Annotated in this window: 115 protein-coding genes, 1 tRNA gene and 1 riboswitch (2 of these 117 only partly in view); of the genes, 74 read left to right on the top strand and 42 right to left on the bottom strand. The window is 68.5% G+C overall.

What is annotated here, in order from left to right; translation table 11 throughout:
- The 3 genes from argS to AVL48_RS14420 all read right to left on the bottom strand — a co-directional run.
- On the bottom strand, positions 1–1117 hold the 5' portion of the coding sequence (argS, locus tag AVL48_RS14430) for an arginine--tRNA ligase (protein ID WP_061982690.1). 608 nt of this gene lie to the left of the window's left edge; the window shows 1117 of its 1725 coding nt (coding positions 1–1117); it begins with the start codon at positions 1115–1117; the stop codon falls past the left edge of the window.
- Positions 1118–1189: 72 nt separating this feature from the next.
- The gene (locus AVL48_RS14425) at positions 1190–2476 is read right to left on the bottom strand and encodes an MFS transporter (RefSeq protein ID WP_061982691.1); all 1287 of its coding nucleotides are present in this window, start codon (positions 2474–2476) and stop codon (positions 1190–1192) included.
- Between the two features lie 91 nt (positions 2477–2567).
- Complete coding sequence (locus AVL48_RS14420; protein WP_061982692.1) at positions 2568–4673, bottom strand: RecQ family ATP-dependent DNA helicase; 2106 nt, start codon at positions 4671–4673, stop codon at positions 2568–2570.
- A 161-nt stretch (positions 4674–4834) separates the two neighbouring features.
- On the opposite strand from AVL48_RS14420, the gene nadD reads away from it, so the two are divergent.
- The 7 genes from nadD (at position 4835) to AVL48_RS14385 (ending at position 11375) form a co-directional block, all read left to right on the top strand.
- The gene (nadD, locus tag AVL48_RS14415; protein WP_074038307.1) at positions 4835–5434 is read left to right on the top strand and encodes a nicotinate-nucleotide adenylyltransferase; all 600 of its coding nucleotides are present in this window, start codon (positions 4835–4837) and stop codon (positions 5432–5434) included.
- A gap of 54 nt (positions 5435–5488) precedes the next feature.
- Complete coding sequence (rsfS, locus tag AVL48_RS14410; RefSeq protein ID WP_061982693.1) at positions 5489–5908, top strand: ribosome silencing factor; 420 nt, start codon at positions 5489–5491, stop codon at positions 5906–5908.
- Positions 5905–6519: a histidine phosphatase family protein gene (locus AVL48_RS14405; RefSeq protein ID WP_061982694.1), complete on the top strand. Its 615-nt coding sequence runs from the start codon at positions 5905–5907 to the stop codon at positions 6517–6519. The genes rsfS and AVL48_RS14405 overlap by 4 nt, the downstream gene beginning before the upstream one ends.
- A 3-nt stretch (positions 6520–6522) precedes the next feature.
- Positions 6523–7248 carry a diglucosylglycerate octanoyltransferase gene (octT, locus tag AVL48_RS14400; RefSeq protein WP_061982695.1) on the top strand — a complete coding sequence of 242 codons (726 nt, stop codon included), beginning with the start codon at positions 6523–6525 and terminating at the stop codon, positions 7246–7248.
- 10 nt (positions 7249–7258) lie between these two features.
- Positions 7259–8104, top strand: coding sequence for a DegV family protein (locus AVL48_RS14395; protein WP_061982696.1), 846 nt, complete (start codon positions 7259–7261; stop codon positions 8102–8104).
- A gap of 146 nt (positions 8105–8250) precedes the next feature.
- The gene (locus AVL48_RS14390) at positions 8251–8973 is read left to right on the top strand and encodes a ComEA family DNA-binding protein (protein WP_061982697.1); all 723 of its coding nucleotides are present in this window, start codon (positions 8251–8253) and stop codon (positions 8971–8973) included.
- The gene (locus AVL48_RS14385) at positions 8970–11375 is read left to right on the top strand and encodes a ComEC/Rec2 family competence protein (RefSeq protein WP_061982698.1); all 2406 of its coding nucleotides are present in this window, start codon (positions 8970–8972) and stop codon (positions 11373–11375) included. The genes AVL48_RS14390 and AVL48_RS14385 overlap by 4 nt, the downstream gene beginning before the upstream one ends.
- A gap of 17 nt (positions 11376–11392) precedes the next feature.
- Here AVL48_RS14385 and thrC read toward each other — a convergent pair whose 3' ends face one another.
- The gene (thrC, locus tag AVL48_RS14380; RefSeq protein WP_061982699.1) at positions 11393–12658 is read right to left on the bottom strand and encodes a threonine synthase; all 1266 of its coding nucleotides are present in this window, start codon (positions 12656–12658) and stop codon (positions 11393–11395) included.
- 12 nt (positions 12659–12670) lie between these two features.
- Positions 12671–12803: riboswitch (SAM riboswitch) on the bottom strand.
- A 135-nt stretch (positions 12804–12938) separates the two neighbouring features.
- On the opposite strand from thrC, the gene holA reads away from it, so the two are divergent.
- Positions 12939–13922, top strand: coding sequence for a DNA polymerase III subunit delta (gene holA, locus AVL48_RS14375; protein WP_061982700.1), 984 nt, complete (start codon positions 12939–12941; stop codon positions 13920–13922).
- A 52-nt stretch (positions 13923–13974) separates the two neighbouring features.
- Here holA and rpsT read toward each other — a convergent pair whose 3' ends face one another.
- Positions 13975–14235: a 30S ribosomal protein S20 gene (gene rpsT, locus AVL48_RS14370; protein ID WP_007034798.1), complete on the bottom strand. Its 261-nt coding sequence runs from the start codon at positions 14233–14235 to the stop codon at positions 13975–13977.
- A gap of 332 nt (positions 14236–14567) precedes the next feature.
- Between rpsT and AVL48_RS14365 the strand changes: the two genes are divergently transcribed.
- Positions 14568–15473, top strand: a complete 906-nt coding sequence (locus tag AVL48_RS14365; protein ID WP_061982701.1) for an EamA family transporter — start codon at positions 14568–14570, stop codon at positions 15471–15473.
- 23 nt (positions 15474–15496) lie between these two features.
- Positions 15497–15871 (top strand): VOC family protein, encoded by a 375-nt coding sequence (locus AVL48_RS14360; RefSeq protein ID WP_061982702.1) that lies wholly within the window; start codon positions 15497–15499, stop codon positions 15869–15871.
- On the opposite strand, the gene AVL48_RS14355 is transcribed toward AVL48_RS14360, so the two are convergent.
- On the bottom strand, positions 15868–16455 hold the full coding sequence (locus AVL48_RS14355) for a class I SAM-dependent methyltransferase (RefSeq protein WP_061982703.1): 588 nt from the start codon (positions 16453–16455) through the stop codon (positions 15868–15870). The two genes, AVL48_RS14360 and AVL48_RS14355, sit on opposite strands and share 4 nt — an antisense overlap.
- 113 nt (positions 16456–16568) lie before the next feature.
- Between AVL48_RS14355 and lepA the strand changes: the two genes are divergently transcribed.
- The gene (gene lepA, locus AVL48_RS14350; protein WP_061982704.1) at positions 16569–18407 is read left to right on the top strand and encodes a translation elongation factor 4; all 1839 of its coding nucleotides are present in this window, start codon (positions 16569–16571) and stop codon (positions 18405–18407) included.
- A 50-nt stretch (positions 18408–18457) separates the two neighbouring features.
- Here lepA and AVL48_RS14345 read toward each other — a convergent pair whose 3' ends face one another.
- Both AVL48_RS14345 and AVL48_RS14340 read right to left on the bottom strand, forming a co-directional pair.
- Positions 18458–18904, bottom strand: a complete 447-nt coding sequence (locus AVL48_RS14345; protein ID WP_061982705.1) for a pyridoxamine 5'-phosphate oxidase family protein — start codon at positions 18902–18904, stop codon at positions 18458–18460.
- A gap of 57 nt (positions 18905–18961) precedes the next feature.
- Positions 18962–20725 carry a family 20 glycosylhydrolase gene (locus tag AVL48_RS14340; protein WP_061982706.1) on the bottom strand — a complete coding sequence of 588 codons (1764 nt, stop codon included), beginning with the start codon at positions 20723–20725 and terminating at the stop codon, positions 18962–18964.
- 154 nt (positions 20726–20879) lie between these two features.
- On the opposite strand from AVL48_RS14340, the gene AVL48_RS14335 reads away from it, so the two are divergent.
- Positions 20880–21929 carry a nitronate monooxygenase gene (locus tag AVL48_RS14335; RefSeq protein ID WP_061982707.1) on the top strand — a complete coding sequence of 350 codons (1050 nt, stop codon included), beginning with the start codon at positions 20880–20882 and terminating at the stop codon, positions 21927–21929.
- On the opposite strand, the gene AVL48_RS14330 is transcribed toward AVL48_RS14335, so the two are convergent.
- The 3 genes from AVL48_RS14330 to AVL48_RS14320 all read right to left on the bottom strand — a co-directional run bounded on the left by AVL48_RS14330 (position 21904) and on the right by AVL48_RS14320 (position 25335).
- Positions 21904–23382: an amino acid permease gene (locus AVL48_RS14330; protein ID WP_061982708.1), complete on the bottom strand. Its 1479-nt coding sequence runs from the start codon at positions 23380–23382 to the stop codon at positions 21904–21906. The genes AVL48_RS14335 and AVL48_RS14330 overlap by 26 nt on opposite strands.
- A 113-nt stretch (positions 23383–23495) precedes the next feature.
- A complete protein-coding gene (locus AVL48_RS14325) occupies positions 23496–24413 on the bottom strand; it encodes a DMT family transporter (protein ID WP_061982709.1) in 918 nt (305 codons plus the stop codon).
- A gap of 70 nt (positions 24414–24483) precedes the next feature.
- Positions 24484–25335 (bottom strand): aspartyl/asparaginyl beta-hydroxylase domain-containing protein, encoded by an 852-nt coding sequence (locus AVL48_RS14320; protein WP_244162636.1) that lies wholly within the window; start codon positions 25333–25335, stop codon positions 24484–24486.
- A gap of 156 nt (positions 25336–25491) precedes the next feature.
- Between AVL48_RS14320 and AVL48_RS14315 the strand changes: the two genes are divergently transcribed.
- Positions 25492–26364 carry a LysR family transcriptional regulator gene (locus tag AVL48_RS14315; RefSeq protein ID WP_346193809.1) on the top strand — a complete coding sequence of 291 codons (873 nt, stop codon included), beginning with the start codon at positions 25492–25494 and terminating at the stop codon, positions 26362–26364.
- Positions 26365–26378: 14 nt separating this feature from the next.
- On the opposite strand, the gene AVL48_RS14310 is transcribed toward AVL48_RS14315, so the two are convergent.
- Both AVL48_RS14310 and AVL48_RS14305 read right to left on the bottom strand, forming a co-directional pair.
- Positions 26379–27422, bottom strand: coding sequence for an alpha/beta hydrolase (locus AVL48_RS14310; protein ID WP_061982711.1), 1044 nt, complete (start codon positions 27420–27422; stop codon positions 26379–26381).
- A 183-nt stretch (positions 27423–27605) separates the two neighbouring features.
- A complete protein-coding gene (locus AVL48_RS14305; RefSeq protein WP_061982712.1) occupies positions 27606–28571 on the bottom strand; it encodes a zinc-binding dehydrogenase in 966 nt (321 codons plus the stop codon).
- A gap of 61 nt (positions 28572–28632) precedes the next feature.
- Between AVL48_RS14305 and AVL48_RS14300 the strand changes: the two genes are divergently transcribed.
- Genes AVL48_RS14300 through AVL48_RS14290 form a run of 3 tightly spaced genes read left to right on the top strand, consistent with a single transcriptional unit; the run spans position 28633 to position 29689 of the window.
- Positions 28633–28836: a hypothetical protein gene (locus AVL48_RS14300; protein WP_061982713.1), complete on the top strand. Its 204-nt coding sequence runs from the start codon at positions 28633–28635 to the stop codon at positions 28834–28836.
- An 11-nt stretch (positions 28837–28847) separates the two neighbouring features.
- Complete coding sequence (locus AVL48_RS14295) at positions 28848–29333, top strand: guanyl-specific ribonuclease (RefSeq protein WP_061982714.1); 486 nt, start codon at positions 28848–28850, stop codon at positions 29331–29333.
- Positions 29330–29689, top strand: coding sequence for a barstar family protein (locus AVL48_RS14290; RefSeq protein WP_061982715.1), 360 nt, complete (start codon positions 29330–29332; stop codon positions 29687–29689). The genes AVL48_RS14295 and AVL48_RS14290 overlap by 4 nt, the downstream gene beginning before the upstream one ends.
- On the opposite strand, the gene AVL48_RS14285 is transcribed toward AVL48_RS14290, so the two are convergent.
- The 9 genes from AVL48_RS14285 to AVL48_RS14250 form a co-directional block, all read right to left on the bottom strand.
- The gene (locus AVL48_RS14285; RefSeq protein ID WP_061982716.1) at positions 29686–30459 is read right to left on the bottom strand and encodes an enoyl-CoA hydratase-related protein; all 774 of its coding nucleotides are present in this window, start codon (positions 30457–30459) and stop codon (positions 29686–29688) included. The genes AVL48_RS14290 and AVL48_RS14285 overlap by 4 nt on opposite strands.
- Before the next feature lie 88 nt (positions 30460–30547).
- Positions 30548–31297: a sirohydrochlorin chelatase gene (locus AVL48_RS14280; protein WP_061982717.1), complete on the bottom strand. Its 750-nt coding sequence runs from the start codon at positions 31295–31297 to the stop codon at positions 30548–30550.
- Complete coding sequence (locus AVL48_RS14275) at positions 31294–32556, bottom strand: sulfate adenylyltransferase subunit 1 (protein WP_061982718.1); 1263 nt, start codon at positions 32554–32556, stop codon at positions 31294–31296. The genes AVL48_RS14280 and AVL48_RS14275 overlap by 4 nt, the downstream gene beginning before the upstream one ends.
- Positions 32556–33476, bottom strand: coding sequence for a sulfate adenylyltransferase subunit CysD (gene cysD / locus AVL48_RS14270; RefSeq protein ID WP_061982719.1), 921 nt, complete (start codon positions 33474–33476; stop codon positions 32556–32558). Before cysD ends, AVL48_RS14275 begins: the two co-directional genes overlap by 1 nt.
- Before the next feature lie 11 nt (positions 33477–33487).
- The gene (locus tag AVL48_RS14265) at positions 33488–34183 is read right to left on the bottom strand and encodes a phosphoadenylyl-sulfate reductase (protein WP_061982720.1); all 696 of its coding nucleotides are present in this window, start codon (positions 34181–34183) and stop codon (positions 33488–33490) included.
- The gene (locus AVL48_RS14260) at positions 34180–34329 is read right to left on the bottom strand and encodes an eL43 family ribosomal protein (protein WP_061982721.1); all 150 of its coding nucleotides are present in this window, start codon (positions 34327–34329) and stop codon (positions 34180–34182) included. Before AVL48_RS14260 ends, AVL48_RS14265 begins: the two co-directional genes overlap by 4 nt.
- Complete coding sequence (locus AVL48_RS14255) at positions 34326–36020, bottom strand: nitrite/sulfite reductase (RefSeq protein WP_061982722.1); 1695 nt, start codon at positions 36018–36020, stop codon at positions 34326–34328. The genes AVL48_RS14260 and AVL48_RS14255 overlap by 4 nt, the downstream gene beginning before the upstream one ends.
- Positions 36021–36056: 36 nt before the next feature.
- The gene (locus tag AVL48_RS40835) at positions 36057–36143 is read right to left on the bottom strand and encodes a putative leader peptide (RefSeq protein ID WP_350573702.1); all 87 of its coding nucleotides are present in this window, start codon (positions 36141–36143) and stop codon (positions 36057–36059) included.
- Between the two features lie 153 nt (positions 36144–36296).
- Positions 36297–36869, bottom strand: coding sequence for a TetR/AcrR family transcriptional regulator (locus tag AVL48_RS14250; RefSeq protein ID WP_061982723.1), 573 nt, complete (start codon positions 36867–36869; stop codon positions 36297–36299).
- A gap of 83 nt (positions 36870–36952) precedes the next feature.
- On the opposite strand from AVL48_RS14250, the gene AVL48_RS14245 reads away from it, so the two are divergent.
- Both AVL48_RS14245 and hemW read left to right on the top strand, forming a co-directional pair.
- Positions 36953–37366, top strand: coding sequence for a VOC family protein (locus tag AVL48_RS14245; RefSeq protein ID WP_061982724.1), 414 nt, complete (start codon positions 36953–36955; stop codon positions 37364–37366).
- Positions 37367–37438: 72 nt separating this feature from the next.
- Positions 37439–38641 (top strand): radical SAM family heme chaperone HemW, encoded by a 1203-nt coding sequence (gene hemW / locus AVL48_RS14240; RefSeq protein WP_061982725.1) that lies wholly within the window; start codon positions 37439–37441, stop codon positions 38639–38641.
- On the opposite strand, the gene AVL48_RS14235 is transcribed toward hemW, so the two are convergent.
- A complete protein-coding gene (locus AVL48_RS14235; RefSeq protein WP_082857639.1) occupies positions 38634–39296 on the bottom strand; it encodes a TetR/AcrR family transcriptional regulator in 663 nt (220 codons plus the stop codon). The genes hemW and AVL48_RS14235 overlap by 8 nt on opposite strands.
- Positions 39297–39407: 111 nt before the next feature.
- On the opposite strand from AVL48_RS14235, the gene AVL48_RS14230 reads away from it, so the two are divergent.
- From AVL48_RS14230 to AVL48_RS14215, 4 genes are read left to right on the top strand one after another with little or no spacing between them, the layout of a single operon-like run.
- The gene (locus AVL48_RS14230) at positions 39408–39821 is read left to right on the top strand and encodes an SgcJ/EcaC family oxidoreductase (RefSeq protein WP_061982726.1); all 414 of its coding nucleotides are present in this window, start codon (positions 39408–39410) and stop codon (positions 39819–39821) included.
- Positions 39818–40174 (top strand): hypothetical protein, encoded by a 357-nt coding sequence (locus AVL48_RS14225; RefSeq protein WP_143105041.1) that lies wholly within the window; start codon positions 39818–39820, stop codon positions 40172–40174. The genes AVL48_RS14230 and AVL48_RS14225 overlap by 4 nt, the downstream gene beginning before the upstream one ends.
- A gap of 31 nt (positions 40175–40205) precedes the next feature.
- Positions 40206–41006 (top strand): siderophore-interacting protein, encoded by an 801-nt coding sequence (locus AVL48_RS14220; protein WP_061982727.1) that lies wholly within the window; start codon positions 40206–40208, stop codon positions 41004–41006.
- A gap of 10 nt (positions 41007–41016) precedes the next feature.
- Entirely contained in the window at positions 41017–42252 is a 1236-nt protein-coding gene (locus AVL48_RS14215; protein ID WP_061982728.1) for a serine hydrolase domain-containing protein, read from the top strand.
- A gap of 480 nt (positions 42253–42732) precedes the next feature.
- Here the strand turns inward: AVL48_RS14215 and AVL48_RS14210 are convergent, their stop codons facing one another.
- The 4 genes from AVL48_RS14210 to AVL48_RS14195 are packed head-to-tail and all read right to left on the bottom strand — an operon-like array spanning position 42733 to position 47482.
- Positions 42733–43722 (bottom strand): TIGR03842 family LLM class F420-dependent oxidoreductase, encoded by a 990-nt coding sequence (locus AVL48_RS14210; RefSeq protein ID WP_061982884.1) that lies wholly within the window; start codon positions 43720–43722, stop codon positions 42733–42735.
- 10 nt (positions 43723–43732) lie between these two features.
- Positions 43733–45118 carry a dihydropyrimidinase gene (gene hydA, locus AVL48_RS14205; RefSeq protein ID WP_061982729.1) on the bottom strand — a complete coding sequence of 462 codons (1386 nt, stop codon included), beginning with the start codon at positions 45116–45118 and terminating at the stop codon, positions 43733–43735.
- A complete protein-coding gene (locus AVL48_RS14200; RefSeq protein WP_074038309.1) occupies positions 45118–45960 on the bottom strand; it encodes a nitrilase-related carbon-nitrogen hydrolase in 843 nt (280 codons plus the stop codon). The genes hydA and AVL48_RS14200 overlap by 1 nt, the downstream gene beginning before the upstream one ends.
- Positions 45911–47482 carry an NCS1 family nucleobase:cation symporter-1 gene (locus AVL48_RS14195; RefSeq protein ID WP_061982730.1) on the bottom strand — a complete coding sequence of 524 codons (1572 nt, stop codon included), beginning with the start codon at positions 47480–47482 and terminating at the stop codon, positions 45911–45913. Before AVL48_RS14195 ends, AVL48_RS14200 begins: the two co-directional genes overlap by 50 nt.
- A 241-nt stretch (positions 47483–47723) precedes the next feature.
- On the opposite strand from AVL48_RS14195, the gene AVL48_RS14190 reads away from it, so the two are divergent.
- The 3 genes from AVL48_RS14190 (at position 47724) to AVL48_RS14180 (ending at position 51073) form a co-directional block, all read left to right on the top strand.
- Positions 47724–48407: a response regulator transcription factor gene (locus tag AVL48_RS14190; RefSeq protein WP_061982886.1), complete on the top strand. Its 684-nt coding sequence runs from the start codon at positions 47724–47726 to the stop codon at positions 48405–48407.
- A complete protein-coding gene (locus AVL48_RS14185) occupies positions 48404–49441 on the top strand; it encodes a HAMP domain-containing sensor histidine kinase (protein WP_061982731.1) in 1038 nt (345 codons plus the stop codon). Before AVL48_RS14190 ends, AVL48_RS14185 begins: the two co-directional genes overlap by 4 nt.
- 69 nt (positions 49442–49510) lie before the next feature.
- Positions 49511–51073, top strand: coding sequence for a DUF4153 domain-containing protein (locus tag AVL48_RS14180; RefSeq protein ID WP_061982732.1), 1563 nt, complete (start codon positions 49511–49513; stop codon positions 51071–51073).
- 119 nt (positions 51074–51192) lie between these two features.
- Here AVL48_RS14180 and AVL48_RS14175 read toward each other — a convergent pair whose 3' ends face one another.
- Both AVL48_RS14175 and AVL48_RS14170 read right to left on the bottom strand, forming a co-directional pair.
- Positions 51193–51558 carry an SSI family serine proteinase inhibitor gene (locus tag AVL48_RS14175; protein WP_061982733.1) on the bottom strand — a complete coding sequence of 122 codons (366 nt, stop codon included), beginning with the start codon at positions 51556–51558 and terminating at the stop codon, positions 51193–51195.
- A 59-nt stretch (positions 51559–51617) separates the two neighbouring features.
- The gene (locus AVL48_RS14170) at positions 51618–53240 is read right to left on the bottom strand and encodes a PucR family transcriptional regulator (RefSeq protein WP_061982734.1); all 1623 of its coding nucleotides are present in this window, start codon (positions 53238–53240) and stop codon (positions 51618–51620) included.
- Between the two features lie 136 nt (positions 53241–53376).
- Here AVL48_RS14170 and AVL48_RS14165 point away from each other — a divergent pair, with 136 nt between their 5' ends.
- The 21 genes from AVL48_RS14165 to AVL48_RS14065 all read left to right on the top strand — a co-directional run bounded on the left by AVL48_RS14165 (position 53377) and on the right by AVL48_RS14065 (position 70534).
- Positions 53377–54885, top strand: a complete 1509-nt coding sequence (locus AVL48_RS14165) for a CoA-acylating methylmalonate-semialdehyde dehydrogenase (RefSeq protein ID WP_061982735.1) — start codon at positions 53377–53379, stop codon at positions 54883–54885.
- Positions 54886–55003: 118 nt separating this feature from the next.
- Positions 55004–56029 carry a heat-inducible transcriptional repressor HrcA gene (hrcA, locus tag AVL48_RS14160; protein WP_061982887.1) on the top strand — a complete coding sequence of 342 codons (1026 nt, stop codon included), beginning with the start codon at positions 55004–55006 and terminating at the stop codon, positions 56027–56029.
- A gap of 43 nt (positions 56030–56072) precedes the next feature.
- Complete coding sequence (gene dnaJ, locus AVL48_RS14155) at positions 56073–57239, top strand: molecular chaperone DnaJ (protein ID WP_061982736.1); 1167 nt, start codon at positions 56073–56075, stop codon at positions 57237–57239.
- Positions 57240–57242: 3 nt separating this feature from the next.
- Positions 57243–57995 (top strand): 16S rRNA (uracil(1498)-N(3))-methyltransferase, encoded by a 753-nt coding sequence (locus AVL48_RS14150; RefSeq protein WP_061982737.1) that lies wholly within the window; start codon positions 57243–57245, stop codon positions 57993–57995.
- A gap of 532 nt (positions 57996–58527) precedes the next feature.
- Entirely contained in the window at positions 58528–58878 is a 351-nt protein-coding gene (locus AVL48_RS14145) for a histidine triad nucleotide-binding protein (RefSeq protein WP_061982738.1), read from the top strand.
- A 114-nt stretch (positions 58879–58992) separates the two neighbouring features.
- Positions 58993–60075, top strand: coding sequence for a PhoH family protein (locus AVL48_RS14140; RefSeq protein WP_061982739.1), 1083 nt, complete (start codon positions 58993–58995; stop codon positions 60073–60075).
- Positions 60072–60626, top strand: a complete 555-nt coding sequence (gene ybeY / locus AVL48_RS14135; RefSeq protein ID WP_061982740.1) for an rRNA maturation RNase YbeY — start codon at positions 60072–60074, stop codon at positions 60624–60626. The genes AVL48_RS14140 and ybeY overlap by 4 nt, the downstream gene beginning before the upstream one ends.
- 13 nt (positions 60627–60639) lie before the next feature.
- Positions 60640–61992: a hemolysin family protein gene (locus tag AVL48_RS14130; protein WP_061982741.1), complete on the top strand. Its 1353-nt coding sequence runs from the start codon at positions 60640–60642 to the stop codon at positions 61990–61992.
- A complete protein-coding gene (locus tag AVL48_RS14125) occupies positions 61985–62311 on the top strand; it encodes a hypothetical protein (RefSeq protein WP_061982742.1) in 327 nt (108 codons plus the stop codon). Before AVL48_RS14130 ends, AVL48_RS14125 begins: the two co-directional genes overlap by 8 nt.
- A complete protein-coding gene (gene era, locus AVL48_RS14120; RefSeq protein WP_061982743.1) occupies positions 62311–63210 on the top strand; it encodes a GTPase Era in 900 nt (299 codons plus the stop codon). Before AVL48_RS14125 ends, era begins: the two co-directional genes overlap by 1 nt.
- 167 nt (positions 63211–63377) lie before the next feature.
- A complete protein-coding gene (locus AVL48_RS14115; RefSeq protein ID WP_061982744.1) occupies positions 63378–63713 on the top strand; it encodes a CD225/dispanin family protein in 336 nt (111 codons plus the stop codon).
- A 25-nt stretch (positions 63714–63738) separates the two neighbouring features.
- Complete coding sequence (locus AVL48_RS14110) at positions 63739–64089, top strand: CD225/dispanin family protein (RefSeq protein ID WP_061982745.1); 351 nt, start codon at positions 63739–63741, stop codon at positions 64087–64089.
- A complete protein-coding gene (locus AVL48_RS14105; RefSeq protein WP_061982746.1) occupies positions 64086–64538 on the top strand; it encodes a DUF2752 domain-containing protein in 453 nt (150 codons plus the stop codon). The genes AVL48_RS14110 and AVL48_RS14105 overlap by 4 nt, the downstream gene beginning before the upstream one ends.
- Positions 64539–64685: 147 nt before the next feature.
- Positions 64686–65672, top strand: a complete 987-nt coding sequence (locus tag AVL48_RS14100) for an RDD family protein (protein ID WP_074038123.1) — start codon at positions 64686–64688, stop codon at positions 65670–65672.
- Between the two features lie 54 nt (positions 65673–65726).
- The gene (locus AVL48_RS14095) at positions 65727–66200 is read left to right on the top strand and encodes a CD225/dispanin family protein (protein WP_093976591.1); all 474 of its coding nucleotides are present in this window, start codon (positions 65727–65729) and stop codon (positions 66198–66200) included.
- A gap of 29 nt (positions 66201–66229) precedes the next feature.
- Positions 66230–66667, top strand: coding sequence for a CD225/dispanin family protein (locus AVL48_RS14090; protein ID WP_061982747.1), 438 nt, complete (start codon positions 66230–66232; stop codon positions 66665–66667).
- 49 nt (positions 66668–66716) lie between these two features.
- The gene (recO, locus tag AVL48_RS14085; RefSeq protein ID WP_061982748.1) at positions 66717–67478 is read left to right on the top strand and encodes a DNA repair protein RecO; all 762 of its coding nucleotides are present in this window, start codon (positions 66717–66719) and stop codon (positions 67476–67478) included.
- 39 nt (positions 67479–67517) lie between these two features.
- Positions 67518–68339: an isoprenyl transferase gene (locus tag AVL48_RS14080; RefSeq protein WP_034316407.1), complete on the top strand. Its 822-nt coding sequence runs from the start codon at positions 67518–67520 to the stop codon at positions 68337–68339.
- Positions 68336–68758: a hypothetical protein gene (locus AVL48_RS14075; protein ID WP_061982749.1), complete on the top strand. Its 423-nt coding sequence runs from the start codon at positions 68336–68338 to the stop codon at positions 68756–68758. The genes AVL48_RS14080 and AVL48_RS14075 overlap by 4 nt, the downstream gene beginning before the upstream one ends.
- A 37-nt stretch (positions 68759–68795) precedes the next feature.
- A complete protein-coding gene (locus tag AVL48_RS14070) occupies positions 68796–69812 on the top strand; it encodes a permease (RefSeq protein ID WP_061982750.1) in 1017 nt (338 codons plus the stop codon).
- Entirely contained in the window at positions 69809–70534 is a 726-nt protein-coding gene (locus AVL48_RS14065; RefSeq protein ID WP_061982751.1) for a TIGR03943 family putative permease subunit, read from the top strand. Before AVL48_RS14070 ends, AVL48_RS14065 begins: the two co-directional genes overlap by 4 nt.
- 99 nt (positions 70535–70633) lie before the next feature.
- Here the strand turns inward: AVL48_RS14065 and AVL48_RS14060 are convergent, their stop codons facing one another.
- Together AVL48_RS14060 and AVL48_RS14055 are read right to left on the bottom strand one after the other, a co-directional pair.
- Positions 70634–71047 carry a Fur family transcriptional regulator gene (locus AVL48_RS14060; protein WP_037310463.1) on the bottom strand — a complete coding sequence of 138 codons (414 nt, stop codon included), beginning with the start codon at positions 71045–71047 and terminating at the stop codon, positions 70634–70636.
- Positions 71048–71049: 2 nt separating this feature from the next.
- Complete coding sequence (locus tag AVL48_RS14055; protein WP_061982889.1) at positions 71050–71433, bottom strand: ArsR/SmtB family transcription factor; 384 nt, start codon at positions 71431–71433, stop codon at positions 71050–71052.
- Positions 71434–71697: 264 nt separating this feature from the next.
- Between AVL48_RS14055 and AVL48_RS14050 the strand changes: the two genes are divergently transcribed.
- From AVL48_RS14050 to AVL48_RS13990, 13 genes are all read left to right on the top strand, one after another.
- Positions 71698–72771 carry a hypothetical protein gene (locus AVL48_RS14050; protein ID WP_061982752.1) on the top strand — a complete coding sequence of 358 codons (1074 nt, stop codon included), beginning with the start codon at positions 71698–71700 and terminating at the stop codon, positions 72769–72771.
- Between the two features lie 7 nt (positions 72772–72778).
- Positions 72779–73408 carry a class F sortase gene (locus AVL48_RS14045; RefSeq protein ID WP_061982753.1) on the top strand — a complete coding sequence of 210 codons (630 nt, stop codon included), beginning with the start codon at positions 72779–72781 and terminating at the stop codon, positions 73406–73408.
- A gap of 160 nt (positions 73409–73568) precedes the next feature.
- Complete coding sequence (locus AVL48_RS14040; RefSeq protein ID WP_061982754.1) at positions 73569–74231, top strand: class F sortase; 663 nt, start codon at positions 73569–73571, stop codon at positions 74229–74231.
- A gap of 93 nt (positions 74232–74324) precedes the next feature.
- Positions 74325–75713 (top strand): glycine--tRNA ligase, encoded by a 1389-nt coding sequence (locus AVL48_RS14035; RefSeq protein WP_061982755.1) that lies wholly within the window; start codon positions 74325–74327, stop codon positions 75711–75713.
- Positions 75714–75880: 167 nt separating this feature from the next.
- Complete coding sequence (locus AVL48_RS14030) at positions 75881–76804, top strand: ABC transporter ATP-binding protein (protein WP_061982756.1); 924 nt, start codon at positions 75881–75883, stop codon at positions 76802–76804.
- The gene (locus AVL48_RS14025) at positions 76801–77529 is read left to right on the top strand and encodes an ABC transporter permease (protein WP_061982757.1); all 729 of its coding nucleotides are present in this window, start codon (positions 76801–76803) and stop codon (positions 77527–77529) included. The genes AVL48_RS14030 and AVL48_RS14025 overlap by 4 nt, the downstream gene beginning before the upstream one ends.
- Before the next feature lie 13 nt (positions 77530–77542).
- Entirely contained in the window at positions 77543–78739 is a 1197-nt protein-coding gene (locus AVL48_RS14020; RefSeq protein WP_061982758.1) for a sensor histidine kinase, read from the top strand.
- Positions 78736–79341 carry a response regulator transcription factor gene (locus AVL48_RS14015; protein ID WP_061982759.1) on the top strand — a complete coding sequence of 202 codons (606 nt, stop codon included), beginning with the start codon at positions 78736–78738 and terminating at the stop codon, positions 79339–79341. The genes AVL48_RS14020 and AVL48_RS14015 overlap by 4 nt, the downstream gene beginning before the upstream one ends.
- Before the next feature lie 32 nt (positions 79342–79373).
- A complete protein-coding gene (locus tag AVL48_RS14010) occupies positions 79374–80027 on the top strand; it encodes a YdcF family protein (RefSeq protein WP_061982760.1) in 654 nt (217 codons plus the stop codon).
- A gap of 39 nt (positions 80028–80066) precedes the next feature.
- The gene (locus AVL48_RS14005) at positions 80067–81338 is read left to right on the top strand and encodes a deoxyguanosinetriphosphate triphosphohydrolase (RefSeq protein ID WP_061982761.1); all 1272 of its coding nucleotides are present in this window, start codon (positions 80067–80069) and stop codon (positions 81336–81338) included.
- Positions 81339–81391: 53 nt separating this feature from the next.
- Positions 81392–82468, top strand: a complete 1077-nt coding sequence (locus AVL48_RS14000) for a serpin family protein (protein ID WP_061982762.1) — start codon at positions 81392–81394, stop codon at positions 82466–82468.
- Positions 82469–82477: 9 nt separating this feature from the next.
- Positions 82478–84280 (top strand): hypothetical protein, encoded by a 1803-nt coding sequence (locus AVL48_RS13995; RefSeq protein WP_061982763.1) that lies wholly within the window; start codon positions 82478–82480, stop codon positions 84278–84280.
- Between the two features lie 410 nt (positions 84281–84690).
- Complete coding sequence (locus AVL48_RS13990; protein ID WP_061982764.1) at positions 84691–85257, top strand: carboxymuconolactone decarboxylase family protein; 567 nt, start codon at positions 84691–84693, stop codon at positions 85255–85257.
- Between the two features lie 84 nt (positions 85258–85341).
- On the opposite strand, the gene AVL48_RS13985 is transcribed toward AVL48_RS13990, so the two are convergent.
- A complete protein-coding gene (locus tag AVL48_RS13985; protein ID WP_061982765.1) occupies positions 85342–86280 on the bottom strand; it encodes a sigma-70 family RNA polymerase sigma factor in 939 nt (312 codons plus the stop codon).
- Between the two features lie 136 nt (positions 86281–86416).
- On the opposite strand from AVL48_RS13985, the gene dnaG reads away from it, so the two are divergent.
- From dnaG to AVL48_RS13970, 3 genes are read left to right on the top strand one after another with little or no spacing between them, the layout of a single operon-like run.
- A complete protein-coding gene (dnaG, locus tag AVL48_RS13980; RefSeq protein ID WP_061982766.1) occupies positions 86417–88315 on the top strand; it encodes a DNA primase in 1899 nt (632 codons plus the stop codon).
- Positions 88316–88321: 6 nt separating this feature from the next.
- Positions 88322–88843, top strand: coding sequence for a hypothetical protein (locus AVL48_RS13975; protein ID WP_061982890.1), 522 nt, complete (start codon positions 88322–88324; stop codon positions 88841–88843).
- Positions 88844–88876: 33 nt separating this feature from the next.
- Complete coding sequence (locus tag AVL48_RS13970; RefSeq protein WP_061982767.1) at positions 88877–89641, top strand: trans-aconitate 2-methyltransferase; 765 nt, start codon at positions 88877–88879, stop codon at positions 89639–89641.
- 69 nt (positions 89642–89710) lie between these two features.
- On the opposite strand, the gene AVL48_RS13965 is transcribed toward AVL48_RS13970, so the two are convergent.
- The gene (locus AVL48_RS13965; protein WP_007031230.1) at positions 89711–89890 is read right to left on the bottom strand and encodes a hypothetical protein; all 180 of its coding nucleotides are present in this window, start codon (positions 89888–89890) and stop codon (positions 89711–89713) included.
- Positions 89891–90053: 163 nt separating this feature from the next.
- Here AVL48_RS13965 and AVL48_RS13960 point away from each other — a divergent pair.
- From AVL48_RS13960 to AVL48_RS13915, 10 genes are all read left to right on the top strand, one after another.
- Positions 90054–90126: transfer RNA gene (locus AVL48_RS13960), tRNA-Asn, on the top strand.
- Between the two features lie 657 nt (positions 90127–90783).
- Entirely contained in the window at positions 90784–91671 is an 888-nt protein-coding gene (locus AVL48_RS13955; protein ID WP_061982768.1) for a hypothetical protein, read from the top strand.
- Between the two features lie 224 nt (positions 91672–91895).
- Positions 91896–92741 (top strand): poly(ethylene terephthalate) hydrolase family protein, encoded by an 846-nt coding sequence (locus AVL48_RS13950; protein ID WP_061982769.1) that lies wholly within the window; start codon positions 91896–91898, stop codon positions 92739–92741.
- 153 nt (positions 92742–92894) lie between these two features.
- The gene (locus AVL48_RS13945) at positions 92895–93275 is read left to right on the top strand and encodes a hypothetical protein (protein ID WP_061982770.1); all 381 of its coding nucleotides are present in this window, start codon (positions 92895–92897) and stop codon (positions 93273–93275) included.
- Entirely contained in the window at positions 93272–96076 is a 2805-nt protein-coding gene (locus tag AVL48_RS13940; protein ID WP_061982771.1) for an ATP-binding protein, read from the top strand. Before AVL48_RS13945 ends, AVL48_RS13940 begins: the two co-directional genes overlap by 4 nt.
- A 291-nt stretch (positions 96077–96367) precedes the next feature.
- Positions 96368–97930, top strand: a complete 1563-nt coding sequence (locus AVL48_RS13935) for a S8 family peptidase (RefSeq protein WP_061982772.1) — start codon at positions 96368–96370, stop codon at positions 97928–97930.
- A 26-nt stretch (positions 97931–97956) separates the two neighbouring features.
- Entirely contained in the window at positions 97957–99417 is a 1461-nt protein-coding gene (locus AVL48_RS13930) for a serine protease (RefSeq protein ID WP_061982773.1), read from the top strand.
- 27 nt (positions 99418–99444) lie between these two features.
- Complete coding sequence (locus AVL48_RS13925) at positions 99445–100983, top strand: S8 family serine peptidase (protein ID WP_061982774.1); 1539 nt, start codon at positions 99445–99447, stop codon at positions 100981–100983.
- Between the two features lie 376 nt (positions 100984–101359).
- A complete protein-coding gene (locus AVL48_RS13920; RefSeq protein WP_061982775.1) occupies positions 101360–101755 on the top strand; it encodes a RidA family protein in 396 nt (131 codons plus the stop codon).
- A 689-nt stretch (positions 101756–102444) separates the two neighbouring features.
- Complete coding sequence (locus AVL48_RS13915; protein WP_061982776.1) at positions 102445–103149, top strand: ANTAR domain-containing protein; 705 nt, start codon at positions 102445–102447, stop codon at positions 103147–103149.
- Positions 103150–103894: 745 nt separating this feature from the next.
- Here the strand turns inward: AVL48_RS13915 and AVL48_RS13910 are convergent.
- The 6 genes from AVL48_RS13910 to AVL48_RS13885 all read right to left on the bottom strand — a co-directional run bounded on the left by AVL48_RS13910 (position 103895) and on the right by AVL48_RS13885 (position 108331).
- Complete coding sequence (locus AVL48_RS13910) at positions 103895–105109, bottom strand: PP2C family protein-serine/threonine phosphatase (protein ID WP_061982777.1); 1215 nt, start codon at positions 105107–105109, stop codon at positions 103895–103897.
- Positions 105106–106104 (bottom strand): ATP-binding protein, encoded by a 999-nt coding sequence (locus AVL48_RS13905; protein ID WP_061982778.1) that lies wholly within the window; start codon positions 106102–106104, stop codon positions 105106–105108. The genes AVL48_RS13910 and AVL48_RS13905 overlap by 4 nt, the downstream gene beginning before the upstream one ends.
- Positions 106101–106526, bottom strand: coding sequence for an anti-sigma regulatory factor (locus tag AVL48_RS13900; RefSeq protein WP_061982779.1), 426 nt, complete (start codon positions 106524–106526; stop codon positions 106101–106103). Before AVL48_RS13900 ends, AVL48_RS13905 begins: the two co-directional genes overlap by 4 nt.
- Positions 106516–106914 carry an STAS domain-containing protein gene (locus AVL48_RS13895; RefSeq protein ID WP_061982780.1) on the bottom strand — a complete coding sequence of 133 codons (399 nt, stop codon included), beginning with the start codon at positions 106912–106914 and terminating at the stop codon, positions 106516–106518. The genes AVL48_RS13900 and AVL48_RS13895 overlap by 11 nt, the downstream gene beginning before the upstream one ends.
- Positions 106911–107777, bottom strand: coding sequence for an STAS domain-containing protein (locus AVL48_RS13890; protein WP_061982891.1), 867 nt, complete (start codon positions 107775–107777; stop codon positions 106911–106913). Before AVL48_RS13890 ends, AVL48_RS13895 begins: the two co-directional genes overlap by 4 nt.
- A 95-nt stretch (positions 107778–107872) precedes the next feature.
- Positions 107873–108331 (bottom strand): MarR family transcriptional regulator, encoded by a 459-nt coding sequence (locus AVL48_RS13885; RefSeq protein ID WP_244162378.1) that lies wholly within the window; start codon positions 108329–108331, stop codon positions 107873–107875.
- Between the two features lie 140 nt (positions 108332–108471).
- Between AVL48_RS13885 and AVL48_RS13880 the strand changes: the two genes are divergently transcribed.
- Positions 108472–109686 (top strand): PP2C family protein-serine/threonine phosphatase, encoded by a 1215-nt coding sequence (locus AVL48_RS13880; RefSeq protein WP_061982781.1) that lies wholly within the window; start codon positions 108472–108474, stop codon positions 109684–109686.
- Positions 109687–109715: 29 nt separating this feature from the next.
- On the opposite strand, the gene AVL48_RS13875 is transcribed toward AVL48_RS13880, so the two are convergent.
- The 3 genes from AVL48_RS13875 to AVL48_RS13865 form a co-directional block, all read right to left on the bottom strand.
- Positions 109716–110180 (bottom strand): hypothetical protein, encoded by a 465-nt coding sequence (locus tag AVL48_RS13875; protein ID WP_061982782.1) that lies wholly within the window; start codon positions 110178–110180, stop codon positions 109716–109718.
- A 130-nt stretch (positions 110181–110310) separates the two neighbouring features.
- The gene (locus AVL48_RS13870; RefSeq protein ID WP_061982893.1) at positions 110311–111729 is read right to left on the bottom strand and encodes an amino acid permease; all 1419 of its coding nucleotides are present in this window, start codon (positions 111727–111729) and stop codon (positions 110311–110313) included.
- A gap of 63 nt (positions 111730–111792) precedes the next feature.
- A complete protein-coding gene (locus AVL48_RS13865) occupies positions 111793–112389 on the bottom strand; it encodes a TetR/AcrR family transcriptional regulator (RefSeq protein WP_061982783.1) in 597 nt (198 codons plus the stop codon).
- 72 nt (positions 112390–112461) lie between these two features.
- On the opposite strand from AVL48_RS13865, the gene AVL48_RS13860 reads away from it, so the two are divergent.
- A protein-coding gene (locus AVL48_RS13860; RefSeq protein ID WP_074038125.1) for an alpha/beta hydrolase crosses the window boundary here: on the top strand, positions 112462–112514 show its 5' end (the start). The gene runs 976 nt beyond the window's last position; the window shows 53 of its 1029 coding nt (coding positions 1–53); its start codon is at positions 112462–112464; its stop codon lies beyond the right edge, outside the window.

Below are 112514 nucleotides of genomic sequence, written 5' to 3'. Positions count from 1 at the left end.
CCGAGCCGAATCCGATGTGCTCGGCCCGGTGCTCCTCACCGAGCCAACCGGCCGCCCGGCAGACGGCGAACACCATCGCGAAGTGCTGTGCTTGGGGCGCTCCGACGACATAAAGCAGGTCGTTCACGCGGCGTTGCTCCGTCCAGTAGCGCACGGTCGCGAGATCGGTGGCCGCGTAGCCGTAGCCGCCGTCCCGCTTGCGCACGATGAGCGGTAGCGGCTCGCCTTCCCGGTTGCGGAAGCCGTCGGGGAAGACGCAGACGGCACCATCGCTGAGCTCGGTGAGCCCGACGGCTGTCAGGTCGTCCACGACCGCACCGAGGAACGGGTTGTAAAAGCTCTCGCCGTAGACGTCCTCACTCGACAGGTCGATTCCGAGAAGTTCGTAGACCTGAGTGAAGTGTCTTGTCGACTCGTCGACCAGATGTCGCCACAACGACAAGGTGTCGTCGTCACCACCCTGAAGGAGCACTACCCGCTCCCGCGACCGGGTCGCGAAGTCGTCGTCGGTTTCGAACTTCGACCGGGCGGCGCGATAGAAACCGTTGAGATCACCGATCGTGTAAGGACCCGACGGACGCTCGTCGAGCAGGTGCTCGATCAGCATCCCGAACGGGGTGCCCCAATCGCCGAGATGGTTGTGCGGGATGACGTCGTGTCCGGCGAACCGCAGCAGCCGTGCGATCGCGTCACCGATGATGGTGGGCCGGAGATGCCCGACATGCATCTCCTTCGCCACGTTCGGGCTGCTGTAGTCGATCGCGATCCGCCGCGGCCGCGCCGTCACCGCGGTGCCCAGCCGTGGGTCGCCGTTGAGCGCGGTCGTCCGGTCTTCCAGCCAGGACGTGCGCAGGGTGAAGTTGAGAAAACCCGGTCCCGCGATCTTCGGCGGCTCGGCGATATCGGCGACGTCGAGCCGTGTCGCGATGTCGGCGGCGACCTCCCTCGGCGGCTTGCCGAGCCGTTTGCCCAGGCTCATCGCGAGATCGCACTGATAGTCGACCCCGCTCCGCGAAGAGGCCCGCACCAGGGCGCCGGACGGTTCCATGTCGCTGACGTGGTGAAGGGCTTCCACCACACGTCGCGTCAATTCCTCGCTTACATCGCCGAACAACACGGTGTCCCTCCTTCGCGCTCGTCGTAGAAGCGCGAGAGTAGCCACCTCGTCATGTCGTCGGCGACGGAGTTTTCAGCGCAGGTCGCTGCCCTTGGTCTCCGGCAGGGTCCGGATGACGAAGAACGCGATCGCCGCTCCCGCCGCCACATACCAGAAGAACAACGTCGACAATCCGGCATCGGACAGCGCGGTCAGTACCAGGGGAGCGGTCCCGCCGAACAGCGCGACGGTGAGGTTGTACCAGGCGCCGATCCCCAGTCCGCGCAGCTCGGTGGGGAACAGTTCGCTCATGATCGCGGGCGCGATCGACGTCATCGCCGTGTACAGGCAGAGCCCCACACAGAAGACGACCAGCAGCCCCGGTAGCCCCGGACGGACCAAAGTGGACAGTGGGACGATGAGGATCGCGGTCGCCGCCGACCAGACGAGCAGCTGAGGTTTGCGGCCGAAGCGGTCGGACAGCGCGCCCAGCGGATACTGCAGCGCGACGAACAACGCGGTCGCGATCGACAACGCGAGGAAGACGTCGACGTCATCGGCCTTGCGGGTTTTGACCGCGAAGGAGGTCAGTGCGCTGAAGAACGTGTAGTAGCAAAGGGTCGAAAGCATCGAAAACCCGACGAGCTGCACCACCGCGCGCGGGTGTTCCCGCAGTGTGGTGCGCAGCGGCCGCTCGACCCGGCGCGCGGTCGACTTCTTCTCCTCGAACAGTTCGGTCTCGGCGAGACTGCGCCGCAGCCACAGGCCGATGATGCCGAGGACGCCGCCGAGCAGGAACGGGATTCGCCAGCCGTACGCGGTCAAGTCAGCTTTGGACATCGTCCGCGCGAGTACGAAACCGAGGATCGAGGCGAGCAGGACGGCGGAACCGGTCGAGATGTAGAAGAAAGCGGAGTAGCGCCCTCGACGGGACGGCGGCGCGATCTCACCCAAGTACGCCGAAGCGTTCGAGACCTCGCCGCCGAGCGACAACCCTTGTGCCACTCTCGCCAGCAGCAACAGGATCGGTGCCAGCCAGCCGACCTGGGCGAAGGTCGGCAGGAGGCCGATGGCCACCGAACCGCCCGCCATCAACACGATGGTCAGGATCATCGCCGGCTTGCGGCCCTTGACGTCGGCGAAGCGGCCGAGCAGCATCCCGCCGAGCGGCCGGAAGAAGAACGCCAGCGCGTACGTGGCGAAGGTGTTGATCAACGCGAGGGCTTCGTTGCCTTTCGGGAAGAACTCGCTCGCGAAGTAGATGCTGAACGTGGCGTAGATCGTCCAGTCGAACCACTCCAAGGCGTTCCCGACGCTGGCGGCGAACAGCTTCCGCACCGGGAGCCGGTGTCCGAGTCGTTCCGTCGTTGAGTCCGCCATCGGCACCTCCGTACTCGCGCGTGGACGGAACCATGCCAGAAAGTTTCTGTGGGGGAAAGAACCTGTCGAAGGTCGTGACGTGGCTCCTGGGTCACGAAGTGCTGGCGAGGGCGAACGGCAACACGGCGCGGGCCCCGGCCTGGCGCAGCAGGCGCGCGGACAGAGTCATGGTCCAGCCCGTGTCGATCAAGTCGTCGACCAGCAGGATCGGGCCCTCGGCCGCGGCGACCCCGGCGGCGAGCTCGCCGGGGAGGCTGAGTCGCTTCCACAGATCGGCCAGCCGTTGCGCGCTGTTCGCCTGGCGCGGCGGCGGTCCCGCGGAGGCGATGGCACCCAGATACTCCAGCCGCCCGATCGAGGCCAGCTTCGTCGCCAGACTGTGGACCAGCTGGGGCCGAGTGGCGGACGGCACCTCCACCACCGCGACCGGCCGTTCCGTCCATTGCCAGCCCTTGAGCACCTCGATACAGGACTGGAAGACCGCATCGGGGAGCTCGGCGTCCGCCGCGGACGGGCCGACGAGTTCACGCAGCCGCGTGCCCCATCCGACGTCGGTCACCCGGCCGACGACCTGGCCGGTCTCGGCCTGCTCACTCGCCGGCAGCCGGCCGGAAAGCGGGACATCCAGTCCCGACATCCCGGTCGGCCACATCTTCCGGGGCGCGACCTCGACCCCAGGACGACGCAGGCGTTGCCGGGTGGCGTCGACGATGTCGTCGGAAATCGTGGTGTTCCAATGCTTTCCGGTGCAGTTGTCGCACCGCCCGCAGGGCGTCGCTTCGGGGTCGTCAAGCTGACGGCGCAGATACTCCATCCGGCAGCCGGTGGTTTCGAGATAGGCGAGCATCGCGTTCTGTTCGTTGGTGCGCGCCGCGCTCACCCGGGCGTAGCGTTCCTTGTCGTAGCTCCACTCTTCGCCGGTGCCCTCCCAGCCGCCCTTCACCCGGCGGACGGCGCCGTCGACGTCCAGGACCTTGAGGACCATCTCCAGCCGGGAGCGGGACAGCTCGACGAACGGTTCGAGCGCGGGTGTCGAGAGTGGACGGTCCGCGTACGCCAGCGCGTTGAGCACCTGCGTGACCCGCAGTTCGTCCGGGAAGGCCAGTGAGCCGAAGTACGCCCAGATGTCCTTGTCCTCGTGGCCGGGCAGCAGGATCACCTCGGCGCGGTCGACGCCGCGCCCGGCACGGCCGACCTGCTGGTAGTACGCGATCGGTGAGGACGGGGCGCCGAGGTGGACGACGAAGCCCAGGTCCGGCTTGTCGAATCCCATGCCCAGCGCCGAAGTGGCCACCAGGGCCTTGACCTTGTTGTTGAGCAGATCGTCTTCGGCGGCCTGCCGATCCGCCGGATCGGTCTTGCCGGTGTAGGCGGCGACCGGATAGCCGCGTTCGGTCAGCAGTCCCGCGACGTCGTGCGCGGCCGCGACGGTGAGCGTGTAGATGATCCCGGACCCCGGCAGTTCCTCCAGGCGCTCGGCCAGCCACGCGAGCCGGGCCTGCGATGTCGGCAGCTTGGCCACCGACAGATGGAGGCTTTCGCGGTCCAGGCTGCCGCGCAGGACGAGAGTGCCACCGCCGTTTCCGATGCCCAGTTGTTCGGCGACGTCGGTGGCCACCCGGTCGTTCGCGGTCGCGGTGGTGGCGAGTACCGGTACTCCTTCGGGCAGATCTTTCAACAGCGTCCGCAGCCGCCGGTAATCCGGCCGGAAGTCGTGGCCCCAGTCCGAGATGCAGTGCGCCTCGTCGACCACGAGCAGGCCTGCGCTCGCGGTCAGTTTCGGCAAGACGGTGTCACGGAAATCGGGGTTGTTGAGCCGTTCCGGGCTGACCAGGAGGACATCGACCTCGCCTGCCGCGATCGCGGCCTGCACCTGGTCCCACTCCTGCTGGTTCGCCGAGTTCATGGTCGCGGCGTGGATGCCGGCCCGCGCCGCCGCGGAGATCTGGTTGCGCATCAGCGCGAGCAGCGGCGAGATGATCACCGTCGGTCCGGCGCCGCGCTCCCGCAGCAGGGCGGTGGCCAGGAAGTACACCGCCGACTTTCCCCATCCGGTGCGCTGCACGACGAGGGCGCGACGGCGGTGCGCGACCAGGGCCTCGATGGCCGTCCACTGGTCGTCGCGCAGCTGGGCGCCTTCGCCCGCCAATGCCCGGAGAAGGGTCTCGGCGCGGTCCCGGAGAGTCGATGTGTCCACGTCCCCACCTCTACCTCATGCCACCGACGAAGTCGCGGTCGGCATGTCGTGAACGGACCGTTCATCCATGGAACCGACTGTAATGTGACCCAGATCACCACTGGTCGGTGGGTCCGGCGACCCGCGCGGACAGCGTCGTGCGGTGTATAGGCTCACGACCCATGTCACCACGCCGGATCGGGGTCATGGGCGGCACCTTCGACCCCATTCACCACGGGCACCTCGTCGCGGCCAGCGAAGTCCAGTCCCGGTTCGCGCTCGACGAGGTCATCTTCGTGCCCACCGGTCAGCCGTGGCAGAAATCCGACCGGCTGGTCACCCGCGCCGAGGACCGCTATCTGATGACCGTGATCGCTACGGCGTCCAACCCGGTCTTCTCGGTCAGCCGGGTCGACATCGACCGCGTCGGGCAGACCTACACCGTCGACACCCTGCGCGACCTGCGTGCCGAGTATCCCGACGACCAGCTGTTCTTCATCACCGGCGCGGACGCCCTCGAACAGATCCTCACCTGGCGCAATGCCGACGAGCTGTTCGACCTCGCGCATTTCATCGGCGTCACCAGGCCCGGCTACCGGCTCAATTCACAGCATCTGCCGAGCGGGAAAGTGAGCCTGGTCGAGGTGACGGCGATGGCGATCTCGTCCACCGCCTGCCGTGAACGAGTCGAGGGCGGGGAGCCTGTCTGGTACCTCGTCCCCGACGGTGTGGTGCGCTACATCGCCAAAAAGGACCTCTATCGCAAAGACCGGGGAGCCTGACCGGGTACCCTCGTCGGGCGCACCCGCGAGTAAGCCATCTGTTTGAGGAGAACTGTGACAGCCACGTCCGAGGCACGAGAGCTGGCCGTAGCGGCCGCCCATGCGGCGGCGGACAAGAAGGCGAGCGACGTGGTCGTGCTGGACGTGTCCGACCAGCTGGTGATCACCGACGCCTTCGTCATCGCGTCCGCGCCCAACGAGCGCCAGGTCGGCGCGATCGTCGACAACGTCGAGGAGCAGCTGCGCCTCAACGGGCACAAGCCGGTCCGCCGGGAAGGCGCCCGCGAGGGCCGCTGGGTCCTGCTGGACTACGTCGACGTCGTCATCCACGTCCAGCATCAGGAGGAACGCTCCTTCTACGGTCTCGAGCGGCTCTGGAAGGACTGCCCGCGGATCGAGGTCGCCGGTCTGGCTGCGCCGACCGACGGAGACCCAGCCGAGGAGGACCCCGCCGGCGCGCAAGGGGACTCGTGAGTCCGCGGCGGCTGGTGCTCTGGCGCCACGGCGAGACCGACTACAACGCGGCGGGCCGGATGCAGGGGCATCTGGACTCCGCGTTGACGCCGGTCGGCTGGAACCAGGCCCGGTTCGCCGTCCCCGCGCTCGCCAGGTTCTCCCCGGATCTGGTGATCGCCTCGGACCTGCGTCGCGCGACGGATACCGCCACCGTGCTCACGGAGGCCATCGGTGTCCCCTTGCGGATCGACAAGCGGCTTCGGGAAACCCATCTGGGCGAATGGCAGGGTTTCACGGGCCAGCAGGTCGACGAGGCCTACCCCGGTGAACGCGCCCATTGGCGGGTCGACGCGACCTGGGCACCTCCCGGCGGCGAGTCGCGAGTGGACGTCGCCGAACGCGCGCAAGAGGTCGTCGCCGATCTGGACCTGCCCAATTCCGACGCCGGTGACACCGTGCTGCTGGCCACCCATGGCGGCCTCATCATCGCGCTGACCGCGAAGCTGCTCGGCCTGCCCGTGCCGTCCTGGCCGGCGCTGGGCGGGATCGCGAACTGTCACTGGGTCGAACTGACCCGGCGTGACGGGAACTGGCGACTGGCCGCTTACAACGCGGGAATCACCGGCTGATCCATGGCTCCGCGCCTGCTGGTGTTCGGCGATTCCCTCAGCTTCCACGGCCCGGACGGTCCGCTCGCCGCCGACGACGCGCGCCTGTGGCCCAACATCGCCGCCGAAGCGCTCGGTGGCGGCGCGGACCTCGTGGCCGGGTTCGGCTGGACGGCTCGTGACGCCTGGTGGTCCTTGATCGGGGATCCGCGGGTCTGGGCCGATCTCCACCACGTCGACGCCGTCGTGCTCGCCGTCGGAAGCATGGACACGCTGCCCTCGCCGTTGCCCACCTACCTGCGTACCGGTCTGCGCTACCTGCGGCCCGACCCGTTGCGACGGGTGGTGCGCAAGACTTATCTGGCCGCTCAGCCCCGGCTCGCGGTCGCCCTTCGAGGACGTCCGGTGGTCCTGCCGTCGAAGCTGACCGTCCAGTACCTCGACACCGCTGTCGGTGCCTTAAGGGTGCTGCGACCGGAACTGCCGATCTTCGGCATCCTGCCGTCGGTCCACCGATCCGACGCCTACGGCCGGGTGCACACCGCCCGCGACGGTGCCGCCGCCGCCATCGCCGCTTGGGGGCGTCGCGCGGAGGTCCCGCTGCTGGATCTCGAAGCCGTCGTGGGCGATCACGTGCTGAGCGGCAGGGGTAATCCGGACGGGATGCACTGGGGCTGGGAAGGGCACGCCGCCGTCGGCGCGGAAATGGCCCGCATGATGGCCCCGGTGTTACGCCCCGCGGCAACGTAGGCTGGCTGCCGTGTCGGTCGCCGTAGTCACGGATTCCACCGCCCACCTGCCGGAAGGCTTCGCCGAACGGAACGGGATCCGGGTGGTCCCGCTGCACGTCCTCGTGGACGGCGTCGTCTTCCTCGACGGCGTCGAAATAGGCCCCGCGGCCCTGGCCGAAACGCTCGGCAAACGCAGCATCGTGACGACGTCCCGGCCGACGCCGGCGGAATTCGTCAAGGAATTCCGCGCGGCATTGGCCGAAGGCGCGGACGCCGTCGTATCGGTCCATCTGTCCCGGGAGCTGTCCGGGACCTGGGAGGCGGCGGTGCTCGCGGCTCAGGAGGTCGGGCCGGACAGGGTGCGCGTGGTCGATTCACGCAGCACCGCGATGGGGCTCGGCTTCGCGGCCCTTCGTGCGGCGAGCGCCGCGGCGGGCGGGGGCGATGCGGTCGAGGTGGAAGCGGCGGCGGTCGACGCGGTGAGCCGCTCGGAGACCCTCTTCGCCGTCGAGACCCTCGAATATCTACGCCGCGGCGGGCGGATCGGACCGGCGGCCGCCCTGCTCGGCACGGCGCTCGCGGTGAAGCCCGTGCTCCACATGTCCGAAGGCAGGATCCAGCCGCTGGAGAAGGTGCGGACGATGAATCGCGCCGTGGCGCGGCTGGTCGAACTGGCGGTGAAGGCGGCCGACGGCGGACTCGCCGACATCGCCGTCCACCATCTGGCCTCACCGGAGCGCGCCGTCGAACTGGCCAACCGGCTGGAGGAGTCCATCGACTGCCCGGAAGGGTGCGTGGTGTCGGAGGTCGGTGCCGTCATCGGCGCCCACACCGGCCCCGGTGTGCTCGGTGTCGTGATCCAACGGGCGGGTTAGGCGAACCCGCCAGCGTCTCATACGGTCCCGACGGAAATCGGCGGTCCGGCCTCGGCCGGCTCCGGGTTGTCCACAACACCCCACTTGTCCACAGCCCCGCGATTCGCCACTGCCGCCGCCCACTCCCGCTCCGTAGCGTCGTTCACGTGTTCGACCGAACCGCCCGTCCACCGGGCTCCTCCGCCAACGCCAGGCTGGCGTGGCTGGCCGCGCAGCTGTCGCCACCCACCCAGGGCCCGCCCGCGGGCAGGCTCGTGCGCCGCTGGGTGCCCGCCCGGTTCACAGCGGACGGGGTTCCGGTGAAACGGCGGTGGTTCGCCGTGGCGGCCGTGCTGATCGCGGTGGCCGTGATCGTGACCGGCGCGGTCACTCTGTTCGGACACCGGCCAGGGGCGGAGACCCCGCCGCCCCTGCCGTCGGCCAAGGCCGCCGGAGACGCCCCCGCCGCGGCGGCCAAGGCGCCTCTGGTGGTCAGCGTCGTCGGCCGGGTACTCAACCCCGGTCTGGTCACGATCCCTCCGGGCGCACGGGTCGCCGATGCCCTCACGGCGGCCGGTGGGCCACGCCCCGGAACGGATCTGACCGGGCTGAACCTGGCCAGACGGCTCACCGACGGCGAGCAGGTGGCCGTCGGTGTCCCTGGACCGGCCGGGGCCGGTCCAGGGACACCACCGGGGAAGCTCGACCTGAACACGGCCACGGCCGAGCAACTCGACACCCTGCCCGGGGTCGGCGAGGTGATGGCGAAACGCATCGTCGACTGGCGGTCCGGGCACGGTGGGTTCACCACGGTCGAGCAACTCCGTGAAGTAGAAGGGATCGGCGAAAGTAAATTCAAGAAAGTCCGGGAACTGGTGTCCGTCGGATGAACCCGTCCGCCGATCCGTCCGAAGTGGACACCGCGTCGTGGCGAGGGCAGGACCTGCGGCTGGTACCGGCCGCGGCGACGGCCTGGCTCGGCACTCTTTCCGGGCTGCTCGGCGGCTGGTGGATCACGATGCTCTGCGGTACGGCCGCCGCGGTGCTCGCGATCTTCGCCGGTGTCCGTGCCCGCCGGACGGCGTCCCGGTGGGTGGCGGGCTTGGGTGCGCTCGCGGTCATCGGCGCGCTCACGGCCGGTCCGGTGGCGCTCCGGATCCGGGCCGCAGAGCAGGACGACCTTCGTGCCGCCGCCGCGCGGGGGAACGACGCCACCATGAGGGTGGTGGTCACCGAGCGGCCACGTCCGGTCCGCGGTGCCGGATACGCCGATCGCCGGGCGGGCACCCGCCTGGTGGTCATCGCCGCGACGGTGGACGCCGTGGTGGTGGACGAGCGAGGGGTGGATTCGGCCGGCCGGATCCTCCTGCTCGCTCCCGCCGAGGGGTGGGTGGACCTGCTGCCCGGGCAGCAGGTCACCGCCTCCGGACGGCTGGCCCCGGCCAAGGGGGCCGAACTGACGGTCGCGGTCCTCTCGGTCCGAGGTCCGCCGTGGGCCCTCGGACCGGCGCCCTGGTGGCAGCGAGCCGCGGAATCGCTGCGCGCCGGGCTCCGGGAGCTGTGCGCCGTTCTCCCGGAAGAGCAGGCCGGTCTCGTGCCCGGACTGGTCGTGGGGGACACAAGCGCATTGTCCCCGCGGGTCGAGCGCGAGTTCACGGACTCCGGCATGTCCCACCTGATGGCCGTGAGCGGTGGGAACGTGGCGATCGTCTGCGGCTCGATCCTTCTCCTGCTGAGGGCGCTTCGGGTCGGGCCGCGGACGTCCGCCGCCGCGGCCGCCGCGGGGCTCGCCGGGTTCGTGGTCCTCGCCGGACCCGCGCCCAGCGTGCTCCGTGCCGGAGTGATGGGTGCGGTGGGATTGCTGGCGCTGGCCCTGGGCCGCCAGGGTTCGGCGCTGCCCGCGCTGGGGTTCGCCGTGGCGGGGCTCGTCGTGGCCGACCCCGCCATGGCCGCCGATTTCGGGTTCGCCCTCTCGGTGCTGGCCACGGCCGGGCTGGTACTGCTGGCTCCGCGGTGGGCCGAATGGCTGGTCGGACGTGGCGTGCCGTCCGGCTACGCCGAGGGACTGGCCGTCCCGCTGGCCGCGTTCGTGATGACGGCGCCGGTCATCGCGGGAATGGCGGGATCGGTCAGTCTCGTTTCGGTGGTGACCAACGTGCTCGCCGCTCCGGTGGTCGCTCCGGCCACCGTGTGCGGTGTGCTCGCCACCGTCATCGGGCCGTGGTGGCCTTCGGCGGGAAGGCTGCTGGTTCGCCTGACCGAACCCGAGGCGAGCTGGCTCATCACCGTGGCCCGGCACGGCGCCCGTGCGCCGGGAGCGGTCGTGGAGTGGCCGGGTGGCTGGTGGGGCGGGCTCTTGGTGGCAGGCCTGCTCGTCGTACTGCTCGTCGCCATCCGGCTGCGGTATGCCCGGATCCTGGTGGCGATCGCCTTGGCAGGCGGACTCCTCGTGTCCGTGCCGGCGCGGGTGCTCGCCCCGGCGTGGCCACCGGCGTCATGGAGTGCCGTCGCCTGCGACGTCGGGCAGGGTGATGCCGTGGTCCTCGCCACGGCCGAACCGGGGAGGGCGATCCTGGTGGACACCGGCCCGGAACCGGGACCGGTCGACGAGTGCCTGAGCAGACTCGGCGTGGACCGCGTTCCGCTTATCGTGCTGAGCCACCTGCATGCCGACCACATCGGCGGTCTCGAATCCGTCTTCGAGAGCCGGTCGGTCGGCGCGGTCGCCGTCGGTCCCGGACGGGCACCCGCGTGGGCGTGGCAGCAGGTCGCCGACGAAACCGCGCGCCGCGGGATTCCCTTGCTGGAACTGGGGATCGGGCAACGGCTGGACTGGCCGGGACTGTCACTGGAGGTACTGGGGCCGCGTTATGTCACGCGGCGATCGGTCCTCGAACAAGACGGCACGGTGATCAACAACGGTTCGGTCGTCCTGCGTGCCGGCACCCCGGCGGGCCGGTTGCTGCTGACCGGCGACGTCGAACTCGCCGCGCAGGCCGACCTGATGGCGGAGGGGGCCGATCTGCGTGCCGAGATCTTGAAAGTGCCGCACCACGGAAGCCGTTACACGGCACCGGATTTCCTCAACATCGTCGCGCCGAGGATCGCGTTGGTGAGTGTCGGCGCCGGAAACGGCTACGGCCATCCGAACAAGTCCACTTTGGACAATCTGGCGGCCGTCGGTGCCTTGGTCGCCAGGACGGACACGGACGGCGACACCGCGGTCGTCGTCGACGCGCGAGGCCTCGCCCTGCTGCGCCGGGGTGAGCCCCGCGGCCCGCCTCGTTCCTGAGGCGGGCCGGCGGGATCTCAGATGCCGAGTGCCTCGCGGACAGCGTCGGCCGAGGCGCTGACAGTGGCCTTCGGGCCGACCTTGTCCTCGATCGCGTCGAGGGTCTTGAGGCCATCGCCGGTGATCAGCAGCACGATCTCGGCGTCCGGGTCGAGCTTGCCGGTCTCGAGAAGCTTCTTGGCCGTCGCCACGGTGACTCCACCGGCGGTCTCGGTGAAGACGCCCTCCGTGCGGGCGAGCAGCCGGATGCCTTCGACGACTTCTTCGTCGCTGACGTCTTCGATCGCTCCGCCGGTGCGGTTGACCACGTCGAGGACGTACGGACCGTCGGCCGGGTTACCGATCGCCAGCGATCGGGCGATCGTGTCCGGCTTGACCGGCTGAACGACGTCGTGGCCCGCGCGGAACGCGGCCGAGACGGGCGAGCAGCCGGTGGCCTGGGCGCCGAACACCTTGTACGGCGTTTCTTCGACGAGGCCGAGCTGGCCGAACTCGCGGAAACCCTTGTCCACCTTGGTGAGCTGGGAACCGGAGGCGATCGGCACCACGATCTGCGGGGGGAGGCGCCAGCCGAGCTGCTCGGCGACCTCGAAGGCCAGTGTCTTGGAGCCTTCCGAGTAGTACGGCCGGACGTTCACGTTGACGAACGCCCAGCTCTCCTGCTCCGCGGCGAGCTGGGTGGCGAGCCGGTTCACGTCGTCGTAGTTGCCGTCGACCGCGATCAGGTCGCCGTCGTACACGGCGGTGGTGAGGATCTTGGCGCGTTCGAGGGTCTTCGGGATCAGCACGACCGACCGCCAGCCGGCGCGGGCCGCGGCGGCGGCGACCGCGTTGGCCAGGTTGCCGGTCGACGGACAGGCGAGCACCTCGAAACCGAACTCGCGCGCGGCCGCGAGCGCGACGGCGACCACGCGGTCCTTGAACGAGTGGGTGGGGTTGCCGGTGTCGTCCTTGACCCAGATCTTCTTGACACCCAGCGCTTTCGCGAGCCTGTCGGCCTGGACGAGCCGGGTGGCGCCGGGTTCGGTGTTGGGGATTTCTTCGACGTTCGAGGGAACGGGAAGAAGCTTCTTGTAGCGCCAGATGTTCTTCGGCCCGGCTTCGATGTCCTCGCGGCGCACGCGGCCGAAGTCGTAGGCGACCTCGAGCGGCGAGAAGTCCTCGGCGGAAACGAATTCGGGGGCGAGCGGCTGCCGGTGTCCCTCTTCCTTCGACACCAGTTCGACGGCCGGTCCGAGATCCGGGGTCTTGGTGGTGGGGGTCGTGCCGAGGGTTGCGGTCATCGCGAGGTCCTTTCCTCATCTGCCCCGCCGAGGCGGGCCGGAATTGGCACCGTGTTCGTCAGCTATCCCACGATCGCGGGATGACAGGCTGACGCCGGTTGCCGGGGCTTCATCGGGCCGTTCCCTCTGCCCCTCTGGATGAGCGGTATTCACTTGTCGGCACGCGCTTGATCGCGTCGCCTCGCTAACACCGTACGACATGGGGCTCGCGCGGGGCCACCGTGCCCGGAACACATCACCGGACAAAGCACACGAGAGGAGGAGTGGCAGGATCGTCACCGTGACGACGCAAGCTTCCGCCCCATCGCCGCTGGTCCTGGTCCTCGGTGAGGAAGAGCTGCTGATCGAACGCGCGATCCGTGGCGCTTCGGACGCGGCCAAAGCGGTCGACCCGACGGCGGATCTCAGCCGGATCCGGGTGTCGGACCTCACAGTCCCGGCTCTCGCGGAGATGGTCAGCCCCTCACTGTTCGCCGAGGCCCGGGTCATCGTCCTCGAATCCGCGCACGACATCTCACAAGAGCTCGCCGACGGGGTGATGGCCTATGTCAAGGCGCCGGCTGACGGCATCGTGCTCGTCGTCGTGCACAGCGGAGGCGGGCGGAGCAAGGCAGCCAAGGCGCTCCCGACGGCCTTGAAGAAGGCGGGTGCGGAGGTCGTCGAGTGCTCGAAACTGACCAAGCCCGCTGAGCGAGAATCCTTTGTCCGCAACGAAGTCCGCCGGGTGGGCGGAAAGATCGACGGTGCGGCCGTGCTCGCGCTGATCGACGCGGTCGGTTCGGATCTACGCGAGTTGTCGTCGGCCGCGACACAACTCGTCGCGGATTCCGGGGGAGTGGTCGATGAGCAGGCGGTGCGCCGCTATCACCGGGGCCGCGCGGATGTGAACGGGTTCGCCGTCGCCGAGAAGGCCGTCGCCGGTGACAAGGCGGCGGCGCTGGAGTCACTGCGCTGGGCGATGCAACTCGGTGTCCCGCACGTACTGGTCGCGGACGCCCTCGCCGACGCGGTCCGGACGATCGCACGGGTGTCCGGCGCCGGTCGCGGGAACCCGAACCAGATGGCGGGCGAGCTGGGGATGCCGCCGTGGAAGGTGCGCAAGGCCCAGGGACAGGCTCGCGGCTGGGGACAGGACGGTCTCGCCACCGCGATGCGGATCGTCGCCCGGCTCAACGCCGAGGTCAAAGGGGTCGCTGCCGACCCGGAATACGCGCTGGAACGCGCGGTGCTGGAGGTCGTCGACGCTCACGGCACCAGCCGCTGAACATGGCGAAGGGCCCTGGCGACTCGCGTCACCAGGGCCCTTCGAAAGCCGATCAGAGAGAGTTCGCGCGCTTCGCGAGCGCGGACTTCTTGTTGGCGGCCTGGTTGGCGTGCAGAACGCCCTTGGTGACGGCCTTGTCCAGCTTCTTGGCCGCGTCCTTCTGCAGCTCCAGGGCCTTGGCCTTGTCACCGGCGTCGGCGGCTTCGCGGAACTTGCGGATCGCGGTCTTCACCGAGGACCGGATCGCCTGGTTGCGCTGACGCGCCTTCTCGTTGGTGGTGATGCGCTTGATCTGCGACTTGATGTTGGCCACGGGGGCGCTCCTCTTGATCTCTCGGTGGTTTCACCGCCGCGCTGTGACCGGCCCTGCGCGCTAGCGAAAGCGGCGCGGGTTTCCTCCATGACGGAATGCCACACGGCGATGAAGGGCAAGCTTAACAGCCGTCCCGAGGCGGATCGTGGCCGCCTCCGGACGTGTGCTTGCGGTACGGTGAAGATCGTAGTGCCTAGGGTTCCGTCGCCTGCCCGTTTCGCGAAGCACACAATCAGGGCAGGCGGGGCAGGTCCGAGCGGCACCATCGGCGGGGCCGGAAGCGCCGCCGTTCATCTGACGGGACAAAAGCCTGGAGGACCGGTGTTTTCCGCATGCGCGGAAAACATGAAAGGTCCCCAGTGAACGTCACCGCCCTGTCCCTTGTCCTCGCCGCCGCCGTCCTCCACGCCGGCTGGAACTTGGCCGCCAAGAGGATCCGCGGCGGCGGAGCCCGGTTCGTGTGGGCCTACTACAGCCTCTCCGCGGTTCTGCTCATCCCCGTGATGGTGATCTCACTGGTCGTGGAGCCGCAACGTCCACAGTGGACGTGGTTGCTCGCCTCGGCGGTCACCGCCGTGTTGCACGTCGCCTACGGCGTCGTCCTCCAACGGGGTTACGCCGTCGGCGACCTGTCCGTGGTGTATCCACTCGCCCGGGGCACCGGCCCGCTGATCTCGGTACTCGCGGCCGTCGTACTGCTCGGCGAGCGGCCGGGTCCACTCGGTCTCGTGGGGGCGTTCCTGGTGGTCGCCGGCGTCCTGGTCATCGGGTCCGGGCGCTCCCCGGCGCACGCTGATGCCGCGGATCGCGTCGCTCGCCGCAAAGGCGTGGCCTACGGGCTCCTGACCGGGCTCACGATCGCCGCGTACACGCTGTGGGACGCGCACTCGGTCGCCAGTCTCGGGGTCCCGCCGATCGTCTACTTCGGAACCGGCGCGATCGTGCAGAGCCTGCTGATGGCGCCGTACGCGCTGAAGGACCGTGAAGAGGTCTCGTGGCTCTGGCGCGAGCACAAGCGTGAAGTCCTCCTCGTCGGCCTGCTCTCGCCCGTCGCCTATCTGCTGGTCCTTTATGCCCTGCAGATCGCTCCCGTGAGCCTCGTCGCACCTGCGAGGGAGCTGAGCATCGTCTTGGGCGGGCTGGCCGCCTGGCTGGTGCTGAGGGAGGCGAACGCCGTCCGCAGGCTGGCCGGGTCGGTGGTGGTGCTGGCGGGGATCGCCGCGATTGCGATGGCCTGAACGCATCCGGTAGGGATTGAGCCATGGACGTGCTGAGCAGCAGGGTGCTGATCCACCCGAAGGACCTCGATGTGTCGACGGCGTTCTACCGGGACACCCTGGGCCTGGCCATCGACAAGGAGTTCCCCGGTGGAACGGTGTTCTTCGCAGGGAACGGGTCGATCGAGATCGTGGGGACCGGGAAGACCGGGCCGACGCCGGACGTCGCCTTGTGGCTCCAGGTCCGGGACCTGACGGCGGTGCTGGCGGAGCTCGCCGCGAAGGGGCTGGAGCCGGTCCGCGAAGCACGGCGTGAGCCGTGGGGCCTGGACGAAGCGTGGATCGCTGATCCGGACGGCACCAGGATCGTGCTGGTCGAGGTGCCGCGTGAGCATCCCTTGCGCACCGATCCGCGTTAGGTCGTGGGTTTGACCGCGCGGAGCTGAGCGGCCAGGGACGCGCCGAGCCCCGGTGGCTCCCAGGTCCAGGTCTGCAGGTCGGTGAAGCCTGCCGCGGCGGTCTCGTCGGCCAGTTCGTGCCGCGACACCGGCAGCCACTTCTCGTGCGACGACAGCAGCAGCCTGCCGCCGGGGCGGAGCACGCGGAACAGCTCGGTGAACCCGGCCGTCCTGTCCTCCCACAGCTGCACATTGTTGACGCTCAGGACCACGTCCACGCTCTCGTCCGGCTCGCCCGTGGAGGCCGCGGTACCGCTGCGCAGTTCCACCTTGTCGCCGCACCGGCGGCGGGAGCGGGCGATCATCTCCGACGACGGGTCGACGCCGATGGCGCGGGCGGCGCGTTCGGCCGCGGCCCGCAGGCCGACGCCCGGGCCGGGGCCCACGATCAGGACGGTTTCGCCGGCCTCGATCGACGCCAGTTCGACGACACGAAGTTCGGTGGCGGCGTTGCCGCGCTCCATCGCCAGGCCGCCGAACCGGCCGAGCAGTCCCCTGGGACGGCCGAAGGTGCGGTCGAGCATTTGGGCCAGTGAAGTACTCATACTTCGAGGGCACCACAGCTCACCAAGGCCCGCATCGGGGATGACCCCCACTCCCACCCGGAGCGGCATGGGACCATAGACGTGGCACACCCCGACCTTCGCGAGGAAACCCGTTGACGACGTTCGCCGACACCACGTTCACGCCCCCGGAGCTCATCCGGAACTTCTGCATCATCGCGCACATCGACCACGGCAAGTCGACCCTGGCCGACCGGATGCTGCAGCTCACCGGCGTGGTCGAGGAGCGGGCGATGCGCGCGCAGTACCTCGACCGGATGGACATCGAGCGTGAACGCGGGATCACGATCAAGGCGCAGAACGTGCGGCTGCCCTGGAAGGTCGAAGGGCAGGACCACGTCCTGCACATGATCGACACGCCGGGACACGTCGACTTCACCTATGAAGTTTCGCGCGCGCTCGAGGCGTGCGAAGGGGCGGTCCTGCTGGTGGACGCCGCGCAGGGGATCGAGGCGCAGACGCTCGCCAACCTGTACCTTGCGCTGGAGAACAACCTCCAGATCATCCCGGTGCTCAACAAGATCGACCTGCCGTCGGCGGATCCGGACAAGTACGCCGCCGAGATCGCGCACATCATCGGCTGTGAGCCCTCGGACGTGTTGCGCGTGTCCGCCAAGACCGGCGTCGGAGTCGGCGAGCTGCTCGACGCGGTGGTGAAGCAGGTGCCCGCGCCGACGGGCGACGCTGACGCCCCGGCACGGGCGATGATCTTCGACTCGGTGTACGACACCTATCGAGGCGTCGTCACCTACATCAGGGTCGTCGACGGCAAGATCACGCCGCGTGAGCGGATCAAGATGATGTCGACCGGCGCCACGCACGAACTCCTCGAGGTCGGGATCATCTCGCCGGAGCCCAAGGCCAGCAAGGGCCTCGGCGTCGGTGAGGTGGGCTACCTCATCACCGGGGTGAAGGACGTCCGGCAGTCGAAGGTCGGTGACACCGTCACTTCCGAGCGAAGCGGCGCGAAGGAGCCGCTCGCCGGCTACCGGGAGCCGAAGCCGATGGTCTACTCCGGTCTGTACCCGGTGGACGGTTCGGACTACCCGGACCTGCGCGAGGCCTTGGACAAGCTCCAGCTCAACGACGCCGCACTCGACTACGAGCCCGAGACGTCGGTGGCGCTCGGGTTCGGCTTCCGCTGCGGTTTTCTCGGCCTGCTGCACCTGGAGATCACCCGCGACCGCCTGGAACGCGAGTTCGGCCTCGACCTGATCTCCACCGCGCCGAACGTGGTCTACGACGTCGTGCTGGACGACGGCAAGGAAATCCACGTCACCAACCCTTCGGACTGGCCGACCGGGAACAAGATCGACAAGGTGCTCGAACCGGTCAGCAAGGTGAGCATCCTGGCGCCGTCGGAGTTCATCGGCACGATCATGGAGCTGTGCCAGAACAAGCGCGGCACGCTGCTCGGTATGGACTACTTGTCCGAAGACCGGGTCGAACTGCGGTACAACCTGCCGCTGGGCGAGATCATCTTCGACTTCTTCGACACGCTGAAGTCGCGGACCCGCGGTTACGCGTCGCTGGACTACGAAGAGGCGGGCTCGCAGGCGGCGGACCTGGTCAAGGTGGACATCCTGCTGCAGGGTGAGGGTGTCGACGCGTTCTCCGCGATCGTGCACAAGGACGATGCCTACAATTACGGCAACCGCATGGTGAACCGGCTTCGCGAGCTGATCCCGCGGCAGAACTTCGAGGTGCCGATCCAGGCCGCCATCGGGGCCCGCATCATCGCCCGCGAGACCATTCGCGCGATCCGCAAGGACGTGCTCGCGAAGTGCTACGGCGGTGACATCTCGCGTAAGCGCAAGCTGCTGGAAAAGCAGAAGGAAGGCAAGAAGCGGATGAAGACCGTCGGCCGCGTCGAGGTCCCGCAGGAGGCCTTCGTCGCCGCACTGTCCACTGAGGACAGCGGCAAGAAGAAGTAGGCGACACTCGCGAAAGGCCGCCCGAAGCGTTGCCGGGCGGCCTTTTCGTGTCAGCGATTACCGCTGATGCGGTTCGCCGTGACGAAGACGGCGACGCGGCGTTCGGCGGCCATCACGCGATCGTACTCGTCCCAGTCGTCGTGTGTCCCCGTCGCCGCGATGAAGACCTCACGCAGCAGCTGAGGGAGCCGGGCCGGGGCGAAGTCCGGATCCGGGTCGTCCGGGCCGATGAGATGGACGGCGCCCTGGACCGCCGCCCATTCCCAGCCTCGGCGGAAGGTGATCGTGGCGTGGCCCGCCCGGCGGAACAGATCGAGCTTCTTCGCCCCGCCCACCGCGACGAAACCGACCCCCGGTGCCTTCGTGACCGGGTCTTCGATCACGCCCGCGTTCACCACCGACGAATGCACGGTGCCGTCCGCGCGGACGGTCGAAACGGTCGCGAGTCCGTTTTCGCGTAAGGAAAGGGCGCGGACTAGTTCGAGGTCGGCAGCCATGGTTCCACCGTAGCCCGCCCGGCCCGGTGAAGGGGCCGAGCGGGCGAACGGAGGAGATCAACAGGTCCCGTCGTCGCGCCAGACGCCCCACTGCCCGGTGGTGCCGGGCTCCTCGCCCTGTGTCCACCATTTCGCGTACCACTTGTGCCCGTTGTGGGAGACGCTCGTGCCGCCGGTGTAGGCCGAAGCGCGGTCCCACGCCGGGAGAGCGCAGGTGCCGGGGTTGGTGGAGCCCGTCTCCCAAGGCACCTGGCTCGACGCGTAGTAGCCGATGCCCTGCGCCTGCCAGCGCGGGGCCTGCGCGCCGAGGCGGACGCGGAAGGCGTTCCAGTCGTGGGTCGACCACGGCGACCAGCCGAGTTCGGCATGCGCCGGAAGCCTCGGGAACGCGAGGTAGTCGATGTTCGCCGGGGTCACCACGGTTTCGGTCCACAGCGGGGATTCGACACCGCGGACGGCGGATTCGGGCACGCCGGAGAGATATGCGCCCGGGTTCCAGTTGTAGGCGTCCTGGACCTCGATGTAGCCCGCCCACGAGAGCCCGATCGGGGTGCTGGAGTTGTACTTCATGTCCAGGTACGCCTTGTTCGCCGGGGACAGGATCACCTTGCTCCCGCGAGCGACGGCGTTCGAGACCTCGGTGCTCGACGTGGTCGTGCCCCAGAACTGCGGGGTCGCCGTGGCGGGCAGGGTGGCCTTGCCGATCTCATGCCAGCCGACGACCTGCTTCCCGGCGGCGGCCACCATCGGCAGCACGCGGTTCATGAAGGTGCGGTAGTCCGCGTCGCTGGTTGCCTGGGCCTCGTCACCGCCGAGATGGAAGTACGGTCCCGGGGTCAGCGCGGCGATCTCCCGGATCACGTCGTTGACGAAGGTGTAGGTGATCTCCTTCGAGATGCAGAGCGAGCTGTAGCCGACCGCGGTGTCGGTGCGCAGCGGGGGAGCGGTGTTGTTGCAGTTCAGCTCGGCGTAGGACGCCTGGGCGGCGTTGGTGTGCCCGGGCATGTCGATCTCCGGGATGACCGTGATGAACCGCGAAGCCGCGTAGTTCACGATCTCGGTGTACTGCGCCTTCGTGTAGTAGCCGCCGGCGCCGCCACCGACCTGGGTACTGCCTCCATAGGTGGCCAGGCGCGGCCAGCTGTCGATCTGAATCCGCCAGCCCTGGTCGTCGGCCAGATGCAGGTGCAAGTTGTTGATCTTGTACTGGGCCAGTTGGTCGATGTACCGCTTGACGGTCGCGACCGGGTGGAAGTGCCGGGCGACGTCGAGCATGGCGCCGCGGTAGCCGAAGCGGGGGTGGTCCAGGATGTCGGCGCCCGGGATCGTCCAGGGGCCGTCCTGCACAGTAGGGCTCTCGATCTTGCCGGGCAGCAGTTGCCGCAGGGTCTGGACGCCGCCGAAGAGGCCCTGCGCCGTCGTCGCGCGCAGGATGACCGAAGCGGACCTCGAGCTCAGCTGGTAGCCCTGATCACCGACGCGGGGATCGGCGCCGGACAGCAGCAACGAGATGCCGTCGGTGGGTGTGCCCGAAGGCGCGTCCGAGACGGGCAGGGCGAAACCGGTCGACTTGCGCAGGACGCCGGCCAGGTAGTCGCCGACCGCCTTGGCGGGTGCCGAACCGGCTTGGGTGTAGATCTTCGTGTTCGTGGTCAGGGTGTGGTCGGACCCGGCGACGGCTTGGGCCGAGACCGGCGCGGGGACGATCGCCTGCAACGGCGGAGTGGCCGCGTCCGCGACAGGGGCGGCTGCGGTGGTGGCGCCGGCGAGCAGCGCCACCCCGACGACGGCGCGGCCCAGCCGCGCTCTCAAGCTCTTCACCGGGAACCTCCAGGCGACAGGGGAGAAGTGACCTGCGTCACGACTGTCTCGATCGTCGCATTTTCGGCGTGAAAGGTCTAGACCACCGTGGAGAAACGATGCGGTAGCCGAACGTCACATTCCGGATCGCCAGGGTGGGACTATCGTCGGGATCGTGTTCGACGAGCTGCGTTTTCCCGTGATAGCGGCCCCGATGGCCGGTGGCCCGACCACTCCCGGGCTGGTGGCCGCGGTGACCGCGGCGGGAGGCTTCGGCTTTCTCGCAGGCGGTTACCTGAGCGCCGAAGCCCTCGCGGACAGAATCGCGAAGACAGCCGAGCTGACCGGTGCCCCCTTCGGCGTGAATCTTTTCGTCCCGGGTGGCGCCGCTTCGGCGGACCTCGATGGCCACGTCCAGCGCTGGCGGGCGGAGGCGGAGCGCTATGGCGTCGAGCTCGGCGAGCCGCGGTGGGACGACGACGCCTACAACGCGAAGCTGGAAGTCGTCTTGAAGTGGAAGGTGCCGGTGGTCTCCTTCACCTTCGGCGCGCCCTCGCCCGACGACGTCGAACGACTGCACGGCAACGGGAGCAAGGTGGCCGTCACCGTCACCAGCCCCGTCGAGGCCGACCGGGCCGTAGCGGTCGGCGCGGACGCGCTCGTCGTCCAGGGATTCGAAGCCGGAGCACATCGAGGGCTCTTCGCCGACGAGCCCGGCGTCGAAGGTGGGGGAACGCAGTACGGGGTACTCAGCCTGCTTCGCCTGATCTCGGCGCGGACGGACCTGCCACTCGTCGCGACCGGTGGGCTCGTGCACGGTGCCGACGTCGCGGCGGTTCTCGCGGCGGGCGCGGTCGCGGCTCAGCTGGGTACCGCGTTCCTGCGTGCGGACGAAGCCGGTACCCAGCCCGCGCACCGGCAGGCATTGGCCGAAGGCGGCAGGCCGACCGCGTTCACCAGGGCGTTCAGCGGACGGCCCGCCCGTGCGCTGGTCAACCGCGCGGTCACGGACTTTTCGGCCACCGCGCCATCGGCTTATCCGGAGATCAACAACCTGACCAAACCGGTCCGCGCGGCGGCCGGGAAGGCGGGGGATCGGGAAGTGATGTCGCTCTACGCGGGGCAGACGTACGAACTGGCGGGCTCCGGCCCGGCGGCGTCGATCGTCGAACGCCTCCAGACCGAAGCCCGCGAAGCCGCTACGCGTTTGAGTCGTCTCCGCTGATCTGTTTCGCTTCGCCGTTGTCCGCGTTCATCGCGGAGTGACGGCGGCTGTAGGCGAAGTAGATGATCAGGCCGATGCCGAACCAGACGGCGAACCGCAGCCACGTCTCCGGGTCCAGGAACGTGATCAGCCAGATCGAGAACACGACGCCGATGATCGGCACGACCGGCATGCCCGGGGTCTTGAAGGACCGCGGCAGGTCGGGCTGCTTGTAACGCAGCACGATCACCGCGACGCAGACGACCACGAACGCGAGCAGGATGCCGATGTTGGTCAGTTCGGCGGCTTCACCGATGGGCAGCAGACCCGCGATGAGCGCCGACGCAATGCCGAGCACCCAGGTCATCCGGCTCGGCACCTTGCGCACCGGGTGGGTCTTGCCGAACCACTTGGGCAGCAGACCGTCGCGGCTCATCGAGTAACCGACCCGGCTCGCGCCCATGAGGAAGGTGAACAAAACCGTGGTGATGCCGATGATCGCGCCGACCGCGATGATCAGGCCGAGCCACTTCATCCCGATACCCGCGAAAGCACTGGAGAAGGCCGCTTCGCTGTCGATGTCCTTGTAGTTGACCATGCCGGTCAGGACCAGGCAGGCCAGCACGTAGAGCACCATCGAGATGGCGAGCGAGTAGATGATCGCCTTCGGCATGTGCTTCTGGGAGTCGGTCGATTCCTCGGCCGCGGTGGACATGGCGTCGTAGCCGAAGACCGCGAAGAACACCGTCGCCGCGCCCGTGAAGGCGCCGCTGAGGCCGAACGGGAAGAAGTTCGAGTAGTTGTCGGTGTTGATGTGGAACACGCCGACGACGATCACCAGCAGGACCAGCGCGACCTTCAGGTAGACCAGCAGTGTCTCGAACCGGGCCGCGTTCTTCATGCCCTGGTTGAGGATGAAGGCGATCAGCAAGCACAGCAGCACGGCGAACAGGTTGATCTTGTACGAGCCGGAGGCGACGTCGCCCTTCTCGGTGCCAGGAGCACCGAGCATCCACAACGGGAGCTTGATGTCGAGATAGCCCAGTAACTCGTTGAAGTAGCCCGAGATGCCGATCGCGACCACCGCCACGATCGCGGTGTATTCGAGCAGGAGGTCCCAGCCGATGAACCAGCCGACGATCTCGCCCAGCACCGTGTAGCCATAGGTGTAGGCGGATCCGGCACGGGGGATCAGCCCGGCGAACTCGGCATAGGAGAACGCGGCCGCCGCGCTGGCGATCCCCGCGATGAGGAACGAGATGAGCACGGCGGGGCCGGCTTTCTCGTTCGCGACCGCCCCGGCCAGGGAGAAGATCCCCGCGCCGATGATGCCGCCGACGCCGATCGCGGTCAGCTGGCGGAGCCCCAGCGTGCGGTGCAGCCCGCCGCCGTGGTCACTGAGTTCTTGGATCTGCTCGATCGGTTTGCGTCGGAATATCCCGGTTCCCGAGCCCAGGCTGCGCGGTGCGGACATCGTCGTCTCCCAACAGGTTGTGCCTTCGGACTGGGTCACAGTCCGAGTGGGAGACTAAGCTGTGTCCACCGAGTGGGTGAACAGGGTGGCCCGTGTCGGGAGCTGTTCGTGCACTATGCCTTGCTGGGTTGCTTCGGTTTTTGATCGTGGCTTTCTTTCGCGCGCTGAGTCAGGGCGACCGCCAAGGAGACGAGAACGACGCCCGCGATCTCCCAGCCGGTCAGGAACCGGCCGAAGAACGCCCAGTCCAGCAACGCGGTGACCGGTGGAACGCAGTAGAACAAGCTGGTCACCTTGGTGGCTTCGCCCTTGCCGATCATCAAGTACAGCAGCGCGGTCGCTCCGACGGACACGACCAGGACCATCCACCCCACCGCGGCGACGAGCTCGGAATTCACCTGCGCGCGCAGATTTCCTGTGGTGAGGGCGATGAGGGCGTAGACGACGGCACTGATGGTGCTTTGCAAAGCCAGGGAGGCCCACACCCCGACGCCGACCGTGCGTCCTTGCACCAGCGTTCCCGCCGTGATGCCGATCAGCGCCGCGATGGAGAACACCACGCCCAGCACACTGCCGACCTCGCTCAGGTCGATTCCCGACGCGGAGGTGACCACGACGCCGGCGAAACCCAGCGCCAGCCCCGCGTACAGGGTGGGGTCGTAGCCGGGACGGGTCAAGATGGCGGTGAGGACCGGCTGGAAGCCGACCAGCACCGCGACCACTCCCGCCGGCGCTCCCGTCCCCAATGCCAGGAAGAAGAACCCCTGGTAGAACACCTGCAGCAGAAGTGCGACAGCGATCAAACGTGCCCACTGTCCCCGGTGAGCGGGCAGTCGATCACGCACGACCAGCCACACCAGCCAGGAGACCGCGGCCGCGCCGACGGCGCGTAGCAGCAGAAACGTCACCACCGAGGAATGCTCGAGGCCGTACAGCACGGCGATCGCGCCGCTGGCCCACATGAGCACGAACGCGATCGGTGCGCCGACCTTGAGCCAGCTGTCACTCGAATGGTTTGCGACTTCGGGCATCGGTGGCCGTGTTCTTCCGCTTGGGTGGGGAGACCCGGAAAGCCGGGTCTCCCCCTTTGTGGAGGTGGGATCAGGCGACGGCGAGGAGTCGCTCACCGAGGGCGCGCTGACCGATCATGTAGTCGCGTACGCCCTCCGCTCTCGCTACCAGCGTCGCGTCGTCGGCCAGGTGACAGGCTTCGACGAACCACGTGTAGGTCTCGGCGGCAGGCACGTCGTACCGGTAATGCACCCGCGACATCAAGAACAAGATGTCCTTGAAGTTGTCCTTGTCGATGACCTCTCCGAGTCGGACGAGCTTGTTGCGATGCTCGTCGGTAAAGGGCTTCCTGGCCACGATATCCGGCTTCAGGGCAGGCTGATAGAACGATTTTTCGGAGAAGATTTGATCTTCTGTGAAGGGTCCATCGAAAGCGAAGTCGACGCACAAGGACTGCCTGCTGTTCGAGGAGAAATTGACCGCCGAATGCGGGGCGGCGGCGTCGAGGTACCAGATCTCGCCCGGACGCATGTGGATAACGGTGTCGTCATCGGAATGGAAAGCGGATTCGTTGTCTTCGAGGACCATGAACGTACGGAAGTACTGGTCGTTGTCCTTGTTCAGCTCGATGAAGTCCCGGTGGGGGATGACCATGGCGTCCACCAGGTTGCGGGCTCGAGCCATCTTGACGATCTGCGGGTCGAAAACGGTTCGGATCAGTTCGTCCAGGTAAGGCGCCTTGGCGGCGTGGGCTGTCGGCTTCGCCGCTCCCTGGATGTCCCGATACATGGTGTCATCGGCCTCGCCGCTGGAGTTCCAGAGCGAAAGGTTCTTCCAGTATCCGGAGCTGAATTCGTCGTACTCTTCCTCGACACGTGGAATCGCGGCCAGCGCTTCAAGGTCCTGCTGGAGTCTGACCTTGTCCAAATCGACTTTGCCCACGATGTGAGAGCGCACCGATTTCCTCCCGGTAAGTTCGTACTTTTCGGACTTGTGCGCGGCGACTTCATCGCGCAGCTGTCTGAGTGCGATTTCCTGCTGGGTGGATGCGGTTCTTTATATCACCGCTCGAAACCCGTGCGATAATGCTCGTTTCGAATGACGGTATGCTTCTGGGTTATGGGGGTTGAGTTCAGGCACCTGGAAGCGTTTCTCGCGGCGGCCGAGGAGGGCAGTATCAGTCGCGCGGCGCGGCTGTTGAGGGTGACTCAGCCAGCCTTGTCACGCACGCTTTCCCAGCTGGAACAGCAGGTAGGGGCCTCGTTGCTGCGCCGGTCGGCGAAAGGAGTGGAACTCACCGCCGCGGGAATGGCCTTCCGCGCGAAGGCGACACAGGCCGTCAACGCGTTTACCGAGGCCGTGTCCAGCCCGTTCGACGCGCCGAGACCGTTACGAGTGGGACATGCCTGGGCGGCACTGGGGCGATTCACCACAAATCTGATCCAGCGATGGCGGGTCGAACACCCGGAATACCCGTTGCAGTTGCGGCAGGTCGAGGACCTCTACGTCAAGCTGGACGAGGCCGTCATCGACATCGCCGTGGTGAGAGGACAGCGGCCAGGGACGCGTTACCGTCACGAGCTGCTCTATCTGGAGGCACGTCTGGCGGCGGTCCCCGCCCAGCATCAACTGGCGAGTCGTCGATCGGTGACGCTCGGGGAACTGGCACCGTACGACCTGGTCGTCAACACCGCTTCCGGGACGACCGACCCTTACCTGTGGGGGGAGAACCGGAGGCCTGCCGTCACGGTCGAGGTGGCCACCGTCGACGACTGGTTGAGCAACATCGCCGCGGGTGCGGGACTCGGGATCACCCCGGATCCCAGTAGTCAGCTGTATCAGCGCCCCGAGATCGTCTATGTTCCCCTCAGCGACGCTCCTCCTGTCACCGTCTACCTGGCTTGGCCGCCGCACTCCTCACATCCCGCACTCCGCGACTTCCTCGCGATCGCCAGGGCGCTGGTCGGATAAGCGGGAAATCGCACCTAGCCGGCGACGGTGTCCTCGCTCACTTCGATGGCCGCGCGAGCGGCGACCTTCGCGGGCCTGGCGGCGCTGGTCGCGAAATAGTTCAGCAACTCCGAGATCTCGATGGGGTCGTCGAGCTGCGGGCAGTGGCCCCAGTCCTCGCGCACCATCAGCCTGCTGTGCGGGACCAACGCGTGCAGTTGCCGACCGGACGCGGCGCTGACGAGCTTGTCCTTGCCGCAGACGACCACCAGGAGCGGGATGCGGACCTCTTCGAGCCGGTAAGCGTCCGTCAGTTCTTCGACGAGCTGCCTCGCCTGCTCGAGCCGGGTGGTGGTGGAGCGGTAGTCCGGGAACAGCGACGTGAACCGGCGGACCTGCTCGGCGTCCGCGGCGGTGGCGTTGGCGTAGAGCAGGCGGGGTACGACCTGCTCGGCGACGGCGCGGACGACGAAGCGGGGAATCGGCAGCGGCAGGGCCGAGTACATCCGCAGCGGCAGGGGATAGCGGGCCACGGTCCGGATCAGCCAGCTGTCGACGAAACCGGGAGCGGCGATCGACACCACGCCCGCGACCGGCAGCCGGTGGTTCTCCGCGGCACGCAGGCTCATCGTGCCGCCGAGCGAGTTCCCGGCGAGCACGACCGTGCCGAGGACGGCCTGCTCCTTGATGACGGCCGCGGCGAAGGCGTCGAGCTGCGGGAGCATCGGGCCCGGCCGCAGGGGCTGAGCATCACCGAATCCGGGCAGATCGACCGCGACCGCCGGAACACCGGCGGCCGCGAGCAGCTCCAGAACCGGGCGCCAGGTGTCGGCGCTGTCGCAATAACCGTGCAGCAGCACCAGTCTCGGTGCCGACGGTTTGGTGTGCCCGCGGGCGGCCGCACGCTTGCCGCGCACTCGTCGTGGGGCGCGGTCGGCGGATTCCACCGGCTGCGGTCCGACTTCGAGCACGCGGGTGCGGACACCGGCGTAGCGTCGGAAGGAGACGCGGATCGGGTCGGCGTCGGTGGTGTTCCGGCCCCCGGGGTCCGCCGGTTCGGGCCGCTGCGATGCGGTCATGTTCTCAGGCTAACCGCGAGAGGTCGGATTTTGGTCGAACTTTGGTCGTGAAAAGCTCGCTGAGTCATAACGTTCTTGACACTTGACAAGACTACGAAATGACGCTTTGACCTGCTTGAACCCCGAGGATGTGCGCTCATGTGCGCGCTGGATCGCAACGAGGGGGAGGACCCACCCCTCCGATCAATGTGTGAAAACCACCTTGCCTGAAGTTTCCCCGTCGAGCATGTTCTTAAACCCGGTTTCGGCTGCCGCGAACGGCAATTCCGCGCCGATCTGCGGGCGGACCCCCGTGAGTTCCAGGTAGGCGAGGAGATCGGTCAGTTCGTCCTTGGTCCCCATCGTCGAGCCGGCGATACGCAGTTGCAGAAAGAACACGCGCTGCAACTCCGCGTGGGCATCCGGACCGCTGGTCGAGCCGGAGACGACGATGATTCCGCCTGGTTTGAGCGACTTCACCGAGTGTGACCAGGTCGCCTTGCCGACGGTCTCGAAGACGGCGTCGACCCGCTCCGGCAACCGCGCGCCGGACTCAAAGGTCTGATGTGCGCCCAGATTCTCCGCCAGTGCACGCTTTTCTTCGCTACGCCCGGTCACCCAGACCCGGAAGCCCGCCGCACGCCCGAGTTGGACGAGTGCCGTCGAGACACCACCGGAGGCGCCTTGGACGAGCATTGTCTGTCCCGGTCGCAGCCCGGACTTCACGAACAGCATCCGGTAGGCGGTCAGCCAGGCCGTGCCCATGGTCGCGGCTTCCGTGAAACTGAGGCCCGCCGGCTTCGGCACGACGTTGCGCGCCGGGACGACGACCTGCTCGGCGAAGGTGCCCTGGTGCTTCTCGGTCAGCAGGGTGCGCTTCGGGTCGAGGGTGTCGTCGCCCTGCCAGCCAGGGGCGTTGATCACCGAGTGGACGACGACCTCGGTGCCGTCGTCGAGGGTGCCCGCGCCGTCACAACCCAGGATCATCGGGAACTGTTCGAGTTTGATGCCGACGCCGCGCAGGGTCCACAGGTCGTGCATGTTGAGGCTGGCGGCCTTGACGTGGACCCGCACCCAGCCTTCGGGCACGTCGGGCTCGGGTCGCTCGCCGATCACGAGCGAGTCCAGCGGCTTTTCGGCGTTGGGTTCGGAAGCGTAGACGGCGAACATGTCAGCAACCTACCCCGGGCCGATCAACAGGACCACTGGCCCACGAGCGTAGGGTTACACCGTGTTCAACGGGCTTGCTGACTGGTGGGACGGTGTCGAGCTGTGGCTCGCGCAGGCCCCGTTCCCCGTGCAATTCGTGCTGGTCATGGCGGTCGTGGTGCCGCTGTGCCTGGCCGCGGCCTGGCTGCTCGACACGGTCTTCGGCAGGGTCGCCCGGCTCTTCGGCACGGCCCGCGATGCGAACGACTCCGACCGGTCCTCCTAAGCTGGCGCACCATGTTCAACCGTAGGCGGATCACCGCCGCCCTGATCGGGCTGATCGTGCTGGTACTCGCCGGCTGGTTCGTCAAGGACGGCATCAGCGGTGACGACACGAAGAGCGCCTCGGCTCCGGCGAGTTCGTCCGCTTCGGCCGGACCGTCCGGGGAAACCGGGGCCGGCCGGGCCAAGGGCAAGGTCGCGGGCGAGGAGTCCGGACTGCCGGTCAAACCGCTTTCGGGACTGCCCCCGCAGGCGTCGGAGACCTGGCGGCTCATCAAGGCGGGCGGGCCGTACCCGTATCCGCGCAACGATGACGTGCCCTTCCAGAACCGGGAGAAGGTCTTGCCCGCCAAAGACTCCGGCTATTACCGCGAATACACCGTCAAGACCCCGGGCAGCCCGGATCGCGGCGCCAGGCGGTTGGTGACCGGGTCGGGCAAAGAGCTGTATTACACCGAGGACCACTACAAGTCCTTCGTCGTAGTGGACACCAACCGATGAGCGAAGCGAAAAAGAGCGAAGTGGACAAGGCGTTCGCGCGAGGCGCGCATCCGCATCCGATCGACCGGGGACGCACTCTCGACATGGCGTCCACGCTCGACGCGATCGCGGAGGCGCTGTCGTTCCCCGACTACTTCGGGAAGAACCTCGACGCGCTCTACGACTGCCTCACCGACCTGTCCTGGCTCCCGCCGGGTGAGCACGTGCTGATCTGGTCCGGTTCCTCGGTGCTCAAGGACCGCGATCCCAAGGCGTACCTGGCCGTCCGCAGCGTGCTTTCCGACGCGCAGCGAGCGCTGGGGCCGTCCGGTGACCGGACGGACTCCCGGCGCCTCACCGTCGTCCTGCCGGACTAGCTTTCCGGGACCCAGTTCGGCTTGCGCTTCTGAGCGAAGGCCGTGATCCCCTCCTGGCCTTCTTCGCTCGCGAAGAACCCGGCGGAGAGCTTGTTCATGGCCTCGAAGCCTTCGCTCGGCGTGGCAGGACGAGGCTTGCTGAGAAGCTCCTTCGTCGCGGCGAGCGCCTTCGGGCCGCCGAGGGCGAGCGCCTTGACGTAGCGGGCGACCTCGCTGTCGAGTTCGGCGGCCGGGACCGCCGAGTTCAGCAGGCCGATCTCGACGGCCCGCTTCGCGTCGAAGGTGTCGCCGGTCAGGAACAGCTCGTGCGCGGCACGGGCGGTGAGCCGGGGCAGCACGGTGAGCGAGATGACGGCGGGGACGACGCCGATCCGCACCTCGGAAAAGGCGAAGGTCGCCTCGTGCACGGCGACGGCGATGTCGGTCGCGGCCACCATGCCGATGCCGCCCGCCCGCGCCGGGCCCGCCAGCCTCGCCACCACCGGCTTGGGGCTGGTCCACAGCTGCTCGAGGATCTTCGGGAACTCGTTGACGCCCTGGTCGCCGGCGCCGGCCCCGCGGGCCTCCTTGAGGTCCATCCCGGCGCAGAACACCGGACCGGTGTGGGTGAGCACGATGACCCGTACCGCGTCGTCCGACCGCGCTTTGTCCAGCGACTCGCTCAGTTCGCGCCGCAGCTGGGCGGAGAGCGCGTTGCGGTTGTGCGGGGAGTCCAAGGTGATCGTGGCGGTGCCGCCCACCACGTCGTAGTGCACCAATTCGTCAGCCATGGCCTCACCTTCGCACGAGCGAAGTCGGGCCGGGCAGTGGCCTGCGCCACCACGGGGGTACCTGTGCCTATAGGTCAGAGCCGATGGCTCAGGCGGCGAGCCGGGCCGCGGCGACGCCGTAGCGTTCCAGGACGAGCCCCGCGATACGTGGATCCGGCCCCAGCGGCCCGGCGAGGATCACCGACGGGTCGGCTTCGCGCGCCAGGCGCGCGATCCGGTCCGGCAGCAGCCCCGGCGCGAGGAACCAGCCCGCGACGGCGAGCCGCCGGGCGCCGCCCAGCCGCAACCGCGCGACGGCGGCGGGTACGTCCGGCTGGGCGGCGCCGGCGAACGCGGGGGTCGCGAGCAGCCCGCGCCGCAGTTGCCAGCGGGTGGTGATCCCGGCGACCGCGTCGTTCGCCGCGACATTCGACGAGCCGACCCCGGCGAGGAGGACACCCAGTTCCGGGTCGGCCAGGTCGGCACCCGCCTCGGCGAGCCGGTCGAGCGCGACCGACTCGATCAGCGGGTCGATGCCCAGCACGCCGGAAACCCGCACGTCGAGGCCCGGGCAGTCCGCGGTCACCTCGGAGACGAGCGCGGGCAGGTCGACCCGGGCGTGATACGCCACGCCGAGCAGCAGCGGCACCACGACGACCTCGCGATGACCCTCGGCGTACAACGTGCGCAGGGCATCGGTGAGCAACGGTTCCGAGAGGTCCAAAAAGGACTCCCGGAGGTCGAGGTCCGGTGCCAGGCCACGGGCGACGTCGAGCAGGGCGCGGATGGTCGCGGCGGACCGCGGGTCGCGGCTGCCGTGGGCGACGGCGACCAGTGGCGGTGTGGGGCCCGGGGTCATGCGAACCTTTCGCCGACTAGTCCGGCCGCCAGGGTATCGCCGTCCTTCGGGTCGATGACCAGGAACGCGCCCGTCCGTGGGCTGACGCCGTAGTCGTCCACGCCGATCGCCTCGGCGAGCCGCAGGGTCACCCGGCCGATGTCGTTGAGCTCCAGCGTGTCCGGTTCGTCCACACTGGACAGCGTCTGCTCGTCGAAGCGGGCGTGGAGTTCGTCGACGATGGCCTGCACCGTTCGCGCGCCGTGCTTCACCAGCACCCGCGCGCCCGGTTTGAGTGCCTTGGCCGAGAGCCAGCACAGGGTGGCGGCGATCTCGTCGGTCACTTCCGGCTGCCGGTCTGCGGCGGCGATCAGGTCCCCGCGCGAGATGTCGAGGTCGTCCGTGAGCAGCAGCGTCACCGAGGTGCCCGCGCCGGCCTCGGCGAGCGGACCGTCGGCGGTGTCGATGCCCTCCACCCGGCTGCGGAGTCCTTGCGGCAGCACGACGATCTCGTCGCCCGTCCGGACGGTGCCCGCCGCGATCTGCCCGGCGTAGCCCCGGTAGTCGGGGTGGTCGGCCGTGCGCGGCCGGATCACGTACTGCACCGGGAAGCGGAACGCCGAATCGTGCGGGTCCGGTGCCACGGGCACGGTTTCCAGATGCTCCAGCAGGGTCGGGCCGGAGTACCACGGGGTCTTGTCCGACTTCTCCGCCACGTTGTCGCCCTGCAGCGCCGAAACCGGCACCGCGAGTACGGAACCGCGTTCGTAGCCCAGCGACGCTGCGTGCTCGGCGAACTCCTCGGCGATCACGGTGAAGGTCGCCTCGTCGTAGTCGACGAGGTCGATCTTGTTCACCGCCAGCACCAGATGCGGAACACCCAGCAGCGCGAGCACCGCGGCGTGACGGCGGGTCTGCTCGATGACGCCCTTGCGCGCGTCGACCAGCAGCACGGCCAGTTGCGCGGTGGACGCCCCGGTCACCGTGTTCCGCGTGTACTGCACGTGGCCGGGGGTGTCCGCGAGCACGAAGCTGCGCTTCGGCGTCGCGAAATACCGGTACGCCACGTCGATCGTGATGCCCTGCTCGCGTTCCGAGCGCAGGCCGTCCACGAGCAGCGAGAGGTCCGGTGTGGACAGCCCTTTGTCGACACTGGCGCGGGTGACCGCGTCCAGCTGGTCGGCGAGGACGGACTTGGTGTCGTACAGGAGCCGCCCGACCAGGGTCGACTTCCCGTCGTCCACACTGCCCGCGGTCGCGAGCCTCAACAGGCTGGACATCAGAAGTACCCCTCACGCTTGCGGTCTTCCATCGCCGCCTCCGACATCCGGTCGTCGGCGCGGGTGGCGCCGCGTTCGGTGAGCCGGGAGGCCGAGACCTCGGCGATGACCTCGTCCACCGTGGCGGCGGTCGATTCGATGGCACCGGTGCACGAACCGTCGCCGACGGTCCGGTAGCGCACGGTCAGTTCCTTGACTTCCTCGCCCGGCCGGGGCCCGCCCCACGGTCCTTCGGCCAGCCACATGCCGTCGCGCTGGTAGACCTCGCGCCGGTGCGCGTAGTAGATCGACGGCAGCTCGACCTTTTCCCGCGCGATGTAGTTCCAGACGTCCGCCTCGGTCCAGTTGGACAGCGGGAACACCCGGACCTGCTCGCCGGGACGGTGGCGGCCGTTGTAGAGGTTCCACAGTTCCGGGCGCTGCCGCCGCGGGTCCCACTGGCCGAAGGAGTTGCGGAGACTGAAGATCCGCTCCTTGGCGCGGGCGCGTTCCTCGTCGCGGCGTCCGCCGCCGAAGACGGCGTCGAACTTGTGCTCGGCGATGGTGTCGAGCAGTGGCGTGGTCTGCAGCGGGTTGCGCATCCCGTCGGCGCGCTCTTCGAGCCTGCCGTCGTCGATCCAGTCCTGGACCTTCGCCACGACCAGCCGCAGCCCGTGCTGCTCGACCACGCGGTCGCGGAAGTCGATGACCTCGTCGAAGTTGTGCCCGGTGTCCACGTGCAGCAACGGGAACGGCACCGGCGCCGGCCAGAACGCCTTGATCGCCAGATGCAGCAGCAGCGTCGAATCCTTGCCGCCGGAGAACAGGATCACCGGCCGGTCGAACTCGCCCGCCACCTCACGGAAGATGTGGATGGCCTCGGATTCCAGCGCCGCCAGGTTGTCCTGCGCCGCGACGATGGCCGGTTCGAGCGTGGTCATGTCGTCCCTTCTCACCCGTGCAAGCCGCACTCGGTCTTGCCCTTACCGGCCCACCGGCCGCTGCGTGGGTCTTGCCCCGGAGCGACCTTTGCGGTGCACGGCGCGCAGCCGATCGACAGATAGCCGATGGACACCAACGGGTTCTCGAGGATCCCGTGCTCGTCGATGTAGTCCCTGAACTCGTCGTCGGACCACGGCGCGATCGGGTTGATCTTCACCAGCCCGTTGCGGTCGTCCCAGGTGACGATGGGAGTGTTCGCGCGGGTCGGCGCGTCCACCCGGCGGACACCGGTCACCCACGCCGAATACTTCGCCAGCGTGTCGCGCAGCGGCACGACCTTGCGGAGGTGGCAGCACTGATTCGGGTCGCGTTCGTGCAGCTTCGGGCCGTACTCCGCGTCCTGTTCGGCGACGCTCTGCGCGGCCTCGGCGTTGACGATCCGCACGCCGGGGTAGACCGCCTGCACCGCGTCCCGGGTGCCGATGGTCTCCGGGAAGTGGTAGCCGGTCTGCAGGAACAGCACGTCGACGTCCGGTTTGACCTGGGTCGCCAGGTCGATGAGGACGGCGTCCTGCATGTTCGACGCGACGATGAAGTCGTCGCCGAACGTCTCCGCGGTCCAGCGCAGGGCCTCGGTCGCGGTCGCCTCGGCGAGCTCCTTCGAGGCCCGTTCGGCGAGTGTCTTGTAGTCGGCAGTGGCGGTCATTGCGACACCTCCGGAAGTGACAGTCCGAGGAACTTCACGGTGAAGACCCGGCGGCAGCCCGAGCACAGCCAGGAGCCGCCCTCTTCCGGCCGCAGGTCTTCATCGCCACAGAAAGGGCAGTAGTACGGGGTCGCTCGTTCGGTCACTGCAGGACGCTTTCCTCGGCCCGCGTGACCCACTGGGCGAAGCGCTCACCGGGTTCGCGGCCGTCGACGTACGCCCGCACGAGCGTTTCGACGTACTCGGTCAGTTCCGACGCGGTCACCTTGTGCCCACGCAGTTTCCGGCCGAACCCGGCGTCGAGGCCGAGCCCGCCGCCGAGGTGCACCTGGAAGCCTTCGACCTGGTTGCCGTCCTCGTCGGTGACGATCTGGCCCTTGAGCCCGATGTCGGCGGTCTGGACCCGCGCGCAGGAGTTGGGGCAGCCGTTGAGGTGCACGGTCACCGGATTCTCGATCGCGCCCTGGATGTCGGCGAGCCGCTTCTCCAGTTCGGTGACCAGTTCGATCGCGCGGGCCTTGGTCTCGACGATCGCGAGTTTGCAGAACTCCAGGCCGGTGCACGCCATGATCCCGCGCCGCCACGGCGAAGGCTCGGTCTGCAGGCCCAGCTCGGCCAGGTCGCTCTTCAGCCCGTCCACCTCGGCCTCGGGGACGTCGAGGACCACGAGCTTCTGATGCGGGGTGAGGCGGACGCGGTTCGACCCGGCCCGCTCGGCGGCTTTGGCGACCGCCAGCAGGGTGGCGCCGGAGACCCGGCCCGCGACCGGCGCGGCACCGACGTAGAACTTGCCGTCGATCTGCGGGTGCACGCCGACGTGGTCGATCTGGGTGGCGGGCACCTCGGGCGCCGGGCCGTCGGTCAGTTTGCGCTTGAGATACTCGTCTTCCAGTACCTGGCGGAACTTCGCGGCGCCCCAGTCCTTGACCAGGAACTTGATCCGGGCGCGGGCGCGGAGCCGCCGGTAGCCGTAGTCGCGGAAGACGCTGATCACGCCTTCCCAGACGTCGGGGACCTCGTCGAGGGAGACCCAGGCGCCCAGCCGCTGCCCGATCATCGGGTTGGTGGACAGGCCGCCGCCGACCCAGACGTCGAAGCCGGGGCCGTGTTCGGGGTGGTTCACGCCGACGAACGCGACGTCGTTGATCTCGTGCGCGACGTCCTGCTGCCCGGAGACCGCCGTCTTGAACTTGCGGGGCAGGTTCGAATAGCGCGGGTCGCCGATGTAGCGGCGCTTGATCTCGTCGATCGCGGGCGTGCCGTCGATGATCTCGTCGGCGGCGATGCCGGCGACGGGGGAACCGAGGATGACGCGCGGGCTGTCGCCGCAAGCCTCCATCGTGGTCATCCCGGCCTTCTCCAGTTTGGCCCAGATCGTCGGGACGTCCTCGATCTGGATCCAGTGGTACTGGATGTTCTGCCGGTCGGTGATGTCGGCGGTGTCGCGCGCGTGGGTCTGCGAGATCTCGGCGAGCACGGCCAGCTGCTCGGTGGTCAGCGCGCCGCCGTCGAGCCGCACCCGCAGCATGAAGTAGCGGTCGTCGAGCTCCTCGGGCTCCAGCGTCGCGGTGCGGCCGCCGTCGATCCCCGGCTTGCGCTGGGTGTAGAGACCGAACCAGCGGAACCGGCCGCGGAGGTCACCCGGGTCGATCGAATCGAAGCCGCCGCGGGCGTAGATGTTCTCGATCCGCGCGCGGACGTTGAGCGGGTTGTCGTCCTTCTTGGACCGTTCGTTGGGGTTCAAGGGTTCGCGATACCCCAGTGCCCACTGTCCCTCGCCCCGTTTCTGTTTCACCCGGGGCGTGCGGGCAGGGGTCTCGCGCGTGGGCGACGACATGGGAGTCCTCCGGCAGATCGTGGTGGTGGCGGGGAGTCAGCGGTTCGTCGCACAGAGCGCGCTCGCCACACGACGGAGATCCACGTGGCGGCGTGCCACGAGGCTGATTCCGGCGCGGGTCATTCATTCAGCGTGCCACGCGCCCACTATGTGGTCTAGGCCGGTCCGAATACTGGGAACAACCTCCGCGGATCGCTGTTTCACCAGGTCAAGCGGCTGTCTTGAGGGTCAAGCCCGGGTTCGCGGCCAGGCATTGTGACGCAGAACGCGCACGGCTCAAGAAGGGAGGACGCGGTCCACGAGGATCCGGATGACCTCTTCGTCGGTGACGTCCGCGAGCACCTCGGGCAGGGTGAGCCGTTCGACGGTGAGCCCGGTCAGCGCGAGGTACATCAGCAGTACTTCGGGGCGCCCGCCCGGCATCCCCGCCGCGACGTGCCAGTCGACGCTCATGTCGATGCCCTCGCGGATGGTCTTGGTCAGCTCGGCCGACAGATCCGGGCGCCGGGTGGCTTCGAGCCGGAGTTCGAGCAAGGCCAGATAAGGCTCGCGGTGGGCGGTCAGCCGTCCCATGAGTTCGCCGAGCAGTACGCCGACCCGATCGTGGGACGGCGACTCGGCCTGCGGGTTCGCCATCACGTCGGCCGGTGCCGACAGCCGCTCCTGCACGCGGACACCGACCTCGCCGAGCAACTGGTCCCGGTTGCGGAAGTAGTTGGACGTCGTTCCCGGCGGGACATCCGCTTCGGCGTCTACCGCGCGGTAGGTGAGGCCGCGGGCGCCCTCGCGGGCGAGGACGGTGATGGCGGCGTCGGTGAGCGCGGTCCGGCGCTCCGGGTTCTGTCGCATCGGAACATTCTCCTTGCCTCAGTCAAACCACTATGTCTATAGTACTACGAATCAAGTGGTTCGAGCGGGAGGAACAAGCGAAAATGCAGGTCAAGGGTTTCGGTGGGGGCATTCTCGTCGAAAACATCGCCGAGACCACCCGCTGGTGGCAGCGGCACCTGGGGTTGACGGTCACCGTCGAACTCGACTGGTTCTCCAGTCTCAACCTCGGTGTCCCGGGGTACGAGCTGAGCTTCATCCAACGGGGGCACGAGTCGACACCCGAGCCGTGGCGAACTCAAGAGGTCGCGGGTTCGATGGTCGGGTTCGTCGTCGAGGACGCGGCGGCGGAGTACGAGCGGTTGCGTGCGGAGGGGGTGAAGATCGTGAAGGAACCGGTTGACGAGGTCTACGGCCAGCGGCACTTCTTCATCGAAGATCTCAACGGCTTCCTGATCGACATCATCGAGCCGATCCCGCCGTCCCCGGAATGGTTGGCCGCGAACGGGTTGGCCTGAGGTCCGTGAAGGCCTCCTTCGCTACCTTCAGGGTAGGGAAGGAGGCCTTCACGGCGTGGGGGACACTGGGGTGTGCCCGCAACCATCACGCCTGCAGCGTCCGCGCTCCCCGAGAGCGCCCTGGAAGGGCTCGGCACCCGGCCGTTCGGCGTCTACGTGCACGTCCCGTTCTGCGCGACCCGTTGCGGCTACTGCGACTTCAACACCTACACCGCCGGTGAGCTGGACAGCGATTCGTCGCCGCAGTCCTGGCTCGAAGGCCTCAAGCGCGAGTTCGACCTCGCCGCGCGCGTGCTCGGGAAGCCGCCCGCGGTCGACACCGTCTTCGTCGGCGGCGGTACCCCGTCCCTGCTCGGCGCGGACGGCCTCCGCAGCGTCCTGGACACCGTCCGCGACACCTTCGGGCTCGCCGACGGCGCGGAAGTCACGACCGAGTCCAACCCGGAATCGACCTCGCCCGCCTTCTTCGCGGGCATCCGTGACGCGGGATACAACCGGATCTCGCTCGGGATGCAGTCGGCCGCGCGACACGTGCTGAAGATCCTGGACCGCGTGCACACCGCGGGACGGCCCGTCGCGGCCGCCGAGGAGGCACGCGCCGCCGGGTTCCGGCACGTCAACCTCGACGTCATCTACGGCACGCCGGGGGAGCGGATCGAAGACCTCCAAGCCTCGCTGGACGCGGTTCTGGCCGCCGGTGTCGATCATGTCTCCGCGTACGCGCTGATCGTCGAGGAGGGCACCGCACTCGCCCGGCGCATCCGCCGCGGCGAACTGCCCGCCCCGGACGACGACGTCCTCGCCGCCGACTACGAGATGATCGACCGCGTCCTCGCTTCGGCGGGTCTGCGCTGGTACGAGGTGTCCAACTGGGCGACGTCGGAAGAAGCCCGCTGCCGTCACAACATCGGCTACTGGCGTGGCGGCGACTGGTGGGGCGCGGGGCCCGGCGCGCACAGCCATGTCGGCGGCGTCCGCTGGTGGAACGTCAAGCATCCGGCGCGGTACGCCGCCGCGCTGGCCGCCGGGGAGTCGCCGGCCGCCGGTCGTGAAGTGCTGACCGACGAAGACCGGCATCTGGAACGCGTGATGCTGGAGCTCCGGTTGTCCGAAGGGCTTCCGCTCGACGCCCTCGACGACGACGGCCGGGCCGAAGCCCGGGTCGCCGCCGCCGAGGGATTGCTGGATCAGTCTGCTTTGGACGGTCGAGAGCGGGCGGTGCTCACCGACCGGGGACGGTTGCTGGCGGACGGTCTGGTGCGCAGGCTCACGTGAGGCCGCGAAGGAACAGGTCGATGGCGAACTCGAAGCGCTCCTGCGCGGTCTCCGCGGTGAAGTACTCGCCCGACCTCAGCAGGTTCGGGAACGTGCCGGGTGGGAACGACGCCATGTACTCGACCATCCGCTCGCCGCGTTGCTCCTGCTCGGCCAGGTTGATGTCGCCGTGCTGCCAGCCGGCGCCCTCGTAGGCGAAAGCCTTGGTGTAGAGCCATAACGCGTCGGCGGCGAACAGCGCTCGCCTGAGGTCGAGGCCGCCCGCGCGCAGGACCGCGAGCAGGGCTTCGGCCTGCTGCAAGGCGTTCGCGCCGACAGGTACCTGGATGGTCCACGCGATCTTGGCGATCCCGGGGAACGACGTCAGCGCGCGCACGTTCCCGCGCAGCAGCTCCTTCGCCTGCTCGACCCACCGGTCCGGGTCGGGTTCGGGGATCGGGCCGAAGTCGAGGACGTGATCGACCATCAGCTCGTGAAGCTCTTCCTTGTTCGCGACGTGGGCGTAGAGCGACGCCGGGCCGGTCTCCAGCGCCTGTGCCACACGCCGCATGCTCACCGCCTCCAGTCCCTCGGCGGCGAGGAGGTCCAGTGCCGTCTTCACCACCAGCTCCTGGGACAGCACTGGTTTCTCGGCACGACGCCGGGGCCTGCTCACTTCGTTCGCCTCCTGATCCGGGATACGCCGGGAACTCTACTTGACGCGAACGGTGTTCGTCTGTAGAACGGCGTTCGTAACACGAACACTGTTCGTCAACTGGAGGACACAATGACCGAATCCCGTACCGCCGTCCTGGCCGTGCTGAGCGAGCTCGCCCAAGCGTGGAACGACGGCGACGCGGCCGCGTACGCGCGGTTGTTCACCGAAGACGCCGACTACGTGACGTTCTTCGGGGTGAACATGCCGGGCCGCGCGCTCATCGAAAGCGCGCATCGATCCCTGTTCGAGGGCCCGCTCAAGGGGTCGAAGCTGGTGGACGGCGGTGGTGAGCCCAAGGTCCGGTTCATCCGGCCGGACGTCGCCATCGTGGTAGCGGGCGGTGGGTCGTCGCAGGCGGATGACAAACCCGAACCGGGCCGGGAATCGACGCTGACGTACGTGCTCGTCAAGGAGTCCGACGGCTGGCGCGTCGCGTCGTTCCAGAACACCCGGGTGAGCGATCCGGCCGCGAGGGCGGCGTGAAACCTCTGGTCGAAGTGGCGGGCGTGGTTCCCGCGCCCGCCGACGAGGTCTTCGCCCGGCTCGCGGACAGTCTCCGGGCACAGCCGTACAACCCCGGCTTCGAAATCGACGCGAGACGGCGCTTCGTCGCCCAGCAGGGCGGTTGGTGGTACCGCGGCGAATACACCGTCGAGGATGATCCGGCCGGTGCGCGGGTGACCCACCGGGTGTACAACGTCGCTTCCCGTGGGCGATGGGCGGTCCCGCTGGCCAACCGGTTCTTCGTCGGGTTCCCCCAGCGGGTCCGGGAAAGCTTTGATCGGATGCTGGGAGACCTGGCCCCACCGGCCGGAGAAGGGCGTACGCTCGGTTAGGTTAACCTAACCAGCAGGAAAGGAATCCTGGATGGCCGAGGCGAGGAAGCCGGTGTCGGCGACCCGGTTGCGGGTGCTGCGCACCGAGCGGATCACCCCGCATATGGTCCGGATCGTGGCGGGGGGCGAAGGAATCGCCTCGTTTCAGCCCAATGATTTCACCGACGCCTATGTCAAGGTGCACTTCCGGATTCCCGGCGTCACCTATCCCGAGCCGTTCGACCTGGCGCGGGTGCGCGAAGAGCTGCCGCGCGAGCAGTGGCCGCGGATGCGGTCCTACACCGTCCGCGCCTTCGACCCGGACCACGGCGAACTGGTGCTCGACTTCGTCCACCACGGCGACGAAGGCGTCGCCGGGCCGTGGGCCGCCGCCGCGAAACCCGGCGACGAACTGCTGATCTCCGGGCCCGGCGGGGCCTACCGGCCGGGCGACGAGGCCGACTGGCATCTGCTGGCCGGGGACGAGAGCGCCCTTCCGGCGATCGCCGCGTCCCTCGAGGCGATGCCGGCGGGGGTGCCCGTGCACGCGGTCATCCTCGTGGAGGACGCCGCCGAAGAGCAGTCGCTGACCACCAAGGCCGACGCGCACGTCACCTGGCTGTACCGGAGCCGGGGCGACGATCTGGCCGCGGCGGTCCGCGCACTCGACTGGCGTGACGGTGTCGTGCAGGCGTTCGTCCACGGTGAGGCCGGGTTTGTCCGCGACCTGCGGCGCCATCTGCTCGACGACCGGGGGATGCGGCGCGATCTGCTCTCGATCTCCGGATACTGGCGGATCGGGAAGACCGACGAGGCGTGGCGGCTGGAGAAACAGGCCGAGCGGAACGCGTAACCTCGGCCACATGATCGAGCTGAAGGTGGACGTCGACCCGGCCGAGGTGGGTTTCGACGACGAGCGACTGCGGCGGATCGACAAGCACTTCGACGGGTACCTGGAACGAAACCTGCTTCCCGGGTATCTGACGGTGGTGACCAGGAACGGGAAGGTCGCGCATCTGGCGTCGAACGGGATGCGCGACATCGAGGCGGGGCTGCCGGTCGAGACGGACACGATCTGGCGCATCTATTCGATGACGAAGCCGGTCACTTCGGTCGCCGCGATGATGCTCGTCGAAGAGGGCCGCATCGACCTCACCGACCCGATCTCGCGGTGGCTCCCGGAATTCGCGGAGCCGCGGGTCTTCACGAAGGGCTCGTCCGTCCGGATGGCGACCGAGCCCGCGACCGAGCCGATCCGGCTCTGGCATCTGCTCACCCACACCGCGGGCCTGACCTACGGCTTCCACCGCACGCATCCGGTCGACGCGGTCTACCGCGAGGCCGGATTCGACTGGGGCACGGCGCCGGGGCTCGACCTCGCCGGGGTCTCCGAAGCGATCGCGCGGCTGCCGTTGCTGTTCCAGCCCGGTTCGGAATGGAACTATTCGGTCGCGACGGACATCCTCGGCAGGCTCGTCGAAGTCGTCTCCGGTCAGTCCCTCGACACCTTCTTCGCCGAACGGATCTTCACCCCGCTCGGTATGCACGAGACAGGCTTCCAAGCCGACTCCGGCGTCCTCGACAGGCTTGCCGCCCTCTACGTGCCCCACCCGAAGACCAAGGCGCCCTTCCGGCACGACGAGATGGGCGCCGTCGGCCGGGTCGCGCCCACGTGTCTCTCGGGCGGTGGCGGCCTGGTCTCGACGGCGGGCGACTACCACCGTTTCACGCAGATGTTGTTGCGTGGCGGCGAACTCGACGGCGTCCGGTTGCTCAGCCCGCGCACGGTGCAGGTCATGGCGAGCAACCATCTGCCGGGCGGCGTCGATCTGGAGACCTACGGGCGGCCCGCCTTCTCCGAGGCGCCGTACCATGGTTTCGGCTTCGGACTGGGCTTTTCCGTGCTCGACGACACGGTGAAGGCCAAATCCCTCGCCAGTGCGGGGGAATTCGCCTGGGGTGGCGCGGCCAGCACCGCTTTCTGGGTCGATCCGGACGAGGACATCACGGTGCTGTTCTTCACCCAGTTGCTGCCGTCGTCGACCTATCCGATCCGCGTCGAACTGCGCAACCTGGTGTATCAAGCGCTCGTCGGTTGAGGGACTCCGAGTCACCTGGCGTCGAAAGGCGCGTGATCCGGGCGGCAGACGGTGTCGCGTACGGTGTTTCCGGGTCGCCTTTGCCGTTGGCCAGCAACAGGATCGGCGCGGTCGGCCGGTTACACGGTCCGGTGTAGCGCACCGGATCGACGGCGGGCCATAAGGCGCAGGGCAGCGAGAGATACGTGTCGTGGGAACCGAAACCACGGCTCTCCCGGTCGGCCGCTCGGGCAGCGCGCGGCCAGGCGGCCGGGTCACGCGGGTTCGTGGTGTCCGCGCAGATCGTCCCGCCGCCGCCCAACGCGGAATCGAAGGGGGTCGCGATGGCTTTCGCCGCACCGGCGTTTGCCGCGGACTGCAGGAATTCCGCCAAGGCGGGGGAGCGGGCCTTGGTTCCACGCCTGACCCGCACGCATTTAGTCCTCTACTTGCGGTAGTTGCGTGTGCAAGGACCGCAAGTAGAGGACGAAATGCGGGTCGTCAGCGGCCGATGACCTCGGAGCCGTACCGCTTCAGGGTTTCTTCGCGCTGGTCGTGCATGAGGTACAGCGCGAACTGGTCGACGCCGAGCGAAGCCAGCTCCTCCAGCCGTTCCACCTGGGCCGAAGAGGGCCCGAGCAGGCAGAACCGGTCCACGATCTCGTCCGGGACGAAGTCGGTCGACGGATTACCGGCCCGCCCGTGATGCGCGTAGTCGTAACCCTGGCGCTCACGGATGTAGTCGGTCAGTTCCCGGGGTACCGGCCCGGAATCGCCGTAGCGCGCCACGAGATCGGCGACGTGGTTGCCGACCATCCCGCCGAACCACCGCAGCTGTTCCCGTTGGTGCGCCAGATCGTCGCCGACGTACGCCGGCGCCGCGAGACAGATGGTGATCCCGCCCGGATCCCGCCCTGCCGCACGGGCCGCCTCGCGCACCGCCCCGATCGTCCACCGGGCGATCGCGGGATCGGCGCACTGGAGGATGAAGCCGTCCGCGTGCTCACCGACCGTCTTGAGCGCTTTGGGCCCGTATCCCGCCATCCACATCTCGAGCCTGCCGTTGCGGATCCACGGAATCCGGACCGGCTTGTCCCGCAACAGGACTTCGCGCCCCTCGGCCAGTTCCTTGACCACGTGCATGCAGTCGCGCACGGTGGCCAAGGTGGACGGTGGCATCCCGACGACCCGGTGCGCCGAGTCACCACGACCGATACCGCACACCGTCCGGTTGCCGTACATGTCGTTGAGCGTGGCGAAGGTCGACGCCATCACCGACCAGTCCCGGGTGGCCGGGCTGGTCACCATCGGGCCCACGATCATCGACGACGTCGCCGCGAGGATCTGTGAGTAGATGACGAACGGTTCCTGCCACAGCACGCACGAGTCGAACGTCCAGCCGTAGCGGAAACCCTGGTCCTCGGCGGCCTTCATCAGCCGCACCAGTTCGCGCGCGGGCGGGTCGGTCTGCAGCACTATCCCGAAGTCCACGGCGCCCACCTCAGTTCAGGTACTGGTTCAGGTCGCGCGAGAGGAATTTCCCGTGCGTCGTGCTCCCGGAGAACCCGGACGGCGACACCACCACGCGGCCCCGTGACAGCACCGTCTCGACCTTGCCGGTGATCTCCAGTCCTTCGTAGGCCGAGTAGTCCACGTTCATGTGATGCGTCTCGACCGACAGGGTCTGTTTCGCCGTGGGGTCGTAGACGACGATGTCGGCGTCCGAACCCGCCGCGATGACCCCCTTGCGCGGGTACAGCCCGAACATCCGCGCCGGAGTGGTCGAACAGGTCTCCACCCAGCGGCCGAGGGTGAGCTCGCCCGCCACGACCCCCTGGTGCAGCAGGTCCATCCGGTGCTCGACGCCGGGGATCCCGTTGGGGATCGCGCGGAAGTCGCCGCGGCCGAGTTCCTTCTGGTCCTTGAAACAGAAGGGACAGTGATCCGTCGACACCACCGAGAGGTCGTTGGTGCGCAGCCCCCGCCACAGATCCGCCTGATGCGACTTCTCGCGCAGCGGGGGAGAAGCGACGTACTTCGCGCCCTCGAAATCCGGTTTGGCCAAGTCCTCGATGGACAGGTAGAGATATTGTGGACACGTCTCCGCGAAGACGTTTTGCCCGTCGTCGCGTGCCTCCGCGACCGCCGCCAGTGCCTGCGACGCCGAGAGATGCACGATGTACAGCGGCGCCCCCGTCACCTTGGCCAGCTGGATCGCGCGCGAGGTCGCCTCGCCCTCCAGTTCCGGCGGCCGGGTGAGCCCGTGCTGCACCGGGTCGATCTTTCCGGCGGCGAACGCCTGTGCGGCCAGCTGGTCGATCGCGATGCCGTTTTCGGCGTGCATCATGATCGTGGCGCCGATCTCGCGCGCCTTCTGCATGGCCAGCAGGATCTCGCCGTCGGTGGAGTAGAACACCCCCGGGTACGCCATGAACATCTTGAAGCTGCCGACCCCGCCGTCGACGCAGGCTTGCATCTCCTTCAACGACGAATCGTTGACGTCGGAGACGATCATGTGGAAGCCGTAGTCGATGGCGCAGTTGCCGTCCGCCTTCTCGTGCCATTTGTCCATAGTGGACAACAGGGAGGTGCCCTTGGCCTGTACGGCGAAGTCGATGATCGTGGTCGTCCCGCCCCACGCCGCCGCCGTCGTCCCGGTGCCGAAGGAATCGACGGAATGCGTGCCGCCGAACGGCATCTCCATATGGGTGTGCGCGTCGATCCCGCCGGGCAGCACGTACTTCCCGGTGGCGTCGATGACGTCGTCGGCCGGGCCCAAGGCGCCCGGCGCGCCGACGGCCGCGATCGTCTCGCCGTCGACGAGGACGTCCGCCGCGGCGGCGCCCGCCGTGGACAGCACCTGCCCGCCCTTGATGAGGGTGGTCATCACGCCTCCGCGAGGGGGCCGTAGCTGTCGGGACGGCGGTCTCGGTAGAAGGCCCACAGATCCCGTACTTCGGCGAGCAGCCCCATGTCGAGGTCGCGGACGACGATCTCCTCCTCGGTGTCCGAGGCGGCCGCGCCGACCAGCTGACCGCGTGGGTCCGCGAAATAGGTCTGACCGTAGAAGTCGTTGTCGCCCAGGGGTTCCACGCCGACGCGGTTGATCGTGCCGACGAAGTACTCGTTCGCGACGGCGGCCGCGGGCTGCTCCAGCCGCCACAGGTACTCCGAGAGGCCGCGGCTGGTCGCCGACGGGTTGAACACGATCTTCGCCCCCGCCAGGCCCAGCGCGCGCCAGCCCTCGGGGAAGTGCCGCTCGTAACAGATGTAGACGCCGATGCGGCCGACGGCGGTGTCGAACACCGGGTAGCCCATGTTCCCGGGCCGGAAGTAGAACTTCTCCCAGAAGCCCTTCACCTGCGGGATGTGGTTTTTGCGGTGCTTGCCGAGGTAGGTCCCGTCGGCGTCGATCACCGCGGCCGTGTTGTAGTACACGCCCGGCTGCTCGACCTCGTACATCGGGACGACGAGCACGACGCCGTGGCGTTCGGCCACCTCCTGCATGAGCTTCGTCGTCGGCCCGTCGGGGATGCCCTCGGTGTAGGAGTAGTAGTCGGTGTCCTGCACCTGGCAGAAATACGGGCCGTAGAACAACTCCTGCAGGCAGATCACCTGCGCGCCCTGCGAAGTGGCCTTACCGATCGCTTCCACGGCGTTGGCGATCATCGACTCCTTGTCACCCGTCCACCGCTGCTGGATCAATCCGGCTCGGACCAGGTCGCTCACTTGCTTCCTCCTTCGGATAGGCGGTGCGGTTGCGCTCGGGCAGGGCCAGCAGCAGGTAGACGACGAAGGCGCCCGCCAGTCCGACGACCCAGTTGTAGTCGTAGAGCGGTTTCAGCGACGGGATCAGCCCGTCGGCGGGGAACGGCCCGCCGTACGCGCCGCCGACCGCGAGCACGGCGCCGGCCAGCGTCGCGACCAGCGCGCGCCAGTTCCAGCCGCCGTTGAACCAGTAGACGCCGCGTTCGGTGTAGAGATCCCGCAGGCTGAGGTGTGTCCGGTTGACCACCCAGTAGCCGGCGACGAGTACTCCGGCGACCGCGCCGAGCAGGCCGCCGTAGAAACCGAGCCAGGCGAAGATGTAGATGTTCGGGTCGGAGTAGAGCCGCCACGGCTGGATGACGATGCCGATGATGCCGGTGATCAGCCCGCCGACGGCGAAGGTGATCTTCTTCGGGAACGCGTTGGAGAAGTCGTAGGAGGGGCTGACCACGTTGGCCGCCAGGTTGGCCGACACGGTCGCGAGCACCAGCGCGATCAGCGCGATCACGACCACGATCGGGGAGTCGAACCGGTCGGCCAGTTTCGCCGGGTCCCAGATCTGCTCGCCGTAGAGGACGCTGCCGCCGGAGGTGGTCAGGATCGCCACGATCGCGATGAAGGTCATCGTGGTCGGCAGGCCGAGGATCTGACCGCGGACCTGCTTGCCCTGGCTGCCGCCGAAGCGGGTGAAGTCCGGCATGTTGAGCGAAAGCGTCGACCAGAACGCGATCATCGCCATCAGCGACGGCGCGAACACCTTCCAGAAGTCGGGGCCCCAGCCGAGTTTCCCGGGTTCGGACAGGATCGGGCCGAGCCCGCCCGCCTTGACCAGCACGTAGCCGAGCAGGATCAGGAAGCCGACCGAGACCAGCGGTGCCGTCCAGTTCTCGAACTTCCGCACCGCTTCCATCCCGCGCCAGATGATGAGCATCTGGAACAGCCAGAACAGCCCGAACGAAAGCCACAGCGTCCAGTGCTGCCCGAGGACGACGGTGGAGTCCTTCCAGCCGGAACCCGCCAGCCGCCCGACGATGATGTAGACGGCCTCACCGCCGACCCAGGTCTGGATGCCGAACCAGCCGCACGCGATGAACGCCCGCAGCAAGGCCGCCAGATTCGCGCCGCGCATCCCGAAGAAGGCGCGGGCGAACACCGGGAACGGGATGCCGTACTTCGTCCCGGCGTGGCTGTTGAGCAGCATCGGAGCGAGCACGATCAGGTTGCCGATGGTGATCGTCATCAGGGCCTGGACCCAGTCCATGCCGAGCGCGATCAAGGACGCGGCGAGCGCGTACGAAGGGATGTTGTGCGCCATTCCCATCCACAACGCGAAGTAGTTGTAGGTGGTCCAGGTCCGTTTTTCCACCGGGACCGGCGCGAGCTCTTCGTTGTAGAAGCGGCTGTCCTGCAAGGACTCGACCTCGCCGAGTTCTACCCGGCCATCAGGATGCACGAGCTGGGTTCCGCGTGCCGTCGGCTCCATTGCGGAATCGTGCTCGCCCGCGCGACGGAGGTGGGACTGGCAGACTGTTCACTGTTGGTGGCGTCGGAACGCAGACTGTCGATTGCGTTCGAGAGCCCCTGGTGCATGACCTGCGTCACACACATGAACGTCGCAATCCGGCAATCCGGCCGAAACATCTCCACAGGATCTCCACAGCTCACCCGGACGGTCTCCACGGCCGCTGCTTACAGTCATCCGCATGGAACTGGGAGGACGCCGGGTGCTGGTCGTCGAGGACGACGTGACCATCGCCGAAAGCATCGCCGCGCGGCTGCGCGCGGAGGGATTCTCGGTGGATCTGGCGCACGACGGCCCGACAGGCGTCGAGGTGGACGCCGCGCGCGAGCCGGACCTGGTGGTGCTGGACGTGATGCTCCCGGGGTTCGACGGGCTGGAGGTCTGCCGCCGGATCCAGGCCCGCCGCCCGGTCCCGGTGCTGATGCTGACCGCCCGATCGGATGAGACCGACATGCTGATCGGCCTCGGCGTCGGCGCGGACGACTACCTCACCAAGCCGTTCTCCATGCGGGTGCTCTCGGCGAGGGTGCACGCGCTGCTGCGCCGCGTCGACCGCTCCGCCAGGGCCGACTTGAGCGAAGCGGGGGCGAAGATCGTGCTCGGCGACCTCGAAATCGACGTCGAACAGCGGCGGGTCACGCGGGCGGGTACCCCGGCACAGCTGACGCCGATCGAGTTCGATCTGCTCGTCCACTTCGCGAAGCGACCACGGGCGGTGCAGCCGCGGGAACGGCTGCTGAGCGAGGTCTGGGACTGGGACGTCGCCGGGACCGGCTCGGGAACCCGCGCGGTCGACAGCCACATCAAGGCACTGCGCCGCAAACTGGGCGCGGATCTCATCCGCACCGTGCACGGCGTCGGCTACGCGCTGGAGGTCGGATCGTGAACCCGCGCCCGCTCGTGGGCCGGATCGTCGACGCGCTCCCGAGACCGCTCGACCCCGTCCGCTCCATCAAACTCAAGCTCGCGATCCTGCTGGTGTCCTCCGGCGGTATCGCGTTCGCCTTCTTCAACTGGCAGATCGGCTGGCTGCCGCCGAAGACGACCATGGCCGCGATGGTGCTCGCACTGGTCACTTCGCAGATCCTGGCGCACGGCATGACCCGGCCGCTGCGGGAGATGACCGCCGCCGCCCGCGCGATGGCCAAGGGCGACTACACCCGGCGGGTCCGGGCGACCGCGCGGGACGAGGTCGGCGAACTGGCGCACGCGTTCAACCAGATGGCGGCCGACCTCGAAGTCGCCGACCAGCGGCGGCGCGAGCTCATCGCGAACGTCTCCCACGAACTCCGCACCCCGATCACCGCGTTGAACGGGGTGCTGGAGAACCTGGTCGACGGGGTCGCCAAACCCGACCCGGCGACGTTGAAGACCGCGCTGCAGCAGACCGAACGGCTCGGCAGGCTGGTCTCCGAGCTACTGGACCTCTCCCGCATCGACGCCGGTGCCTTTCCGCTGCAGCTGGAGGAATTCGACCTCGAACTGCTTCTGGAGGAGGTCGCCGCGGAGGCCGGGGTGACCGCGGCCGCCACCGGCCGCGGCGTGCGGTTCGCCGTCGACGTCCAGCCACCCGGCGCGATGGCCGTCGCCGACCGGGGCAGGCTCTACCAGGTGGTGGTGAACCTCCTCGACAACGCCGTCCGGCACGGGCCGTCCGGTGGCGAGGTCCGGGTGCGGGCGCAGGCGCGGGACGCCGACGTCGTCATCGAGGTCGAGGACGAGGGCCCCGGGATCCCTCCGGGGGAACGGGACAGCGTGTTCGAACGGTTCACCCGAGGGGAGCGGGCAGGCGGCGGTGGCACCGGCCTCGGCCTCGCGATCGCCCGGTGGGTGGTCGATCTCCACGACGGCAGCATCGCCGTCGTCAGCCCCGAAGAGCGGCAGGGCTGTGTCATCCGCGTCGTGATCCCCGTTCCTTAGTTCCCTGCCGCGTGCTTTCGGCGGCCCTGCGCGTTCCACGCTATGTGCTTTCGCAAACTGGAGGATGGAATGAGCGAAGACCAAGAGGACCGCCAGGCGCACGCGTCGCCTCCGGGGGCGGCGGGGCCGACGACCACTTTGCCGCCCGCCCCGCAGGTCCCGGTGCTGATGCGGCCCCGGGTGCCGCCGAAGTCGGCGATCGTCCCGCTTCCCGGCTCGGTGCCGCCCGCGGCGGTCACGGCGGGGCTGATCACCGCCGTCGCGCTGCCGGACGACCCCGGCGTCGGCTGGTTCGTGGCCGGACTCGCCTTCGCCATGGCCGTCTACTTCGCCGACAAGCGGGCCCGTGGTGCCGCCGAGCCGCATTTCGGCCTGGTCAACGCGCTGTGGGCGCTGGCCGCGCTCGGACTGCTCGCGGTCGGCGTGTTCCGCGCGTCAGCGTGGCTGAACGTGTTGTGCGTACTGGCCGCCTGTGTCGCGGGATCGCTCGCGGTGGTCGGGAAACGCACGGTGAACACCATCATCTACGACGTGTTCGCGGTGCCGATCGAAGCACTGCTCGCCATCCCGTGGATCGGGCGCGGACTCGGGAAAATCGCCAAGAAGCCGGAAATTCGCACGAGGCCCCGATTCCTGGTGCCGGTGCTGGCGAGTGCCGGACTGCTGCTGGTGTTCGTCCCGCTGCTGCGTGGTGCCGACGCCGCGTTCGCGAACCTCGTCGACGCGGTGATCCCCGAGCTGAACCCGGAGACCTTCGTGCGCTGGGGTTTCCTGTTCGTCGTCGGCGCGTTCGCCGTCATCGGCGCCTGTTACCTCCTCGCGGCGCCACCGCTGCCCGCCGAGGACGACGCACCACGCAAACGGTTGGCGCACCGGCTCGAATGGGCACTGCCGCTGGGGGTGCTGGTGCTGCTGTTCGCGAGCTTCGTCGCGGTCCGCCTGGTCGTGTTGTTCGGCGGTACCGAGTACGTCCTGCGGACGAGCGGCCTGACCGCGGCCGAATACGCCAGGAGCGGGTTCTGGCAGCTTTCCGCGATCACCGTGCTGACCCTGCTGCTGGTCGCGGCGGCACTGCGGTGGGCGCCGAAGTCGTCGAGGCCCGATCGGGCGTGGCAGCGCGGGCTGCTCGGCGTGCTGAGCGTACTCAGCCTGGTGCTGGTCGCCTCGGCGTGGAGTCGCATGTGGACATATCAGGAGGCGTACGGGTTCACCGTGCTGCGGCTCCTGGTCGAGGTCTGCGAACTCTGGATCGGGCTGATCTTCGCACTGATCCTGGTCTCCCTGATCCCGCTGCGCTCGGCGTGGCTGCCACGCGCGGCCATCGGTGCCGCCGTCGCGGCCCTGCTGGGGCTGGCCGTGCTGGATCCGGAACGGTTCATCGCCGAACGCAACATCGATCGGATCGCGGCGGGCAAGACGCTCGATACCCGGTACCTGTCGGGGTTTTCCGCCGACGTCGTACCCGCGGTGGACCGGCTCCCGGAGCCGCTTCGGTCCTGTGTGCTCGGACCGGTCGTGATGGGAATCCCGGAAGATGATTGGCGCGGATGGAACCTGAGCCGGGCTCGCGCGCGTCAGACCCCCGTCGCCACCGCGGACGGGGAGAGGTGCCCTTATCCGGCCCGTCGCTGAGCCGTGGCACCACGGCCTTGATCGCCCTCTTGGGGGTGAGGGCGATCAAGGCGGTGGTGATCGGCGGCGACCGCCGGGCCATCGAGGGGGAGGCCCGGCGGTCACCTGTCCTTTACCGGTCAGAAGGTGAAGACGCCGTCAGAGTCGGCGTCGGCGACACAGGGGTTCGCGTAGGACGTGCGGAAGATGACCGGTTCACCGCGCCATTTCCCGACCGCGGAGACGTCCACCGGCGAGTACTCCAAGGTGCAGGCCCGCGGTTCCCCGCGTAGCCTGTCGAACTTTCCGTCCACTTTGGACAGGCTGGCGCAGGCCTTGGCGCGACCCGGGTGTGAGCCGCCGGTGGGGTGGCAGGTGAGCGAAACGGAGCCGATCCGGCCGTTGGCGTGGTGGCTGGTCAGCTGGAACGTGGAGTCGGCGGGCTGCACCGGGGCCAGACAGGCCAGCGCGAGCATGCAGGTGCCGATCGGTTCGAAGAAAGCCATATAAACCCTATCGGCTGACATGACCCGGTGACTGTGTTCCTCGCCCGGGTGAGATTTACTCACCCGGTCGTGTGATCGTCGCCTTCTCGAATGTCGTGGGCGAGCAACGCGACGTAGAGGGAGAGCATCGATTCCGGCTCTTCCAGCCGCACGCCGAGCACCTGCTCGATCCGGGCCAGCTGCTGGTAGTAGGCGGTGCGGGAGGTGTGCGCCGCGGCCGCGGCCGCCGATTTGTTGCCCCCGTGTTCGCAGTAATGCCGTAGTGCCTGCACCAGCCTGCTGCCCTGCGCCGCGTCCCGGCTCAGCAGCGGGCCCAGTTCCCGCGCGGCGAACGCGGTGATCCGTTCGTCGCCGGCCAGCAGATGCAGCAGTCCGCGCAACCGGACGTCGTCGAGCCGGTGCACCACCCGATCGGCGTTCTCGCCGATCGCCGCGGCGGCGACTTGAGCGGCCTCGACGAGTGTCCGGCGCGCCTCGGCGGGCCCGGTGCCCGTCGTGCCCACCGCGACCACGGCGGGCGCGCTGGAGCGGGCCTCGTGGACGTCGGTGGCCAGCCGCCGCAGGACCGCGTCGACCCCCGCCTCCGGGGAAAGCGCGATCAGCGCGCGCACCAAGGTGTCGTCGGCGGCCACCAGCGCGGACACCTTCGCCCGCCGCGCGGCGAGCGCGGTCGCCTCGGCGAGCTCCCGCAGCAGCACCGGAGTCGACTGTGTGGTCCTGGTGGTCGCGGTGATCCGGGGCCGCACGGCGACCCCGACCAGCAGGCGTCCCGTCAGCGGCACACCCAGCGCGGAGGCGCGCGCGGTGAGCTCGGCGGGCGGCACCGGGTTCGCCAGCAGTTCGGTCAGGATCGCGCGGTGCGCCTGGCGTTCCAGTCCGTCGGTGTCCTTCGCGACCAGCCGGTGGACGGCGAGCGCGGACGCGGCGCGTTCGGCGACCACGACGTACCGTCGCGGCGGCGGATCCCCGCAGACCACGATCAGCCGTCCCCAGTCGTGCCCGCGCGCGCCGACCACGGTGACCAGCCAGCCCGCGCCCGGGTGGAAACCGGTCCGCTCGCCGACCTGCACCGGCCGAGACCGCGACGGCCAGCCGGGCAGCAGCTCACCCGGGTCGGTGCCCGCCGTGTCGTAGGCGAGGACTTCGTGCGACAGGGTCTCCAGCACGACGGGATGTTCGGTCAGTCTCGCGACTTCGCGGAGGATGTCGCCGGGCTCGGCACCGGCCACGGTCAGCGCGGTGAAGGTCTCGTGGACCCGTTCCGCCGCCCGCAGTTCGTCGACCTGGGCGTCGACGATCAGCCCGTTCACCGCCTCGGTGACCGACACGAAGCGCGTCTCCCGGGAAAGGGTGATCAGCGGGACACCGTGGTGATCCGCGGCCTCCACCAGCGCGGACGGCAGCTTGTCACTCCAATGACGGACCAGCTCGACGACCACCCCCGCCACCCCGACCCCGGCCAGCTCGGCGACGTACCTGGCGAGCGCGGCGCCGTCGTCGGGCAACGCGACCCCGGTGGTGAGCACGAGTTCCCCGCCCCGCAGCAACGGGGCGATGTCCGCGACCTCGGCGACGTGCGCCCAGCGGACCGGCGCGTCCAGCCCCGCCGCCCCCGCCACCACATGGGGCCTGCCCTGGCGCAGCACCGGCAGCGCGAGCACCTCGGCGACGGTCGGGTACATCGGCCTCCCACCTGGTCTTCGGCGCAGAGACAGACTGTACGGCCGGGACCGGGAGTCCGTACACGTTGCCGATGGCGTCGGTGTGGCGCGCGCACCCAGACTCGACCGAGCAGGCACCCGGACCAGGAGGGCACTCGTGACCGACCGCACCACCGACCACATCAACCACTGGATAGACGGCAAACCGTTCGAGGGCGTGAGCGAACGATCCGGTGACGTGTTCGATCCGGCCACCGGTCAGGTGCGGGCGAAGGTCGCCTTCGCGGCGCAGGACGACGTCGACGCCGCGGTCGCGGCCGCGTCCCGGGCACTGCCGGGCTGGCGCGGGACGTCGCTGGCCGGGCGGACGCGGGTGCTGTTCGCCTTCCGCGAGCTGTTGTCGGCGCGGCGAGACGAGCTGGCGAAGATCGTCACCAGCGAGCACGGCAAGGTCGAATCCGACGCGGCGGGCGAGATCGCGCGCGCCATCGAGAACGTCGAGTTCGCCTGTGGCGCGGCGCAAATGCTCAAGGGCGGCTTCAACGAGAACGCCTCGACCGGCGTCGACGTCTACTCGATCGCGCAGCCGCTGGGCGTGGTCGGCGTGATCTCGCCGTTCAACTTCCCGGCCATGGTCCCGCTGTGGTTCGTGCCCAACGCGCTGGCCTGCGGCAACACCGTCGTGCTCAAGCCGAGCGAGAAGGACCCGTCCGCGGCCGTGTTCATCGCGGAACTGTTCGCCGAGGCCGGCTTGCCCGACGGCGTCCTCAACGTCCTGCACGGCGACAAGGTCGCTGTCGACGGGTTGCTGGAACACCGCGACGTCAAGGCGATCTCGTTCGTCGGGTCGACACCGATCGCGAAGTACGTCTACGAAACCGGGACCAGGAACGGCAAACGCGTCCAGGCGCTCGGCGGGGCGAAGAACCACATGGTCGTCCTTCCGGACGCCGACCTCGACCTCGCCGCCGACGCGGCCGTCTCCGCGGGCTTCGGCTCGGCGGGGGAGCGGTGCATGGCGGTGTCGGTCGTGGTCGCGGTCGACCCGGTCGGCGACGAACTGGTCGCGAAGATCGCCGAGCGGATCACGCGGCTGCGCGTCGGCGACGGCAGGCGGCCGACGTCGGAGATGGGACCGCTCGTCACCGCCGCGCACCACGAACGCGTCGAGTCCTATGTGGAAGCCGGTGTCGAAGCGGGCGCCCGGCTCGTCGTCGACGGACGCGGGATCGAGGTCGACGGCGAGGACGGCGGGTTCTGGCTCGGCCCGACGCTGTTCGACCACGTGACCCCGGAGATGTCGGTCTACACCGACGAGATCTTCGGACCGGTGCTTTCGGTCGCGCGCGCCGAGGGCTACGACGCGGCGCTGGAACTGGTGAACGCCAACGCCTACGGCAACGGCACCGCGATCTTCACCAACGACGGACGGGCCGCGCGGCGCTTCCAGAACGAGGTCGAGGTCGGGATGGTCGGGGTGAACGTGCCGATCCCGGTGCCGGTCGGCTACTACTCCTTCGGCGGCTGGAAGGACTCGCTGTTCGGCGACACCCACGCCTACGGGCCGGAGGGATTCCACTTCTTCACGCGGACGAAGGTGGTCACCTCACGCTGGCCCGATCCCTCCCAGGGCGGCGTGAACCTCGGCTTCCCCCGCAACAGCTGACGGGGGTCCGGCTCGGGAGGGGTAGTGACGGTTCTGACCGTCACTACCCCTCACGAGACACCCTCGGGCACTATGCCTTCCGTAAACTCGTTGTGAGGACGAGCTGAGGGAGGTGCAGGTGGCCAACGCGGAAGAACGCCGCTTCGAAGTGCTGCGCGCGATCGTCGCTGACTACGTGTCCAACCAGGAGCCCGTGGGATCCAAGGCGATCGTCGACCGGCACAATCTCGGTGTGTCCAGCGCCACAGTGCGCAACGACATGGCCGCACTGGAAGAAGAGGGTTACATCACCCAGCCCCACACCAGCGCCGGGCGCATCCCCACCGACAAGGGATACCGGCTGTTCGTCGACCGGATCGCCGAGGTCAAACCGCTGAGCGCGGCCGAACGCCGCGCCATCACGGCCTTCCTCGACAGCGGCACCGACGTCGACGACGTGCTGCGCCGGTCCGTCCGGCTGCTCGCGCAGCTGACCAGGCAGGTCGCGGTCATCCAGTACCCGATGATGACCAACTCCGCCGTGCGCCACCTGGAAGTGGTGCCGCTCACCCCGGCCCGGCTCATGCTGGTGCTGATCACCGACTCCGGCCGCGTCGACCAGCGCACCGTCGACCTCGGCGACGTCATCACCGAGGAGAACGTCGGCAGGCTGCGCACGGTGCTGAACGGCGCCCTGGCGGGCCGCAGGCTGTCCGAAGCCGCCGCCGCGGTCGCCGAACTGCCCGAAAAGTCGCCTGGCGAGCTGCGCGACAACCTGACCCGCGTCTGCACCGTGCTGGTGGAATCGCTGGTCGAACACCCCGAAGAACGGCTGGTGCTCGGCGGCACGGCGAACCTCACCCGCAACGTCTCCGACTTCCCCGGATCGCTCCGGCAGGTACTGGAGGCACTCGAGGAGCAGGTCATCGTGCTCAAGCTCCTCGCGGCCGCCCGCAACCCCGGTGCGATCACCGTGCGCATCGGTGAGGAAAATGAAGACGAGCAGATGCGCAGCACCTCGGTGGTTTCCATCGGCTACGGCATGGACGACATGCTGCTGGGCGGGATGGGCGTCGTCGGACCGACCAGGATGGACTACCCGAACACCATCGCCGCGGTGCGCGCGGTGGCGAACTACGTGGGGCAGATCCTCGCCGGCCGCTGAACGCGGGCGTCGAGATCGAAGTCAGAAGGAGAAGGCGAAGACGGTGGCGAGGGACTATTACGGCATTCTCGGGGTTGCGAAGAACGCGACGGATCAGGAGATCAAGCGCGCGTACCGCAAGCTGGCCCGTGAACTGCACCCCGACGTCAACCCGTCGGAGGACGCGCAGCACCGCTTCGGTGAGGTGACCACCGCCTACGAAGTGCTGTCGGACCCGCAGAAGCGCAAGATCGTCGACCTCGGCGGCGACCCGATGGACAGCGGCGCACGCGGGAACGGCGGCGGCGACCCCTTCTCCGGCTTCGGTGGTCTCGGCGACATCATGGACGCCTTCTTCGGCGCCGCGGGAGGTGGCGGCGGCCGCGGCCGCGGGCCACGCAGCCGCGTCCAGCCCGGCTCCGACGCGCTCATCCGCCTCGGCCTCACCCTGGAGGAATGCGCCACCGGCGCCGACCGGGAGATCACCGTCGACACCGCCATCGTCTGCGACCTGTGCCGCGGCGCCGGCGCGGCCGAAGGCACCGGCACCAAGACCTGCGACACCTGCGGTGGCGCGGGCGAGGTCCAGTCCGTGCAGCGGTCGTTCCTCGGCCAGGTCGTCACCGCCCGCCCTTGCCCGGTCTGCCGCGGCTTCGGCGAGGTCATCCCCGACCCCTGCCGCCAGTGCGGCGGCGACGGCCGCGTCCGCGCGCGCCGCAACGTCACCGCGAAGATCCCGCCGGGCGTCGGCGACGGGATGCGCATCCGGCTGTCCGGCCAGGGCGAGGTCGGCCCCGGCGGCGGCCCCGCCGGTGACCTGTACGTCGAGATCGACGAAGCACCGCACGAGGTGTTCGTCCGGCAGGGCAACGACCTGCACTGCAACTTCCGCATCCCGATGACCACCGCCGCCCTCGGCGCCACGGTGCCCATCGAGACCCTCATCGACGGCGACTACGAACTCGACATCGAACCGGGCACCCAGCCCGCCACCGAACTCGTGCTCACCGGCAAGGGCATGCCGCGCCTGCGGTCCTCCGGCCGCGTCGACGGCCGCGGCGACCTGCACGTCCACATCGACGTCGTCGTGCCGACCAAACTCGACGACGCCCAGCGCGACCTCCTCGTCGAACTGGCCCAGCAGCGCGGCGAGGACGTGCCGTCGCTGTCTTCGAACGGTTCCAAACCCGGCGGGCTGTTCTCCAAGCTGCGCACCAAGAACCACCGGTAACCCGTGCCCGAGACGACACTGCCGGTCTTCCTCACCGCCGCGCTGCCCGGCTCCGGGCGCACCACCCTCGACGGCGAGGAAGCCCGGCACGCCGCCACCGTCCGGCGACTCCGGGTCGGCGAACGTCTCGTGCTTTCCGACGGCGCGGGCGGAATGGCGCGCTGCGTCGTCGAAGCCGTCCAAGCCGGCCGCGACGCGGCACTCACCCTCGCCATCGAAGAACACTGGACCGAGGAACCACCCGCACTCCGCGTCATCGTCGCCCAGGCCCTCGCCAAAGGCGACCGCGGCGAACTCGCCGTCGAACTCGCCACCGAAGCGGGCGCCGACGCGATCGTCCCCTGGCGCGCCGCCCGCAGCGTCGCCCGCTGGGAAGAAGGAACCCGCGGCGACAAAGCCCTCACCCGCTGGCGCACCACCGCCCGCGCCGCCGCCAAACAAGCCCGCCGCGCCCACATCCCCGAAGTCGCCGAACCCGCGAGCACCCGCGAACTCGCCGAACTCGTCCAGACCGTTTCCCGCGCCCTCGTCCTCGAATCCGGCATCACCACCCGGCTCACCGAGATCGAACTCCCGCCACAGGGCGACATCCTCCTCATCGTCGGCCCCGAAGGCGGCATCACCGACGACGAACTCACCACCCTCACCGACGCCGGCGCCACCGCCATCCGGTTGGGCCCCACCGTTTTGCGCACCTCCACCGCCGCCGCCGTCGCCCTCGGCGCGCTAGGAGTTCTCTCCGATCGCTGGAAGTGAAAAAACACCCCACAATTTTGCGGCGAGTTATGGCGCGATCACGCAAACAGCCGTTACTCTCGTTAACTGACGCGCAACACACGGTTTCGGCGCGCCACTGGGGATGAAGCCCAGTCGCGCGCGTGAATCCCCGCCGGGCACCTCCCCCCTCGGTCCGGCGGAGCCGCGGCGGCGGTGGAGCGACCCCCAGGCTCCACCGCGCCGCGGCGTCTTCATTTGGGGGCTTCGCAAGCTCGCTTCGCTCGTTGCTACGCCCCAAATTTCGACGCCGCGGCGCGGTTCCGCGTGTCTGCCCGGGGGGCCGAGCCCCCCGGACCCCCCACGGTGCGTCCGGCGGCGGTCGGTCTTGGGGATCGGCCTCGGGCCTGGCGGCCCTGGCCTGGTGAGGTGGGGGGACCAGCGGGTGTGGGGGGCCATCATGTACTTCACGCGAGCAAGACCGCAGGTGACGAGTAGGCACCTTGCGAGGGTTCGCGCACTCACGACTACTGCGGGGCGGGGTGGGGGCGTGGGTGGGCGTTAGGGTGGGGGGATGAGTGACGCGGAGACGTTGTTCGAGCGGATCATCGCGGGGGAGATCCCGTCAGAGAAGGTGTACGAGGACGCGACGACGTACGCGTTCCGGGACATAGCGCCGCAGGCGCGGGTCCATGTGCTCGTGGTGCCGAAGAAGCGGTACCGGAACCTGGCCGAGCTGGCCGCCGCCGAACCGCGGCTCCTCGCCGACGTCGCGGCCACCGCCAGGAAGGTCGCCGAGCTGGAGGGGATCGCCGAATCCGGCTACCGGGTGGTGTTCAACACCGACGGTGACGCCGGGCAGACCGTCTTCCACGTGCACGCCCACGTGCTCGGCGGCGAGCAGCTGGGGCATTTCGGGCGCTGAAGCCCGCTGCCGGGAGAAACCGGACTGCGTGCCGCCACCCCCAACCAGTAGCATCGACCTTGTCAGTGTCGTTGAAAATCGCAGCGTAAGCGCAGGAAGTAGGCCCGAGGCCACGTGGCCGGAACCGTACCGGGTGAAGCCGCCCGCCCCGACGTCCCCCTGGACGTCACAGCGAAGGCCGACGAGGCCACCGTCACCGAAGCGGCCCAGTCCCGATTCCCCATCCCCGAAGCCGCCGCGCTCAGCCTGCTCGGCTCGAGGGACGAAAACCTCCGGGTCGCCGAGGAACTCCTCGCCGCCGACGTCCACGTCCGGGGCAACGAGGTCACCCTGACCGGCGCACCCGCCGACGTCGCCTTCGCCGAGCGTGTCTTCGCCGAACTCGTGACGCTCGCCGGCCGCGGCCAGCAGGTCGACCCGGCCACCGTCCGCCGCACCGTCGGCATGCTCTCCACCGGTGACCACGAGTCACCGGCGGAAGTGCTGAGCATGAACATCATCTCCCGGCGCGGCAAGACGATCCGGCCCAAGACGCTGAACCAGAAACGCTACGTCGACGCCATCGACAAGCACACGATCGTCTTCGGCATCGGCCCCGCCGGTACCGGCAAGACGTACCTCGCCATGGCCAAGGCCGTCCAGGCGCTGCAGGCGAAGCAGGTCACGCGCATCGTGCTGACCCGCCCCGCGGTCGAAGCCGGTGAGCGCCTCGGTTACCTGCCGGGCACGCTCAACGAGAAGATCGACCCGTACCTGCGCCCGCTCTACGACGCGCTGCACGACATGGTCGAGCCCGAGTCGATCCCCCGGCTGATGCAGGCGGGCACCATCGAGATCGCGCCGCTCGCGTACATGCGCGGCCGCACCCTCAACGACGCCTTCATCATCCTCGACGAGGCGCAGAACACCACGCCGGAACAGATGAAGATGTTCCTCACCCGGCTCGGGTTCGGCGCCAAGATCGTCGTCACCGGCGACGTCACCCAGGTCGACCTCCCCTCCGGCCAGAAGAGCGGTCTCCGGGTGGTCAAGGACATCCTCGACGGCGTCGAGGACCTGCACTTCGCCCAGCTCACCAGCCAGGACGTGGTGCGGCACAAGCTCGTCGGCGACATCGTCGACGCGTACGAGAAGTGGCAGGCACTGCAGGACAGCCAGGACAAGGGCAACGGCTGGAAAGGGCAGCGGCGTTCATGAGCATCGAGATCGCCAACGAATCGGGCGTGAACGTCGACGAGAGTTCGATCGTGTCGGCGGCCCGTTTCGCGCTCGACAAGATGGAGGTCAGCCCGCTCGCCGAGCTGTCCATCCTGCTCGTCACCCTCGAGGTGATGGAGGACCTGCACGAACGCTGGATGGACCTGCCCGGTCCCACCGACGTGATGGCGTTCCCGATGGACGAGCTCGACTCGTCGCGCCGACCGGACGCGCCCGACGCGTCACCCGCGCTGCTCGGCGACATCGTGCTCTGCCCGGCGTTCGCCAAGGACCAGGCCAAGACGGCCGGGCACGCGCTGATGGACGAGCTGCACCTGCTCACCACGCACGGCGTGCTGCACCTGCTCGGCTACGACCACGCCGAACCCGCCGAGGAACGTGAGATGTTCGGTCTGCAGAAGCGGATCCTCGGCGAGTTCCAGGCCGCCGTGGCCGCGGTGAACCGGCGCGACGCGCAGCGCACCGCGGACGACCGGCTCCTCGGCACCGCCGGTCTCGACGCCGTGCCCGCCGACGACCCTCCCGCCTAGGTGGCTCGCTGACATGGGTAGTCCCACGGCACTGCTGATCATCGCCATCACGCTGATCCTGCTCGCCGGGGTGTTCGCGGCGGCCGACGCCGCGGTCAGCACCGTCTCCAAGGCCCGCGCCGACGGTCTCGTCCGGATGGGCAGGCCGGGCGCGCGTCAGCTCGCGCTGGTCATCGCCGAACGCCGCCGCCACATCAACCTGATCCTGCTGCTGCGGATGACCTGCGAGCTGACCGCCACCGTGCTGGTCACCGTCGACATCCTCGGCTGGGTCCGGCCGCTGTGGCTCGCCATCGTCGTCGCCGCCGCCGTGATGGTCGTGGTGAGCTACGTGCTCATCGGTGTCGGCCCCCGCACCCTCGGCCGTCAGCATCCGTACCGGATCGGCCTGGTCGTCGCGGGCCCCGTCCGCGTCCTCGGCACGGTGCTCGGTCCGCTCAGCAAGCTGCTGATCGTCCTCGGTAACGCCATCACCCCCGGCCAAGGCTTCCGCGAAGGCCCGTTCACCTCCGAAGTCGAGCTGCGGGAACTGGTCGACCTCGCCCAGGAACGCGGCGTCGTCGAGGAATCCGAACGCGAGATGATCCACTCGGTGTTCGAACTCGGCGACACCGTCGCGCGCGAGGTCATGGTGCCGCGTACGGAGATCGTCTGGATCGAGCACGAGAAGACCGTGCGCCAGGCTCTCGCGCTGGCGCTGCGCACCGGGTTCACCCGGCTGCCGGTGATCGGCGAATCCGTCGACGACATCGCGGGCGTGGTCAACATCAAGGACCTCATGCAGGCGTACATGGCCGAAGGCGGCCAGCAGCGCCGGGTCGAAGAGCTGATGAACCCGGCGGGTTTCGTGCCGGATTCGAAGCGGCTCGACGAACTGCTCAAGGAGATGCAGGTCTCGCACAACCACATGGCGATCGCGGTCGACGAGTACGGCGGCACCGCGGGCCTGCTCACCATCGAGGACATCCTCGAGGAGATCGTCGGCGAGATCACCGACGAATCCGACACCGACGAACGCCCCGAGGTCGAGGAGCTCGACAGCGGCGCGGTCCGCGTCTCGTCCCGGCTCTCGGTCGACGACCTGGGTGAACTGTTCGGGATCGACCTCGAAGACCATGACGTGGAGACCGTGGGCGGACTGCTCGCCGAGCGACTCGGTAGGGTCCCGCTGCCGGGGGCCGAAGCCGAGGTCGCCGGACTTCGGCTGTTCGCCGAAGGCGGTAAAGACCGGCGCGGGCGGATGCGGATCACCACGGTGGTCGTCCACCCCGCCGACGCGGACGCGGTGACCGACGCGGCCCTCGGCAGGCGTCGCACCCGGATTCCGCAGCCCGATGAAAGTGACAGGAGTGTCGAACATGCCTGAGCTGGACGCCGAGGACGAGAAGCTGGTGACCCTGGCCAGGTCCGCGCGAGCCCGCACCCAGGCCGCCGAAGGCGCCGCGCTCCGCGACACCGACGGCCGCACCTACGCGGCGAGCACGGTCGATCAGCCGTCCTTCAAGCTCACCGCGCTGCAGGCCGCCGTCGCGGCCGCCGTTTCGAGTGGGGCCGAAGGAATCGAGGCCGCCGTCGTGGTCAGCCCGGAAGGGCTGCTGAAGGGCGCCTCGGTCCAGGCGGTGCGGGACATCGCCGAAGCGGCCCCGATCTACCTGGTCGATCCCAGCGGCAAGGTGCTGAACTGATGGCCGCACCGCATCGCTCGGGCTTCGCCTGTTTCGTCGGGCGGCCGAACGCGGGCAAGTCGACGCTGACCAACGCGCTCGTCGGCAGCAAGGTGGCGATCACCTCCAGCAAACCGCAGACCACCCGGCACGCCATCCGCGGCATCGTCCACCGCGACGACGCGCAGCTGGTGATCATCGACACACCGGGACTGCACCGGCCGAGGACGCTGCTGGGCGAGCGGCTCAACGACATCGTCCACTCGACCTGGTCCGAAGTGGACGTCGTCGGGCTTTGCGTGCCCGCCAACGAAAAAGTCGGTCCCGGTGACCGGTACATCGCCGCCGAACTCAAGAAAATCGCGCAACGCACCCCGGTGATCGGCATCGTCACCAAGACGGACCTCGTGAAACCCGAACAGGTCGCCGAGCAACTGCTCGCCCTGCAGGAGGTCATGGAGTTCGCCGAACTCATCCCCGTGTCCGCTGTGGACGGTTTCCAGGTCGGCGCGCTCGCGGACCTGCTGGTGCGGCATCTTCCCGAAGGGCCGCAGCTGTATCCGGGTGGTGAGCTGACCGACGAGCCGGAACAGACCCTGGTCGCCGAGCTGATCCGCGAGGCGGCGCTCGAAGGCGTCCGTGACGAGCTTCCGCACTCGATCGCCGTCACCGTCGAGGAAATGCTGCCGCACGAGGGCAGGGACGACATGATCGACGTCCACGCGTTCCTCTATGTGGAACGGCCGAGCCAGAAGGGCATCATCCTGGGGCACAAGGGGGAGCGCCTGAAGGACGTCGGCGCTCGCGCCCGCCAGCAGATCGAGGGGCTCCTTGGTTCGAAGGTCTACCTCGACCTGCACATCAAGGTTGCCAAAGAGTGGCAGCGCGACCCCCGTCAGTTGCGACGGCTGGGCTTCTGACAGCTTTTGCCTGAACGGTATGTCTCGATTCGGTCGCGGAGACCGGTTGATGGTGTGGAACCGGACGGGTGACCTTAGAGTCTCACTCCTCGACTCCGCTGATCGCTGATCGGGCGGCGGCGTGCGGGTCGATTTCCACCTCATCATTCGTGAAGGGAAAGCGGTAAATGACCGACAACCAGGGCCTGCCCAACTACTCCGGCGACCCTCAGGGCGGGGGCGGTGTCAACAACCCCGGCCCGCCGCCCAACAACAACCTGGTGTGGGCCATCCTCACCACGATCCTGTGCTGCCTGCCCTTCGGTATCGTTTCGATCGTCAAGTCGACCCAGGTGAACTCGCTGTGGGCGCAGGGTCAGACCGCCGCGGCGCAGGAAGCGGCCGACGCGGCCAAGAAGTGGGCCATCATCGCCGCTATCGTCGGTGTCGTGGTCAACATCGTCTCCGTCATCCTGGTCATGTCGCTCGGTCTCTTCGCGGCCGATGTGAACAACTACCGCTGATAGCGGCGATCGAGGGGGAGACCTCATGACCGACCAGTACCCGAACTACCCGCCGCCTGGCGGGCCTCCGCCGCAGCAGCCCTATTACGGTGGCATGCCGAACTACGGCCCGCCGCCGGACAACAACCTCGTGTGGGCCATTCTCTGCACGGTGTTGTGCTGTTTGCCGCTGGGTATCGTGGCGATCGTGAAGTCGAGTCAGGTGCAGACGTTGTGGTCGCAGGGTTTCTACGCCGAAGCCCAGAAGGCCGCCGACGACGCGAAGAAGTGGTCGATGTGGGGAGCGATCGCCACCGGCGGACTTTTCCTGCTGTACATCCTCTTCGTCGTGGTGATGATCATCATCGGCGCGTCGGCGGGAAGCTTCACACCGTGACGACGTCCGTCTACACGGGATTCCCGGCGCGCGGGTTCAAGGCAAAGGCCCGCGCGCTGGGACCCGCGCTGGCCATCGCGGCCGGCGCCGGGCTCGGTTGCGTCGCACTGTGGCTGGGTGATCCCACCACCCCGGGCGGGCCGCTTCCGGTCTGTCCCACCAAATCACTGCTGGGCATCGCCTGCCCCGGCTGCGGTGGCATGCGCATGGTCTACAGCGTGCTGCACGGGGACATCCCCGCCGCGCTGCACTACAACGCGGTGTCCTTCGTGGTCGTTCTGCTGCTCGTCTGGAGCACGGTCGCCTGGACGGTCGGCAGACTTCGCGGCAGGCCGGTGGACAGCTGGCTGCACTGGCGCTGGACGCCGCTCGCGTTCGGCGTCGTGTTCGTCGTCTGGTTCATCATCCGTAACCTGCCCTTCGCCCCGTTCACCTCGCTCTACGTCTGAGTGACGGGCCGAACCCCGGATCGTCGGTGGTACCGAGTACGCTCCCGCGCACCGGTCTGCTCGGTGTACCCATGCCGTACATTCAGCCCGGGTCGCCGCACGAGGGCCCCGTGCGCCAGGGGGCGAGGAACCAGCGAGGGGATTTCGATGACCACTCCCTACGGCCAGCAGCCGCCGGGACAACAGCCGCCGTCGGGGGAGCAGCCCTCGCCGTTCGGTGGGCAGCCGCAGTCCTCTCCTTTCGGCCAGCAGGCCCAGCAGTCGCCGTTCGGCCAGGCCCCCGGCGACCAGCCGCCGTTCGGTCAGGCGCAGCAGGCACCCTTCGGACAGGTGAACCCGTCCAGGCCGCATCCGAACGCCTACGCCCACTGGGGCAAGCGGCTCGGCGCGATGCTGATCGACCTCAGTCCGGTCCTGGTGATCGACATCATCGGCGGGTTGCTCTTCCTGGTGAGCGACGCGGCGGCGAACGCCGTGTTGGGCATCGGCGGGATCGCTTTCCTGGGCTTCACCATCTGGAATCGGTGGATCCTGATGGGCAAGACCGGGCAGTCACTGGGCAAGCGATACCTCAAGATCAAGCTCGTCAAGGAGACCACCGGCCAGCCCCTCGGTGTCGGCATGACGATCGCCCGCGAGTTCTGCCACATCCTCGACAACGCGTTCTGCGGTCTCGGTTACTGGTGGCCACTGTGGGACCAGAAGCGCCAGACCTTCGCGGACAAGATCCTCACCACGGTCGTGCTCCCCGTCGACGGCGAGATCCCCGGCGCCCAGCCGTTCGGCGGGCAGTCCGGATTCCCGGCGCCGCCGCCGTCGCAGTCGTTTCCCGCGCAGCCTTCCCCGTTCGGTCAGCCGCAGGCCCAGTCGGGTGCCTTCGGCCAGCCGCAGCCCTTCGGCCAGCAGCCGTTCGGCCGGCAGCCGCAGGGAACCGCGACACCGCCCTCGGAGTCCCGAACCGAACCGGGCTTCGGCGAGTCCGAGCCCACCCAGGTGCTCCGCCCCGGTCAGTCCCAGCAGGCGCCGTCCGCGTTCGACGAAGCCGAGCCGACGCAGAAGCTCACGCCGGAACAGCTGAGGCAGCAGCTGCCCGGCGCGGACGGGCCGAACGGGCCCGGAACGCCGCAACAGTAAGAAATGACCGGCGGGATCCACCCGCCGGGAAGCACGACAAAAGTGGGGAACCCGATGACGAACCCGTACGGCCAGCAGCCCGGCTACGGCCAGCAGCAGCCTTATGGCCAGCAGCCTCAGCCCGGCTACGGACCTCCGTCCGGCGCCACGCCCGCACCGTACGGTCAGCCTTCGGGAGCGAACCCGATGCCGTACGGCCAGCCCGCGCCGTATGGGCAGCCTTCGCCGTACGGCCAGCCCGCGCCCTACGGCGCGCCAGGCGGGATGCCCGGCGGCGGGGACATCAACTCGATCCCCGACTACAAGGGCTGGGCGATCGGCTGCATCTTCCTCTGCTGGATCATCGCGATCTTCGCGATCATGAAGTCCAACGAGGTCAACACCTACAAGATGCAGGGCAACTACGCCGCCGCCATGGACGCGTCGAAGTCGACGAAGACCATGTGCATGATCGCGTCGATCATCGGTGGCGTCGGCTGCCTGTTCTCCATTCTCTGGATCATCCTGGCCGTCGCGACGGCGTTCTGAGCCCCGAAAGAACAACGAGGACCATTTAGATGACCAACCCTTACGGCCAGCAGCAGCCCTACGGACAGCAACAGCCTGGCTATGGACCCCCGTCCGGCGGCATGCCCGCCCCCTATGGTCAGCCGGCCCCGTACGGCCAGCCGTCTCCCTACGGCGCGCCGGGCGGCATGCCCGGCGGTGGCGGTGACATCAACGCCATCAAGGACTACAAGGGCTGGGCGATCGGCTGCATCTTCCTCTGCTGGATCATCGCGATCTTCGCGATCATGAAGTCCAACGAGGTCAACACCTACAAGATGCAGGGCAACTACGCCGCCGCCGCGGACGCGTCGAGGTCGACGCGGACCATGTGCATGATCGCGTCGATCATCGGCGGTGTCGGCTGCGCCTTCGCCATCGTGATGATCGTCATCTCGATCGTCGCGGCTTCGACGGCGACCTACAGCTGCTACGGCAGCTACTGCTGATTCCGGGGCACACCACCCCGATGTCGGTCCCGGATGGGACGATGTCGGGGTGGTGAACCTCTATCGCGACACCGGAGTGGTGTTGCGGACGCACAAGCTCGGTGAGGCCGACCGGATCATCACCCTGCTCACGCGGCGGCACGGGAAGGTCCGTGCGGTCGCGAAAGGCGTGCGTCGGACCTCGTCGCGCTTCGGGGCGCGGCTGGAGCCGTTCGGGCACGTCGACGTCCAGTTCTACACCGGCCGTTCCCTCGACGTGATCACCCAGGTCGAGACGGTCGACGCCTTCGCCTCGCCGCTGGTGGCCGATTACCAGCGCTACACCGCGGCGAGCGCCATCGCCGAGACGGCGGACCGGCTGTCCGCCGAAGAGGGCGAACCGGTGCTCAAGCTCTACATGCTCGTCGTCGGCGCCCTTCGCGCACTCGCGGGCGGCGAACGCGACAGTTCCCTCGTCCTCGATGCCTTCTTCCTGCGGGCCATGGCCTACGCGGGATGGGCGCCCGCGATCACCGAATGCGCCCGCTGCGGACTGCCAGGACCGCACAAGGCGTTCAGCGTGTCGGCGGGCGGTTCGATGTGCCCGGATTGCCGGGTTCCCGGCTGTGTCCACCCCTCCCAGGAGGTGCTGACCCTGCTCGCGGCGCTCCTGCACGGGGAGTGGCCGGTGGCCGAAGCGGCGCTGCCGGTGCCGCGCCGGGACGCGTCCGGGCTGGTCGCGGCGCATCTGCAGTGGCATCTGGAGCGTCAGTTGCGGTCGCTTCCGCTGGTGGAGAGGCGTGCGCGGGAGGGCGTCACCGGAGCGCAGTAGGGTCGCAGGCACAGGTTCACTCGATCAGGAGGCTCGAAGGTGCTGCGCAGGGGACGCGAGAACAAGGCGTCACAATTCGAACTTCGCGCGCCGGAGCCGCATCCCTCCGGTGCCCGGCCGCCGGAGATCCCGAAGGAACTCCTCCCGAAGCATGTGGCGCTGGTGATGGACGGCAACGGCCGCTGGGCCAACCAGCGCGGCCTGCCCCGGATCGAAGGCCACAAGCGCGGCGAAGCGGTGATGATCGACGTCGCCAGCGGTGCCGTGGAACTCGGCGTCAAATGGCTGTCGGTGTACGCGTTCTCCACCGAGAACTGGAAGCGGAGCCCGGAAGAGGTCCGATTCCTGATGGGCTTCAACCGCGACACCATCCGCCGTCAGGTCGACTACCTCGGCTCGATCGGCGTCCGCATCCGCTGGGCCGGGCGTCGTCCCAAGCTGTGGGCGAGCGTCATCAAGGAACTCCAGGTCGCCGAGGAGAAGACCAAGCACAACACGGCGCTGAACATGACCATGTGCGTCAACTACGGCGGCCGCGCCGAACTGGGCGACGCCATGCGCCGGATCGCCCAGGACGTGGCCGACGGGAAGCTGAACCCGGACAAGGTCACCGAGAAGACCATCGGGAAGTACCTGTACCAGCCCGACATGCCGGACGTGGACCTGTTCCTGCGGCCGTCGGGCGAGCAGCGGACGTCGAACTTCCTGCTCTGGCAGTCGGCCTACGCCGAGATGGTCTACCAGGACACGCTCTTCCCGGACTTCGACCGCACCCACCTGTGGCGGGCGTGCCTCGAGTTCGCGAAACGGGACCGCCGCTTCGGCGGGGCCATCGACAAAGCTTCGGAAGGAACCTCATGACCACCGAAGCGGCGGACACTGCGGCGTTGCTGACGTCGGCGCGGGAAGCCCTCGAGCGCTATCTCGAAGTCCACGTCGACGACGACGGCGCGCTGACCTTCTCGCACGCGGACGTCCCGTGCGTCATCCAGGCGACCCGGCTGGCCGAAGGGCTGACCGTCCTGAGCCTCACCTGCGTCGTCGCCTGGGACCTGCCGGACGACCCGGCGATCGCGGCCTCGGCGGCGGAACGCGCCGGTCAGGGCCTGTTCGGGACGCTCGGCGTCGTGCGCTCGGAGAAGGGGATCGATATCACCTTGAGGTACGCGTTCCCGGCCGAGGGGATGGAAGCCTCGCCGCTGGGGACGTTGCTCATGCTGGTCGTCTCGACGGCTTCGCAGCTGCGTAGTGATCTTTTGGGCACCACCTCCGGGGACTGACCTCAGGCCCACAGGGTCACCTGGCATCATCTCGCGCATGGAAACCATTTCCACGAGCGCCCCGGAGCGGAAACCCGCCCGGCGGTTCAAGATCACCTCGATCGAGGTGCTCTGCGCGATCCTGCTGATCGCGATCCTCGGGCAGAGCTGGCTCCAGCAGGTGTTCGACGTGCCCGCGCTGCGGACGGGCTCGACGGTGTTCGTCGCCGTCTGCGTGCAGGCACTGCCGTTCCTGGTGCTCGGGGTCCTGATCAGCGGCGCGATCGCGGCGTTCGTACCCGCGCGCGTGCTGGAGAAGGTGCTGCCCCGGCGTGCCGGCGCGGCGGTCGGCGTCGCGGGGCTGGCCGGGGTCGCCCTGCCGGGCTGTGAATGCGCCTCGGTGCCGGTGGCGCGGCGGCTGATCGGGCAGGGCGTCGCGCCCGCGGCCGCGCTGACGTTCCTGCTGGCCGCACCCGCGGTGAATCCGGTGGTGCTGGTCGCCACGGCGGTGGCGTTCCCCGGGAACCCGGAGATGGTGTTCGCCCGGTTCGCCGGTTCGCTCGCCACGGCGATGGTGATGGGCTGGCTATGGGCGAAGTGGGGCAAGCTCGACTGGATCGCGGAGCGCGCTTTGCGGCGTCTTCCGGAGGTGCGGCACGGTTCGCGCTGGAAGACCTTCGCCGAGACAGCGCGGGCGGATCTGGTCGAGGCCGGGGGATTCCTCGTGCTCGGCGCGATGATCGCCGCCGCGATGAACGTGCTCGTGCCCGCCAAGTGGTTCGGCGTGCTGGGGGAGCAGATCGTGCTCGGGATCCTGGTGATGGCCGTGCTCGCCGTCGTGCTGGCGCTGTGCAGTGAGGCCGACGCCTTCGTCGCCGCGTCGCTGACCGCGATGCCCCTGCTGCCGAAGCTGGTGTTCCTGGTGGTCGGTCCCGCGATCGACGTGAAGCTGTTCGCCCTCCAGACCGGTACCTTCGGCAAATCCTTCGCGCTGCGATTCGCGCCGGTGACGTTCGTCGTCGCGTTGTCCTGCGCCGTGGTCTCGGGTGTGCTGATCCTCGGAGGTGGCGCGTGAAACGCGAGACCCAGAACATCCTGCTGATCCTGCTCGGCGGGGCACTGCTCAAGATCACGGTCAACGGCGACTACCTGCGTTATGTCAAACCCGCGCAGCAGCCGTGGATCATCGCGGGCGGCGCGGTGATGGTCACGCTGGGCGCGGTGGCGATCGTCCGCGATCTGCTGGCCGCGCGCGCCGTCGCCGCAGTCTCCGGGGACGTCCACGCGCACGACCACAACACGCGTTCGGCGTGGCTGCTGATGGTCCCGGTACTGGCCGTCTTCCTGGTCGCGCCGCCCGCGCTGGGCGCCGACTCGGTGACCCGGACCGAGGCGAGGGCACCGCAAAGCGCCTCGGCGAGCAACGCGGCCGCCTTCCCGCCGCTACCCGCCGGGGACGTGGTGCCGTTGGAGGTCAACGAGTTCGTCAGCCGCGCCGGCTGGGACAAGAGCGGAACCCTGAACGGGCGCACGGTGCGGCTGTCCGGGTTCGTCGTGCACAACGAAGGCAACACGATGCTGGCCAGGCTGGTCATCGGCTGCTGCGCGGCCGACGCCTATCCGATCACCGTGCGGCTGGTGGGCGAGGGCGTTTCGGGCTTCGGCGACGACACCTGGCTGGAGGTGACCGGGACGGTGGTGCCGGGCACCGCGGTGCGGGAGAACAGCTACACACCGGACTTGACGCTCACTTCGGTGCGGCAGGTGCCGACCCCGAAGGACCCGTACGAGTACTGAGACCCGCTGTAGCGAGGTGACGGTCGAACCCTCCCCCGTGCAATGAAGGGGCCTTTCATCGCAAAATTTGCGATGAAAGGCCCCTTCATTGCGCCGGCGTCAGTGGTTCGAGCAGGTCCCGACGATCTCCACGGTGTGGCTGATGTCGGAGAAGCCGTGCTCCGAAGCGATCTTCTCGGCCCAGCGCTCGACCGCCGGTCCCTCGACCTCGACGGTACTGCCGCAGAGACGGCACACCAGGTGATGGTGGTGGTGCGACGAGCAGCGCCGGTAGATGGCCTCGCCGGTGTCGGTGCGCAGGGTGTCGATCTCGCCGGCCTCGGACAGCGACTGCAGCGTCCGGTACACCGTGGTGAGCCCGATTCCGTCACCGCGTTTGCGCAGCTCGTCGTGCAGTTCCTGGGCGGAACGGAAGTCGTCGATCTCCTTGAGCAGCTCGACTACGGCGGCCCGCTGTTTCGTCGACCGGCGACCCGGCACCGGCGCGGAACCGTTGGCCGTCGTGGGACTCATGCTCACTTCCCCTCCTGAACGTGGGCTACGGCGTCCACCACGATATGCGCAAGGTGATCGTCGACCAGCCGGTACACCACCTCACGGCCCCGTCGCTCGCCCTGGACGACACCTGCGGTCTTCAGCACCCGCAGGTGCTGGCTGATCAGCGGCTGCGCGACGTCGAGGGTGTCCACCAGTTCGTGCACGCACCGGTCGGCACTGCGCAGCTGCAGGACGATGGCGATGCGGACGGGGGCGGCGAGTGCTCTGAGCAGGTCACCGGCGTCCGCGAGGGCGGCGGCCGACGCCGACGCGGCGGGCTCGGCGGGCGGACGGGCGGCCGAATGCGGTCCGGAGTCCTCCGTGAAGCCCGGGGCGGCCGAGTCCGGGGTCACCGTAGCCATCGCCGCCTCCAAGTTCATCATGATTTCCGAAGTCATTGCCAGTAACAGTGCACCCCATCTTAGTGTTCCCGGCTCAGCTGGTCTGTTCGCCGACCGGGCGACCACTCGGCGGCGTTGTTACTGCTCCATTCGGGTGACTTCGCAAAGAAATGACCATTCCACTTCGCATGTGGTCGCTGACGGTGCAAGGTTGTCGCGGAGCGTTTCGTCGCTTCTCGTACGCTGACGACCGCGCTCGGAGGGCCGGAGAGGCAGTGGGGAGACATGACTCGTTGCGTGACGAAGCTGGCCGCCGTGACGGCGGCCTTCGCTTTGGCGTCGGTTCCGGGGCTGGCCTCGGCGCAGACGACGCGGGCCGTGGATGAGAAGACCGGACCCGTGTCGTTCGCGAACGTGGCGTCGGCCCGGATCGGGAACTCGGGTTCGCTGATCACCGAGACCCAGCGGTCGCCGCTGACCCCCGGCCAGTCGAAGCTCTCCCCGGATCGCACCGTTGTCCCGCGTGATGAAGGTGAACGCAAGACCTTCGGCGGCAACTGGGACATCAACCTCGGCCGCTACGGCTCTTCCGCGAACCCGTACCCGAGTGGTATCGCCAGCCGCGACCACAACGTGCTCGCCGCGCTGCAGCAGACCACCGTCCCCACGGCGGTAGCGGAGAGCAACTACGCCCTGATCGACAACGGACGCGGCGGCGCGAAGCCCGCCGACAACACCGTGCTGGTGCTCGAGGGCGCGAAGAGCGCCGTCGACTGCTCGTCGCCGAGCAAGCCGACGTCGTCGACGAGCGTGTCGAAGATCTGGGTACGCGACGAGAACGGCGCGCTGAAGCCGTCCGGCGCTTCGGGTGTCGACATCAAGGGACTCAAGCTCGGACCGGTTTCGACCGTCCAGGCCGAGAAGGTCAGCAAGGAGAAGACCGTCTCCGATCTGACCGTCTCCCGGGTGACCGCCTTCGACCAGCTGATCCGGCAGGACGGCTGGCGCGGCGGCGACGTCACCGCCGCCGCGGGCTGGAAACTGGAGATCGTCACGCATGTGCGCGACGCGGACGGCAAGGATCTGCGCGAGGCCCGCGCGACGATCGTGCTCGGCGGCGTGAGCTGCTCGATCCCGAAGAACTTCGTCGCGAAGCCCGCCGGTGGTACCGGGCCGGGCGCGGCGCCGGAGCAGCCGTCGGTGCCAGGGACGGTGCCCGCGGGAGGCGTCCCGCCGCAGACCGCCGACCCGACGCGGACCGTGGCCGGGCTCGGGCTGCTGGGCGGCGGCATCGTGCTCGGCGCGGCGGCCATGCTGCTCTACCGCCGTCGCAAACCCGTTCCGGCACGGGAGAAGTAGCGGTCCCGTGCGGAACTGGCTGGCGGGACTCACCGCCGTCGCGTCCGCGCTCGCCATCTCAGCGGGCGTGATCGTGCTGACCTGGATCCCACCCGAGCAGCCGGTCTCGTTCGCCGAACCCGCGGTCGTCCCCGGGGAGGACGGGGCTCCGCTGGCCTTGCCCGCCGACAGCTCGACGCGCGGACAGCGGCCCGGCACCATCCGGCTGCCCGAAGGCGGAACGGCGCGACTCGTCCGCTCCGAGGTCAACGCCGACGGCGTCCTCCCGATCCCGCGTGGTCTCCAGGACGCGGCCTGGTGGGGTGCGCGACTCGGCGCCGAATCCGGGACGGCGCTGGTCTCCGGGCACGTCAACTGGGGCGGCGTCAAGGGGCCCTTCGACGAGCTGTGGCGGATGCGGGACGGCCAGGAGGTGGCCGTCAGCGACGCGACGGGCGGAATCTGGGTCTACCGGGTGCGGGAAATCGTCACCGTGCACAAGAGCGAGCTGCCCGCGCAGGCGGCGAAGCTGTTCGCGCAGCGCGGGCCGCACCGGCTGGTGCTGGTCACCTGCGGCGGCGACTACCTCGGCGGGACGGACGGCTACCGGGACAACCGGGTCGTCGTCGCCACCCCCGTCACCGGCCCACCCGCCTGACCCTCGCGCATTTCGTCCTCTGAATGCGGTCCTTGCACGCGCAACTACCGCATTCAGAGGACGAAATGCGGGAAGTCGATGCAACCCACGTCACCTCGCGTCGCGTGTCTAGCGACACCGGCCGCTCCGGCGGCTTGAAGCGAGCAAGGAGAAATACCCGATGGTGGGGCAGATCGACGACGGTGCGGCAAGCGAGGAGCAGCCGAAGAAACGCTCCGGCCTGGGCTGGATCCTCGCCGGCGCCGCGATCTTCGTGGTGGCGGCCGTGGTCGCGGTGGTCTTGTTCACCGGAAAGGGTGACCCGGTCATCGCGGCCGCGGAAGGTCAGGCGGGTACGTCCGCGGTGCAGCCGCCCGAGGTCCCGGCCGACAAGGGCCAGGCGCCCGGCACGGTCAAACTGCCCGGTGGTGGCACGGCGAAACTGATCCGCAAGGAACTGACCGCCGATGGCACCCTCCCCATCCCCGAGGGTCTCGACGAAGCCACCTGGTGGGGCGCGAAACTGGGCGCCGACCAGGGCGCTTCCCTGCTTTCCGGGCACGTGAACTGGAAGGGCGAGAAGGGCCCGTTCGACGAACTGTGGCGGCTCAAGACCGGCCAGGAGGTCAGTGTCGTCGACACCGACGGCGGCAAATGGGTCTACAAGATCGGCGAGATCGTCACCGTGCACAAGACGAAGCTGGCCGAACAGGCGGAGAAGCTGTTCGGGCCCGACGGCCCGCACCGGCTGGTGCTGGTCACCTGTGGTGGCGAGTACGTCGGCGGGACCGACGGCTACGAGGACAACCGCATCGTCACGGCGTCCTTGGTCAGCCGGCCCTGACCCGTTCCAACCTCGCCGGAGGTCGTGCGGGGACGGGCGGTTAGTCTTGTCGTTCTAGTCCGATACCCGTCCCCGCATGCTTCGGAGCGTGGAGTGCCCGCCAACACCATTGAGACCGTCGTCAGCCTGTGCAAGCGTCGAGGCTTCGTTTTCCCGTGTGGAGAGATCTACGGCGGTACCAAATCGGCGTGGGACTACGGCCCGCTCGGTGTCGAGCTCAAGGACAACATCAAGCGCCAGTGGTGGAAGACCGTCGTGCAGAGCCGCGACGACGTCGTCGGCCTCGACTCCTCGGTGATCCTGCCGCGCCAGGTCTGGGTCGCGTCGGGTCACCTCGACGTCTTCACCGACCCGCTGATTGAATGTCTGTCCTGCCACAAGCGGTTCCGCGCCGACCAGCTGGCCGAGGACTTCTCCGCGCGTACGGGCAAGGAGGTGACCGAGGACGACCTGTCCGAGGTCCCGTGCCCGAACTGCGGAAACCGCGGCGAGTACACCGCGCCGCGTGACTTCAACATGATGCTCAAGACCTACCTCGGCCCGGTCGAGTCCGAGGAAGGCGTGCACTACCTCCGCCCGGAGACCGCGCAGGGCATCTTCATCAACTTCCTCAACGTGCAGACCACCGCGCGGAAGAAGCCGCCGTTCGGCATCGGCCAGATCGGCAAGTCGTTCCGGAACGAGATCACGCCGGGCAACTTCATCTTCCGCACGCGTGAGTTCGAGCAGATGGAGATGGAGTTCTTCGTCGAGCCGGGTGAGGACGAGACCTGGCACCAGTACTGGATCGACGCGCGCACCGAGTGGTACAAGGACCTCGGCATCAAGCCGGAGAACCTGCGTCACTACGAGCACCCCAAGGAAAAGCTCTCCCACTACTCGAAGCGCACCGTCGACATCGAGTACCGCTTCGCGTTCAACGCGGGCCAGGAGTGGGGCGAGCTCGAAGGCATCGCGAACCGTACCGACTACGACCTGACGACGCACTCGAACCACTCCGGCGTGGACCTGTCGTTCTTCGACCAGGCTTCGAAGCAGCGGTTCCGCCCGTTCGTCATCGAGCCCGCGGCCGGTGTCGGCCGGTCGATGATGGCGTTCCTGGTCGACGCCTACCACGAAGACGAGGTCCCCAACGCCAAGGGCGGCGTCGACAAGCGCGCCGTGCTGAAGCTGGACTACCGGCTCGCGCCGTTCAAGGTCGCCGTGCTTCCGTTGTCCCGCAACGCCGATCTCACGCCGAAGGCGCGCGACGTCGCGGCGATGCTGCGTAAGCACTGGAACGTCGACTTCGACGACGCCGGCTCGATCGGCAAGCGCTACCGGCGCCAGGAAGAGATCGGTACGCCGTTCTGCGTCACCGTCGACTTCGACACGCTCGACGACCTCGCGGTGACCGTGCGGGAGCGCGACACCATGGCGCAGGAGCGGGTCGCGATCGACAAGCTCGAGGCTTACCTCGCGGGGCGTCTGATCGGCTGCTGACCCCCTCGGCCCATGACATGAAAGGCCCCTTCATTGCAAATTTCGCAATGAAGGGGCCTTTCATTGCACGGGGGAAAGCGTTCGAACGACCATCCCTGACAACTGTCACCCTCAGGTCGTGACGCGCGGCCCAAGGCCGCGAGCCCCGGGCACGCCAAGCTCGGAGCATGCGAGAACAAGACATCACCACGGGGGCCGCGGTCCGGCTTTCGGGACTGCGTAAGCATTACGGCGACGTCCACGCCGTCGACGGCGTGGACCTCACGATCGCGCCGGGCGAGGTGGTCGCCCTCCTCGGCCCCAACGGCGCCGGGAAATCCACCACGGTCGACATGATCCTCGGCCTCACCGTGCCCGACAGCGGCACCGTGACCGTCTTCGGGCGCGAGCCGGGCGAGGCGGTCGGTGACGGGATGATCGGCGCGATGCTGCAGGGCGGCGCGCTCGTCGAGGATCTCACCGTCGCCGAGACCGTCGGCATGGTCGCGGCACTGCACCGCGAGCCGATGCCCGTCCGGGAGGCGCTGCGCCGCGCCGGGGTCGAAGACCTCGCGAACCGGCGTTCCACCAGGCTTTCCGGCGGGCAGAAACAGCGCGTGCGGTTCGCCGTCGCGCTGGTGAGCGACCCCGACCTGCTGATCCTCGACGAGCCCACCGCCGCGATGGACGTCGGCACGCGCCGCGAGTTCTGGAAGTCCATGTACGAGTACACGAACTCCGGCCGCACGGTCCTGTTCGCCACCCATTACCTCGAAGAGGCCGAAGAGTTCGCCGACCGGGTCGTGCTGATGCGGTCGGGGCGGATCGTCGCGGACGGTTCGGTCGCGCAGGTCCGTGCGCTGGCAGGGGGACGCACGGTCCGCGCGGTCGTGCCCGCGACGGCGGAGCCGGTGATCGCGGGGCTGCCCGCGGTCACCGGGTTCGAACTCCGGGGCGGCCGCGTCGCCATCTCCAGCTCCGATTCCGACACCACGCTCCGGGCCCTGCTGACCCGGGTCCCCGAAGCGCACGACATCGAGATCAGCGCCGTCGGCCTCGAAGGCGCCTTCCTCTCGCTGACCACCGAAACCACCGAGGAACCCGTCCGATGAACCCGACCTATCTCAAGACCGAGGTCGTCCGCACCTTCCGCTCGACCCGGTTCGTGCTCTTCGCCATCGCTTTCCCGGTGTTGATGTTCTTGTTGCAGGTCAACGTTTTCGGTGCCGCCGACAAGAGCATCGCCGGGGTGATCATGGTCAACATGATGGCCTTCGGCGCCTTCTCCGCAGCCATGACGAGCGGCGCGAAGCTGGCCATCGAACGGTCCACTGGCTGGCAACGCCAGCTGCGGCTGACCCCGCTGACCGGCCCGGGCTACCTCAGTGGCAAGGGTCTCTCGGCGATGCTCGTCGCGCTGCCGTCCCTGCTCCTCGTCCCACTGGTCGGCGCCCTCTTCCAGGGTGTCCACCTCGACGCCTCCGGCTGGCTGCGGCTGGTGTTCGGCATCTGGCTCGGCGCGATCCCGCTGGTGCTGCTAGGTCTGCTGCTGGGGCAGTTCGGCACGCCGGATTCGATGCAGCCGGTGTCCATGGTCGTCACGCTGGGGATGGGCTTCCTCGGCGGGCTGTGGATCCCCATCGACGGGATGCCCTCGTGGATGGCCGACCTCGCCAAGGCGACACCGACGTACTGGCTGATCCAGCTGGTCCGCCCGGTCGTCACCGACCATCTCACGGTGAGCTTCCCGGCGGCGCTCGGTGTCCTCGCGGCGTGGACCGCGATCCTCGGCGCGCTGGTGGTCAGGCGTTACCGTAAGGACAGTGCGCGGGTCTGAGAAGGGGGAACCGGTGAACGACTACCCGGGCAGGGTGAAGACGGGCCTGAACAGCCGTGAGAACTGGTGGTCGGACATGCCGCCGCGGGTCGGCAGGGGCCCCAGCCCCGGCCGGTGGTCCTTGCTCGGCACCGCGTTCGTCCTGCCGCTGCTCATCCCGGCGGGGCACAAGCTGTTGGTCTCCGACCACGTCTGGCAAGAGCTCCTGGTCGTCGTCCTCCTGATCGCCTACGCCGCCTGTTACGTGCTGTTCCCGCTGATCTTGCGGCCGTCCCAGCGGCGGGTGACCTACCTCTTCTCGGCGCTGATGCTGCTGATCGGGCTCACCCTGACCTTCCTGTCCGACAACAACCCCTACGTCCTGATCTACGCGACCGCGGTTTTGGCCTTCACCCTGCCGCCTGCCTGGGCACTGATGCTGGACGGCGGGGCCCTGCTGCTGGTGCTGGCGCTACAGCTGCTCGCCGGAAGGGACGATTTCGGTGACCTCATCGCCGTCGTCTCGATCACGGCGGCGATGTTCTTCATGGCGAGCCTGGTCCGCGCGGTGCGGAAACTGGAGGCGGCGAACCGGGAGATCGCCACGCTGGCGGTGGCGGATGAACGCGAGCGCCTGGCGCGGGATCTGCACGACATCCTCGGCCACAGCCTCACCACCATCACGGTGAAGGCCGGGCTCGCCCGCCGGATGCTGGAGAGCGGCATGGACGACGGCCGCGCGCTGGAGGAGATCCGCGAGGTCGAAGGCCTGACCCGCAGCGCGTTGTCGGATATCCGCGCCACGGTGTCGGAGTATCGCGAGGTGTCGCTTTCGGCGGAACTCGCCGGGGCGCGGGCGGCGCTGCGGGCGGCCGAGATCGACGCCGATCTGCCGCACGCGGTGGACAACGTCGAACCGGGCCTGCAGCGCACTTTCGGTTATGTGCTGCGGGAAGCGGTCACCAATGTGCTTCGGCATTCCGAGGCGAAGCGGGTCAAAGTCCGCTTCGGTGAGCGATGGCTGGAGGTCGAGGACGACGGCCAGGCCGTCGAGGCCCCGGCGGGCAACGGTCTGCACGGGCTCACCGAACGGCTGGACGCCGTCGGAGGGACGCTGGAGGCCTCTCCTCGGCCAGAAGGAGGATGGCTGGTCCGGGCCGAGGTACCGGCCGCCGCCGTGGCGAGCGGTGCGCGTGCGTCGTTCACCGAAACAGCTGGAGAGTGTGCGTGATCCGGGTCCTGCTCGCCGATGACCAGGCGATGGTGCGCGGGGCGCTGGCCACCGTGCTCGGCCTCGAAACCGACATCGAGGTGGTCGCCCAGGTAGGCTCGGGCGACGAAGTGCTCCGGCTGGCGAAGGAAACGGCCCCGGATGTCGCGCTGCTCGACGTCCAGATGCCGGGCAAGGACGGCCTCGAAGCCGCCGCCGAGCTGAACCGCGCGCTGCCGTCGTGCCGGATCATCATCTGCACGACCTTCGGCAGACCCGGGTATCTCGCGCGGGCGATGACGGCGGGCGCCGCCGGTTTCGTGGTCAAGGACGCCCCGCCGGAGCAACTCGTCGACGCCGTCCGCAGAGTCCACAGTGGACTCCGGGTGGTCGATCCCGCGCTCGCCGCCGAATCCCTCGCCACCGGCGCGAGTCCGCTCACCGGACGGGAGCACGACGTCCTCATCGCGGCGAAGGACGGCAGCACGGTGGCCGACATCGCCAGGGTGCTGCACCTCTCCGACGGCACCGTGCGCAACCATCTTTCGGCCGCGATGGGCAAGACCGGGGCCAGGACACGGGCCGAGGCGGTGCGGCTCGCGGAAAACCGTGGCTGGCTCTGAGATCGACTCCCGCCTCTGCGAGAATCACCGCCGTGAGTACCGCCGGACGGACGAAACCCACCCGCGCGAACCGGGTGCGCCGGATCCTGGCGGGGGTGCTGCTGATCGTTTTCGCGGTGATCGGCGGGACGGCGTTCCGGGTCTGGCAGGTCGCGCGGGACGACGTGCGCGACCGGGCCGACGTCATCGTGGTGCTCGGCGCGGCCCAGTACAACGGCAGGCCGTCGGAGATCTTCGAGGCGCGGCTGGCCAAGGCGAAGACGCTCTACGACCAGGGTGTCGCCAAGACGATCGTCACCGCGGGCGGCAAGAAGGCCGACGACAACTACACCGAGGCCGACGCGGGCGCGCGGTGGCTGCGCAAACGCGGTGTCCCCGAGTCGGCGACCCTTCCGGTGGGTGAAGGCAGCGACACCCTGCGCAGCCTGCGGGCGGTCGCCGAGCAGGTGCAGAAGCGGGGCTGGAAGACCGCCGTGCTGGTCAGCGACCCGTGGCATTCCTTTCGCGCCCGCGTGATGGCCGACGACCTCGGGCTGGAGACGTGGACCTCGCCCACCCATCGCGGCCCGATCGTGCAGACCCGCGAGACGCAGGCGCGCTACATCGTCCGGGAGACCGGCGCACTGCTGTATTACCGGCTCACGAAGTCCCCGGCGGACGCGCTGTTCGGTACCGGCGAGGTCTGACACCCGATAGGTGTCGGTGATCGCGCTTAAGCTTGGCTGGTGAGCGACACCTACACCCAGGCCGACACCGCGCGCCTGCTGCCCGAGCGGCCCAAGGGCGCGGCGCTGGAAGGCGCCAAGGACGGGCGGAACGCCTTCGCCCGTGACCGGGCGCGGGTGCTGCACTCGGCCGCGCTGCGGCGGCTGGCAGGCAAGACCCAGGTGGTCGGTCCGGGTGAAGGTGCCGAGGTCAGCGGCGTGCCGCGCACCCGGCTGACCCATTCGCTGGAGGTCGCACAGATCGGCAGAGGGATCGCGGACGAACTGGGCGCCGATCCGGATCTGGTGGACACCGCCGGCCTCGCGCACGACATCGGGCATCCGCCGTTCGGGCACAACGGCGAACGCGCGCTGAACGAGGTCGCACGGCCGTGCGGCGGCTTCGAAGGCAACGCGCAGACGTTGCGGATCCTGACCAGGCTGGAGCCCAAGGTCCTGCTCGAAGGCGGGCTGGTCGGCGGGCTGAACCTCACCCGCGCCTGCCTCGACGCCTCGATGAAGTACCCGTGGCAGCGTGAAGAGGGCAACCCGAAGTACGGGGTGTACGCCGACGACGCCGAGGTGTTCGCGTGGGTCCGTGACGGCGCCCCCGAGCGGCGCACCTGCCTGGAAGCGCAGATCATGGACTGGTCCGACGACGTCGCGTATTCGGTGCACGACGTCGAAGACGGGGTCCTGGCGGGCCGGATCTCGTTGCAGGTACTGGCCGACTCGGAGGAACGTGCCGCCGTGGCCGAGGCGGCGCGGCGATTCTCGGACCAATCCCAGTCCACTTTGGAGGGTGCGGCGAAGGAACTGCTCGACCTGCCGGTGGTCGCGGAACTCAGCAAGCCCGGCCTCGACGGATCGCTCAAGGCACAAGTCGCGCTGAAGCGGCTCACGAGCGAACTGGTCGGCCGGTTCGCGACGGCGGTCGTCGGCGCGACACGGGAGGTGCACGGCGAAGGCCCGTTGAGCCGCTATGCCGCGCAACTGGTCATCCCGGAGCAGGTCGCGGCCGAGGTCGCGCTGTTCAAGGCGCTCGCGCTGCGGTACGTGATGAGCGACAGACGGCGGCTCGCGATGCAGGACGGCCAGCGCCAGACGCTCGCCGAACTGGTCGGGGCGCTGTGTCACCGCGCGCCGGACGCGCTGGACGGCCTGTTCCTGCCCGCGTGGGAGGCGGCGCCGGACGACGCGGCTCGTCTGCGCGTCGTCGTCGACCAGGTGGCGTCGCTCACGGACGCGCAGGCCTACGCGTGGCATGCCTGGCACACTGGCAGGCACGGCTGAAGGGAACTTTCGGACAGGAGACGGACGGGCCCGTCCACGGTACGGTCTGCGGCATGGGCGCTGTCGAAAGCCACCTCCGGTTTGGTCTGGACCTCTACCGGGTGCTGGCGAGCCGCACGGAGAACGCGTGCTTCTCGCCGTACTCGATCGCGAGTGCGCTCGGCCTGGTGACCCAGGCCGCCAAGGGGAAGACCAGAGAAGAGCTGATCGCGCTGCTCGGCGATCCGGACGAACTCGCCGATCTGCTGGGCAATGCTTCGTCACTGCTCGACGACGGTCCGGTACTCGCCGTGGCGAACACGCTCTGGGCCTGGGACGGGCTCACGCTCGAAGACTCGTTCCGCGAGGAACTGGCGACATGGCCGGGCGGCGAGGTCGCCAGCGCGCCGTTCAAGGACGACCCGGAGGCCGCGCGACGGCTGATCAACGCCGACGTCGCCGAGGCCACCCGCGAGCTGATCCCCGAGCTGCTGAAGCCGGGGACGGTCGCGCCGGACACCGTCGCCGCCATCGTCAACGCGCTGTATCTCAAAACCGCGTGGATCAACCCGTTCCGGCGTGACAACACCGCGGACGCCGACTTCCACGCGCCGTCCGGAACGCGCAAGATACCGACCATGTGGCTCCAAGAGCAGCTCGACCACGCCCACGAGGACGGCTGGCAGGCCATCCGGCTCGGTGCGGAGGGCGGCGTGGAGGCGGTCGTCCTGCTCCCCGACGGGGACCTCGACGAAGCCGAACTCGACGCGGGCAAGCTGGCGCGGCTGCTGGAGAGCCCCCGGTCGAAAACGATCGCCCTGTCGCTGCCGAAGCTGGAGCTCGACGTGGCCAGCCCGCTGACGGGGAAGCTGCAGGAGCTCGGTGTGCGGACCATGTTCACCGGCGGCGCCGACCTCACCGGACTCGCCGACGACGACCGGCTCGAAGTGTCCGAGGTGGTCCACCAGTCCGTGCTTCGCATCGACGAACAGGGCCTCGAAGGCGCCGCCGCGACCGCGGTGCTGATGCGGTTGACGTCGCTCATCGTCGACGAACCGCTCGAGGTCACCGTCGATCGTCCCTTCCTGTTGCTCGTGAGGCATGCCTCGACGGGTGTGATCTACTTTCTCGCCCGCGTAGTCGAGCCGTGAGGATGGTCAGTGAGTCTTTTCCAGGCTGAGGCGGCGGCCGTGGAGGCCGAGGAGACTCCCACGAGACCTCGCCGGTTCACCGGTGCCGACGCCGCCATCATGGGCGGCTTCCTGCTGTTCGCTTTCCTGCTCTACAACGGGCTTTGGCTCGACCTCGAAAAGGGCTACCTCTGGAACAGCGCGTCGGACCAGAACCTGTGGGAGTGGTTCTTCTCCGTCACCGCGGACAACGTGCTGCACCTGAGGAATCCGCTCACGACGCATTTCCAGAACCATCCGCTCGGCGTGAACCTGATGGCCAACACGGCCATGCTCGGCATCGGCATCCCGCTGGCGCCGGTCACGCTCACCTTCGGCCCGACGGTCACCTGGGCCATCGCGCTCACCGGCGGTCTCGCCGGCACCGCCGCGGCCTGGTACTGGGTCTTCTCGCGGCATCTGGTCACCAACCGGGTCGGCGCGGCGATCGGCGGCGCGTTCTGCGGGTTCGCCCCGCCAATGATCTCGCACGGCAACGCGCATCCGAACTTCGTCGCGTGGTTCGTGCTGCCCTTCATCGCGTTGCTGGTCTTCAAGATCGCCCGTGGTGAGCGCCCGGTCCGCAACGGGATCTTCCTCGGTCTCCTGGCGGCGTACCAGATCTTCCTCGGCGAAGAGCCGCTGCTGATCTTCGCGATGGCGTTCGCGATCTTCGCCATCGCCTACTTCGCGACGAACTACCGCGAGTTCCCGCCGATGGCGAAACCGCTGGGAATCGGGGTCGGCATCGGCGTCCTCGTGGCGCTGGTGCTGTGCGCTTTCCCCTTGTGGTGGCAGTTCTTCGGCCCGCAGAGCTACCAGGCGATCGAGCACGGTGCCGTCGGCAACGACACGGCCGCGTTCACCCGGTTCGCGACGCAGTCGGTGGCCGGGCAGCCGCAGGCCGCGGCGGACGTGTCGATGAACCGTACGGAGGAGAACGCCTTCTTCGGCTGGCCTTTGATCGTGCTGATGGTGGTGATCACCGTCTGGCTGTGGCGCGAGGTGTTCGCGCGGGCGCTGGCGATCTCGATGTTCGTGATGGCGTGGCTTTCGCTCGGTGTGCAACTCGTCGTGGTGCACGAGGAGACCGGCATCCCCGGGCCGTGGAAGCTGCTCGCGGAACTGCCGCTGTTCGAATCACTGCTGGAATCACGGCTCGCGATGGGCTGCATTCCGCTCATCGGCGCCCTGCTGGCGCTGGCGACCGAGCGGGTCTGGTCGGTCGCGGCGAAACTGCCCGAAGTGCCGGGGGAGCGCCGATTCCCGTTGCGGCTGGTGTGGATCGGCGTCGTCATCGCGGTCCTGCTGCCGATCGCGCCGACGCAGCTGATCGTGAAGGACCGGCCGCCGACACCGCGGTTCCTCGCCGACGGCACCTGGCGGACCTACGTCGCGCCCGGCGGGACCGTGGTGCCCGTCCCGTTGCCGAGTTCCGGCGAATCCGAGCCGCTCCACTGGCAGATCGACGCGGGACTCGGCTACTCGATGCCCGAGGGCTACTTCGTCGGGCCGAGCGGCCCGGACGACAAACGCGGCCGCTACGGCGCCATCCAGCGGCCGACGTCGGTCATCTTCGACCAGATCAAGCAGACCGGCGTGCCGGCGACGATCACCGAGTCGCAGCGCGTGCAGGCGCTGGAGGATCTGCGGTACTGGAACGCCGACGTCCTCGTGCTGATCCCGCGCGAACACCAGGACGCCTTTCGGGCGACGGTGGACCTGCTGCTGCGGAAGCCCGGCGAGTTCGTCGACGGCGTCTGGATCTGGGACGTGCGGGCGATCACCCCCTGACCCCTTCCCGCGTTTAGTCCTCTGGATGCGGTCCTTGCACGCGCAACCACCGCATCCAGAGGACTAAACGCGGGCGTGGCGTGACAGGGTCCTGTGGCGCCCCAGTACATGATGGCCCCCTTCCTTGCGCCTAGCGCAAGGAAGGGGGCCATCATGTACTTCGAGGATTTCGCCCGGTCGTGGGGTTTCGACGGCGAGCCTCGGACGGGTCCTGTGTTCCTCCGGTGGGGAGTGCGGAGGGATCGCCGAAGAGACCGATGTGACGACATCGGTTGTGTCGAAGGGCGGTTCCGGCGAAAAGGCTGAATCGGCTCCGTTCCGGCCGTGGCCCACGTCACCGGGGAGCGGCTGTCACGCTCCCGCGCGCCGTCTCGTCCACCTTCTGATCGCAACCGCACGAGGAGGACACCATGCCGCGCATTCCCGCCGTCAAAACCGCCGACGCCGGCTTCCTGCTGAAGCTGATCTACAAGTTCGCCGGGAAACGGTTCGGCGCCGTCCCCGAGCCGATGGCCGTCTACGCACACCACCCGGCACTGCTCCGGGCCAACGGCATGCACGAAATGCTGGCGGAGAAGGCCAGCAAAACGCTGCCCGCGAACGTGCGCGAGCTGGCCGTGTACCGCGTCGCGACGCAGCTCGGCTGCTCGTGGTGCATCGACTTCGGCACCATGCTGCAGCTGCACGAGGGACTCGACATCGAACGGCTGAAGAACATCGACGACTACGCGAAGTCGCCGGCCTTCACCGCTCAGGAACGACTCGCGCTCGCCTACGCCGACGCGATGACCGCGAGCCCGGTGACCGTCACCGACGAGCAGGTCGCCGAACTGGAACGCGAGTTCGGCCGCAAGGGCGTCATCGAGCTGACCTACCAGATCGGGCTGGAGAACATGCGTGCCCGGATGAACAGCGCGCTCGACATCACCGCCCAGGGCTTCACCTCGGGCGACGCCTGCCGGATCCCGCTTCCCTGACCCCGGCCCCCTGACCTTCTGCGTTTCGTCCTCTGAATGCGGTCGTCGCGCACGCAAGGACCGCGTTCAGAGGACGAAACGCGGTCAGGCGCCGACGCGGGCGCGCGCGGTGGTGAGTTTGTCCGGGTTCGCCATGTCGTAGATCGTCACGATCTTCCCGTCGCGGATGACGAACGCGTCGACGTGCTCGTCGAGCGCCCGGTACCCGCCGGAGGCCTCCTGCGGCGGGAGGTAGAGCCCGAGGTCGCCGTTGACCAGCGCGAACCGCGCCTTCTCGAGCCCGGCCGGGTCGTACATCCGCATGAGGCCCTGGAACAGCCGGGTGACCTTGTCGAAGCCGGCGACCGTGCGCACCGCCGTGCGCGCCTTGCCACCACCGTCGCCGACGAGGGCGACGTCCGGGTGCAGTACTTCGGCCACCGCCTGGATGTCGCCGGTGAGCATCGCGGTCACGAACTTCTCGATGATCCGCTGCTGCTCGGCGAGCGCCGTCCGTGGCGGCGGTTCGGCGTCGGCGAGCGCCCGGCGGCCGCGGGAACCGTGCTGGCGGGCGGCCTCGGTGGTGCAGCCCAGGATCTCGGCGATCTCGCCGAACGGCACCGAGAACGCGTCGTGCAGCACGAACGCGACGCGTTGTTCGGGCGTCAGCCGGTCGAGGACCACCATCGCCGCCATCCGCATCCCGTCGTCGCGGACCGCGACGGCGAGCGGGTCCTCCGAAGACGGCGTGCCCAGCGGGCCGAGTACCGGCTCGGGAAGCCATTCGCCGACGTACCGCTCGCGGCGCACCACCGCCGACCGCAGCCGGTCGAGACAGATCCGGCTGACAACGGTCGTCAGCCACCCCTTGTGATCCTCGATCGCCGCCCGGCGCTCCTCGCCGAGGCCGCTCAGCCGCAGCCAGGACTCCTGGACCGCGTCCTCGGCGTCGGACAGCGTGCCGGTGAGCCGGTAGGCGACGGACACCAGGTGAGGGCGCAGCTCGGCGAACTTCCCGGCGAGTTCATCCAGGGCGGTACTCATTCCCCGAGTGTGCCGCACACCCCTCCGCGACGAAGAACTAGACCGTGTCCCGCAAGCCATGTTCGCGCCCAGGCGGCCCCTGACGGATCACGAAGCCCATCGAACTGACTCACAGGACACGGCCTAGAGTGGTGGCGTGGCAGGACGGATTCGGGACAGCGACATCGCGGAGGTGCGCGAGCGCAACCGGATTGACGAGGTCATCGGTGATTACGTCGCCCTTCGCAGCGCCGGTGGCGGCAGCATGAAGGGGCTTTGCCCGTTCCACAACGAGAAGACCCCGTCGTTCAACGTGCGCCCCTCCCACGGCACCTTCCACTGCTTCGGCTGTGGCGAAGGTGGTGACGTGATCAAATTCGTGCAGAAGATGGATTTGATCTCCTTCGTCGAGGCCGTCGAGCGGCTCGCGGACCGCGCGGGCTTCCGGCTGACCTACGAAGGGGGCGGCGGAAGCGTCCAGCGTGACCGCGGCACCCGCTCCCGGCTGATCGAGGCGCACCGCGCGGCCCAGGAGTTCTACGCCGAGCAGTTGCTCACCCCGGACGCGCGCGCGGCGCGGGACTTCCTGTCCGAGCGGGGTTTCGACGCCGCCGCCGCGCAGACGTTCGGCTGCGGTTACGCGCCGGCCGGCTGGGACAAGCTCACCAAACACCTGCTCAACCGGGGGTTCGAGGTCAAGGAACTGCTCACGGCCGGACTGGCCAAGGAAGGGCAGCGCGGCCCGATGGACCGGTTCAACCGGCGGCTGCTGTGGCCCATCCGCGACGTCGGCAACGAGGTCGTCGGCTTCGGTGCCCGGCGCCTGTACGACGACGACCGTGTCTCGGCGAAGTACCTGAACACCTCGGAATCACCGATCTACAAGAAGTCGCAGGTGATGTTCGGCCTCGATCTGGCCAAACGCGAGATCGCGAAGCGGCACCAGGTCGTCGTGGTCGAGGGCTACACCGACGTGATGGCGATGCACGCCGCCGGGGTGCCCACGGCCGTCGCGTCGTCGGGGACGGCGTTCGGCGAGGACCACATGAAGGTGCTTCGCCGGCTGATGATGGACGACGACGCATTCCGCGGCGAAGTGATCTTCACCTTCGACGGTGACGAAGCCGGCCAGAAGGCGGCGCTGAAGGCTTTCGAGGGCGACCAGACCTTCGCCGGGCAGACGTACATCGCGGTCGCCCCCGACGGCATGGATCCCTGCGAACTGCGGCTCGCGAAGGGCGACACCGCCGTGCGCGATCTGGTCGCGCGGCGGATCCCGCTGTTCGAGTTCGCGATCAAGAGCATGCTCAAGGGCTTCGACCTCGACTCGGTCGACGGCCAGGTGGCGGCGCTGCAGAAGACCGTCCCGATGGTCGCGGGCATCAAGGACCGCGCCAGCCGGGACGGCTACGCGTCGAAGCTCGCCTGGTGGGTCGGCTGGCAGGACGCGGCGCAGGTGGTGAACCGGGTCCGCGGCAGCGCGGGCGCCACGGCGAAACGCTCGAACGCCATCGAGGTCCGGCGGCCCGCCCAGGCGGCCACCGCCACCATGGAGGAGGACCTGCCGAGGCCCGCGCCCGGCGACCCGCGGTTCATCGCGCAGCGCGAAGCTCTGAAGGCGGCGCTGCAGCAGCCGATGCTCGCCGGTGCCGAGTACGACGCGCTCCCCGAGGACGCGTTCACTCATCCGGTGTACGTCGCCATCCACAAGGCACTGCTGGCCGCCGGGGGCGCGGGTTCCGGGCTGACCGGGCCCGCCCTGCTCGACGCCGCCGCCCCGCACTGTCCACAGGGGACGGTACGGCGCGTGCTCAGCGAGCTTTCGGTCGAACCGTTGCGCGCCAAGGGCGAGGTCGACTCGCGCTACATCTCCGCGCAGCTCGCGGCGGTGCAGGAAGCGCTGGTCGGCCGCCAGATCAACGAGATCAAGTCGAAACTCCAGCGGCTTTCCCCGGTCGAGGCGCCGGACGACTACCGCGCGCTGTTCGGCGACCTCGTCGCGCTCGAGCAATACCGGAAAGCGCTGAAGGAACAGGCCATCGGCGGATTGGACTGAGTGCTCATGGGCTGGCTGCGTCACCTGCTCGGTGACCGTGTCCCGGCGGATTTCGACGGCTCGCTGGACGACGGCGAACACGTCGTCGGGAGCACGGCCGTCGAGGGCGGCGGCTATCTGCTCGTCACGCCGCTGGGGCTCTGGATCCCGGCCGAGGCGGGGCCGCGCCGGGTCGGCTGGCACCTGGTCGGCAAAGCCGCGTGGTCCGACGGGGTGCTCACCCTGACCGAATCCCAGGAGACCGGCACCGCCGGGAAGGCCGTCCTGCTGGCCGACAAGGCGCCGGTGCGGTTCAAGCTCCCCCGGCCGGGCAAGGTACCGCTCCAGCTGCGGCAGCGGGTCGACGGCTCGGTCCGGGAACGGCACCGCAAGGACTTCGGGACCGGCGGAGCGTGGTTCGTCGAACGCAAGATCCCCGGCCGGGACGGGACGGTGCTGCAGGTGCGGCCCGATCCCGGCACCGACGTCGACCTGGTCAAGGCGATCGCCGAGGAAGCGGCGGAGAAACTGGTCAAGCCACGCGGCTAGCAGTACGCTCGTACTGTATCGCTGGGAGGCGCCATGTGGGATCCGGTCAAGTACCTCGACTACGCCGACCTGCGGGCCCGGCCGTTCCACGACCTCATCGGGCGGATACCGGCCGGGAAACCGCGCCGGGTCGCCGACCTCGGCTGCGGACCCGGCAACCTGACCGCCGTCCTGGCCGAACGCTGGCCGGACGCGATCATCGAGGCGAGCGACAGTTCCCCCGAAATGGTCGAAGCCGCGCGCTCGCGAGGCGTCGACGCCCGGGTGCTCGACGTCAACGACTGGGCGCCCGAGCCGGATACCGACGTCGTCATCTCGAACGCCGTCCTCCAGTGGGTCTCCGAGCATCGGCTCCTGCTCCGGCGCTGGGTCGACCTCCTGCCGTCCGGGGCGACGCTCGCCTTCCAGGTCCCCGGCAACTTCGACGCTCCCTCGCACGCTCTGGTCCGCGCGCTCGCGCGCACCGAGGAGTGGGCAGCCCGCCTCGCCGACGTCGTCCTGCGGGAGAACGAGGCCGTCGACAGCCCGCTCGGCTACGGGAACCTGCTCGCCGACGCCGGCTGCGCCGTCGACGCCTGGGAGACGACCTATCTGCAGCGGCTGTCCGGGGAGAACGCCGTGCTCGAATGGATCACCGGTACCTCGCTCCGGCCGGTCAAGGAAGCCTTCCCGGGCGCCGATTGGGCGCACTTCCGGGCCCAGCTCGCCCGCTTGCTGGACGAGGCCTACCCGCCGCGCCCCGACGGGACCACCTGGTTCGAGTTCCGGCGCGTCTTCGTGGTCGCCGTCGTCCCCTGACCCCGAAAGGGCCCTTTCGTCGCGCCATGTGCGGCGAAAGGGCCCCTCCGGTCTGTCTCAGGGCACGGGTCAGCGCTGGGGGCGCCCGAACCGCTCACCGACCTTGGCGCGGGCGACCCCGGCGGCGCCCTGCACCATGGGGTGGTCGGCGATCTTGCGGTAGGTCCGCACGATCTGCTCGTACCGTCCCCGGCCGGCCTTCGCGCCCAGTACATAGCCCGCGGCCGCACCCAGCAGGAACATCTTCATCCGAGTCAACGCCTCCGTTCGATCTTGCTTCGGCTGTCATTGTCCCTCAAAACGCGAGCTTGACGAGGTCGCGCGTAAAAGTGGGGGTGGGTGTACAGCCGCCGGAGGGCATGGGCTAAAGTTCTCTCATCGGTCGGAGCGATCCGGCCGGTACGGAGCACGATCCCCTGTAGCTCAACTGGCAGAGCATTCGGCTGTTAACCGGAGGGTTCTTGGTTCGAGTCCAAGCGGGGGAGCACAAGCCCAGGCCAGCTGGCCTGGGCTTCTTCGTGTTCGGGGTATCCAGCCGGACTTCGGGCGGCTTTCGGCTCGCTGACGGGGACGGTCGGACAGTTCCAGTGCGACCTGCGGGGCAACGGCCCGCCTATCCATCGCCACCGTCCACGGCGACCCGTACTGCTACGTGCTCGGCTTCCGCGTGGATCCCGGCAACACCACCCAGTTCCACCTGGCATCTGCGCTTCAGCAGTTCATGACCAGAAGTCCATTCCCTTTTCGCCAACGCCGCCTGTGGTGATTCTGTGGCGAATACGAGAAGAAAGATCCTGCTTGCCGTCTCCCGGATGGCGGCCTCTGCCCGGTCTCCGAACTCGCATCAGCTTGCCACTTTTCGCCAATCGCCATGCTGCACTCCGGCGACCGACGTCAGCGATTCACGATGAAATCCTGAGGACATGGCAATCTCGCCCTGTTATCCGCACGGGCGCGAGAACGGCGGCGGCTCCACGCCGCTCTGGCACAGTTCCGCTGGTGGTGAATCGTCGCCAAAACTCGCCACCACGCTGTCGAGGTCCACAGTGAAGTGGCCCACCGAGCTGTTCTACCTGGGGCCATTCGCTGTTTCAGGACTTTCGTCGGTTCCGACTGGGTGATCTGATGATCATGATGAAAAGGTGACGCCGCCGTTTCCCGGACCGTTCGCGATCACGCTGGACGCCGCGATCGACGAGTCCGGGCTGTCTTTGGAACGACTTCAACACCACCTCGCCATCCGAGGTGTGCGACTGTCGCGCTCGGCTTTGTCCTACTGGCGGCGCGGGCGTTCACAGCCCGAACGCGAGACTTCACTGCACGCGGTGACTCAGCTGGAACTCGTGTTGGGCCTCCCGTCCGGCGCGCTGATCTCCCAGCTCGGGCCCCGGGCACCACGCGGCCGCTGGCTCGGGCCGCCCGCGAACCGCATCGAGCGACGGCGGCTGTGGCCCGACCTTCGGACGCTGCCCGAAGATTTGCGGCCACCGCCGGACGGGCAGCTGTCCTTCTGGTCGGTCCACGACCGCATGGTGCTCGACGAGTTCGGACGCGAACAGTCACTGCACGTCCGGCTTGTCGCCGAAGCCAAGACCGACGGGGTCGATCGGCTCATGACCTACTACCAGGCTGACCAGCGGCTTGAGGAGGAGCCGGTTTACCGCGACGTCCGGTGCGCGCGGCTGGGACGGGTCAGCGTGGACACCGACAGCGGGATGGTCGCGGGCGAGATGCTGCTGGACCGCACGCTCGGGGCAGGGGAGGTGACGGCCCTTGACTACGAGATCCGATTCCCGCCCGGCGCCCGTCTCGACCACTACCACCGGCGGTTCACGAGACCGGCCGCGGAATACCTCTGCCAGGTCCAGTTCGGCCTGCGGGTACCGAAACGGGTGCGCGCGTACGAACAGCGGGCGCTCACGGGCCCCCAGCGTAAAGGAACTCCGCTGAATATCGGGGCCACTCGCATGGTCACGTTGGCGATGCGTGATCTAGGCCCTGGCATCCAAGGCGCGTGCTGGGACTGGTGAGGTAATTCTGTGAACAGCGGACGCCGACCTGGGGTTCTCCGCCCGGGCGATATCGACGTTCACAGAAACCTGGTCCGGTGAAACGCTCGGCGCTAGGTTCACGACGTCGTCCTGATCCCATCGCGCGGAAAGAAATCGACCCTGCGCCGGTAGCTCTTTCCGGATTGTCGTCGACCTTATCGGCGCCTCCACGGCTCCGTTCCGTTCTTCTCACCGGAGGAAGCATGCGTTCATTCACTCGCCGGGCTTTCCTGGCCGCGACCACCGTGACCGCCGCGGTCGCCCTGACCCCCGCGGTGTCCATTGCCACGCCGCAGAATTACTCGATCGGTGCCCGTGACTACGAAAAGGAAGGTACACACGGGTCCGTCAAGGTCGCAGGCGGCGCCACGCACACGCTGTACTACCCGGCGGACCTCGGAGGTGACGCCTCCGCTCACCCGGTACTGGTTTGGGGGAACGGCACCGGTGCGACGGTCGAACAGTACGAACTCCTGTTCACGCACCTCGCGAGCTGGGGCTACGTCGTCGTGGCGGCGAACACCGGTCAGTCGGGCTCGGGGAAGGAAATGCTCGACGGAGCGAAATACCTGATCGCGGAGAACTCCCGTGCGGGCAGCGTCTTCCACGGCCGGATCGATGTCGGCCGGATCGCGGCCGCGGGGCATTCCCAGGGTGGGGGCGGCGCGATCGCCGCGGGTGCGGATCCCTTGGTCAAAACCGTCATCCCGATCATGCCGGGACCGCTGGGCAACGTGAACAAGCTGCACGGCCCGGCGCTTTTCGTGTCCGGCCAGGCGGACACCGTCGTCCCAGCGTTCTACGTCCACAGCAGGTTCTTGGCCTGCGACCAGGTGCCTGCGGTGTACGGCCAGCTGAAGGGCGCTACGCACTTCCTGCAAGGGGAGACTCGCTACCGGCTGGTGGGCGCGGTTACCGCGTGGTTGCGCTATCACCTCACCGGCGACCAGACCGCCAAGAGCGTCTTCTTCGGTGCGAACCCTGGCCTCGCCCAGGACGACGACGGCTGGTCCGAGTTCGAGCGCAACAAGGCGGCGAACGCCACGTAGGAGGGTGTGAACCCTGGTCGGCGAAGGTGACCCGGATTGCTCAGGGCCCTTACTTATCGCCTTTGTACTGGTCAGTGCCATTGTCCGGGTGGAAGGTGTAGGAGACCGCCTGCCGAAGGGAGGACCGTGTCGAAGCGAGTCCAGGAGACTGTGGTGTCCGCTCTCGAATTGCACCTGGTCAGGGAGCGCATGGTGATGGGTGTGGCGCACCGGTTGGCCACCATGCCGGACGTCGCCCCGTACCTACGGGGTTCCTCACGTCCGGTGGCGATCCGGCTCATCGGCGAGGTGCTCGCGCGCTGCCTCGACGCACTCGCGCCGGGTAGCGGGCTCAGTGGGGGAGAGGATGCGTTGCGCTCGCTGCCCGGCGAACCGGCCGCGGTCAGGGCCGTGATCGCCCGGGTGGTGGGCAGACCTGCCTGGGAGCAGCTCTCCGGAGTCATCGGAACGTCCGACGCCACCTCGCAAGCGGTGCGTGACGCGGCGGAGGTGCTGTTCGACTGTCTTGTCGACCTGGCACGGCCACCCGGATGACGAGCCGTCCGGAGTGGCCCCAGGTGGTCAAGGAGGTCGACCGGCCCGCCGCCTTTGTCGTGGTCGAGGGCGAACCCGACGCCGGGCGGACGACGTTGCTCGGGCGGCTCGGCAGTCACGAACGCCAGGACTCCGTCGTGATCGAGGCGCGGTGCGCGCGACTGGCCGATCCCGTCCCGTTCGGGCCGGTACTCGAGGCCCTGAAGGCAGCTACCGTCGAATGGGCCGCATCGGCCGCGAGGCTGTCACCCCTCGCGGGTTGCCTCCGGCCACTGCTTCCGGAACTCGACGCCGTGCTGCCGCCGCCCTTGGAGGCGGCAGGCTCGCCGCGTGCGTTGGTCTTCAGGGCGTTGCGTGAACTGCTGACGCTGCACGAGCGCACCGTCCTCCTCGTCGACGACGTCCACGACGCCGACGAGGAGACACGCGATCTCCTGCGCTATCTGGCGGCCTTCCCCTCACCACGCCTGGCTGTAGTGACCAGTTCGGTGCCCCGTCGGCGGCAACCCGTGCCCGGGGCCACCTGGTGGCCTCCCCGATCGGGCGTGACCGCGCACTTCACCCTGGAGCCGCTGGAGATCGAGCAGGTCGCCGAGATGGTGGGGTCGCGCGAACTCGCCGAGCGGATCCACCGGCGGACCGGCGGGGTCGCCGGCGCGGTCGACGCCGTACTCAAGGCGATCGCGGAGGTCGCGGACGAGCGATCCGCGATGAAGCTCGCCGAGACCGTTCTCCCGTCGGCCTGGACCACGTCGGTGGCTGCGCGGCTCGCGGAGACCTCGCGCGGCTGCGCGTCGCTCGTCGAAGCGGCGGCGGTGCTGGGGCATTCGGCGGGAAGCCGCGCGCTCGCGAAGGTGTCCGGTGTGGACGATGACGGAATCGTCGAAGCCTTGATGGGCGCGCTGGATGCCGGATTCCTGCTGGATTCGGGGCGGGACCGGTACAGAGTTCGCAGTCCGTTGCTGGCCGACACCGTGTACGAATCGATTCCGGGACCGCGCCGATGCCTGGTGCACACACGCGCCGCCGAGCTTCTCGCTGCCGATACGGAACCGGCCGCGGCACGGATCGCTCATCACCACCGCGAGGCGGGTGAACTGGCGGAATGGACCCGATGGACCTCCGTCGCCGTCGACAGCGCGATGGCGGAGGGAAGCCCGGACGACGCCGTTCGGCTGCTCGCGGCGGTAATCGAGGACCCAGGATTACCGCGAGCGGAGAGAGAGAAGTTCGCCGTGCGGCTCGGCAGGGAGATGGTGCATGGCCTGGTCGACGAGGACACGGTGCAGCTGCTCCGCACCGCGCTGCGCGACTGGTCACTGACCAGGACGGCACGAGGCGAGATCCGGCTCAACCTCGGCAGGGTGCTGATCAACCAGGCCGGGCAGGTGGACGCCGGGCGTGCGGAGATCGAACTCGCCCTCAGCGATCTCTCCGGCAAGCGTGCCCTGCTCGCCCGCGGCCTGGCCACGCTGGCACTACCCCATGTCGGCACGGTGCCGGTCGAGGAGAACCTGCGCTGGCTCGACCAAGCGGAACAGGTGAGCAAAGGTATCCGCGACGTCGAGGTGCTCGCCGCGGTGGCCGCGAACCGGATGTCCAGCCGGATGCAAGTGGCCGATCCCGGAGTCTGGCAGGACGTCGGCGCCCTCCTGGACTCGCCGTCGTCGGCGGACGTGCGCCGGCAGGTCAGCCGGACCTACATCAATCTCGCCGACGCGGCCGCGTGGAACGGCCACTACCCGGTCGCCCGGACGTACCTCGCGACGGCGCGCCGCCTGATCCTGGATGAGCACCAGCCGTATCTGGAGGCTCTGGCTGACGGAGCCGGCCTCCGGATCGATGTCGCAACCGGAGCGGGGGCACAGGTGGAGACCCAGGCCCGTCGCTTGGCCGACCGGGTCGGCCACGAAAGCTCGCTCGCCGCGGAACCGTTGCTCGCACTCGGCTGGCACGATTTCGAGCTGGGGCATCGGGCGTCGGCACTGAGTAATTTCGACGCCGCTTTCGCCCTCGCCGGTGGAAGCGCGCCGCTGCAGGCGTCCGCGTTCGCCGGGCGAGTGGCGGTGCTGCTCGCGGGAAAGGATCTCGCCGCGGCATGGCGGCTCGCGGATTTCGGTTTGGACAGTCTGCGCCGTAAGAACAACTGGGTCTGGGCGGCGGAGCTGGTGCCCCTGGCCGTGCGGATCATGCTCGACCGGCAGGAGGCCGACGCCGCCCGAGAGCTTGTGGCCGAGTACCGTCAGGGCATCGCCGGTCGCGACGCACCACTCGCGCACGCCGCGGAAATACTCTGTCACGGCTTGCTCGCCCGTGCCCGGCCTGCCGAAGCCGCCGAACTGTTCGGCCAGGCTGCCAAGGCATATCACGCCCTGCCTCGCCCTTACGCCGCCGCAGGCGCGGACGAACTCGCCGGTGAATGCCACCTTCAACTCGATGACCAGGAGCGACTCTTGGGTGCGTTCACCTCGGCCGAGACGACCTATCGTGCGCTCGGGGCCCTGGTGGACGCTCAGCGGTGCCGCCGGGTCCTGGTCCGCCGCGAGGACCCCCGCACCCCGCGGCGTGGACGCCGGGGCTACGGCCAGGCTCTGTCACCCCGCGAGCGTGAAGTCGTGCTCCTTGCGGCGCGAAACCTCACCAACCGCCAGATCGCGGAACGGCTCTTCCTGTCGGCGCGCACGGTCGAGACCCATATCGGCCGGGCGCTGAGCAAACTCGAGCTGCCTTCGCGTGCGGTGCTGAGCGAGGAATTGCTGCGCACCCGGCTCTCCCTTCCGCGCGACTCGACGACAGCCTGACCACGCCGCTTACCCGACTATCGCAGAATCGAGTGCGCATTTGTGTGCGCACGTCAATAAGTGGGTTCCCGCATCTGTTTTCGCTACTGTACTGAATATTTTCCACGATCGACATCGCAACTGTCTATTCGGTGAAAACCCCTGGTCAGGCCATTGTGCGAGTTAATTGAGTAGTCGGCGCGGAAAGGCCACTATTGTTTCTCCTGGCTTGAGATTTCACAGTTGTCGCAACGTGGTCGCGGTCACGTTCGTCTCTCTCCCTGCCTTTCCCCGCTTCAGAGGAGTATGCCGATGGCTGAACGTTTCCGTACTCGAAGGGCCGCCGTGGTCGCCGGCCTCGCCCTTGCCCTTTCCGGCACCGCACTCGGACTTCCTGCCACCGCGTCGGCAGGGAGCCAAGCGATACTGAAAGGGGGGCCTACGACGATATCCGGCGCCTACCTGGTCACTCTCAAGGCGGGACAGGCCCCCACCACGAACGTCCAGGCACTGGCAGCCGGCTACGGCGGGCAGGTCACGCGCACCTACGACGCCGCGCTGCGCGGTTTCGCGAGCCGGATGACCGAAGCACAGGCCGAACGGCTCGCCGCGGATCCTGCGGTCGCCTCGGTCGAGCCGGACGGCATCGCGTACGCGACCGACGTCCAGAACGATCCCACCTGGGGACTGGACCGGATCGACCAGAAAGATCTGCCGCTGGACAAGAAGTACGGCTACGCCAACAAGGGTGACGGTGCCACCGTCTACGTCCTCGACACCGGGACCGACTACCGGCAGAGCGAGTTCGGCGGGCGCGCGAGCAGCGGCTATGACTTCGTCGACAATGACAGCGACGCGTCGGACTGTCATGGCCACGGCACGCACGTCGCGGGCACCGTCGGCAGTACGACCTACGGTGTCGCGAAGGGCGTGAAGATCGTCGCCGTCCGGGTACTCGGCTGCAATTCCAGTGCGCCGTGGTCGACGATCGTGTCCGGTATCGACTGGGTCACCAAGAACGCCAAGCAGCCCGCGGTGCTCACGATGAGCATCGGCGGCGGCGCGACGTCCACTGTGGACCAAGCGGTGCGGGGCGCGGTCCAGGCCGGGATCACCGTCACGGTCGCCGCGGGCAACGAGGGGCAGGACGCCTGCGGCGTCTCGCCCGCCCGCACGCCGGAAGCGATCACGGTCGCCGCCAGCGACATCCAGGACAGGCGGTCGATCTTCAACTCGTCACAGTCGTCGAACTACGGCACCTGCACAGACCTGTTCGGACCGGGCAGCAACATCACCTCCACCCGCAACGGCGGTGGCACGCAGCAGATGAGCGGCACGTCGATGGCCACCCCGCACGTCGCAGGCGCGGCAGCGCTCTACCTGACCGAGAATCCGCTGGCCACCCCGGCGCAGGTCACCAAGGCGCTTCTCGACAACAGCACGCCCGGCAAGATCTCCGATGCCAAAGGATCGCCGAACAAGCTGCTGTATACCGGTTTCCTCGGCGGAGGCACGCCGAACCCGCCGTCCTGCGCGGGTGGCGTCAGCGGCGACGACGTCGCGATCCCGGACGCGGGTGAAGCCGTGGGCAGCACCGTGACCATCGGTTCCTGCGACGCGAAGGGAACCTCCGGCACTTCGGTGGCCGTGGCGATCAAACACCCGTACACGGGCGATCTCAAGGTCGACCTCATCACGCCTAGCGGCAAGGTCGTCACCCTCGAGCAGGCGGGCGGCGACAGCACCATCGACCTCTCCAAGACCTACACCGTCGACACCTCGGGCGAGAACCGTTCCGGTGACTGGAAGCTGCGCGTCCAGGACGTCTACCGGTTCGACACCGGCGTGCTCGACAGCTTCGCGCTGACCTTCTGATTTCCTCCCCGCTGAAAGGAAACACCATGAAAAGGAAAAGAGTTCTCGGACTGCTGGCACTGGGTGTGGCGGCGCTTTCGATTCCCGTGGCCGGGGGAACCGCCGGGGCGACGCCCCAGCCGACCGCTTCGGCGATCGCTCCCACCGATGCCGCCCCGATTCCCGACGGCGCCCACGCCCAGGGCATCGGCGGCGTGCCCGCTTCGGTGAAGGACTATCCCTTCGCCATCGCGGCCCTGCGTGAAGGCGGCTCCAGGCCGAGGGGGCAGAGCTGCAGCGGTTCCGTAGTGGCGCCCCGCAAGGTGATGGTCGCGGCGCACTGCAAGGAACTGGCCGGGGAGAAGTCCGTCCTCTATGGACTTGACGATCTGGTGAGCACCGGCGGCACGCAGCTCAAGGCCGTCGACTACCAGGTCCATCCGAAGTTCACCCAGCCCTGGTACGGCTACGACGTCGCGATCATCACCACCGACGCCGACATCCCCGTTCCCGCCGGCGGTTACGCGAAGGTCGCCACCTCCGCCGACACCGGTCTCGAGGCGCCGGGCAAGGACGGTTTCAGCCTGGGCTACGGCAAGAAGACCTACGACGACAGTCCCGCCGACGTCACTTTGCAGAAGCTGACGCTGCCGATCGTCCCCGCGAACCAGTGCACCGGCGTGGAGAACGGCGTCGACCCCAAGACGATGATCTGCGCCGGGTACTCCGACGGCCGCAAGACCGTCCTTCCCGGTGACAGCGGTGGCCCGTTCATCGTCAACGGTGTCGTCGTCGGCATCACGTCGTGGAGCCGCAGCGACTTCCGGTGGTACAGCGTCTACAGCAGGCTCAACAACGAGATGGGCGACTGGGTCAAGCAGCAGATCGGTGAAGTGCCCAGCACCGACAAGTTCACCCTCGCGGCTTCGCCCGGCTCGGTGAAGGTCGAGCCCGGCAAGTACATCTCGACGTCGATCACGAGCAAGCCGGGCAAGAACGGCAGCGAGAGCGTCGCGCTCGGCGCGTCCGGGCTGCCGGACGGCGCCAAGGCGACCTTCCAGCCGCCGTCCATCAACTCCGGTGACACCGCGAAACTGACGATCGAGACCGCCGCGAACACCCCGGAGAAGGACTACACGATCACCGTCTCCGGCAAGGGGACGACCGACACCGTGACCACCACGCTGACGCTGACCGTGGGGAAGGGCGGAAGTCAGCCGGGTGACCTCAAGGTGACGGTGAACCCGGGGTCGGGCACCGTTCGCGCCTCGGGATTCCTGAGCGCGACGGTTTCCGCGACCGGCGGTAGCGGCACCATCGCTCTTTCGGCCTCGGGACAGGGCCTGCCCATCGCCCCGTTCTTCACCCCGCAAACGATCTCCAGCGGCGGCAGTTCCGAGATGCGGATCTACGCGCCCTACCAGGCGGGCACCTACCCGATCACCGTCACCGCGAAAGACGGTACCGGCAAGACCTCGACCGCCACGTACACGCTCACCGTCCAGTGACCGCCCCGAATCCTGAGGTGAACCCTTATGCGTAACCACCGGAAAGTCCTCTTGGCCTTGGGTGTGCTGACGCCATTGCTGGCGCTCGGCGGCGGGAACGCGCTCGCGGCCGAAGCCGAAGGTGTCGTGGTGCAGGCGAAACAGCACTACGGCGACCAGTACATCGTGGTGCTGAAGGACGGCGCCGCGGCCGCGCAGGCGTCGGCGTCGTCGCTGACCGAACGCTTCGGCGGCGAGGTGCGGTCCACCTGGTCCGCGGCGCTGAACGGCTTCTCGGTCAAGAAGATGACCGAGAAGCAGGCGCGGCGGCTCGCGGCGGACCCGTCGGTCAAGGCCGTCTACCAGGACGGTACGGCCCGCGGCGCGGACACACAGGCGAACCCGACGTGGGGTTTGGACCGTGTCGACCAGAAGAGCCTGCCGCTGGACAAGAAGTACACCTACAACAACAGCGGCGAGGGCGTCACCGCGTACGACCTCGACAGTGGCATCAACCCGTCGAACCCGGAATACGAAGGCCGCGCCAGCCTCGGCAAGGACTTCATGGGCGGGGACGGCAAGGACTGCAACGGCCACGGCAGCCACACCGCCGGAACCATCGGCAGCAAGACCTACGGCGTCGCGAAGAAGGTCAAGATCGTCGGGCTGAAGGTCTTGGGCTGCAACAACACCGGGCCCGACTCGGGCATCATCGACGCGGTCGACTGGGTGACGGCCAACGCGAAGAAGCCCGCCGTGGCGAACATGAGCCTCACCATGGACGCACCCGGTGTGGGCGACGACGCGCTCAAGAAGTCGATCGCGTCGGGTGTCGTCTACGGCGTCGCGGCGGGCAACGCCTCCACCGACGCCTGTAACACCAGCCCCGCCCGGGTGCCGGAAGCCATCACAGTGAACGCCACGGAGTCCAACGACAACCGGTCCGGCTTCTCCAACTACGGTCCCTGTACGGACATCTTCGCGCCCGGCAGCAACATCACCTCGCTGAGCCCGAGCAGTGGCGGCACCGCGGTGATGAACGGGACCTCGATGGCGACGCCGCACGTCGTCGGAGCGGCCGCGCTCTACCTGGCGGCCAACCCGTCCGCGACGCCGAAACAGGTCCGGGACGCGCTGGTGAACAACGCTTCCGACGGGGTCGTCAAGAATCCGGGCAGTGGTTCGCTGAACAAGCTGCTCAACGTCTCGTTCATCGGGAGCGGTGATCCCGCGCCGAAGTGCGGCACGAAGTCGAATACCACTCCCGTGGCGATTCCGGACGCCGGCGCCGCGGTGGCGAGTTCGCTGACGCAGGAGGGTTGCGACGGCAGGGCGTCTTCGTCGCTGCCGGTGAAGGTCGACGTCAGCCACACCTACACGGGTGACCTGGTGCTCGACCTGATCGGGCCGAGCGGCAAGGCCTACCGGCTGAAGGGTTCCGGCGGGGCCGGTTCCGCGGGCGGTGTCCACGAGACGTATACGGTCGACGCCTCCGGGGAGAACGCCAACGGCACCTGGAAGCTGAGCGCGCAGGACGTCTACAAGTTCGACACCGGTTCGATCGACGGGTTCACGGTCACCTTCTGACCGGCCACCGCGGTCACCGGCCGCGGAACGAAGCCTGGTGGGTCATCGCGAGGAAGGCGGCCCACCAGGCTTTTCCGCGTCGGGGCCAGGCAGTGAGGTGCTTCTGTCGACGGCAGTGCCGGACAAGGCGATCTCGTGCGCACCTCGGCGCCCCGCGTCACCATGGGGCCGACCTCACGCCCGGCGAGTGGAATACCGAGGGCCGATGACTGGTTTTCGCCCTCTGGGTATGCCGCATCCAGCATCACGAAGAAGACACGACACGGGACGGCGGTCAGACATCTTGCCTGACCGGCTACGCCATGCCCGAACACACCCGTCGGTGCTTCGCGGGGCCGAACCTGAAAGTTGTTGGAATTCGTTGGAGGACGTTTTCATGGCGCACGACATCATCAATCCGTCCGGGCTGCACGACCCGGTGCGATTCGGCTACAGCCACATCGCCACCACAGCCGGTGAACTCGTCTTCATCGCCGGTCAGTACGCGTCTGATGCCGACGGTCACGTCACGTCGGGCGATTTCACCGAACAGGTCGCACAATCGCTGGAGAACGTGAGGATCGCGCTGGCGGAGGTGGGGCTCGACTTCAGTCACGTCGTGCAGCTCCGCACGTACATCGTCGGACATGACGCCGCCAAGCTCGAGACCGTCGGTACGCTCATCGGGCGGATCTGGGGTGGGCGGCCACCCACGCAGACACTTCTCGGCGTCGCGGCGCTGGCCTTGCCGGACATGCTCTTCGAAGTGGACGCCGTCGCCGTCCGGCCATAGCCTTGACCAGGGGACATGTCAGCGGCGGCACCTGAAGTGCTGATGGGGTGGGGCGGCGGCACAGGCCATCGGTGCGGTCATGAGTGATCTGGACTGGGCCTGGGCCCAGCAGGCGAGTGAACGACGTTCTCGGCAACGGTGCCGGTCTACGCCTATGAATTCCTGGACCGCATGGCACGCCGATTCTCGAGTTTCCGGTGGGTGTCCAGCCGTTGGCCGGACACGCGTCCGAGCTGAAGTACCTGTTTGATCTTCCGTATGACGATCGCCCGTTGACGGCGAGGTCGACCGGGCGAACCTGCATGACTTCGACTTGTGGGACCGGCTCGTGGCGCGGAAATAGACCTGAGGTAGCTGCTCCGCCAGACGAGGCTCGGGTTGGCGGCCCCAGCGTCTCGCCCTCCATGGTCGTTCGCCTGAGGTCATGGCCGCGTTCGTCCGTTCCGGCGGGAGCGCTACAATGAGTCACGTATCGTGAGGTCGTTCAGACTGTGTGGAACCGGTCGGAATGCGGCCTCGGGCGGGCCACCCGAGAATGAGGCGAGCCGAGCACCTGCCAGCGGGCATGACGGACCCCTCTGCGGGTAACTGCTCCTGAGCTCGCCGGTGGCTGGATCCACGTCACCGCGGTTGAGGAACCCACCCGACAGGTGACTCCGATTGCACAACACTGATCTCGCGGTGACGGTATGACAACGCCTGATGACGTCGAGACCGTTCTGGCTCACCTGCACCGCGCGGCCGAAGAAGGGCAACATCTCGGCGCCGTCGCCTCCCTGCGGATCGCCGAGCCGCTCGGTCTCGATGCGCTCACCATCGACCTGATCAACAGCACTGGGACGCTGGAACTGGTGTGGTGCGACCCAGCGGACGGGCCGGGCCACGACCTGGACAATCTGCAATACACCCTCGGTGACGGTCCCACCCTGGAAGCCGTCCAGCAGGGCTACACGGTGTCCGAACCCGATCTCGTCGCCACCGACCAGGCCCGTTGGCCGTTGTTCTTGCCCGCGGCGATGCAATCCGCGGCCCGAGCCGTCATCGCCGCGCCGCTGCGAGCCGACGACGGGACTTTCGGGGCCCTCACCGGTTACCGGGCCACGCCCGGTGCCATGACCGCATCGCAGTCACACGATTTTCATCGCGTCCGCGACGGGCTGCTGCCCTTGCTGATGCGGAGCGCGCCGATCCCGGCCACCGGCGCCTCCGGAGATGGCGACGGCCTCCGCCGCTACCGAGCAGAAGTCCAGCAAGCCGCCGGTGTCCTCGCCACCGCCCTCGCCATCCCGCCCGATCAGGCACTGGCCCGGCTACGCGCACACGCCTTCCGCCACGACCGCTCCCTGACCGACCTGGCTCGCGACGCTCTCACCCGCCGCCTCCGGCTGGACTGACCACGACGCAAGAAACCCCGGGAGCCACTCGCGGCTCCCGGGGTCTCAAGGGTCGGGTTTCATCATTGCCGTCCGGCCGTGAGGCCGGCGTCCTGCAACCGCGGTGTCCGTCCGAGAAGTGGACGACGCGGAGATCGCTTGTTCGTGACCGAGAACCACCTTCCAATCCGATGGGCCTGCGGTACCCGCGCGGCACTACTGCCCAGCCGCGGCGGGCGATCCAATGATGTTCCCGTTCCCTTCTTCCGGTTTCTTTCTTACTGCTATCGCGATTCTGCCGATCACCGGCCGGAACCCTTTCACCGATCGGCTCCAGCACGCGTCATACCGCTGGTCCAGGTGACCGGAGCCTGCCGAAAATCGGCTCCGGTCACCCGACCGTCCTGCACTGACTACTTGCAACTACTGACTACTGCAACTACTGGTACTGCTTTTGCAACTGGTACTTCGTTTACTGCCTACTGCACTGCTTCGCCGGGATCGGCCTTGCTGTTCACGTCTTCACTTCCACGATCCCGGTACTTCACCGGTCACCAGTCGAAACCTGTGCACTGATCGGCTTCGTCCTGCCTGACCGTCTTGTCTCACCTCGCGGGTAGTTCCGTCATCTCCCGCGCCTGCTTGACGTTGTCTCTCTCGGTACAAGAAGAACACTACATGCATCCGACGCCGAATGTCTACCCTGGCGACCATAGATTTTCTCTTGCGCTGATCTTCGAGCACCGTCGTGCGGAAGACCCGCAGGTCAGGGCAGCGGAGTGGCGGACGGAATCACCGGTTCGCGTCGGATCGCGATGACGACGGTGTCGTCGGCGTGCAGCACCACGTCGTGCATCTCGGTGGCCAGCGCACTGGGGATCGTCACTGTGGGTTTCCCGGTGTGGCGGGGAGCGGCGGCCAGTAGCCGGGCTTCGCCTTCCTGATGGTTTTTGCGGCTTTCGGTCAAGCCGTCGGTGTAGAGGAGGAGCAGGTCGCCCGGAGCGAGGGTGCGGCGGACCAGGCTGCCCGTACCGGGGTCCGGGAAGCCGACGCCTCGGCCGACGAGAGCGGGCACCAGGAGTTCGGTGTCGCCCGCGGCGGTGAGGAGGACGGGGCGGGGGTGGCTGCCGTTGGCGATGGTGACGTCGCCGGTGACCGGGTCGAGCCTGGCCAGCAGGACGGTCGCCATCAGATCGGGTTCGATGGTCGCCAGGGTGCGGGCGGCGCGGGCGATCAGGTCGTCGAGGGGATGGCCTTCCAGCGCCAGGGTGCGGATGGCGTGGGTGACGGTCAGTGCGTGCCGGGTCGAGGTGACGCCGTGCCCGACGGCGTCGACGAGGGTGACGTGCAGGTTCCCGTCGGGCAGCACGAACCAGTCGTAGAGATCGCCGCCGGTGGGGGAGTCCGGCTCGCTGGGCGCGTAGTGCACGGCCAGTTCGAAGCCGTCGACGCGCGGCGGTGGCGGGCGCAGCGCGTCTTCGAGTTCGCGGAAGATCACCGCGTGCGCCCGGCGCAGTTGTTCGTCCCGTTCCTCGAGTTCGACGTACATGGCGAGTACGCCGCTGTTCGTCTCCGCCAGCTCGTGTTTGAGTTCGCGCTGCTCTTTGGCGATCACGTCGGCGCGGGCGGCCAGCGCCAGCATCTCCTCCCGCGTGGCCGCCTCGTCGTCGTCCGGCACGGCCACGGCGACATTGCCGGTGCCGAGATACCAGGTCAAGGTCGCGCTGTCCCCGGCATCGGGCAGGAGAGGGAGGGCGTTGCGTCGCCGTTGTCCGACGGACTGCGGCAAGCGCAACGTCACGGCCAGCCGGTTGTCCACTGTGGACGACGAAAGCCGGGTCTGTCCGCCGGTGTCTCCCGCGGCCTCGGCGAGCAGGGTCACGGCGAGGACGAGCCGTGCCCTGTCCTCGGCCGGGACGCCCGCGGCGGCACAGACCTGGCGCAGACGGCGGCGTAACCGGGCCACGTGGGGGTGCGTCATGTCGTGTCACCACCCGGGCCGAACGCGATCACGGTGGCGTCATCGCGGGGATCGCGGTGGTGCTGGGCGAGGTCCGCGGTGAGCAGCGAAGGTTCCGGGAGGGGACCGAGGGGTGCGGGACCGCGCCACCCGGTGCCGATTCCGTCGGTGTGCAGCACGATGACGTGCGGACCGGCCAGGGCGAGGGAGCGCACGTGCGTCGAGGGCAGGCTGAAACCGACCACGCCGGGTGTGCTCAGGAGCGGCTGGCTCCGTCCGGGTGTCAGTACCAGGCCGCTGATGTTGCCGACCCCGCAGAATTCCAGGAGGTCACCGGAGACACGGGCCAAGGCGACCGCGGCACCGCGGGTTTGCCGCAGCCTTCGGTGCATGGCGGTCAGCTGCTCGGACAGCGAACGGCCCGGCCGCTGGCCGAAGACCTCGATCGCGGCTTCCGCGGCGTCGCCGGCTTCGGGGCCGTGGCCGAGCCCGTCCACGATGGCGATCGTGCGGACACCGCGCACCGTCGACAGCGCGAGGGCGTCGCCGCAGCGCTCTTCGCCTTCATGCGGCAAGCGGACGTGGGCGATCCCGGCCGCCGGCCTGCCGGGCGCGAGCACCCTGGCCGCCGCGATGGTGCCGGCTCCGGGTGCCGACCGGATCCGGAACTCGGTGGCGAGCCTGCCGACGGCGCCGAGTCCCGTGCCGAGCGTCTCCGTCGTGGAGTGGCCGTCGATTCGCCAGTAGTCCAGGTTCGCCATGCCCGGTCCGGCGTCGGTGGCGTAGATGTCGATCCCGTGCCCGGCAAGGGATTGCTGGACGAACACGGACCCGTCGCTGGCGTGTTTGTCGATGTTGCCGGCCAGTTCGGAGGCGATGACGGCGGCGCGTTCGGCGAGCACTTCGGGCAGGCCCGCCTTCGCGGCGACCTCGCGGGCCGCCCGTACGGCGGTGTAGACCGCGCTCGCGTGGTCGATGCGGATCAGTGTCGTGCCCTGCGCGACTGTGACGGTCATCGTTTCCAGCGCACGACGGTGACCGTGGTGCCCTTACCGGGGGCGGTGTCGATGGTGAACTCGTCGACGAGCCGCCGGGTGCCGCCGAGGCCGTGCCCGAGACCGGCGCCGGTGGAGAAGCCGTCGGTCATGGCCTGCTCGACGTCGGCGATGCCGGGTCCCTCGTCGCGGACGGACAGGTTCAGGCCCACCCGGCCCCGGCCGTCTCGCACGATGGCGATCGTCATGGTTCCGCCACCGCCGTGGATGTAGGCGTTCCGGACCAGTTCGCTGGCGGCGGTGACGATCTTGGTCTGGTCGACGATCGAGAAGCCGGCCGCGACCGCGTCGGCCCGTACCGCGTGCCGGGCGCTGAGCAGGTCCTCTTCCGCGCGCACGGAGTGTTCGCGCGGTCCCTGGTCGGTGAGTTCGTCAGGAAGCATGAGGCGCCTCTTCGGCGGCCTCGGTGGGCGGGCGCCACCCCAGCAGTTCCATGGCCTGTTCGGCGTTGAGCGCGGTCTGCACCCCGGTGAGCCGCAGGCCGAGTCCGGACAGGGTGATCGCGACGGCGGGGCGCATCCCGGCGACGATCATCCGCGCGCCCAGCACTCGTCCGGTGGCGGCGAGCTCCATCAGTACCCGCGCGACGAAGGAGTCGATGATCTCCAGCCGGGAGATGTCGAGGATGACGCCGCGGATCCCTTCGTCGGAGATCCGGGTGGTGAGTTCGTCGGTGAACCGGAGTGCGGTCGTGTCGTCGAGGTCGCTGAGCAGCCCGCTGATCAGGATGTCCCCGAGTCGCAGGATCGGCAGGCCGGCGCCGGGATTCACCCGGTCACCGCGTGGGTGCGGGGGCCGTCGAGCAGGGTCATCGCGGTGGCCAGCGCGTCGGCCAGCGAGCCGCGGGTCACGATGTGCGAGAGGTCGATGCCGAGCTGGGTGATGGTCTGGGCGATCGACGGGCGGACCCCGCTGATCAGGCATTCGGCGCCCATGAGCCGGACCGCACTGACGGTCTGCAGCAGATGCTGCGCCACCGCCGTGTCCACGGTGGACACGCCGGTGATGTCGATGATCGCCACGCGGGCTTGGTGGGTCTGGATCGCCTCCAGGAGGTTCTGCATCACGACCTGGGTGCGGGCGCTGTCGAGCGTGCCGATCAGGGGTACGGCCAGCACCTGCCGCCACAGCCGCACCACCGGGGTGGACAGCTCCACCATCTGCTGGTGCTGGCGGCGGATGATCTCCTCGCGCCCTTCGACATAGACCGAGAACGTCAGGAGGCCCGCGGCGTCGAGGAGCTGGTTGATCGCCTGTGAGGTGCTGTAGCGCGCGGCGGGGTCGTCGGTGTGCCGTTCGAGCGCCGTCAGCGCGGTGCGCTTGAGTGCGAAGATCGCCTGAGCGGTGGCCGAGGGAGCGGCGCCCGCACGGGCTCGCCGCTCGGACAGTCCTCGCAGGGCGGAGCGGACCGCTTCGTCGCGCTCGACGACCTGACCTGGCGGAAGGTCAGTGCCGAGGGCGCCGTGGAGCGCTCCCAACAGTTCTTTGGCTTCGCGCCGAAGCCCTTCCTCGCCGAGCTGAGCAGGCGAATCGGCCAGCTGCAAGCGGACCCAGTCATCGATCAGCAGGTCCTGGTCCGCCTCGAAGATCCGCGCCAGCAGGTCCCGGGCAGTAACTTCTTCCGTGCCGTGCAACGCGTCCTCCCGGCAGATCACCGTCGCGGCGCGCCGGTGCGTCCGCAACTGTTGTCATATGACAACAGTAACCCTACTGGAGTGATCCCGGCAGTTCAGCCCGGCGTCTGGGATCCGGCCGCCTCCTGGAACGCCAGCAGACCGGTGGCGAGCGCCGCCCTGGCTTCCGGGGACATTTTCACCAGCGCGGCCTGGAGACTTTCGCGGCGCCGGTCACGGAGATTGCGCAGGTAGGTCTTGCCCCGGTCGCTGAGCCTCAGCATGAGCTCGCGGCGGCTGCGGCTGCTGGGCAGCCGTTCGAGGAACCCGACGGCCTCCAGCCGGTCACACAGGCGGCTCACCAGCGGCGGTGTCGAGCCGAGCAGCTCGGCGAGCGCGCGCAGGTTCAGACCGTCGTGGTGGTCGAGCGCGACCACCGCGCGGACCTGGGAGGTCGAGAGCGGGCGAGGAGACGCTTCGCGGGCTCGTTCGAACATGATCTCGAGCAGCTCGGCCGTCTCGGCCACGGCCGCCGCCACCGTTTCGGTGTCAGGCTGCTCGGGGGACCAGTTCACACCGCCACTCTCGCATCCTTATGCTGGGCTGTCAGCTCAGCTCACTGCGACGCGTCCTGCCACAGGTCCGACGGAGCGGCGCCGACACATACCGCGTGCCCAGGTCAGGCACCGGTTCCGGTGAGCAGGAGGCTCCAGAAGTGGACAGATCCCTGGCAGTCGAACGCGTTCTGCGCGGCGTCCAGCCCCACGCGCTGCTCGACGGGCTGCGTTCGGCGTTGCAGGAGCATTTCGGAGCCAGGTCCGTCGACCTGCTGATGGCCGACTACAGCCTCACTGAACTACGCCGGGTGACGTCGCTGCCCTACACCGCGGAGCCGATACCGGTCTCCGGCACGACGGCGGGCAAGGCCTTCACCGCCCAGCAGGCGACGTTCGACACGGACGAGAACGGCGTACGGGCACATCTCCCGGTCACCGTCCGTGGAGATGGCATCGGTGTCCTGGTCGTCACCCTGCCCGAAGAGCCGGAGCCGCCCGTGTGGGCCGAGCTGGGCCGGTTCGCCGAAGCACTCGGCCACGAAGTCTTCGTCGCCGATCGCGACACCGACCTCTACGTCCAGGCACGCCGCTCCTCCCGGCTCACGCTCGCCGCCGAAATGCAGTGGCAGCTGCTGCCCGGCCGTGCCTGTGCCCGCCCCGAGTTCGCCTTGGGAGGCCAGCTCGAACCCGCGTACGCCATCTACGGTGACTGCTTCGACTGGTCGGCTTCCGCGCACAAACTGGCGGTCACGCTGATCAACGGCATGGGGGAGGGCACCAGTGCCGCGTTGCTGACCAACCTCGCGGTCAACGCGCTGCGCAACGCCAGGCGGGCGGGCATCGGCCTCGACGCGCAGGCCGAACTCGCCGATCAGGCCGTCTACGCCCAGTACCGCGGCCAAGAGCACGTCGCCGCCCTCCTGCTGGAATTCGACCTCGCGACCGGCGAGATCAACGCGGTCGACGCCGGTTCGCCCCGCCTGTGGCGGCTGCGGGACGGCGAAGTCGAACGGCTCGTCTTCGACGAACAACTCCCGCTCGGCACGTTCGAAGACACCACCTACACCACCGAACGCCTCCAGGCGTTGCCCGGCGACCGCTTCGTCTTCGTCAGCGACGGCGTGTACAACGTGCCCGGAGCGCACGGGGAACCCTACGGCGATCGAGACCTCGTCCAGGCTGTCGTCGCGACCACGAGCCTTCCCGCTTCCCACGTTCCCGGCGCCGTCCTCGACGAACTGCGCTCCCGCCGCGAGGGCGACCTGGCCGCCGACGACGCCATGATCGTCTGCCTCGACTGGTTCGGCTCGAATCCGAGTGCCGAGCGGGCATCCGACATCGCGACCGCGGTCGCCGGCGACACCGAGAACTGACAGCACATCCGAACGGACGCTTGGCCCGTTCAGCGGGCTTCCGGGTGCTGGTCCGGCGGGTGACCAGGCTGGATGTGGCCGGGCCGGGGGTTCGGGAAACCCGGCTGGGCGGCCATCGGGTAGTTGACCGCCCCTGGGTGCGGCGCGACGCCGGGCTGCCGGGACGGACGGCCGCTCTTGAGGACCGCGATCGCGACCAAGAGCCAGGAGAGCAGCGCGGCGGCGTCGAGCGGGACGCCGACACCCATGAAGATCAAGCGGAGTTCGTCGCCGCTGAGCTGCCCGGACGCGACCCAGGACGACACGTTCGACACCACGAACTGCCAGACGATGCTCGCGGCCGTGGCGACGAGCATGACGACGAAAGCGCCCACCATCAGGCCGGAGACGCCCTTGGCGCGTCGCTTGATCGAGAAGATCAGGCCGAGGACCCCCACCACGAGCAGCAACACCCGGGGAATGGCCTCGATGATCGTGTACGTCAGGTCTGACATGGCTTGCCTTTCACCGCTTTCCGCCGGGATCGAGCCGCCCGGTCCACGCCACGGCGATCCTATGCGGACGACGCCCCGCCGGGGCGCGTTCGGCGGAGATCGTCCGCTTGGCGATCCACAATGGACACCATCACCTCGCGCTGCGCTGCTCGCCGGGGCCGGCGAGCCGGGAGCGGCGCATGCTGTAACCGAAGTAGATGAGCAGACCGAGCGCCATCCAGCCGGCGAAGACGATCCAGGTCGCGCCATCGAGGCTGAGCATCATGTAACCGCAGCACAGCACCCCGAGGATCGGCGTGACGGGGGAGAACGGCACACGGAACGAGCGCGGGGCCTCCGGTTGCCGCCTGCGCAGCAGCAGGACGGCGACGTTCACCAAGCCGAAGGCGAACAGCGTGCCGATGCTGGTGGCGTCGGCCAGTTTCCCGAGCGGGATGAACGCGGCCAGCGCCGCGACGAAGCCGGAGACCACCAGGGTGTTGACCCGGGGGGTGCCGGTCTTGGGATCCACTTTGGACAGAGCGGCGGGGACGAGGCCGTCCCGGGACATCGAGTACAGGATGCGGGTCTGTCCATAGAGGACGGTCAGTACGACACTGGAGATCGCCACGATGGCGCCGACGGCCAGCAGCGCGGCCCACAGCGGGTTGTCGGACACGGCACCGAGCACGTGCGAGAGCGCGGCCTCCTTGCCGTCGAATTCCTGCCACGGCAGCGCGCCGACGGCCGCCACGGCGACCAGGCAGTACAGCACGGTGACGATCGCGAGCGAGAGCAGGATCGCTCTCGGCAGATCCCGTTGGGGGTTCTTCGCCTCCTCGCCCGCCGTGGAGGCCGCGTCGAAACCGATGTAGGAGAAGAACAGTTTCGCCGCGCCGGCGCTCAGCCCGGCCAGGCCGAGCGGCAGGAACGGGGCGAAGTTCGCCGCCCGCACCGCGGAGAACGCGATCGCGCAGAACAGCACCAGCGTGCCGACCTTGACCGCGACCATGATCGCGTTGGCCCGCGCGCTCTCCTTCGCGCCGGACAGCAACAGGAACATGGCGAGCAGGACGACGACGATGGCCGGGACGTTGACGATCCCGCCTGAGCCCGGTGGCTGGCTGAACGCGTCGGGAATGGCGAAACCGAACGCCAGCCGCAGCAACTCGTTGAGGTACTGCCCCCAGCCGACGGCCACCGACGCCACCGAGACGCCGTACTCGAGCACCAGGCACCAACCGCAGACCCAGGCGACCAGTTCACCGAGCGTGGCGTAGGCGTAGGAGTAGGACGATCCGGACACCGGGATCATCCCGGCGAGTTCGGCGTAGGAGAGCGCGGAGAAGAGAGCGGTGATCCCGGCGAGCACGAAGGACAGCACGACCGCGGGCCCCGCCACGGGTACCGCTTCGCCGAGCACGACGAAGATCCCGCTGCCCAGCGTGGCGCCGATGCTGAGCATGGTCAGCTGCCCGAGCCCGAGGGAGCGCTTCAGCGTGCCGTGATCACTGTCGGCGATCAGATCGGCGACCGGTTTCCGCCGCACCGCCGCGGCTCGCAGAGTCATGCCGAGGACCGTATCCGCCGTGCCGGACACGCCGGACAGCAGATCGTTGCCCGGTCACCTCGATTACCGGCGATTCGTCGAATCGTGGCCGCCGCGGGGGCGGCCGAAGTAGCGCAGAACCATCTCGACCAGCGCGGTGACGTCGGCCTCGACCATCGGCGCGCCGGTCATGCCCATCCGGTGCAGCAAGGTTCCGACGACGATGTCGACGAAGAGCAGGACCCGGTCCTCCGATTCGCCGAGCGCGTCCTGGAGCGCGATCCGGTAGGGGTCCTGCAGCCGGGTGGACAGGATCTCGCGCAGGGCCGGATCGTGGACGGCGTCGACGAACACGCCCGCGAACGCCGCGCCCACCCCGGGGTTCCCGATCTTCGCGGCGATCCAGCGGATGCTCGAGGTCAGGTCCTCGTCCCGGCTGACGCCCTTCAGTGGTGCCGGTCCGAAAGCGTCGACGAGGCAATCTGTGATCAACGCCCCTTTCGACGGCCAGCGACGGTAGAGCGTCGTCTTCGCGACCCCCGCCGCCGCGGCGATGCGGTCCATCGTCGCGCCCGCGTAGCCCAGTTCGTGGACCGTGCCCAACGTCGCGGCGAAGACCGCGGCGTCGATGCCCGCGCGTGGCCGGCCGGGCGGCTTGGCGGAGGCGGCCGCTGGAGTCATGGCACCACCATAGCAATTTCGCTACGATCAGTATCGCTACTATCGGTAGCGTAACCAGGCGATGGAGGAGACATGGGCGAACACCTCGGAACGCAACGGCCACCCAGGGGTATCCGGTTGCTGCA

It is taken from the genome of Amycolatopsis regifaucium (assembly GCF_001613935.1).
GTDB lineage: Bacteria > Actinomycetota > Actinomycetes > Mycobacteriales > Pseudonocardiaceae > Amycolatopsis > Amycolatopsis regifaucium.
This window is presented reverse-complemented; position numbering and strand designations above follow the sequence as displayed.

Excerpts from the sequence above, each read along its gene's own strand:
- AVL48_RS14425 (WP_061982691.1), bottom strand. The coding sequence starts at position 2,476 with ATGGCGGACTCAACGACGGAACGACTCGGACACCGGCTCCCGGTGCGG.
- nadD (WP_074038307.1), top strand. The coding sequence starts at position 4,835 with ATGTCACCACGCCGGATCGGGGTCATGGGCGGCACCTTCGACCCCATT.
- octT (WP_061982695.1), top strand. The coding sequence starts at position 6,523 with ATGGCTCCGCGCCTGCTGGTGTTCGGCGATTCCCTCAGCTTCCACGGC.
- AVL48_RS14385 (WP_061982698.1), top strand. The coding sequence starts at position 8,970 with ATGAACCCGTCCGCCGATCCGTCCGAAGTGGACACCGCGTCGTGGCGA.
- thrC (WP_061982699.1), bottom strand. The coding sequence starts at position 12,658 with ATGACCGCAACCCTCGGCACGACCCCCACCACCAAGACCCCGGATCTC.
- AVL48_RS14365 (WP_061982701.1), top strand. The coding sequence starts at position 14,568 with ATGCGCGGAAAACATGAAAGGTCCCCAGTGAACGTCACCGCCCTGTCC.
- AVL48_RS14360 (WP_061982702.1), top strand. The coding sequence starts at position 15,497 with ATGGACGTGCTGAGCAGCAGGGTGCTGATCCACCCGAAGGACCTCGAT.
- AVL48_RS14355 (WP_061982703.1), bottom strand. The coding sequence starts at position 16,455 with ATGAGTACTTCACTGGCCCAAATGCTCGACCGCACCTTCGGCCGTCCC.
- AVL48_RS14345 (WP_061982705.1), bottom strand. The coding sequence starts at position 18,904 with ATGGCTGCCGACCTCGAACTAGTCCGCGCCCTTTCCTTACGCGAAAAC.
- AVL48_RS14330 (WP_061982708.1), bottom strand. The coding sequence starts at position 23,382 with ATGTCCGCACCGCGCAGCCTGGGCTCGGGAACCGGGATATTCCGACGC.
- AVL48_RS14325 (WP_061982709.1), bottom strand. The coding sequence starts at position 24,413 with ATGCCCGAAGTCGCAAACCATTCGAGTGACAGCTGGCTCAAGGTCGGC.
- AVL48_RS14315 (WP_346193809.1), top strand. The coding sequence starts at position 25,492 with ATGACGGTATGCTTCTGGGTTATGGGGGTTGAGTTCAGGCACCTGGAA.
- AVL48_RS14310 (WP_061982711.1), bottom strand. The coding sequence starts at position 27,422 with ATGACCGCATCGCAGCGGCCCGAACCGGCGGACCCCGGGGGCCGGAAC.
- AVL48_RS14305 (WP_061982712.1), bottom strand. The coding sequence starts at position 28,571 with ATGTTCGCCGTCTACGCTTCCGAACCCAACGCCGAAAAGCCGCTGGAC.
- AVL48_RS14295 (WP_061982714.1), top strand. The coding sequence starts at position 28,848 with ATGTTCAACCGTAGGCGGATCACCGCCGCCCTGATCGGGCTGATCGTG.
- AVL48_RS14290 (WP_061982715.1), top strand. The coding sequence starts at position 29,330 with ATGAGCGAAGCGAAAAAGAGCGAAGTGGACAAGGCGTTCGCGCGAGGC.
- AVL48_RS14285 (WP_061982716.1), bottom strand. The coding sequence starts at position 30,459 with ATGGCTGACGAATTGGTGCACTACGACGTGGTGGGCGGCACCGCCACG.
- AVL48_RS14280 (WP_061982717.1), bottom strand. The coding sequence starts at position 31,297 with ATGACCCCGGGCCCCACACCGCCACTGGTCGCCGTCGCCCACGGCAGC.
- AVL48_RS14275 (WP_061982718.1), bottom strand. The coding sequence starts at position 32,556 with ATGTCCAGCCTGTTGAGGCTCGCGACCGCGGGCAGTGTGGACGACGGG.
- cysD (WP_061982719.1), bottom strand. The coding sequence starts at position 33,476 with ATGACCACGCTCGAACCGGCCATCGTCGCGGCGCAGGACAACCTGGCG.
- AVL48_RS14265 (WP_061982720.1), bottom strand. The coding sequence starts at position 34,183 with ATGACCGCCACTGCCGACTACAAGACACTCGCCGAACGGGCCTCGAAG.
- AVL48_RS14255 (WP_061982722.1), bottom strand. The coding sequence starts at position 36,020 with ATGTCGTCGCCCACGCGCGAGACCCCTGCCCGCACGCCCCGGGTGAAA.
- AVL48_RS40835 (WP_350573702.1), bottom strand. The coding sequence starts at position 36,143 with ATGACCCGCGCCGGAATCAGCCTCGTGGCACGCCGCCACGTGGATCTC.
- AVL48_RS14250 (WP_061982723.1), bottom strand. The coding sequence starts at position 36,869 with ATGCGACAGAACCCGGAGCGCCGGACCGCGCTCACCGACGCCGCCATC.
- AVL48_RS14245 (WP_061982724.1), top strand. The coding sequence starts at position 36,953 with ATGCAGGTCAAGGGTTTCGGTGGGGGCATTCTCGTCGAAAACATCGCC.
- AVL48_RS14230 (WP_061982726.1), top strand. The coding sequence starts at position 39,408 with ATGACCGAATCCCGTACCGCCGTCCTGGCCGTGCTGAGCGAGCTCGCC.
- AVL48_RS14220 (WP_061982727.1), top strand. The coding sequence starts at position 40,206 with ATGGCCGAGGCGAGGAAGCCGGTGTCGGCGACCCGGTTGCGGGTGCTG.
- AVL48_RS14215 (WP_061982728.1), top strand. The coding sequence starts at position 41,017 with ATGATCGAGCTGAAGGTGGACGTCGACCCGGCCGAGGTGGGTTTCGAC.
- hydA (WP_061982729.1), bottom strand. The coding sequence starts at position 45,118 with ATGACCACCCTCATCAAGGGCGGGCAGGTGCTGTCCACGGCGGGCGCC.
- AVL48_RS14195 (WP_061982730.1), bottom strand. The coding sequence starts at position 47,482 with ATGGAGCCGACGGCACGCGGAACCCAGCTCGTGCATCCTGATGGCCGG.
- AVL48_RS14180 (WP_061982732.1), top strand. The coding sequence starts at position 49,511 with ATGAGCGAAGACCAAGAGGACCGCCAGGCGCACGCGTCGCCTCCGGGG.
- AVL48_RS14175 (WP_061982733.1), bottom strand. The coding sequence starts at position 51,558 with ATGGCTTTCTTCGAACCGATCGGCACCTGCATGCTCGCGCTGGCCTGT.
- AVL48_RS14170 (WP_061982734.1), bottom strand. The coding sequence starts at position 53,240 with ATGTACCCGACCGTCGCCGAGGTGCTCGCGCTGCCGGTGCTGCGCCAG.
- AVL48_RS14145 (WP_061982738.1), top strand. The coding sequence starts at position 58,528 with ATGAGTGACGCGGAGACGTTGTTCGAGCGGATCATCGCGGGGGAGATC.
- ybeY (WP_061982740.1), top strand. The coding sequence starts at position 60,072 with ATGAGCATCGAGATCGCCAACGAATCGGGCGTGAACGTCGACGAGAGT.
- AVL48_RS14130 (WP_061982741.1), top strand. The coding sequence starts at position 60,640 with ATGGGTAGTCCCACGGCACTGCTGATCATCGCCATCACGCTGATCCTG.
- AVL48_RS14125 (WP_061982742.1), top strand. The coding sequence starts at position 61,985 with ATGCCTGAGCTGGACGCCGAGGACGAGAAGCTGGTGACCCTGGCCAGG.
- era (WP_061982743.1), top strand. The coding sequence starts at position 62,311 with ATGGCCGCACCGCATCGCTCGGGCTTCGCCTGTTTCGTCGGGCGGCCG.
- AVL48_RS14115 (WP_061982744.1), top strand. The coding sequence starts at position 63,378 with ATGACCGACAACCAGGGCCTGCCCAACTACTCCGGCGACCCTCAGGGC.
- AVL48_RS14110 (WP_061982745.1), top strand. The coding sequence starts at position 63,739 with ATGACCGACCAGTACCCGAACTACCCGCCGCCTGGCGGGCCTCCGCCG.
- AVL48_RS14100 (WP_074038123.1), top strand. The coding sequence starts at position 64,686 with ATGACCACTCCCTACGGCCAGCAGCCGCCGGGACAACAGCCGCCGTCG.
- AVL48_RS14095 (WP_093976591.1), top strand. The coding sequence starts at position 65,727 with ATGACGAACCCGTACGGCCAGCAGCCCGGCTACGGCCAGCAGCAGCCT.
- AVL48_RS14090 (WP_061982747.1), top strand. The coding sequence starts at position 66,230 with ATGACCAACCCTTACGGCCAGCAGCAGCCCTACGGACAGCAACAGCCT.
- AVL48_RS14075 (WP_061982749.1), top strand. The coding sequence starts at position 68,336 with ATGACCACCGAAGCGGCGGACACTGCGGCGTTGCTGACGTCGGCGCGG.
- AVL48_RS14070 (WP_061982750.1), top strand. The coding sequence starts at position 68,796 with ATGGAAACCATTTCCACGAGCGCCCCGGAGCGGAAACCCGCCCGGCGG.
- AVL48_RS14060 (WP_037310463.1), bottom strand. The coding sequence starts at position 71,047 with ATGAGTCCCACGACGGCCAACGGTTCCGCGCCGGTGCCGGGTCGCCGG.
- AVL48_RS14055 (WP_061982889.1), bottom strand. The coding sequence starts at position 71,433 with ATGGCTACGGTGACCCCGGACTCGGCCGCCCCGGGCTTCACGGAGGAC.
- AVL48_RS14050 (WP_061982752.1), top strand. The coding sequence starts at position 71,698 with ATGACTCGTTGCGTGACGAAGCTGGCCGCCGTGACGGCGGCCTTCGCT.
- AVL48_RS14040 (WP_061982754.1), top strand. The coding sequence starts at position 73,569 with ATGGTGGGGCAGATCGACGACGGTGCGGCAAGCGAGGAGCAGCCGAAG.
- AVL48_RS14030 (WP_061982756.1), top strand. The coding sequence starts at position 75,881 with ATGCGAGAACAAGACATCACCACGGGGGCCGCGGTCCGGCTTTCGGGA.
- AVL48_RS14025 (WP_061982757.1), top strand. The coding sequence starts at position 76,801 with ATGAACCCGACCTATCTCAAGACCGAGGTCGTCCGCACCTTCCGCTCG.
- AVL48_RS14000 (WP_061982762.1), top strand. The coding sequence starts at position 81,392 with ATGGGCGCTGTCGAAAGCCACCTCCGGTTTGGTCTGGACCTCTACCGG.
- AVL48_RS13990 (WP_061982764.1), top strand. The coding sequence starts at position 84,691 with ATGCCGCGCATTCCCGCCGTCAAAACCGCCGACGCCGGCTTCCTGCTG.
- AVL48_RS13985 (WP_061982765.1), bottom strand. The coding sequence starts at position 86,280 with ATGAGTACCGCCCTGGATGAACTCGCCGGGAAGTTCGCCGAGCTGCGC.
- AVL48_RS13975 (WP_061982890.1), top strand. The coding sequence starts at position 88,322 with ATGGGCTGGCTGCGTCACCTGCTCGGTGACCGTGTCCCGGCGGATTTC.
- AVL48_RS13970 (WP_061982767.1), top strand. The coding sequence starts at position 88,877 with ATGTGGGATCCGGTCAAGTACCTCGACTACGCCGACCTGCGGGCCCGG.
- AVL48_RS13965 (WP_007031230.1), bottom strand. The coding sequence starts at position 89,890 with ATGAAGATGTTCCTGCTGGGTGCGGCCGCGGGCTATGTACTGGGCGCG.
- AVL48_RS13950 (WP_061982769.1), top strand. The coding sequence starts at position 91,896 with ATGCGTTCATTCACTCGCCGGGCTTTCCTGGCCGCGACCACCGTGACC.
- AVL48_RS13940 (WP_061982771.1), top strand. The coding sequence starts at position 93,272 with ATGACGAGCCGTCCGGAGTGGCCCCAGGTGGTCAAGGAGGTCGACCGG.
- AVL48_RS13935 (WP_061982772.1), top strand. The coding sequence starts at position 96,368 with ATGGCTGAACGTTTCCGTACTCGAAGGGCCGCCGTGGTCGCCGGCCTC.
- AVL48_RS13930 (WP_061982773.1), top strand. The coding sequence starts at position 97,957 with ATGAAAAGGAAAAGAGTTCTCGGACTGCTGGCACTGGGTGTGGCGGCG.
- AVL48_RS13925 (WP_061982774.1), top strand. The coding sequence starts at position 99,445 with ATGCGTAACCACCGGAAAGTCCTCTTGGCCTTGGGTGTGCTGACGCCA.
- AVL48_RS13920 (WP_061982775.1), top strand. The coding sequence starts at position 101,360 with ATGGCGCACGACATCATCAATCCGTCCGGGCTGCACGACCCGGTGCGA.
- AVL48_RS13915 (WP_061982776.1), top strand. The coding sequence starts at position 102,445 with ATGACAACGCCTGATGACGTCGAGACCGTTCTGGCTCACCTGCACCGC.
- AVL48_RS13910 (WP_061982777.1), bottom strand. The coding sequence starts at position 105,109 with ATGACGCACCCCCACGTGGCCCGGTTACGCCGCCGTCTGCGCCAGGTC.
- AVL48_RS13905 (WP_061982778.1), bottom strand. The coding sequence starts at position 106,104 with ATGACCGTCACAGTCGCGCAGGGCACGACACTGATCCGCATCGACCAC.
- AVL48_RS13900 (WP_061982779.1), bottom strand. The coding sequence starts at position 106,526 with ATGCTTCCTGACGAACTCACCGACCAGGGACCGCGCGAACACTCCGTG.
- AVL48_RS13875 (WP_061982782.1), bottom strand. The coding sequence starts at position 110,180 with ATGTCAGACCTGACGTACACGATCATCGAGGCCATTCCCCGGGTGTTG.
- AVL48_RS13870 (WP_061982893.1), bottom strand. The coding sequence starts at position 111,729 with ATGACTCTGCGAGCCGCGGCGGTGCGGCGGAAACCGGTCGCCGATCTG.
- AVL48_RS13865 (WP_061982783.1), bottom strand. The coding sequence starts at position 112,389 with ATGACTCCAGCGGCCGCCTCCGCCAAGCCGCCCGGCCGGCCACGCGCG.